Below are 115343 nucleotides of genomic sequence, written 5' to 3'. Positions count from 1 at the left end.
GTTTCAGGAACGGGGTAACCGGGACAAAATTGTTCTTGCATCAAAAGTCGCAGGTCCCAGTGCTGCGCAAACCTATATTCGTGGTGAAGTTTCCCGCTTTAACCGAAAGCATATTGTCGAGGCACTTGATAATTCCCTGAGACGTCTTCAGACAGATTATATTGATCTCTACCAATTGCACTGGCCAGATCGGAATACCAACATTTTTGGTCAACTTGGTTTTGAATACCAGGATCAGGAGCAGATTACCCCACCGGAAGAAACACTGAGTGTTCTCGGCGAATTGGTCAAAGCTGGCAAGATTCGGCATGTTGGCCTTTCCAATGAAAACCCATGGGGGGTGATGCAGTTTCTGAAACTCGCCGAAGAAGGGCGAGGGCCACGTATGGTCTCTATTCAAAATCCCTATAGCTTTTTAAATAGAAGCTTCGAAGTTGGCCTTGCCGAAATTTCCATGCGAGAAGATATCGGTTTGCTTCCTTATGCACCTTTGGGGGCAGGTAGTTTGACGGGTAAATATCTTGGCGGAGCACGACCGGAAGGCGCCCGGATGACACTTTTCCCGGATAACACACGCTATATGGGGGAAAGAGGACAAGCGGCTATTGCGGATTATGTCGATCTTGCTGAAAGGTACCGTCTTGATCCCGCACAGATGGCATTGGCTTTTGTGCGTTCACGGCCCTTTGTGACGGCACCAATTATCGGGGCCACAAAGATGGCACAATTGAAGGTAAATATTGAATCAGCTGAACTTGATCTTTCAGAAGAGGTTTTAAAAGAGATTGAAGAACTGGGACGTAAATACACAATTCCCTGTCCTTAAATTACTGGATCCTTAAATTACTGGATCCTTAAATTACTGGATCCTTAAATTACTGGGGCCTTAGTTTACAGGGCGTTGCAGGTTCTAAATTTTGAAATATAAATTTGTAAAATAAATCATGTGCTTGAGAAGTTTTTTGTTCTCCGGGGTTTTACAACAAGTTATTTTGATTGAGCATTTGGTTTTAGTATTTGTTTACAGGAGGTAACCATGCGGCTGTTTAGTGCCATTGCTCTTCCCGAAGAAGCAAGATTACGGCTTTTGGGACTTTGCCATGGATTACCCGGACAGCGTTGGGTTGCCCCTGAGAATTTTCATATTACACTACGTTTTTTTGGCGACTTGGATGGGGCGCAAGCCCGAGATCTGGATGATGCTTTTAGTCGATTGCACTTTAATCCTTTTGCTGTCCGGTTAAGCGGAGTTGGTTTTTTTGGCAAAGAAAACGGCCCGAGAATGCTATGGGCAGGGGTTGAGAAAACACCTGAAATCTCTGATCTCCGCCGCAAAGTAGAGTACGCAGCACAATCTATTGGCATTAAGCTTGAGCGAGAAAAATTTACCCCACACGTGACGCTTTGCCGTTTTAAAAGCAATCCTGGCCCTGCTTTTGGGGCTTATCTGCGGGATAATAATCTTTTTTCGCACCCCGAATTTACGGTCGAAAGTTTTGGCCTCTATTCCAGCAAGCTTACACCGTCGGGGGCGTGCTATTTTCTGGAGGCTGACTATCCAGAACCGTTTTATTCCTGGACCGAGACTCTCGATATATGATGTAGAGGCCGCTGGCGATTATAATACTTGCGCCAAGAAGGACATGTACTTCGGGGATTTCGTCCCAAAATACCCAGCCGAAAATTAATCCCCATATCAACATGGTATAATCAAAAGGTGCGATTACAGCTGCCGGGGCATAGCGATAGGCTTGCCCGGTTAAAAAGTGTGCTGTTGTTGCCACGGCTGCCATACCCATAAGCATAAGCAGGTCTGTATTACTGGGCAGGGTCCAGGTAAAAGCATCCCAAGGTAGCGCAAGCGATGTTGCTGCCAGGCAAACGGTTGTAACAGTTCCCCAGAATGTCATGCCCGAGGAACTGCAATGATGGCGGAGCTGTCGGGTCATGATCATTAGCAAGGCGTACACAAAAGCAGCAATAACAGGTAATATTGCCGCGGGCTGAAAAGTATCTGTTCCGGGTTGCAAAATCACGAGAACACCGCCAAATCCGGTGAAAACAACGGCCCAGCGGTGAAAACCAACTCTTTCTTTTAGGAAAATCACCGAAAGCACTGTTGTGAACAGGGGGGCAACAAAGGCGATGGCAAAGGCCTCTGCCAAGGGCATGAAGGGGAGGGCTGCATAAAATGATCCGGCAGCAAGAATGATCAAAGATGATCGTGCCAATAAAAGGAGCGGACGATCTGATTTAAGAGCGGAAAGTCCGCCTGTTTTGGCGATGAGGGTAATGGCAAGGGGCAGGCTAAACAGATTTCGGACCAGTATGATACTGATGATGCTATAGGATGCTGTTAGCCATTTGGCGATCCCATCCATAACAGATGTGCAAAAGACCATCAGAATCGCCAGAACTATTCCAAGGATAATGCGATCTTCGTGCGTATTTTGTGATGTTCCTGCTGATGCGCTCATTTTGCCAGTGTACTCAACTTGTGCCTGTTTTAATGGTTTTTGATTTGCGTTTTCAAGTGATCTATAAGGTGGGAAACACCTGTCTCGATAACATCAAGCATGTCTTCGTAATCCTGTGGCCCGCCATAATAAGGATCTTGAACCTCTTTATTCTCAAGAGGGCTGTAATCCAGAAACATCCTTATTTTGTTCTGGTGCTCCAAGGGGCATTTTCCCTCAATAATGTTGCGATGGCCAAGATCCATTGCGAGAATCATGTCGAAGGTTTCAAAGTCTGTTGGTGAAAGTTGGCGCGCTCTGAGATCAGAATAGTCATAACCTCTTTTTGCTGCGAGCTTCAGTCCCGTTGCAGTTGGTGGCTCGCCAATATGGTAGCTGTGTGTACCAACGGAATCTGTTGTTATATAAACATCCAGCCCGGCTTCCCGAAGCTTGTGCCGCAAGATGCGATCGGCAGCAGGAGAGCGACAAATGTTACCGGTACAGACAAAGAGAACCTTGTACTTTTCCATTTCTGAAATGTTCCTGTTCAGGGCTTTGCCCCATAATTTATTATTTAATTTGGGCTTGTAGAAGGCGTGGATCTTGTGATGAGTTTTGATCATATTTTTTCACACTAGATCGTAAGTATGATCAACTGTCTAGATATGATTGTATACAATTTTCAGGTGAAGCAAAAAAATAATAGCAATTATTTGGTTCAACCAATTTTTCAGATATAAGCATTAAAGTTTCATTGCAAACAATTTCTCGCAAAACACTTCATGCGCGTAATTTTGAAAAGATTCTAAACTTTCTGATTCTCGTGAATATTTAGCAATAATTTGCGGGTGCATATTGAACAGTATAGGTCGTATTTAAAGAAAATATTAATTTTGTTTCTCAATTTTTAGTTGAGCTATAAATGTTGATTTTAAGCGATTTTCTATAGTTTTCATCTGGTTAATTTATTTTCGTAGCGTTGACAAAAGTTTCGATTAGGGCAACGCTATTGGCAGCGACGCATAAAAATGAACTGAGAATCACAAATCAGGTTTTCCAAAAAGCGGCGCATCTAATACAGGGAGTCCAAAGTGAAGATAAAGAATTTACTGAAAGGTCTGGCCTTTGCCACGGCTGTTTCTGTTTCTGCATTATCGGCGACTGCTACTTATGCCGGAACACCAGATAATGTCCTTGTCGTTGCAGATAGAATTGACGATATGACATCTCTTGATCCACACGATTTGTTTGAGTTTTCAGGCACGGATTATGTTAATAACGTTTATGATAAGCTTGTAAGTTTTGACCCGAAGGATCTGTCAAAAGGCTATCAACCCGGGTTGGCTGAGAGCTGGACGGTCAGTGATGATGGCAAAACCTTTACATTTAAGATTGCCAAGGGACGCAAGTTCCATTCAGGGAACGATATTACAGCACACGATGCGGAATATTCCCTACGCCGCGTAGTTATGTTGCAGAAGACGCCATCTTTTATTTTGACTCAATTTGGATTTAAAGCTGAGAATGTTGAAACAGCAATCAAAGCGATCGATGACTATACACTGGTTGTGACAACGGATGAAAAGTATGCACCGTCTTTCGTACTGAACTGTTTTGCGGCGGCTGTTTCATCTATCGTTGATTCGAAATTGGTCCAGTCCCATGAAGTTGATGGTGATTGGGGCAATAAGTGGCTACAGACAAATTCTGCAGGATCTGGTCCCTTCTCATTGGTTAAATGGAAGCCAAATGAATCCTATCGTTTGAAAGTGAACGCTGATTATTGGCGTGCAAAGCCTGGGATGAAGAGTGTTATCGTTCGCCATATTGGGGAGCCAGCTACTCAACGCCTTCTTCTTGAAAAAGGCGATATTGATGTTGCTCGAAACCTGACACCGACTGATATAGATGGTATTTCTAGTAATTCTGATCTTGCTGTAGATAATGATTTACGTGGCCGTATCATGTATTTTGCTATGAGCCAGAAAGATCCTATTCTTTCCAAGCCTAAGGTGCGTTTGGCTCTACGTTATCTTGTTGATTATGATGGGATGGTTAATTCATTTCTGAAAGGGCAATGGGTTGTTCATCAGGCGTTCCTACCATTAACTTATATGGGTGAGTTGAAAGACAAGCCATTTAGCTTGAATGTTGAGAAGGCGAAAAAGCTTTTAGCTGAGGCAGGCCACGCCGATGGCTTTGATGTTGAAATCATTGTGCGAAATGTTCAAGAGCGTATTCAAATTGCACAATCACTGCAGAACACTTTTAAACAGGCAGGTATAAATGTCAGCCTGACTCAGGGAACCGGTAAGCAAATTTTGGGGCAATATCGTGCACGTGATTTTCAAATCTATGTAGGTACTTGGGGACCGGATTATCCTGATCCACATACAAATGCAGATACCTTTGCATCAAATCCCGATAACAATGGCACGCACGCTGGTAAGTTAGCATGGCGTGCGTCTTGGGACATTCCTGAGTTGAGTGCAATTACAAAAGCGGCTTCTCAAGAAACGGATAAAGAAAAACGTGCTCAAATGTACGTTGATATGCAAAAAGAGCATCAGATGAACTCTCCGTTCGTAGAGATGTTCCAAAAGAACGATCAAACGGCACGTCAGGCTAATGTTCAGGGCTTCTACACAGGATCAGCTGTGACAGGAGTTTATTACTGGACTGTTACAAAGTAGTATCTCATGAGTAATGCTGTTGATACAGCGACGTCGAAGCGGCGCGGATCTTCCGTGCCGTTTCTAAAACGTCTCAAGAGTTTGGTCACAGTACTTTTAACTGTGCTGCTCACCTTAGTTGGCCTTTTGTTTGTTACTTTTATTATCGGCCGTGTCATGCCTGTCGATCCTGTCCTGGCAATTGTTGGCGAGCGAGCATCGCAAGATATTTATGATGCGGCATACAAATCTTTGGGGCTGGACAAGCCGCTTATGGTTCAGTTCGGCATTTTCCTAAAACAGATTGCCCAAGGTGATTTTGGTATTTCCAATCTTACCGCGCGACCTGTGTCCGAAGATATTCTGCGTGTCTTTCCGGCGACCTTGGAATTGGCAACAGTCGGCACTATCTTTGGTGTGCTCTTTGGCGTCCCCATGGGCGTTATGGCGGCTGTAAACGAAGGAAAGTGGCAGGATCAGGTTGTACGTTTTGTCGGCCTTTTTGGCTATTCCATGCCCATTTTCTGGATTGGTCTTGTCGGGTTGATCATTTTCTACGGTTTGCTGGATTGGGTTGGCGGACCGGGACGCCTTGATGTTTATTATGAAGATGTCATTCCCGTCGTGACTGGATTGATTTTGGTTGATAGCCTCATTGAGGGGGATCTTGATATTTTCTGGAATGCCTTCTCGCACATTATCTTGCCAGCTTCTATTCTGGGTTATTACTCACTGGCTTATATCAGTCGAATGACCAGATCCTTTATGCTTGAACAGCTTTCACAGGAATATATTACGACAGCCCGGGTTAAAGGCCTTTCGGAGCGTGCGGTTATCTGGCGACATGCTTTGGGTAATGTGATGATCCCTCTGATAACTGTAATTGCGCTTTCCTATGCAAACCTTCTTGAAGGATCTGTTTTAACAGAGATTATTTTTGCCTGGCCGGGACTTGGTTCCTATCTCACAACGGCTCTATTGTCAGCAGATATGAATGCGGTGATCGGAGGGACCGTTGTTGTTGGGTTGATTTTCGTGGGTCTTAATCTTTTGTCAGATTTCTTGTACAAAGTTGTTGATCCGAGGGCGCGTTAGGTATGAGCATTGATACACTATCTGATGATCAGGGGATAAAAGGCTGGCTTACCAGTGAGTCTCCTGAATCACGTTTCCATGCCCAAATGGTACAGCTTTATGCAGGGTGGCAGTCTCTTGTTGCCAACCGTCTTGCTTTTCTTGGGTTCATGATCATTGTTTTGCTGGTTCTGGTGGCTATTTTTGCTCCTCTGCTTGCGACACATGATCCTTCGCTTCAGGATTTGAAAGCAACATTGCTTCCCCCGTTCACAGACGGCCATATCCTGGGGACGGATGATTCAGGACGAGATATCTGGAGCCGAATTATATACGGATCACGGATTACGCTGTTTATCGTGGCGCTGGTCGCTTTTACCGCTCCTGTTTTCGGGCTTCTGGTCGGGACAGTTTCTGGCTATCTCGGTGGCTGGGTTGATACGGTTCTGATGCGCATTACAGATATTTTTCTGGCGTTTCCGAGGCTTGTTTTGGCCCTTGCTTTTGTATCAGCTTTAGGCGCAGGCATTGAAAATGCCATTCTGGCGATTTCATTAACCGCCTGGCCACCCTATGCCCGTATTGCCCGGGCAGAAACACTGACAATTCGCAACAGTGACTATATAGCGGCCATTCAGCTTCAAGGGGCTGGCCGACTGCGGATCATTCTGGGGCACATATGGCCCATGTGTATGTCTTCGCTTATCGTACGCGTGACGTTGGATATGGCGGGTATTATTTTGACGGCTGCGGGTCTTGGCTTTCTTGGTCTCGGGGCGCAACCACCGAGTCCGGAATGGGGGGCAATGATTTCATCCGGGCGTCAGTTTATTCATGATCACTGGTGGATTGCGACCATGCCGGGGCTGGCTATTTTTATTGTTTCTCTTGGCTTTAACCTGCTTGGTGATGGGCTGCGTGATATCCTCGATCCAAAGAAGGCACAGTCATGAATAAACCACTTTTGGAAGTCGAAGATCTCTGGGTTCGCTTTGCCTCCAAGAAGCGTGTCGTTGAGGCTGTGCGTGGGATATCTTTCTCTGTGGGGCGCGAACGCGTTGGCATAGTGGGTGAATCAGGATCTGGGAAATCCATGACAGGACGATCAATCTTGCGCTTGGTTCGCCATCCCGGGCAGGTTGACGCAAAGAAAATTCACTTTGACGGCCAGGATTTACAGGCATTAAGTGAAAAGGAAATGCGAGATGTCAGGGGGCACAAGATTTCTCTGGTAATGCAGGATCCTAAATTTTCGCTTAATCCTGTGATGAAAGTCGGCGATCAGATTTCCGAGGCTTATCGCGTTCATACAAATGCATCGAAGGCAGAAGCCAGAAGCAGATCTATCGAAATGCTGAATGCGGTGCAGATTCGAAACCCTGAACGGGTCTATGACAGCTACCCTCACGAGGTTTCCGGCGGTATGGGACAGCGTATTATGATTGCCATGATGCTGATTCCCGAACCGGACTTGTTAATTGCGGATGAACCGACATCAGCATTGGACGTAACGGTTCAGCGTCGTGTTTTGCAGATTATGGATAAGTTGGTGCAAGAACGCGGTATGGGATTGATTTTTATCAGTCATGATTTGAACCTTGTCGCGTCCTTTTGTGATCGTGTCATCATTATGTATGGCGGCCGCATTGTTGAAACCTGTCGGGCCGATGAGCTTCAGAACGCGAAGCACCCATACACACGGGGTTTGTTGAATGCCTTGCCGGATATTCACCAGCCCAAAGATCAGTTATCGGTTCTTGAACGAGACCCGAAATGGATAGAGGATCCCAGTGTTGATGCCTTCCTCTGAAAATACGATGCCAAAAGATATGCCCATTGCACTGAATATTCAAAATTTGAATGTTTATTTTGGCGAGGGGCATGAAAAGTTTCGCGCCGTTAAAGATGTTTCCATTTCCGTCGCAGCGGGTGGATCTTATGGTCTTGTTGGTGAATCCGGATCTGGAAAATCGACAGTCCTTCGCGCTGTGAGTGGCTTGGTAACCAATTGGGATGGAACAATTGCCGTTAATGGTGAAACGATTAGCAAAAAGCGCGAAATGTCTTATTGTCGGACAATTCAGATGGTCTTTCAGGATCCTTATGCGTCTTTGCATCCCAGACATAGTATTGATCGAACGCTATCTGAACCTTTAAGGCTTCACAAGTTTGATAATATTGATGATCGCGTGAATCAGGCTCTGGTGGATGTCGGACTGGGCACGTCTTTTCGTTTTCGTTACCCCCATCAATTATCTGGCGGACAGCGTCAACGTGTTGCAATCGCCCGTGCCTTGATGCTGGAACCGGAAATATTACTCTTGGATGAACCGACATCTGCGCTTGATGTTTCGGTTCAAGCTGAAATTCTCAACCTGCTTTCAGACATTCGAAAAAAGCGACAATTGACCTATATTCTCGTGACACATGATCTCGCGGTTGTAGCGCATATGTGTGATGAAATTGCGGTTATGAGTCATGGTGAAATTGTCGAGGTCATGGATGTGCAGACAATGCGGGATTCCAAGCCTCAGCATGAATATACCCGTGAACTTCTCGAAGCGAGTGAGGGATATCAAGCGGAAGCTTAAGTTTGCCGAAGATGGGTTGTCGATGTGAGTTTTCGGAAGTGATTTTTTATGTGTTGGATTCTTAGGCCAGAGCTTTAACAGCAGATATTCTATATGTAGCAGGAAAGTTTAATGTCAGATTCAATCATCCCCGTATTTGATGGGCATAACGATACGCTGCTTCGGCATGTTATGAACGCAGGAACGGCAAGGGAAGTGTCATTTTTTACGGATAATAAAAAGGGACATATTGATCTGCCAAAAGCACGGAAAGGTGGTTTGCAAGGCGGTCTTTTTGCCATGTTCGTACCTTCAAAATACGATGATAGGTCCGGTGTTCCTTTTGATCCGGAAGACCCTGCCAACTTTGCACCGATAGATCAGCCCGGTGCCCTCAACTTTACCAACCGCATGTTCGCAATGGCCCGCCGTTGGGAGAGAGAAAGCGAGGGTGAGATTGTCATAGCGAAAACCATTGCAGAAGCAAGATCGGCGATGTCCCAAGGCAAGCTGGCAATGGTTATGCATATCGAAGGGGCAGAAGCTATTGATAAAGATTTCTGCGCTTTGGAGGTGCTTTATGCAGCTGGATTACGGTCGATTGGCCCTGTCTGGAGCCGAAAAAACATCTTTGCTGATGGAGTTCCTATGGCCTTTCCGGGTTCCCCTGATACTGGGGCTGGTTTAACGGGTGTTGGGCGCGAATTGGTGATGAACTGTAACCGTATGGGGATTATGATTGATCTCTCGCATATTACAGAAAAAGGGTTTTGGGATGTTGCAAAGCTGTCGACCAAACCTTTGGTTGCTTCACACTCCAATGCCCATGCCTTGAGCCCATCGACACGTAATCTGACAGATAAACAGCTGGATGTGATTAGGGAAAGTAAAGGGCTTGTCGGCATCAATTATCATGTTGCTTTTCTTCGCGATGATGGAGCCCATGATGTGAATACACCAATGGATGTGTTGGTCCGACATGCTGCCTATCTTGTCGAGAAATTAGGCGAAGATGGCGTGGCGCTTGGATCCGATTTTGACGGTTGTCTGGTGCCGGATGTTATCAAGGATGCAACTGGATTGCCAAAATTGCTTGAAGCTCTTCGTCAATCTGGCTTTGGTGATCAGTTGGTCAATAAGATTGCCCATGAAAACTGGTTATCTGTACTTGGGCGAACAGGTATTTAACAGTTCTAGATTTATTGGATTCCATGATTTGAGGGGAAGTATTTTGAACTGGTTAAGCCTAGATCATGTGCAGTTAGCTATTCCTGTTGGGAGTGAAGATTTGTGTCGAACTTTTTATGGCACAATCCTTGGCTGGCGAGAAGTACCTAAACCGGAGAGTTTAGCCGGGCGAGGTGGAGTATGGTTTTGCACAGAGTCTTTTCGTATTCACCTCGGTGTGGAAAAGGATTTTCGCCCGGCAAAAAAAGCACATCCTGCTTTCCTTTTAAAGAATCTGGATATTTTGGCGGAAAAAATGGCCGCTTATGATGTGATAATTGAGTGGGATAATAATCTGGAAGGTTATAAACGGTTTTATGCGGATGATGTCGTCGGTAACCGTTTAGAATTTATGCAGAAGGAAAATGGCTAAATTCACTTTCGTTTCGAATGTATAACGAAAGTGAATTTCTGTTATGTTTCATATAATTGCTCTTGAATTCTTTTATTAATTTGTACATGATTTTGTAATCAGAAGTTTTGGTTCTCAAAGCTGTCTTGCTCCAAATCAACATAATCGGGATAAATTTGGCCCGACTAAAAAAGGTATTGGAAGAGTTGGTATCTCCGCCTTTGCATCGTGTATCTGCTGATATCAGCAAGCTAAAGCCTCCTCTTAGGATCTTTCTGCAATATTGGGAAGATAAAAGGAGGGGAGTAAATGTTTCAGCAAAACTACCCAGTAAAGACGATATAGACCCTGTTGATCTCAGGGCATTGTTGAATAAAGTCATGCTATTTGAGGTTTTGGATGGGGGAAAAGATTTCAAAATTCGAATTTGCGGGCAGGAAGTTCGGGAAATTTTGACTGTTCCGGTTAAGGGAGAACTTTTGAGTGATTTAGAAAAACAAGGCGTTGTTGTGGCGGATATGGAAGCATTCCGGTTTATCATTGCGAGCCGAAAACCTCTGTGTGAGGTTGATCGTTCTATGGCAGCCGTGGGACGACCTCATGTAAATTTTCAGTCTGTTGTGGTTCCTCTCGCAACGGATGGTACTTCTGTTGATTTTTTGATGGGGGCCTATGTGTACGGCGAAAACTGATTTCAAAGTTGCTTTATTTGTATAACGAAATAATGACACACAATAAATCACACTGAGTTGATAGCTGTTGTCTTCCTTTTGTGCATAATAAACGCATGTTGGAAGTCCTTCTATGATTTAAGAGACAACTTTGATGAATGATGGCTTGGAAAGCTTGTTAACAGAAGTGCAGGAGTGTCGGCATTGCGACAAGCACCTTCCTTTGGGGCCTCGACCTGTCGTTCAAATTTCTCCAAATGCTAGAATTCTTATTATTGGGCAGGCACCAGGAACAAAAGTGCATGAAACCGGCATTCCCTGGAATGATCCCTCTGGTGATCGGTTGCGAGAGTGGATGGGGATAGGGAAAGACGTGTTCTATAACCCAGAAAAAATTGCGATTATGCCAATGGGATTTTGTTATCCGGGAAGGCTTGATAAAGGTGGCGATGCACCTCCACGCCAGGAATGTGCCCCTTTGTGGCATGATAAATTACTCGGTGTATTGCCAAACTTGAAGGTGACTCTGTTGGTGGGGCAATACGCGCAAAAATATTATTTAGGCAAGAACAAGAAAAAAACGCTGACAGAGACAGTTAAAGCTTGGGGAGGATATCAACCAGATTACTTTGTAACGCCGCATCCGAGTTGGCGTTCAGCGATGTGGTTGAAGAAAAATCCCTGGTTTGAGGATGATGTCTTGCCTGTGCTTCGCAATCGCGTACTGGAACTTCTTTGAAAATTTCTGTTGGTGAAGGGGTTTTTTTAAGAAAGGCTTACCGTTCTGCTTTCCATTTTGTCCATGTCGTCTTCTGACATACCAAAATAGTGTCCGATTTCATGGATCAGGACATGGCGGACAACTTGGCTAAGGTCTTCGCCGTTCTCACACCAAAAATCAAGTATAGGACGACGGAAGAGAAAAACAGTATCTTTTTCTTCGTTCAGTTCTCGGCTTTGCTGTGTCATGGATCGGCGATCAACACCTTGATAGAGACCTAAAATCTCGAAAGGAGTTTCGCAATCCATTGCTTCCATCATGTATTCTGATGGGAAGTCCTGAACTTTTATCTTTAGTTGACTGGCGACATCTCTGAGTTCATCAGGCATATGCGCATAGGCTTCACGCGCCAGAGATTCTATATCACTGATCTCTGGGGGAGTCGTAAAACGTTCTATATTATGAAGCTGGCCCATTTTCTCTATCCAGTTAACCGAGGACGGCAATAGGCATAGATTCAAAGACGCTGTCAATCTTAAAGTCTTGTCTGTGGATCATGGGAAAAACCAAGATCCTTTTTGCACAATCACCGTTCATCTATAAATTCATTCTATGCTATTGTTAAAAAAAGAACAAATTTCAGTAAAGCAGGATATTCATTATGTCGGGACGTAAAATTCCTACAAAGCTGTCTGATAATGAGCGTGCGGACCTTCTTCCAGAGCTGGAAGGATGGACTCTGGAAAGTGATCGGGATGCTATTCGCAAGGTTTTTACCTTTAAAACCTTTAACCAGGCTTGGGGATTTATGAACCGCGTTGCTCTGGTCGCTGAAAAGATGGGACATCACCCGGAATGGTTCAATGTCTATAACAAGGTGGATATTGTTCTGACCACGCATGATTGCGACGGGCTGTCCGTTCTGGATGCGGAGCTTGCCAGGAAAATGAACCTTTTTGCTTCTAAAGTTTAAATATTCGATGGAGGTTACAAGGGCTTGTAATTGGCTCTTTGCTCTCTCATCTTTGGAACATGAGATTTATTCAACTTCGCAAACCGAACCCGGAAAACTCTGAACCAACTCTGCTAGCCGCGGATGAGAAGATTGTTAAAAAAGGGTTTTTGAGGAAGTTAAAAAAAGTTGCTTTAAAAATCACTTTCTCAGAAAGGCTTATGGCTGCGTATTTTTGCGCGACTGATCGTAAGACTCCGTTAAAGGTTAAGGCAATTTTGATGGCGGCTTTGGCTTATTTTGTCGTGCCTGTCGACTTAGTCCCGGATTTTATCATCGCTTTTGGCTTTGCAGATGATATCTCGGTTCTTATCGCCGCAATAAATGCAGTGAAAAAACATATAACCGAAGAACATATAGAAAAAGCGCAAGTTTGGCTTGATGCGAATGATTAAGGTCTTCCGTGTGATAATTTTACGTTATTTTTTTGTGTAATCTTAGGTGTTTTCTAATCCTTTTAGCATACAATAGTATTACAAACTGAGAATACTAGGGGAAAAAGGTGTGATTAAAAGGCTTTTATTATGTTGGTTCTTTCCCTTTCTTGCTATTGGAAACGTGAGTGCGACAGAACTTTATACGGAAGACTTTCCCCCGTATAATTATCTGGAAAATAATGAATTAAAAGGGATCGGACCAAAGATTGTCAGAGAATTGGCGCGAGAAGTCGGTGAAGAGCCCAAGATAACCGTTCTTCCTTGGGCCAGAGCTTATAAATATGCGCAGGAAATGCCGGATGTCGGCATTTTTTCAATCGTCAGAACGCCAAAGAGAGAAGATGTTTTTCAGTGGGTCGGACCACTCTATACGGTGCGTGTAGGCCTCTATGCAGCCAAGGAAAACAAACATCTTTATCAGGGTACAAATGAAGAAAATCTGGAGCAGGCGCGCAAAGTTGGTGATATTGCTGTTCAACTGGGTGGTGCTGGCGAAGAATTATTGACAACCCTGAGATTCCAGAATTTGAACAAGATAGTGAACATCAATAAATCGTTGTTCCTGTTACTAAAGGGGCGGTATGATTTGTTGGAAACATCTGATGTTTTTATGGCCTATATGGCCAAGGAAGATGGTGTTTCTGAAGAGACAGTGAGTGAAGCTGCTTTTATTGGTAATTATGAGATGTATCTGGCTTTTTCCAAAAGCACACCAATTGAGACTGTGCAGAAATGGCGAGAAGCACTGAGTAGAATGCGGAAGATACAATCTACTGAAGACATACAGATTAATTGATAAAATTCCATGCTATAAGAAACTATATGGTTAATTTTTATGGTATTTGTTGTAGTATGTTTCTGTTAATGAGAAATCTCATCGGAAATAGATCATGCTTAAAAAATTATTTTTCTGTATATTTTTTTTCCATCTTTCGAATGTAAATGCATGGGCTGTTGAACTTTATACCGAAGATTTCCCACCATATAATTATATGGAAAATGGAGAGCTCAAAGGTATCGGTTTTGATGTTATTGAGCAGTTGTCCCAGAAAATTGGTGAGAAGCCATCAATAAAAGTACTACCGTGGTCACGCGCCTATAAATATGCAAAAGAAATACCTGGGGCCGCTATTTTTTCTATAGTACGGACATCTGGAAGAGAAAAATCATTTCATTGGGTCGGACCTCTTTTTAGTGTTCGTGTCAGCCTTTTTGCTTTGGCAGGCAAAAGGGATCTATATCGGGGAAATAACGCTGAAAGACTCGATATAGCAAGAAAAGTTGCGGGTATAGGGGTTCAACAGGATGGCGCTGGTGAAGAGTTTTTAAAGAACTTGAAATTTCAAAATCTGGATGCCATTACAAATGTCAAACAATCGTTATATTTGCTATTGAAAGACAGGTACGATTTATTAGAAACATCTGAAGAATTCATATCTTACGCGGCAGAAAAAGAAGGTATTTTGGTAGATAAATTCAGTAGAGTCGCTTTTATTGGTAATTATGATATGTATCTTGCTTTTTCAAAGAAAACATCTCAAGAAACCATTCAAAAATGGCAAAATGCTTTGGAACAAATTCAACAGACGAGACGGTAAGAAAATTAAACTGATTATCGAGTTTTTATCTTTTCCTACAATATCCCCTGTGGTGCGTTGCTTGCGGGTTTGGCGGTATTGCGACTTGAAAGCTGTGCCTCGGCCTTTTTACGAATACTTGCTTCTCTCTGTGCGATATAAATCGCCGAGGTTGCGATAATACCGCCCCCGACCCAGGTCCAGATATCCGGAATTTCACCAAAGGCCAGAAAAGCCATAAGAGCCATAAAGGGCAGGCGGGCATAGTCAAAGGGCATAACCGCTGATGCATCGGCGATGGAAAGCGCCTTGGTAATAAGCAGGTTGCTTAGCGCACCGAGGACGCCCAAGCCAATAACGGCATACCAGATATTGGCACTTGGCCATTCCCAGACAAAAACTGCAGGCACGAGTGACAGCAAGGTCATAAAAACGGTTGTGTAAAAAACGGTGACACTGGAAGATTCTGTTTTGGTCAGGGTTTTTACAAGCATAACAGAGCCAGCCATTAATAATGCAGCTAAAACCGGTAAAAATAATAAGAGGCTGAAGTCGCCAAAGCCGGGCCGCACAATGACAAGTACACCAATAAAACCCATAATTGTTGCGCCCCAACGACGAAGTTTCACATCTTCTTTAAGGATAAGGGCTGCACCAATTGTTGCGAAAAGGGGGACGGTAAAATTCAAAGCTACAGCTTGCGCCATAGGAAGCCAGCTTACAGAGGCAAACCAGGCAAACATTGCTAAAATACCCACAACAGAGCGTGAAAAGTGTAATTTAAGGCGCGTGGTTTTGAGTTCTTTAAAGCCAATTTTATGCATCCAAGGAAGCATAAAAATAAAGGCAAAGAAGTTGCGAAAAAAAGTAACTTCGAACAGAGGCAATTCTTCTGCAGCAATGCGGACGAGCAGGTTCATAACCGAGAAGCCGAAAGTTGCAAGGATGACTAAAAGAGCTCCTTGCAGAGGAGCCGGTATGTTTTTGAAACGGGACATAAATTCAGATGCCTTAGCGGCTGGAGGGGAGTTAAAGCCTACTGCACCCGAAAGAGCTTGTCATGTTTTAAGTAAATAACTTTAATTGTCTTCGTACCTGAGTAGCAGATGGTTCAGATCATTAAACACAATATAAAATTCCTTGAACTGTTGCAGGAACTTATCCCATTCCAATCGTGCATCCAGCTCTTTTAGTTCTGCAAAAATCTCTGACAGGTTATTGCGGCCATTACATCTTTTGGCAATTGCAGCAGAAAGACGTGGTAAAGGAAGATTGAGTGGAATGCCGTCTAGGTTGCTTTTAAGAGTCGATACTTTTTTCAGGCTTTCTGCAATGACATCGGGCTGCATTTCGCGAAAGACCGGGATTGCCTTTTCGGCTTGTGATAAATCAGCAATGGTATTTTTTTTGCGAGACAGATAGAACACATGAAGCTTCATGTTACTGGCAAGTTTTTCGGCGACAGCGGCTTGTTCTATCGAGTTTAATGCATGTCCATGCTGAAGAAGTTTGGCGTCTTTTACATAAGTATCTATTTTGTAGCGAATTGGTTCAACAAAAGCCGTAAGCTCTAACCCTGATGACGCGACAAGATCGGCAACCTGTGGAACAGTGTAGGCTCTGTCACAGCTATGCAAAAGCAGGTCGACAAGCTCTGCATCACTCGCTTTGTGATCAATGACAAAGGGGTTGCGGTTAAAGCTGTTGGTTGGGGGGAGTTTCTCCAAAAGGCGACGGGCCAGTTTTACCTTTTCTGCGAGACTCGAACACTCTTTTCCCAGACTTCGAAGAAGATCCTGCATTGGGTAGACGCCTTCACGCCCGTATTGCCCATAAACCATTATCCCCATACCGCCGTCTTCCTTAAGAACAGAAGCCAGAGCTTCTAACCCTTGTTCAGGAGAGGTGAGGTGATGCAGCACGCCGCAGCAGTCTATGTAGTCAAAAGGCTCCAAACCAAGGCTTGGTAAATCGAGTAATGATCCACTCAGGAAAGTGATGTTATTTAGATCGCGTGCTTTTGCTCTGGCTTCGACAATCGCTCGTGATGCTGACGAAAGATCAAGGTAGGTAACTTGCCCCGCTTGGCCTTTACCATCCTTTGATGCATTGGCAAGCTGCTGTGCCAGCATGATCGTTGCATCACCTGTACCACCTCCCGCAACCAAAGCACGAAAGGACTTGGAAAAATCTCTTTTGCCAGCAAAAAGGTAGTGGTTGAGTTCTGCGAGATTACTCGGCGAACCTGTGATCAAGCGTTTATGTTCATCCGTAGGATTTCTGGACGGATAAGGATAGGCTTCGTATTGATCTTGTACTTCTGGCTGAACGGTCATCGTGGTTAAACCGATTCCTTTGGAAGGTTAGTGTGTGTGTCAGATTTATAAATAGTCGTGTTTGTAGTGATGGGCCTAAAAAAACCTTTCTAATAGAAAATAACTTGAGAGGAGGCTTTTTAGAAGCGAACGTTTCGGGCCGCACGAACCTGACCAACCTGTATGCCTGCACGGTTAAACAAAGGAGGTTCCAGTACGTCTTTCATCGCCTGTGCTGTGGCATCGTTTATGATCTTCAGGTGTTTTAAAATCATGCCGACTACAGTTTCAGCCGAGCGGGTAACTCCGTCATCAGCTTTTAGCGCTATGCCTAAACCAAGTTCCGGAATGATGCCTGTGTAAACACCTTCGGCCCCGGTTTTGATCAAGGCACGTCCTTTGGTAGCTTCGACAATTTTTGTGCAGAAGCGATCTGATCCGGCAATCATAAAAGGTTCTGCCGTGATTGCTTTGTTAATACGCCGGCAAGCTTCCTGACGAGCTTCTGGTTGATCCGAAGGATCTGCAAAACGTGCCATCGCCAGAGCAATGTTCGCAAGAGGGGCACCAATAACGGGTATGCCACAACCATCTACACCGCGTGGTGCATCGCCAAGATCCATGCCACACATGGTTTCCATTGCGCCAAGGATATTTTGTTGCAGCGGGTGCTCATATTTCACATAGCCTTTGAGATTATATCCAAGCTGCTTACAGACTGTCAGAAAGCCAGTGTGTTTACCGGAACAGTTATTGTGCAGAGGTGATTCAGAACCTCCACTTTTTAACAGCTCAACCATTGAAGGAACGTGATACGGAAGGTGAGATCCGCATTCCAGATCTTCTTCTGTACAGCCAATTTTATCCAACCACTTCTTGACGGTCGCAACGTGTTCAGGTTGCCCGTCGTGACTGGCACAAGCAATGGATATCTCAGCGTCAGTCAGATTAAAAGCATCTGCAGCACCGCTTTCAACAAGAGGTAAAGCCTGCATACATTTAATAGCCGAACGTCCATAGGTTACTTTTTCATAATTACCACCAGATAAAACAACCTTTCCATCTGTATCGACAACCGCATAGGACGCGCGATGAATGCTTTCGACCATATCCCCCCGGGTCACTTCGACCATAATCGGGTTATTTTGACTCTCATTTGAAGATGAGTTGTTGTTTTTTGTTAAATCCGACACTAGAAAACTCTTAATGTTAAGAACATGAGGCTCAATTCAGAAGTGCTCTGAAACGCGGGGCTCAAATACCCACTGATTTTTGTGCTGGCATTATAGGCGCAAAGTAATGAAAATTAACAGGCTTAAGAAGGACCTGAATTAAGACTATGGCAGAGAGAACCATGAGAGGATTTTTTGGCATGGGGGTCGAGGGCGGCAGCAAACCCATGAACCTGGGGAATCTGCTTCGTTCGGCACATAGCTTTGGGGCAAGTTTCTTTTTTACTGTTGCGCCACATTACGATGCAAAACAGGTCAAACAATCAGATACATCAGATGCGGCAAAGACATTACCGCTTTATAACTTTGACAGTGTAGAAGAAATGGTACTGCCAAAAGGTGTCCAGCTGGTTGGGGTTGAACTTACAGATGAATCAATTGAACTTCCAAGTTTCCGTCACCCCATGCAGGCGGCATATGTATTGGGGCCTGAAAAGGGTTCTTTGTCACCGGAAATGCAGGAACGCTGTGACTTTATTGTGAAGATTCCAATGAAGTTCTGTGTGAATGTTGGTGTTGCGGGTGCAATTGTGCTTTATGATAGATTGATTTCTATGGGTAGATTTCCGGGACGCCCCGTAAATCCGCGGGCCGAGGCGGTTCCCTTGCCCAAGCATATTCAAGGTGTTCAGATCATTCGAACAAAAAAAGATTAAGCGTCTGGACGAAATTAAAAGACCTGCCTTAGAATTACCTATTTTATGGTCTAGTGGTGAGAAATAAGAAAGTTACCGCGCAGAGTATTAGTATAACTGGGAAGATAATGAGCAAGCTATTGTCGATGAAATCCGCCATTCCTATGGCTCTTATGGTATCTGTTTCCTTTGGTTTATCCGCGTTAACCGCGAAGACAAGTTCCGCTCAAGGAATTAAAGCTATCGGGCAACACAAGGATTGGACTTCTTACAGCTATACCGAAAATGGTCATAAAGTGTGTTTTATGAACTCGGTTCCCAAGAAGGCTGAAGGTAAGTACAAAAAGCGTGGCGATATCTATCTGGTTGTATCCCACAGGGTTGGCGAAAAACGCTGGGATGAAATTTCTATCCAGACTGGCTACAGCTATCGTCCGGATTCTGAGGCAACCCTTAGCGTTGGTAAAAGCAGCTATAAATTCTTCACTGCTGGTGACAGTGCCTGGGCCTATAACCAGGAAGATGACCAGAAGGTTATCAAAGCGATGATCAAAGGATCGAAGCTTATTGTTCGCGGTGTTTCTGGCCGTGGTACAAAAACCAAAGACACCTATTCTTTAAGTGGTTTTTCAGCAGCTTATCGTGCTATTAATCAGGCGTGCGGTAAAAAATAGTATCTTTAATATTTTAATCTTGGGGATACTTTTTGTGTGGCTGGTTTAATCGAGATAAAGCAGTCACTTATAGCTGATAAAGTTATCTGATATCTTCATAGTCATCAGGACTTTTGGGTTTCGTTAAACTAATGCAAGCGGCTGTTATGCGGTTACTGCAAAGCGAATCCGCTTGAACCCGGAAGTGACTCGCTTTATTTAAGCCTCAATTGCAGATAAAATATCTGCCATAAGGATTGATGAGCTATGACCACAGCACCGAAAATCACAGAAACCACGGCAGAAAGTACTGCCCAAGCGCAAGATAAGAATGTGCAGGGCAGTAATGCTGGCTCTCGAGGGCATGCGAAAGCTTTTGCACCACCTGCGTCGCATTCAGTTGATGGCCGGAAAATTCTGGTTGGGTTGTCCCGTGAAGAGCTGGAAGCAGAGGTACTTGGTCTTGGTGAAGCGAAGTTTCGTGCTAAACAGCTGTGGCAGTGGATTTATAATCGCGGGGCTGCGTCCTTTGAAGAAATGACGTCTTTGGGCAAACCCTTTCGAGAAAAGCTGGAAGCCGGATATGTCGTCGGGCGACCAGAGATTGTTGAAGACCTGATCTCGGTTGATGGGACGCGCAAGTGGCTCCTTCGTTTTCCCGATGGAAATGAAGTTGAGACTGTTTTTATTCCTGAAGATGATCGTGGAACGCTCTGTGTATCCTCACAGGTTGGGTGCACTCTGACCTGCAAATTCTGTCATACAGGGACGCAGCCGCTTGTTCGTAATTTGTCCCCTAATGAAATTGTTTCCCAGATTATTCATGCCAGAGACGCCATGGCAGAGTGGCCAAGCTCTGCACCTGGGCGTCGAGTGACAAACATTGTCATGATGGGAATGGGGGAACCACTTTATAACTATGAGAATGTGAAAGCGGCTTTGAATATTGTCATGGATGGGGAAGGCCTGACCATTTCCAGACGACGTATTACGCTTTCGACATCGGGTGTTGTGCCCGAGATCCGTCGTTGTGGTGTTGATCTTGGCGTGAACCTTGCGATTTCACTTCATGCGGTTGACGATGAAACCAGAAGCAAAATCATGCCAATTAACAATAAGTATCCACTGAAAGACTTGCTGGATGCTTGCCGTGAATATCCGGGGGTCAGCAATTCCCGTCGTATTACTTTTGAGTATGTCATGCTCAAGGATGTGAATGATTCTATGGAAGATGCAAAGAAACTGCTTCAGATTCTCAAGGGTATTCCGGCCAAGATTAATTTGATTCCTTTCAACCCATGGCCGGGATCATTCTTTGAATGCTCTTCGAATAATCAGATCCGTCGTTTTTCGAATTATCTTTTTGAAAAGGGTGTGTCGGCCCCGATCCGCACGACAAGGGGTGAGGATATTCTTGCGGCTTGTGGTCAGCTAAAGTCTGAATCTGAGCGTAAGCGCAAGACAAAAAAGCCCTGCGCGGCAGAGTAATTGAATAAAGAAGAGTAATTGAACAAAGAAAAGGCCCGTAGGTCCGGGTTTTTTCAGATGCGGACCTTTTCTTGGCGAGGCGTTAAAACAAAGATTATTTCTGTTTTTGCATGATCATATTGAAGCCCAAGGGTGGTTTTGCTTCCTGATGCTCCAGATCCATGCAAAAATTGGAAATATCCCGATCAATTTCCCGAATATATTTCAAGTCCATATCCAGATTGATCCCGGCCATGAGAATATCATCCATCTTGTGTTGAAAGCTGTAGCTTGGACTTGATTCGTATTCGACGTGTCCAAAATAATCCAGCCCGTCGGTATCTTTCCAGGGGTCCTGCTTGAAATAGGAATAGAGTGGTCTTGAAACGCCTTTCCCATCTGTTTCGTACATAAGCAATACGGGATGCATTTCTTCGGCAACGTAGTATCCACCGGGTTTGATCAAGCTATGAATGACTTTAAAAAATGCAGAGAGATCAGGCATCCAGCTCATGACGCCAACGGTGGTCAGAACAACATCAAACTGTTCTTTGAACTGATCTGGAATGTCATAGACATCACTGACAAGTAATTCCATTCTGTCTTGATAGTGCGTGGCTTTGATCAATTCATTGCCTTGATCGATAAAGGCTGAAGCGGCATCAACACCCAGGCCGTAGCTGGCCCCCATTTTAATAACTGACAGCAAGTCTTTTGCGTTGTTGCAACAAACCTGGGCAACACGTTTCCCCTGAAGATCGAGGCGATTTAATGTTTCTCTAAGTTCAGGCTCCAAGGCGTTGAAATCGCTATGCATGACGTCTTGTAATAGCGTTTGTTGATTTCTCTCTTCGTGCCGTGGTGCGGCTTCGTTCCAGGAAATACGGTTTGCTTCGGTATAAAACTTTCGACTTAACATTACTTGTTTGTTTTGTTCTTTGGACGTCATTTTAAGTTTTTCTCTGATAGGGCTATCACACAAAGACTGGTTACTGATTTAAAGAGATTAACAATCAGGAAGAGGTATAAGTACACGCTTTGCTTCTGAAACCAATGCTTTTGTCAATCCCTTCATCATGTCGGTATGTAGATTCCAGATATGCCAGTAAAGAGGCACAGGGATTTTGTAATCAGGATCTATAGAAACCAAATCTCCGCTATCTATATAGGGTTGCCCCTGCTGGTTGGGGATAAGGCCATAGGCCAAGCCTTTGAGCAGCGCATCAACAAAGCCATCACAGGCTGGAATAAGGTGGTGCGGGAAGTCTGTGATGCCGAACTTTTGTTCCAGATAACGATGTTGGAGTGGGTCTTTGCGATTAAAGACGGCAACGGGAATGCTTGCGGCATTGTCTTTTGTCAGGCCTGTTGGTGCGTATTTCTTTACAAAGTCAGGTGAGGCCAAAGGCTGATAAATCATCTGCCCCAAGGGGATACATCGACAGCCCTGAACGGCACGCGGACTGTCGCTGATACACCCAAGAACTTCTCCGGTTCGTAAAAGGTGGTGGGTTTGTTCCTGATCATCAACTTTGAGTTCCAGCAGTATTTTATTCGTTTCTGCAAACTTTTTAATTGCCCCAAAAAACCAGGTGCCAATGGAATCTGCGTTCAGGCCGATGGTGAGATTGGTAAAACCTTCGTTATTCTGATTCTTTAAATCTTCATCCAACTCATTCTCTAACAGGCTTACCTGTTTGTAGTGTTTTATCAGGCGTTGGCCGGATGTTGTTGCGGTTAACAGTGTGCCACGAACAACAAGTGTTTGCCCAAGACTGTCTTCGAGTTGTCGCAATCTCTGTGAGACTGCAGACTGGGTAATAAAGAGCTTCTGGGCTGCCTTTTCAAAACTGCCTTCTTCTAGAATGGCGTTGAGGGTGGCAAGCTGTCTGTAATCAAACATGAATAAGCACTGCTAATATTTATTTTATTTCATAAGATTTAGTATAAGCGCTTTCATTGTTCTCTGAAAAGATCTGTTCAAAAATGACAAAATCCGGGCAAGTCTTGCCAATCGCTGTGTTGTGGGTGGCGAGAAAGATATTAGTTGATCATAGTGTGCTGAATCATTTTATTTTCTTCCTTTAAGGTTCGTCTGGAGAAGTCGTATGTCAGAATTACAGCTGATCATTGCCAATAAAAACTATTCGTCCTGGTCCTTGCGTCCTTGGATCGCTCTGAAAGTGAAGGGAATTGAGTTTGAAGAGGTTTTTTCTCAATTTGACGAAGCGACAGGGCACAAGCATTTTGCAGAGTTCTCACCGACCAAGAAAGTGCCTGTTTTAAAGGATGGTGAACTGACAGTTTGGGAATCTCTGGCGATACTCGAATATCTAGCAGATAAGTTCCCTGATGCCGACTTGTGGCCTGTTGAACAGTCTGATCGAGCCATAGCCCGGTCTATTTCGAATGAGATGCACGGTGGGTTTATGTCTTTAAGAGCAGAGTGCCCGATGAACATGCGCCGTAAAGAAGAGGCCATTAATGTTTCAGATAGCGTACATAAAGATGTGCGGCGGATTATTGAGATTTGGCGCGATTGTCTAGCAAAGTCCGGCGGTCCTTTCCTGTTTGGGGAATTTTGTATTGCCGATGCAATGTTTGCCCCGGTTGTAAACCGTATTACCAAGTATCAGTTAAGTGATGATTCCGTTGTCCAACAATATTCCTCTGCAATGACAGCGCTCCCTGCCTGGCTGGAATGGGAAGAAGCGGGAAAGGCAGAACCCTGGATTGTGGAGGAAGATGAAGCATAATTAGATATACTTATGTATCATGAATATTATTAGGGTTACTTGTTTTCTGTGATTGTTTAAATTGAAGCTACTGAGATCAGAACTCAGTGGCTTCAATTGATTTAACAGGAATGAGTTAATGTTTGGGATTGCTGCACCCTTTTTAAAAGGAATGGGCATTGGTGCTGGATTGATTATCGCCATTGGGGCGCAGAATGCCTTTGTTCTTACCCAGGGACTTCGTCGTAATAATCAATATCTTATTGCATTTCTCTGCAGTTTTATTGATGCATTACTAATAACCATTGGTGTCGCTGGTATGGGGGTATTGATTACTTCAAACCCATTGCTACTTGATTTTGCTGTTTGGGGCGGAGCCCTTTTTCTTTTTGTATATGGATTGAAAGCGTTCAGATCAGCTTTAAACCCTGATGTTCTAACCGCTGAACAGGACCGGGGGCCTGATACGCTTATTAAAGCGGTATTAACTACTCTGGCTGTTAGTTTACTTAACCCACATATTTATCTGGACACTGTGATCTTGCTTGGATCTATTGGCGGTCAATATCCTGCGGAGACCAGAATATGGTTTGGTTTAGGTGCTGTCGTTTCTTCGTTTTTTTGGTTTTTTTCGCTGAGTTTGGGGGCGCAATGGTTGGCCCCGTTGTTTAAGCGACCAGTAGCTTGGCGCATTCTTGATAGTTTTATTGGTGTTGTTATGTGGACAATATCTTTGTCATTGATTGTGCAGGCTCTGTCTTAAATGCAAAAAATCCCCCAAGTATTTTCTGCTTGGGGGATTTTAAACGCTTCGAAGCTATTGCCCGCGTACCGAATTGAGGAATTGATCCACATTTTCAGTTAACAATGAGCTTTCTTCATCGATTTTCTGGACACCATCTATGACCTGTCCCATAGATTGATTAGTTTGATTCAACGCTGTTGAAACCTCTTGCACGCGCTCAGCAATAACAGAACAGTTGTTTGCTGACTGATTGACTGTCTGACTGATTTCTCGTGTTGCACCGCCTTGCTCTTCAACTGCTGTAGAGATTCCGCCTGCAATATCATTGATTTCCTTGATAACATTATCGATCTGTTCCGCAGCATCAACAGCACTGCTGATTTCATTTTGAATGTTACCTATCAGTGAACGAATATCTTCGGTGGCAGATGTTGTCTGGTTTGAGAGGTTTTTAACCTCGGCAGCGACCACAGCAAACCCCTTACCAGCTTCGCCGGCACGAGCCGCTTCGATGGTTGCGTTCAGGGCAAGAAGATTGGTTTGCTCGGCAATGCCGCTGATCATGCTGATGACATTTTCGATTTCCTGTGAACCTTCATTGAGGCGGGAAATATTACCGTTCATTGTGGCAGCGCGTTCAACTGCATTGTTTGAACAATCTGTTGATTTACTGACAAGATTAGAAATTTCTGAAATAGAAGCCGAAAGTTCTTCTGTCGCTGCCGCAACTGTGGAGATGTCATTGGACATGGCTTCACTGGCACCGCTGATCTCCTGAGCTTCTCTTTGAGATCCGGCAGCAAGGTTTTGCATTTCTTTGGCCTGATCACGCATAACAGTGACGTTGCTAGAGAGAATACCGATAGAGGAGCCGACAGAAGCATCAAAATCATTTGCCATACTTTCTGCGTTCAGACGTTTTTCTTCTTCCAGACGTGCTTCATTGAGTTCCTGTTCCGCTTTTAAAGCTTCTGCTTCTCGCGAGACATTCCGTAATTGGGCCAAGGCAAATCCCATTTTACTGATTTCGTCATTGCCATTGCGCATGATGCGGGTTGTAAGGTCGCCGTTGGCAATTTCTTCCATAGAATGAACAAGCCCCATAAGGCGACTGAGCAGGGAGCGGACGACATAAAGCCATCCGATCAAGATCGAGACAATTAATGAGGCGGCTGCAATGATAACCATAATTATTTCAGTCTGTTCAGATGATGCTTTGTTTTCTTGCGCGGTAGCGGCGATGCCTGCTTCGGTATTCGTAACCAGCTCACTGATTTGACCAGATAAATTTTCTGCGATTGTTCTGGTTTCTTCCATAATCGCATTGCTTTTGTTTTGCGCTGTTAGTTCAGCTTTGCGAAGAGAGAAAATATTGTTCTGGAGATCCCCTTTACTACCGAGGGTTAGCAGGCTTTGAAACAGCTCTGACAGTTTATCTACCTTCTGGGTTTGGGCCAGTTTTGAAAGGGGGGTTGCCATTGATCCCAAAGATGTCAGGAAAAGTTGCTCGATTTGCGTAATATCTTCCAGTGTATTTGTTTGCCCACCTTCTGCCAGAAGGCCAATTAGAAGGTTCGTTGATCCTTTGAAATCCAGAAGACCCTGTTGTAATTGAAAGAGTTGGAGTGGCTCACCTTCGCCGTCGATAACACCTAGTCGTACCTTGATAAGATGAGGTGATATTTCTTTGGCGACCAGCTCTCTGTAAGATGAAAGTTCTTTACCGAGTTCAACTCTTCTCAGGGCATAGGTTTGCTTTTCATTACCGAGTTCGCGAAGTTCGTCAATTTTCGGTCCGATATCGCCCAGACTCGTTTGGATGTTATTGACGGTCTCCTGACTGACATTCAGCTCTCCCAAATTAGAAAGGTGGCCTTGTGCGGATAAAATAGAGCTTTGGAGTTCCAGAAACCGTTGATCTCTTTGGGCAGTGTCAGCTGCGGATTCCAGCAAGGGAGCCGTGGCAGCCAGTCTGGATATTTCTTCAGACAGTTTCAAAGCAGAAGTAATCGCGGGGACGGTTTCTTCTGTAAGAGCTTCCTGTGTTTCCGTAAGCCTGGTGAGGTTATACCAACTTATGAAGCTGACCAATACAGTCATGATGGCAACGACACCAAAAGAGAGGATCAGGCGTTTACCAATACCGAACTTTATCTCGGGGGCTTCTTCTAAGGTTTGCACTGGTCCTGTATTCTCTGGAAGAGAGTCATCTACATCTGCAGTACTTGCTGAGATATCTTCATCGGAACTTGCGACAGCATCCGTTTCAGGTACGTTGCTTTCCTCAGTTTCTCTGGTTTCCTCTTCATGGGAATTTTTTAAACTAGGGGCGTCCATACCTGTAACTCCTTACCGCACAATCATCATATTTGTTGAATTCTGGCCAGAAGCTTAAAGGGCAAAAGGTAAATAATTTGTCATGATGGTTAAAATTTTTGTTCTTGCTGTCTAATGGTAAAATAAACTTATAAAAAACAATATTTTATTAAATGAAAAATAACTCAACACAGTAATCAGAATCTGTTTTGGGCATGATTCACTGAATGGACAATACTTGATAAATCCCCCCTAGGGGGATAATCTTGGAAAAGAACAACCTTCTTATTAATAAGACTTTCGCGATGCTCAGCGTTCTACAAAACAAGATATATCGAAATTTGTTTACGGCTCAGATTTTGTCGTTAATGGGTAGCGGGTTGACGACAGTGGCGCTCGGCCTTCTGGCCTATGATCTTGCGGGGGCAAATGCTGGTGCTGTTTTGGGAACTGCTTTGGCGCTTAAAATGGTTGCCTATGTCGGGATTGCCCCTGTTGTTGGGGCATTTGCCGATAGGATTCCGCGCAAAAGTTTTTTGGTTACGCTGGATTTATGCCGCGCAGGGATGGTTTTATTCCTGCCATTTGTGACGGAAGTCTGGCAAATCTATCTATTGGTGTTTTTATTTCAGTCATTTTCTGCGGCTTTTACCCCGACCTTTCAGGCAACGATACCGGATGTTTTGCCGAAAGAGAGCGATTTTACAAAAGCCCTTTCTCTTTCCCGTCTGGCTTATGATCTTGAAGCTTTATTAAGTCCACTTTTTGCTGGATTGTTGCTATCGGTCATGAGCTTTCATTGGCTGTTTTTGGGAACGATCATTGGCTTTCTGGCCTCTGCTTTACTTGTGGTTTCGGTGATTTTGCCAAACGTTGAGCCAACGGAAGAAGAAAAAAATTCCTTCAGAAAAGTATCTCGGGGAACAAGAATTTATCTTGCAACACCTCGATTACGAGGTTTGCTTGCCCTGAGCTTCGCTGTTTCTGCGGCTGGTGTCATGGTGATTGTAAATACCATCGTTTACGTCCGTGAATTCCTTGGCGGGAGGGAGAGTGACGTTGCCGTTTTTCTTGGTGCTGCCGGTTTAGGATCAATGTGTGTGGCTTTAAGCTTGCGGAAAATACTTGATGAGTTCGAGCCCAGATCCATAATGCTTTTGGGGGCGGTGGTCTTGCTAATCACCCTTATCGGTGGATCATTAGAACTGACCTATAGTCTTGCTTTGATTATCTGGTTCCTGATTGGGGCTGGAACTTCTTTGATTCAAACTCCGGGTGGTTTGCTCTTAAAGCGTTCGGCACATAAACAAGATCTTCCTGCATTATTTGCCAGTCATTTTGCCTTATCTCATGCCTGTTGGCTTATAGCCTATCCTGCGGCTGGTTGGTTAGGACTGTATCTTGGACTATCAGAAACATTTCTTGTCAGTGCTGCTGGTGTGCTTGGCGGATTGATTGTTGCTACGGTCTTGTGGCCAGCAAAAGATAGTGCTGTGTTAACACACGAGCATCCCGAAGTGTCCCATCTACATCTGCATACACATGATGAGCATCACCAGCACGAACATGAAGGGTGGGAAGGGCCGGAACCACATCGTCATCCTCATTATCATCCCAAACAGATACATAAACATGCCTTTGTGATTGATAGTCATCATGAACTCTGGCCAAATAGAAATTAATTATTCGCTCAAGTTGACGTCACAGAAGTGTGACGCGCTGTGTTTTTACCCCGTAATGATCTCTGCGTACCTTGAGAGTGTTCGAAGGTCGCGAGGATATTATGGTCTTTATTTCTACACGAAGGGCTTTTGCCCTACTGTTGTCTATGTTCCTCTGTGTGTTACCACTACACCTTCAGGCTCAAAGTGTTCAACATCCCCCTCTTCTTGTTGAACAGAGCTTGCAGATTTTGGTGGGTAGTCGTGAAGACCGGGATAAAAACCTTGCGATTTTCGAACAACGAGGAAAGACAGATGTCGTTCCTGCTTTAATACAAGCGCTTCGTTTTCAACCCAATAGCACTCAACTTAGATCTACACTGGTTTCCTTGACGGGACAGCCGGATCAGAGTTGGGGAGATTGGATGCTTTGGCAAGAAGAACATCCCGAGATTAAGCCCTTTGATGGTTTTGATGTATTCAAAGCTCGGGTGACGCAGTTAATTGATCCGAACTTTGTTGATTTTCTTTATCCGGACGTGCGTCATTCTATCCGTTTAGAGGAAATAGCATGGGGTGGCGTTCATAAGGACGGTATTCCCTCATTGGATAATCCGGAAATGATTCCCGCTGGAAAAGCCGATTATATGCGCGATGATGATCTGGTGTTTGGTGTTTCCATTAATGGTGATACCAGAGCTTATCCGCTACGCATTATGAATTGGCATGAAATGTTCAATGATGTCATTGGCGGAGTTCCCGTTGCCTTGGCGTACTGTACACTTTGCGGGTCGGGTATTCTGTATGAAACTGATTTGGGGGATGGAAAAGAGCCGATGATTTTTGGATCGTCAGGTTTTCTCTATCGTTCAAACAAGCTTATGTTTGACAGACGAACACATTCGTTGTGGAACCAGTTTACGGGACGCCCTGTCGTGGGGGCTTTAACGGGAACAGATCTGGAGCTTAAAACCAGACCTGTGACCATTACAAGCTGGAAACAATGGAAGGCTCATCATCCAAAAACAACAGTTCTGGATATTAATACGGGCTATCGAAGAGACTATGGATCCGGTGTTGCTTACAGAGAGTACTTTGCCTCACCGGAGCTTATGTTTCCGGCTTTGGTGGACCAAAGTGAAAATGCGGCAAAATCCTATGTTTTTGTATTGCGCATACAGGACAAAGAGCAGGCTTGGCCTCTTTCTGAATTTCGTGATGGTCAAGTTATTCAGGATAAAGTCGCGGGGCAAAAAATTATTCTGATCGGGAATGAGAAGACCAGAACGGTTCGGGCCTACGCTGGGAATGACGAAGTTTTTTCTCTGTCTGAAGCAGCAGATTATCTTGAAAGCAATAGTGGCAGTTGGAAGATTACAGAGGATGCGCTGGTTTCTGGCGATGGTCATAAACTGAAACGTTTGCCGGGGCATATTTCCTATTGGTTTGCCTGGAACAACTATAGTCAATCCGGGGCTTTTTCTGATTAGTGTCCTACTTGGTCTGACATTTTAAAACATTCAAGGTGTACCGAAATAGCTGGTTTGTGACAAAAGTCAGGTTGTGTTGGATCTCTAGGTAAATAGACTAATTTGATTAGGTAAAATAATTGTATTTTTCACTGTAATTCCTGCGGACAATACTTGCTCTGGATCAGGATTTACCTATACTCCCGGCAGATTTACCAACAAACGGCACTTATGCCTTCTTGCGGCATGGCCACTATTTGCAGAGGCGTGAACTTTTATGGGCGATATCAAAAAAGTCGTACTTGCCTATTCAGGCGGACTTGATACTTCGGTAATCCTGAAATGGCTTCAGGAAACTTACAATTGCGAAGTTGTGACTTTCACAGCAGATCTTGGTCAGGGCGAAGAACTGGAACCAGCACGCAAAAAAGCTTCGGCTTGTGGTGTGAAAGATATTTATATCGAAGATGTCCGCGAAGAGTTTGTCAGTGATTTTGTCTTCCCGATGTTTCGTGCCAACGCTGTTTACGAAGGCGTTTATCTTCTCGGAACTTCAATCGCGCGTCCACTAATTTCCAAGCGTTTGATTGAGATAGCCGAAGAAACAGGTGCAGACGCTGTTGCTCATGGTGCAACGGGTAAAGGAAACGATCAGGTTCGTTTTGAGCTGAGCTGTTACGCGTTGAACCCGGATATCAAGGTTATCGCCCCTTGGCGTGAATGGGATCTGACATCTCGTACAAAGCTGATTGATTTTGCCGAGAAGCACCAAATTCCAATCGCCAAAGACAAGCGAGGCGAAGCACCGTTTTCTGTTGATGCCAATCTTCTGCATACTTCTTCTGAAGGTAAGGAGATGGAAGATCCGTGGGTTGCACCGGGCGAGCATGTTTATCAGCGTATTGTTTCGCCGATGGCGGCACCTGACGAATCCACTGAGATCACCATTGAATTCAAAAAGGGTGACGCGGTTGGAATCAATGGTCAGAAAATGTCCCCTGCCGAAATCCTTACCAAGTTGAATGAACTGGGTGGTGCAAACGGCATCGGACGTCTTGATCTTGTCGAAGGACGTTTTGTTGGGATGAAATCTCGTGGTATCTACGAAACGCCAGGGGGCACAATCCTTTTGGCTGCACACCGAGCGATCGAATCCATTACGCTGGACCGGGGTGCGATGCATCTGAAAGATGAGTTAATGCCAAAATATGCCGAGCTTATCTATAATGGTTTCTGGTTTAGCCCAGAACGTGAAATGCTGCAGGCTATGATCGACAAGTCTCAAGAGCATGTGGAAGGTACTGTGCGTCTGTCTCTCTACAAAGGCAATGCAATCGTGACCGGGCGTGAATCTGCAAAGTCACTTTATAGCCTTGAGCATGTGACCTTCGAAGAAGACAGCGTTTATGATCAGCGAGATGCAGAAGGTTTCATTAAGTTGAATGCTTTGCGTTTGAAGCTACTGAATAAACAAAGATGATTTCTTGATTGATTTCGAATAAAAAAGCCCGGTCCTGAATTCACAGTCCCGGGCTTTTTGTTTTTGGGAGAGATGTTATGAAAAACGATTGGAGCACGGATCAATATCTGCAGTTTGAAGATCTTAGGACGCGTCCTGCTTATGAATTGTTGAGCAGGATAGGAATTAATGAACCTCAACAGGTTGTTGATCTTGGCTGTGGTCCTGGAAATTCGACAGAGCTTTTGCAGAGAAGGTTTCCATCTGCGGCTATTTCGGGCGTAGATTCTTCCCCGAAAATGCTGGAGGAAGCAAAGAAGAGATTACCTGATGTAACTTTTCCCCTTGATGATATTGCGATTTGGAAGCCCAAAAAAAAGGTTGATGTTATTTTTGCCAATGCGTCGCTTCAGTGGGTAACGGGGCATCATGATTTGGTTCCCCATTTAATGAAACATCTGAACGTTGGTGGTTTTCTCGCTGTGCAGATGCCAGATAATCTATCCGAGCCAACTCATGTTTTGATGCGGGAAACAGCATCGGAAGGGCCGTGGGCAGAGAAACTGTCGGAAGCGGTAAAATCGAGAGAAATCATTGGAAGCAGTGCAGATTATTATAACTGGCTTGCCGATCAATCCGAGGTTATTGATATCTGGCACACCAGTTATGAACATGTGCTTGCTGATGCAAATGCCATCGTTGATTGGGTAAAATCAACAGGTCTCAGACCTTTCCTGAATCCTCTCAACGATCAAGAGAGAAAAGCTTATCTGGAGCAATATCTTGACAAAATTAAACAGGCCTATAAGCCCCTAAAAGACGGTCGTGTTCTTCTAACTTTTCCGCGATTATTTATCGTTGCTCAAAAGAAACTTTGATAAACTATCATGATCCTATGCCTTAATCTCAAAGCTGCTAGGCAATGAACCGTGCAGATTGTCATTGCTCCGGGATGAGATTCACGTTAGTGAAGGCGCCATTCTTATGAAGAGAGATTGATATGAGCGACGAGAAGAAAAAAACAGACGACCCAATTGCGATTTTTATCCTTGGGGAACTCTATGGGGCCGAGAACGCAGTTAGCCCTGATGCTCTTGCGCGCGCTTACTACAAGCCTCGTGCAAAAAAAGAAGATCGCCCGGATGCCTGGCGCAAATATTTGCCAGCTGTACGTCAACAAGCCTTGCATCTTGCGCGTACAGGTCGAATTAACATTATTCGCAAGGGCGAAGTGGCTGACCCGAATGCACCAATCAAGGGGTTGTTCAAGCTTGTAATTGCTTGAGGGAAAAATTTAATATGTTGCTCATGGCTTAATTTCTTTAGCGCAACCAAGATAATAACAAAAAGCCCGGGACTGTGAATTCAGGATCGGGCTTTTTTATTGCTATTCTATAGCGGAATTTTAGAGAAGATTTGGCTCTTCCAATCCGTTTTGACGGCTCGCAGCAGTCAGAGTATTGGCAAGAAGGCAAGCAATTGTCATAGGGCCAACACCACCTGGGACTGGTGTAATTGCACCAGCGTGCTCCATTGCTTCGGCTGTTGCAACATCACCAACCAGTTTGTTTTTGCCATCAACTTCAATACGGTTGATCCCTACGTCGATAACGGTTGCGCCAGGTTTGACCCAGTCGCCTTTAACCATTTCTGGACGTCCAACAGCGGCAACAACAATGTCAGCCTGACGAACAACGTCTGGTAGGTCTTTGGTGCGGCTGTGCGCGATGGTCACGGTGCAGCTTTCCTGTAGCAGAAGCTGCGCCATTGGCTTGCCAACGATGTTGGAACGACCGACAACAACCGCAGTTTTGCTAGAGAGATCACCAAGGTGGTCTTTCAACAACATGATAGAACCAAGTGGGGTACAAGGGATCATCGGGGCGCTTGCGCCACGTGCGCCAGTTGCCAACCGACCAGAGTTGATCACGTGGAAGCCATCAACGTCTTTGTTTGGGTCAATGGCATTAATGATTGCGTGGTCATCAATATGATCAGGAACAGGCAACTGAACAAGAATACCGTGAACAGCAGGATCATTGTTGAGCTCTTCGACTTTTGCCAGAAGCTCTTCCTGAGTTGTTTCAGCAGGCATTTTGTGTTCGTAAGAATTCATGCCTGCTTCAAGGGTCTGTTTGCCTTTACTGCGTACATAAACTTGGCTGGCAGGGTCTTCACCAACCAGAACAACGGCAAGACCGGGTGTCAGATCGTGATCGTTTTTCAGGCGGGTAACTTCTTCTGCAATACGGCCCCGAAGGGTAGCGGAAAACTTTCTACCATCAATAATTGTCGCAGTGGACATCATAGGTCTCCTTGATTGATCCCAGTGTCAATTTTATCCCAATGTCATTTTTATCGGGGTCATAAGCCAAATAAATCCTGTTTGAACCAGGATAAAGCATAGGCAATTCTGACTTCTGTTTTCGTGGTTTTATGGTTTTAGGTCTGGTGATGCAATGACTTATCACAAGGCAGGATAGGCTTTCTGTTTTGAATCGCGAATTGACTGATCGGATAATCCGGTCAAAGCTCGTCTGAACTCAGGATTTCAACACCTGATTCTCTCATGTGAGTCATGGCTTTAGCCAATGATCCATCCAAATCAATTGCTCGACAGGCATCGGCAATTACAAAGGTTTCGAACCCCTGCTTGATGGCGTCTATTGCTGAATAGTACACACAAAAGTCAGTTGCAAGACCACAGAGAAAGACTCGTTCTATCTGGCGTTCTCTCAAGTATCCGGTAAGCCCTGTTGAGGTGGTTTTGTCATTTTCAAAAAAGGCTGAATAGGAATCGATTTCTTTGCGAAAACCTTTGCGCAAAATCAGTTCCAGTGCATTTTTATTGAGATTCTTGTGCAGTGTTGAGCCGTCTTTACCCTGAACACAATGATCCGGCCATAGAACTTGCTGGCCATAACTGAGTTCTATTGTTTCGTATGGGGTTTGACCCTCGTGGGATGAGACAAAGGATAGATGCCCCTCGGGGTGCCAGTCCTGTGTTGCCAACGCGTGCGGAAAGCGATCAATCAATTTGTTGACAACAGGCACAATAGCCTCGCCTTCTGGTACGGCCAATGCCCCGTCTGTGCAAAAATCGTTTTGAAGATCGATAATCAAGAGGGCATCGCGACTGCTCAAATCGAGAGAATATGACATTGTGCGATACCTTCTTTTAAAAAGTCAGATTTAAGTCGTTTTACGCAAAACTGATGCGGATATTAATCAACACATTTTGCAAGAATATGATGGCTAGTAAAAGAACAATCGGGGATAAGTCCATACCACCGATACTGGGAATTATACTTCTGATCGGACGAAGGGCAGGTTCGGTCAAGCGCCAGAGAAACTCCCCAACCATGCTGACAAACTGGTTATGGGTATTGATCACGTTGAAAGCAACGAGCCAGCTTAGAATAGCCGAGATAATAACGGCCCATTTAAAGAGATCGAGTGCAATAACAAGTACAGTGATCAAAGGTCCCAGAATAATATCCATTATAAACACATCTCAATTGGTTGGGAGGTTGCTGGCAAAATTGAATAGGAACAGACTACATAGCTGTTCCAAGGGATTCAAGCCAAGCTATCACCTCGGAATTTTTTTGCGTGTTAAATCGTACGCTTCTTTTGCAGCTAAATAGGATCGGGTCAACAAAATTACAAGTAGATGGAGGCCTTTGGCTATCTTGTCGTGTCATCTTTGAAACAGGTCCTGAAATAATTGGTCTGTCCCTGACAGAGTATTTGCGTTGCATATTCTGCTTGGGTAAGCTGATGCTTGAGTGCAGTGCGATCTTGTTTGATTTATCAAAGGATTAGTGATGTCTGTTATGGGGCAGGACCGTTCGTTAGAGGGTGTCACAAAAGCACTTTCGCATCTCCATGAAAAGCTGGGTTTGGATTTCTCTTTTCAGCTTTGGGATGGTTCTCTTGTTCCCCCTTCTGATGATGAAAAGAACAATCTGCGTCTGGCATTTACTGACAAAACGGTTTTGACTAGATTGCTCCGGCGGCCAAAGTTAAAGACGGTTATTGATCTTTATCTTTCGGGAGGATTGGATATTCGCGGCGGCACGCTTTTTGATCTGGCCGAACGACGTCCAAAGGGCAAAACCAAAAAACTTATCAAAAGTCTGAATAAAAGCCTGTTACTGCGTAATCTCTTTCCGCTTCTCTTTGCGCGAACTGACCAACAGACTGTTCAACTGGATGGACAGGGGGAGACATCTGGTCGGGGTAGCAAGCAGGGCGACATTGCCTATCACTATGACGTGTCGAATAGATTTTATGAGCTCTTCCTTGATCCTGAGATGGTTTATACCTGTGGGTATTTTACGGACTGGGCCAATGATCTTGCACAGGCACAGCACGACAAGCTGGACATGATCTGTCGTAAGCTACGTCTGAAACCCGGGGATCGTTTGCTGGATATCGGGTGTGGATGGGGCGCGTTGATCTGTCATGCAGCAGAACACTTTGGCGTCACCGCTGTCGGGGTTACTTTGTCTGAAGAACAGTTAGCCTTGGCAAAACAGCGTATTAAAGAGAGAGGCCTTGAAGACAAGGTATCGGTTGAACTCAAGGATTTTCGTCTATTAGAGAGAACCTTTGATAAAATTTCGTCCATTGGCATGTTTGAACATGTGGGGATAGAAAATCACCGGGAATATTATCTGACCGTAAATCGTCTGTTGGAACCGCGTGGAATTTATCTGCATCACGCGATTACTCGCAGAGGCAAAACAAGTGATGCAAAGTTTAACCGAAAGCGCCCGGAATATAACTCTATGCTCAAATATATTTTTCCGGGTGCGGAAGTTGACCATATCGGCATGACTGCGAAAAATCTTGAAGCACATGGTTTTGAAGTCCATGACGTCGAAGCGTGGCGCGAGCATTACGCCAGAACAACCGAACTCTGGGCACGTCGCTTGACCGAGCGAAAAGAAGAAGCGATTGCAGAAGCTGGCGAAGAGCGTTATCGCCTCTGGGTGCTTTATCTTACTGGAGTGTCATTAGCTTTTACGCGAGGGACACTGAATATTTTCCAGACCGTTGCGACAAAGAGAACCAAAGGGCTTTCTGGTATGCCCCCAACACGATCTGATCTTTATCGAGATTAACCCGGTTAGAAAAAGACTAATCTTGGAATTAAGTATGACTCGAAGAGACAAAAAAAGATCCCGAGTGATGCGATGATCACCCGGGATAAAAGAAGCTTAAGTCAGGACGGGAATCCGACCTAAGCCCGCTGGAAATCGTAAAGTTTGCCAAGATTTAGAATATCCGTCAGCTCTTGTAGAGCCGCCCGAACCTCATACAGAAGTGCTGGATCTTTGATGTCATCGGGTGAAAGCTCATCCCGATAGTGTTTTGAGACCCACGTCTTGATGTCTTCGTAAAGGGCATCATCAAGCAGGACACGTGCGCCCAGATTGCTTAAATCATCATCGCTGAGGACAACACGCAGCCTAAGGCATGCCGGACCGCCACCATTTTTCATGGATTGGCGAAGGTTGAAGAACTCAACATTGCTGATAGCATCGCCCTGTTGAACAAGTCCATCGAGGTATTTCTTCACCCTTGGATTTTCCTGACACTCAATAGGGGCTATCAAGGTCATGGCATTGCTGCCACTGCCTGAAGGTGAAATCAGCTGGCTGTTGAAGAGATAACTTTGCACAGCATCTTCAACAGATACTTGGTTGTCGGGAACTTCGACAAAAATCATATCACCGTTCGGGAGCTTTCTGTTCAGCTCTTCTTTGACATCATCAGTATTGAGGAAGGCTTTTTCGTGATGGAATAAGACCCGACCGTTGCCAACGGAGATAACGTCGTTGTGGAAGACGCCTTGATCAATCACGTCAGGGTTTTGCTGGGCATAAACAATCCGGTCTTCGGACAGACCGTGAAGGCGGGCAACGGCCTGACAAGCTTCCAGTGTTTGTCTGGCCGGGAATTTTTTCGGACCGAGTGCATTTTTACGTAGGGCTTCGACGCCATAAACGAAAAATTCTACGCCGGGATCACCATAGTTGGCACAAAACCGTGTGTGGTTTGCGGCACCTTCGTCCCCGAAATGATGGCTACCATGCAGGGCAGGGTGATGGGCAAAGCGGCTGTCATCAGCAAAGATCGTCTGTAGAGTACGCCCGGTTGTCGGGTGCTCGATAGAGCGATGAAACATGGAGATCAAATTGGCGGGGGTGAAATGTGTTCTGCCGTCCCTTGTATCAGGACGAGGGGATACCGTTCCCGCATTGGCAACCCACATTGAAGAGGCAGAGCAGGTACCTGCAAAGAGGGCCGGGTTTTCCTCTGCCGCTTTCGTAAGGATGTCACTTTCGTTCCCACTGTAACCCAAGCCGCGAAGGGTTGGCAGGTGAGGGCGTTCCTGGGGGGGTAATACCCCCTGTTTCATGCCCATATCTGCCAAGGCCTTCATTTTCTCCAGCCCTTGCAAGGCAGCACCTTTGGGGCTTGATATTCCTTTGGCTGACTTATCTGATGCTATGTTGCCATAGGAAAGGCCTGCAAAGTTATGTGTCGGGCCGACTAGGCCGTCAAAGTTAACCTCGTAATAGGTCATCAGCTTATCCCTTATCCTGTAGGGTGATCCCAGGTGTTAGCTGTGCAGGGACGTTAAGCGTATCGGCCTCAAGAGAAGCAACAGGGTAGGCGGCATAGTCAGCAGCATAGAACGCGCTTGGGCGATGATTGCCACTGGCACCAACGCCGCCAAAAGGTGCTGATCCACTGGCACCTGTAAGAGGACGGTTCCAATTGACGATACCGGCACGGCTTTCGACCCAGAATTTTTCCCAAAGATCTTTATTGTCCGTTAGGATGCCAGCTGAAAGTCCAAAGCGGGTGTTGTTTGCTACATCAATGGCTTCGTCAAAATCAGAAACACGGATGATTTGTAGGAGTGGGCCAAAGTATTCTTCGTCTGGCAGGTCTTTGATGGCTGTAACGTCTATCAGGCCAGGTGTCAAAAATGGTTTGCCGTCATAAAGGCGTTCCAGGCGCTTGATAACTTTGCCACCCAGTTTCTCCAAATTTTCCTGTGCGGCAAGGATACCGTCCGCTGCGGCATTGGAAATCAAGGAGCCCATGAAAGGTGGGTTTTCCTGATCATCCTGTCCCACTTTGATGCCATCGATTTGTGAAGATAATGTTTCGATAAACTGGTCGCCTTCTGTCCCTGTTGGAACGATCAATCTGCGGGAGCAAGTGCAACGCTGTCCAGAGGTGACATAGGCTGACTGTATGGTGTGATAAGCCGCAGCCTTGTGATCGCTTGCTTCCATAACAACCAATGGGTTGTTGCCACCCATTTCCAGAGCCAGAATTTTACCTGTTTTACCTGCGTATTGGCGATGAAGAAGTTCACCTGTTGTTGAGCTGCCGGTGAAAAAGAGACCATCAATGCCATCGTGTCCAGCAAGGGCGATACCCGTTTCCTTGGCACCTTGTACCAGATTGAGAACACCCGCAGGAAGGCCGGCGTCATGCCAAGCTTGCATCATTACCTCGGCAACCATGGGGGTCAGATCACTGGGCTTGAAAACAATGGTATTTCCGGCAATTAAAGACGGTACAATGTGTCCGTTTGGTAAATGGCCGGGGAAATTGTAGGGGCCAAATACGGCAACAACGCCATGAGGTTTGTGACGCAGAGTAGCTTTCAAGCCGTCGCCCATCTGATTTTCATGATCGCCTGTGCGCTTTTCAAAAGCGTCGAGAGACAGGGCAACTTTGCCAATCATCGCGGCGGCTTCTGTTCGGGTTTCCCAAAGCGGCTTCCCGGTTTCCATTGCTATCGCAATGGCGATATCCTCTTGTCGCTCTTTAAGAAGGTCGCGATATTTTGTGATGATTTCAATACGATTATCCAATGAAGCAAGTGCCCATCCACGCAAGGCGTTCCTAGCTGCAATAATCGCATCGTTTACATCGTCTGCTGTTGCCGAGGTTGCTTGCCAGATGACTTCGTTATTTGCGGGGTTGGTCGAGGAAAGGCTACAGCCTTTACCATCGCGCCATTCGCCATTGATATAAAGTTTTTGTGCTAGGCTCATGACTTGTTCTCCCGGAATTTCACATAACGTACTTCATCGCCATCTTTCAGGCGGAGTGCATCGATCGTTTCTTGTGTAAGTTTGATGGATTGTGTGTCGCCCAACTCTGCTGGCTGAAGGCACATGCGATAGGCATCAATATTGGCGTTACTGATCATATAGAGACTTGATTGATCTTCTGCTGCAGCTTGTTCCGTTGTTCCGTTAACAGTTGCAATACGGCTTGATTGCAGCGTTTTGATGTTTCTTGTTGGAACCTCGACAGAGGGGCCGCCGTCAAAAACATCGACATAACCATTAAAGTTGAAGCCTTCTTTTTCCAGCAGACGCAAAGCTGGGCTGGATGATTCGTGCGGTTTGCCGATAACGCCTTGGGCCTCTTCGGGTAATAAATCAATGTAGATTGGATATTTTGGCATCAGATCGGAAATAATCTGGGTTCCCTTGACCGAAGAGATTTTGTCAGCGTTTTCAAAGGCTATGCCAAAAAACTTTCCTCCGAGATGATTCCAGAAGGGGGATGAACCGTCTTTGTCTTGCCATCCACGCATTTCGGCCATCACCATATCTCCAAAACGATCCGGGAAATCTGCTAGCGTTAGATAACGACATCTGGACAGGAATTGGCCGATACCGGGTTGGCGATATTCTTTGGAAAGATACAGTGACCCGATTTCGGTTGCACCTGTGTAGTCGTTGACCAATAGCATAACCTTCATCTTGCGTGTTGTTTCCAACTCGGATGAGGCACTGACTAATGTTGATATCTTGTAAGAATAAAAGGGGTGTTTCAGTCCTACCCCGGCGTAAAGAGCCGTGGTGCCAACTGCTTTCTGGGTCTTGGTATCTTCAAGAACCATAAAATAAATTTCACCTTGTGGCCCCATTGCAGGTGTCTTGAAGCTTGCTTCTGACCGTGTGAGCTTTTCAAGCCAGGCGCCCTCGTTGGCTGGCATGGATGTCATGCCGCTTCCCACAGCATGGGACAAGTCCATAAGATCGCCGAGGTCACTTTGTCGAGCTGGTCTGATAATTAACATTGGGACGTTTTCCCCGAGTCTGTTAGCCGAATTAGGCTGTTGTTGTACGGTCGGGCCAACTTGCTTCGCCTGCGGCCAGTTTAAAGAGCAGGAGAGCAGAAAGTTTGGCGCGTTCACTCAGGCTGTCGATCAGCAGGAATTCATCTGTGCTGTGAATTGCTCCACCGCGAACACCGAGGGTATCTATATTGGCAAGACCTGCCGCAGCCAGATTATTACCATCGCAACATCCGCCTGTCGCTTTCGCTTCTGTTGAAAGGCCCAGATCATCTCCGCAGCTTTTTAGCAGGGAAAAGAGTTGCTGGTGAGCCTCGTCCATGACTTTTGGTTGCCGCCCGAAGGAGCCATGCAGCTCAAGTGAAATACCGTCGGCCTGACTGACTTCATCAATGATCTGTTGCAGTTGCTTTTCGGCCCAGCTCTGCCCTTCCGGGCTGGGGACGCGAATGTTAAAGCGGCACAGAGCAAAATCGGGAACCACGTTGTTGGGTCCGCCGCCCGTCAGCTTGGCAACGTTAATGGTGACGCCATCCATCTGGCCGTTCAGGCCATCCAGAAGTGAAATTGCCCGGGCAAGAGCTGCGATGGCATTTCTGCCAAGGTGGTGTTCCCGCCCGGCATGTGCGGCACGCCCACGGGCAATCAGCGTAAAGTTGCCACTGCCTTTGCGCGCGCCTGCCAATGTGCCATCGGCCAGAGCAGGTTCAAAAATCATGCCGACATCGGCTGCTCTGGCGGCTTGATCCAGATGCTGTGCTGAGGCAAAAGAGCCAATTTCCTCATCCGGATTGATAATAACCTGCCAACCGATGTTCCCTGCATAGGGGCTGCGTTCAAGAGCTTGTAGGGCGGTGAGCATAACAACAATACCGCCCTTCATATCGGCAACACCGGGACCATTGATGGTGTTTTCATCAAGTTTGGTACAGTGCTGGAAACTGTGATCTTTGGGGTAGACGGTATCGCTGTGTCCAACGAGAAGAATACGGCGATTGGCGTTTGGCCATTTTGTGAGGCGAAGCAGAGGACCACTTTCGCTCTCGACAACTTCACCGCTATCAAGAACATCTGTGCGAGATGGTAATTCGAGGCGTTCTTCTTTTGCATTTAGCGAGGATGCAAAATCAGAGAGCCGGTCGATGACCTTTTCAATCCCTGGAATATTAGCGCTTCCGGAATTGATTTCACTCAGCGCCAAAACTTCCGAAAGCATATTGTCCTGTTGCGCATCGATCCATTCGAGCAAGGGAGCATAAGTCATCGACCGTTTTCCCTAGACTGTCAGTTTCGTGCAAACACGATCAAGAATTTCGATCGCAGTATCCAGCTCGTCATTAGAGACGTTGAGCGGTGGCAGGAAGCGGATCTGATTATCCCCCGATTTTGCGCAAAGCATACCTTCGTTTCTGAGTTCAACGAGTACATCACCATTTGGAATTGCACATTTAAGGCCGATCATCAGACCAAGACCGTGAACGGAAACCAGTGCTTTTGGATGTTTGGCGATGAGCTCTTCAAGTTGGGCATGAACCTTGTTTGATTTTTCTGTCACAGATGCGAGGAAGCCATCTTCCATCAAGAGATCCATAACGGCATTGCCAACAGCACCTGCAAGTGGATTACCGCCATAGGTACTGCCGTGTGTACCGAAGACCATCGCTTCTGCTGCTTTGTCATTTGCAAGACAGGCACCAAGGGGGAACCCGCCACCAATGCCTTTGGCAAGTGACATCACATCAGGCTCTATACCAGACCACTCATAGGCAAATAGTTTGCCTGTGCGGCCCATGCCACACTGAATTTCGTCAACCATCATCAGAATATCGTGCTTGTCACAAAGGGTGCGAATACCTTGGAGATATTCTGCTGTGCCGGGGCGAATACCGCCTTCACCCTGAACAGGCTCAAGAATGACGCCAGCTGTTTCGTTTGTGATTGCAGCTTCCAGTGCTTGTAGATCACCAAAAGGAACCTGATCATATCCTTCATCTTCCATCAGGAAGCCAGCTGTATGCGCCGGGTTACCTGCAGCAGCAATTGTCCCAAGTGTACGTCCATGAAAGGCGCTGGACATGCCAATAATACGCTTGCGTTCCGGACGGCCTTTGGCTTCTTGATATTTACGCAGGATTTTCAGGCCACATTCGTTAGCTTCAGCACCTGAATTACTAAAGAAAACTTTTGATGCAAAAGAATTATCTGTCAGGCGTTTTGCCAGCGTTTCTGATTGAGAGACCCGGAACATGTTCGAGCAGTGCCAGAATTTATCAGCCTGATCTTTCAGTGCAGCAACCAGATGAGGGTGCGCATGACCAAAAGCGCAAACTGCAATTCCACTATAAAAATCGAGATATTTTTTACCGTCCTCTGCGTAAAGCCAGGTTCCTTCACCTTTTTCAAAAGCAATGTTTGGCGGGTTATAGGTGGTCATCATGGCTTCGCGGCCAGGAAGAACGTTAGACATTATGTGCTCCTTTGGTGGATCTAGATCTGATTTAAATCAGGTATCCCAGTATATTTGCCTGTGTATTACGCATTGTTTGGCGAGTTTTTTCGCCTTTGTTTCGCTTAGCTAAATAAGCTTATCGCAGAATCTGCCGAAGGTCTTATCGAAGTCGCTTTCTTTAATTGCAGATAATGCGGTTTTGGCGTGCCATACCGAATTATATTTTGTTTCGTTCTTTGCAATAGATATTTACCGCTATTGTTATGGTTTTGATTAACGCTCACTTCTGATATATAGAGAAAATAAGGATTTATGGCGCAGAATTTATAACTCAACAGGCAAAAACTCACATTCTGTAAAGCTGAGTTTGGTTAAGGTAAGGTCTCAATATGTCGTTTAGTCAGCAGCTGGATCGGATAGATCAAAAGATTCTTTCGATTCTTCAGCAAGAAGCTCGTATAACCAATCAGGATTTGTCTGACAGAGTGAATTTATCGCCAAGCTCTTGTTTGAACAGGGTACGCAAACTGGAAGAACGCGGATTCATTGGCCCTTATTTTGGAATGATTGATCTGGAACGGGTGTGCCGGTCCGTCATGGTGATTGCGACTGTGACGCTTAAGGACCATAGCCGGGATCAATTCAAAGCCTTTCAGGACTACGTGCAAAAGATCCCCGAAGTAGTTGAATGTTATATGGTCAGCGGATCTTTTGATTTTTGCTTACGGATCGTGGCCCCGGATATGGGGCGGTATAATGAAATAAATGATTATTTGTTGGATGCGACAGATACACCGGGTGTGATGAACATTAGCAGCCATGTTGTACTGAATACATCCAAGCACTTTTCCGGCTATCCAATCGAAAAGCTTCTATAAAAAGATCTTAATCAGATGACTGTGTCTGGTTGATTTAGGCAGATCCGCACAGGCTACAGGCGGGGTCGCGCTTGGTTTTCATTTTGTGGAAAGATGTGCTTAAAGAATCATAGAGCAATAGGCTATTACTCATGCTCTCGCCTATTCCCAGTAGTTCCTTTATAACTTCGACGGATTGCAGGCTTCCCATTGTACCAGCCAGCGCGCCGAGCACACCGACATCTGCACAGCTGCCTTTTTCCGCAACCTGTTCATTGCCAAAAAGACAGCGATAGCAGGGTTTGTCGCCTTCTTCAAAAGCCCGGAAGGTTGTTAGCTGGCCATCAAAGCGCATAATTGCAGCCGAGACTAAAGGAACCTTTTGCCGATAACAGGCGTCATTGACCAGATAGCGCGTATTGAAGTTGTCACACCCATCGGCCACCAAGTCGTACTTGGCAATCAGATTATCAATGTTGTCTGAATTCAGACGGAAGTGATGAGGTTGAATATTTATATCCGGGTTGATTGCGGTCAGACGGGCTTTTGCAGATTGTACTTTGGGACGGTTGATTTGATTTGTGTCGTGCAAGACCTGGCGTTGCAGGTTTGACATATCGACAACGTCGTCGTCGACAACGCCAATTGTACCAATGCCTGCGGCAGCGAGATAGAGCAGAAGCGGGGAGCCGAGGCCTCCGGCACCGATAACGAGAACTTTGGAACAAAGAAGTTTTAATTGTCCTTCTTCACCTACCTCTGGAAGGACAAGATGTCGGGCATAGCGATCAATCTGATCATCAGTTAGCTCGTCTTCCAATTGTTTATTCACGTCATTATCCCGTTTTCTTTACGTGCACTTTTATCACGACTTAGTCTGATAGAATTTTCAGAGCATCACCCGTTTTCGAAAAGGTCTGTACTGAGATATCGTTCGGCAAAGGAAGGCAGGATGGTGACAATTTTTTTGTTTATCATCTTTGGTCTGGCGCCAATTTCCAAAGTGGCAGCCAGAGCTGCGCCGGAAGAGATCCCGATAGGTAAGCCTTCCAAGGCTGCCACTTCACGGGCTGTTCTGAAGGCGGTGTCATTTCCGATCCGAATAATTTCATCTATCAGTCCGGTATCCAGAATACTTGGAATGAAACCCGCGCCGATACCCTGGATTTTATGAGGTCCAGGCTGTCCACCGGAAAGAACCGGGCTGTCTTCTGGCTCGACAGCGACTATTCTGATATCTGGGTTTAGTTCCTTGAGAACTGCCCCCACACCCGTCAGGGTGCCGCCTGTGCCGACGCCGCAAACAACCATATCAACCTGACCAGCGGTATCGTGCCAGATTTCTTCTGCGGTTGTGATTCTATGGATTGCCGGGTTGGCTTTGTTCATAAATTGTTGAGGCATAACTGCTTTGGGCAATTCCTTGACCAGCGCTTCTGCACGGGTAACTGCGCCACTAATGCCCAGTGCACCATCTGTAAGGACCAATTCTGCCCCGAGGTATCGCAACATTTTACGTCGTTCAGCAGACATGGTTTTTGGCATTGTCAGGATCAGTCTGTATCCTTTTGCCGCGCAAACGAAGGCAAGTGCGATACCTGTATTGCCACTGGTTGGTTCAATAATGACGGTATCTTTATCGAGTTCACCGGATTCTTCCAGCGCTTCAATCATCGCAAAGCCAATACGATCTTTGATCGATGCCAGTGGATTAAAGAACTCACACTTTCCGAGAATTTCCGCTCCAGATCCATGTGCGTCGGCAAGTTTTTGCAGACGCACAAGCGGCGTCGCACCGATCGTATCAAGGATAGAATCGTATATTTTGCCCCGGAAAGAGGAAGATAAGGTGTTGTTTTTGGTCTTCATGGTTTCTCGCTATACGACCCCAAGAGACCGCCTGATTAAATACTGAAATCAGGCATTGCGGCTGTGGCCTCGCTGGGAATGTTTTGTTTTCTTGCTTCGTCGCAAAGTTGCTCAATGGTTATTTTGTCGAAACGCTCCATTATTTCCCTTTGCATGTCAACCCAGATAGGTCGAACGACATTGATGCCAATGTCAGATCCTTCATTGTCACGGGCAGGATCTGATGCGCCTTCCAAGTCTCTGACAACACGAATAATTTCGCCAACTGTTATGCGCCGTCGTTCCTTCGCCAAGCGATATCCGCCCCGAGGTCCACGTTGCCCGGCAAGAACGCCATTGTGAACCAGTTGTTGGAGTACCTGTTCAAGATAACGTCTGGGAATACCTTCCCGACGTGATATTTCAGTTGATCTTACAGGCGCTGAGCCTGCGTGATAAGCAATATCTACAACCGCCTCTATTGCAAAGAGTAGCTTTTTTGATAGCCGAAGCATTTTTTTGTTTCCCAGTCCCTTTTATTCCTGAGCAAAGACGCCTGTTGATCCAAAACCACCTTCGCCACGTGATGTGCTGTCAAGTGACGTGACTGTGGACCAGCTAGCCTGAATACAAGGGGCTATCACCATCTGAGCTATTTTTGCGCCTCTTTCGATGGTGAAAGTTTCCTTGCCAAGGTTCATTATTATAACGCCGATTTCTCCGCGATAGTCGGCATCGATTGTCCCCGGTGTGTTGACCAGGGTTATTCCGTGTTTTAGTGCAAGACCTGATTTTGGTCTGATTTGAGCTTCATACCCACTGGGCAGCGCAATTTTAAGTCCGGTGGGAACCAGCAGGCGATCACCGGGGGTTAATTCAATAGAGTTCTCAATTGCAGCAAGAAGATCCATGCCTGCTGATTGCGGCGTGGCATAGGACGGAAGAGGTAAGCCTTCTCCGTGAGAGAGTTGAACGATCGATATTTCTACGTTCATACAGTTCTTCCTGACATACTTGTTAAATGTTAAACGTTGAGAGTTAAGTGATCTGCGATACGCTTGGACAGCTTTTTTGCCGCAGCGTCTTTTGTCATTTTATGCCATTGATCCACGCCGTTTTTATCAATCAAAAACAGTGTATTTTCATCTCCACCAAAAGTTCCTGTTGCGGGTGATACATCGTTCGCCAAAATCCAGTCACACCCTTTTCTCTCTCGTTTTGAGACCGCATTTTCAGTGAGCTGTTCAGTTTCAGCTGCAAAGCCAATGACAAGGCCCGGGCGTTTTGGTCCTGATTGCGACAGCGTTGCCAAAATATCGGGGTTTTGGACAAAGTTAAGTGTTGGAGTTTCGTCGTTGTCTTTCTTCTTGATTTTTTGACTGCTTTGCTCAGCAACACGCCAATCCGCGACAGCTGCGGCGCAGATGGCAATATCCGCGGGCAGAGTTTCCTGACAGGCTGCCAACATCTCTTCGGCGCTGGTAATAGAGATAAATTTTACGCCTTGAGGAGGGGAGAGTTGTGTTGGTCCCGATACTAAAGTGACCTCAGCACCCAATTGTTGCATGGCCTGTGCGATGGCATAGCCTTGCTTCCCGGATGAATGATTCGCGATGTACCTGACAGGGTCCAGTGCTTCATGGGTTGGACCTGCTGTGACAAGGGTTTTGATTCCGGCGAGTGGTTTTTCAGAAGGGGCAGAAAAATAATCTTCGATTGCATCAAGAATTTCTGCTGGTTCCGCCATACGCCCGGGACCAAACTCTCCGCAGGCCATAGAACCTTCGTTGGGGCCAATGATCTTTACGCCGCGATTAACGAGTGTTTTTAGATTTTCCTGTGTCGCAGGATGTTCCCACATGCGTACATTCATGGCGGGTGCAACAAGAGTATCTTTGTCCGTCGCTAGCAGAACAGTGGATGCTAAATCATCTGCGCGTCCTTGAGCCATCTTGGCCATAAAGTCAGCACTTGCGGGGACGACAACAATCAGATCGGATTGTCGTGAGAGTTGGATATGTCCAATTTCGGTTTCATCTGTGAGCGAGAAGAGGTCAACAAAGGTCTTTTCGCCAGTCAGTGCCGAAACGGAGAGTGGCGTCACAAACTCTGATCCGGATTTGGTAAGGATTGCACGCACAGAGACATCGCGCTCTTTAAGGCGGCGAATTAACTCCAGAGACTTGTATGCTGCAATGCCACCAGTAACCACCAGTAGAATGCTTTTGCCAGATATCATTATTAAACGTACTATTTCACTGTAAAATTGCGTAAATTAACATATTAATTTTTTGGATAAATCACTCAGTTGTCAACAGTAGATGTTAATAAATGTTAACTATTAAAAAATATAAAATTTACAGCAAACCCAATGGAGAATGTAAAACTGGCTATCGCAATGATGAAAGCCCACTTTGCAGTTCCACTACTTTCATTGTGGAAATCCTGAATGGTTTTGTTGTGTAATCGTAACCCTTGTTGAGAGAAGATCCTTGATGCAACCTCAAGGTTGTGAACCAGTTTGGGAAGTGTTCTTAGGCTGTCAGATAGCGTCGTAACGCTTTCTTTTACAATTGCTTCCGGACCCCTGTTTTCAATAATCCACTCTTCGACGAGTGGTTGAGAAATGCTCCAAAGGTTCAGGTTTTTTTCGAGTCCTCTACTGACGCCTTCTGCCATAACCATATTTTTTTGCAGCAAAAGCAAATGTGGTTGAATGGTCATATCAAAGGATTCGGCCAGATGAAGCATTTGTCCGAGAAGTCTGGCAAAAGAGAAATCACTAAGATCTTTCCCCATTATTGGTTGGCAAACTGACCTGAGGGCTTGGGCAAAGGTCTCTATCTTTTGATTCGGTGGGATCATTCCTGCTGTGACATGTGCTTTTGCCAGCTGTAGGTAATCCTGTTTCAAAAGAGCGATAAGCATGTCGGCAAGAAAGTGGCGTGTGGGTTTGTCTATTCTGCCCATGATGCCAAAGTCAACAGCAACGATTCGACCGTCATCGCCAACAAACATATTGCCGGGATGTTGGTCTCCGTGGAAAAAGCCGTCGCGGAATACCTGATTAAAGAATATTGCAGCAGCAGTCGTCAGGACTTCTTCCAAGTCGTGTCCGGCATCAAGAAGAGCCTGACGATCATCAAGGGGAATGCCTTCTATTCTGCTCATTGTCAGAACGCGACGGGCTGTTCTGTCCCAATCTATCTCGGGCGTGTCATAGGTGTAATCGTTGGCAAAGTTATCGCTGAGTTCACAAGCAGCAGCAGCCTCCATACGCAGATCCATCTCAAGACGTACCGTTTCGTGAAATGTTTCGACCACTTCTGTGATTTTGAAACGCTTTAGGCTTGGACGGGCTTTTTCCAGTAATCCGGCAAGACTGTAAAAGAGAGTCAGGTCTTTTTTGAAATCTTCTTCGACACCGGGTCTTAAAACTTTAACGGCAACTGGGTCGCCATTCACAGTTTCTGCAAAGTGCACTTGGGCAATGGATGCAGCTGAAACCGGGGTTTCGTCAAAGGAAAGGAAAAAATCATCGATCTTGCCCTGTAGCTCCTTTTCGATAATTGTAATTGCACGCTTGCCGTCAAAGGCAGGTAGTTGATCCTGTAAGTGGGCAAGGTCTTCCGTAAATTGGTCGCCAAGAATATCTGCGCGAGTAGAGAGAAATTGACCAAGTTTGATATGACTGGGGCCAAGCTCAGTTAATGCAGCAGCAAGTTTTTGTCCGGGACGAAGGTCGGTATTTTTTCTGGATGCCTTGCGCGCAAGCCATACAGCTACGGCAGCAAGTTTACCGGGTACAAGGCGTCTTTCTTCAAGAACAGCCAAGGCATCGTGACGAGCAAAGACGTGGGCAATTTGGAAAAGACGTAGAAGAGTCGCTATGTTTTTGAACATCAAATGTGCTTCATTGAAATATTTTAGATACGCCATCCGCAATGTATAGCGGCGACCCCGCCGGTATGGTTTCTGTAGCTGCATTGCTCGAAACCAGCGGATCGCATCATGGAAATCAAATTGTCCTGTGGGGGGAAGCGGCGAATTGATTCCGCCAGATATTGGTATGATTCGCGATCATTTGCGACCAGTTGTCCCATGTTCGGCAGGATTTTAAAAGAATACTGGTCATAAATCTGATCCAGGATTGGCAGAACTACTTGACTGAATTCAAGACAGAAGAAACGCCCGCCAGGCTTTAGAACACGTTTTGCTTCGGCCAAAGCGCGGTCAATGTGAGTCACGTTTCTAAGGCCAAAGGCTATGGTATAGGAATCCATACTCCGGCTTGGAAAAGGAAGATTTTCTGCATTGCCACAGGTCCAGCTGAGTCCTTTCAGGATGCCGTGGTCAATGGCTCTGTCTCTGCCAACCAGCATCATATCCGGTGTCAAATCGCAAACAGTAACTGGCCCGGCTTTGTCACGTCCCACACGGTCAATAATCCGCATCGCAATGTCACCGGTTCCACCCGCAACATCCAGATGAGTTTCACCCGGTTGCGGATTAACCCAATCGATAAGGGATGCTTTCCACAGGCGATGAACGCCCCCACTCATGAGGTCATTCATGATGTCGTATTTGCTTGCGACACTTTCAAAAACACCACGCACACGGTGTCTCTTGTCATTTACGGAAACCTCTTCGAACCCGAAGTGAGTTGTATCTGCCGAAGATTGTTTGTCTGTTCTATTTGCCATTAGAAAGTTCCAACTGCGAAGCTCTGGAGCAGTTATATTGCTGTGGCTTGTGTAAAGCACTTTAGTGTTTCTGCTTGAATGATATAGTACTGCTGCTTGTCGAACGCAAAGGAAAACAAGGATATGCCAGAACTGCCCGAGGTCGAGACTGTTATGCGTGGCTTACGCCCTAGTCTTGAAGGGAGTATTCTCAAAAAAGTCACACAAAGGAGGAAAGATCTCCGCTTTCCTTTGCCTGAAAATATGGCTGAGAGATTGACTGGCCGCAAAGTCGAGCAGCTCAAGCGTCGAGCAAAGTATGTTCTTGTGCATCTTGATGATGAGATGGTGTTGTTTTTTCACCTTGGCATGTCTGGTCGCGTGACAATTTTACAGGGTGATCAGCGGCCTCCACTGGGGGCGCATGATCATATTATCTTTGAAACAGATGATGGTGACGAGATCAGATATTGTGACCCGCGTCGTTTTGGCATGATGGATCTTGTCCATGTCAATGATTTGGAAAATCATAAGGCTTTTAAAAATCTGGGGCCGGAACCTTTGGGGAATGCTTTTAACGGGCCGGATTTTTACGCCCGGATAAAGAGCAAGAAAACCAATATCAAAGCAACAATACTGGATCAGCGTGTTGTCGCCGGGATCGGGAATATCTATGCCTGTGAAGCGTTACACTTATCAGGAGTTTCTCCTCAAAGACAAGCTCAAAGCCTGACAATGGCAGAGGCTGATCTTTTAGTGGTAACCATTCGTGATGTTTTGAATAAAGCGATTGAAGCCGGTGGATCCAGCTTGCGTGATTATGTTCAGGCATCTGGAGAATTGGGCTATTTTCAGCATTCTTGGTCGGTTTATGGTCGTGAAGGAGACCCCTGTCGAAGGTGTGCTGATAAAGATGACACACAATTCCTTATTGAACGTATTCAACAGAACGGGCGCTCTACTTTTTACTGTCCTGTCTGTCAGCGCTAAGGTCGCGATAATAATGATTGATTTTATGAAACGAACATTTCTGATTTTTAGCCGTATACTAAATGCATTGTTTCTTTGTGGTTCACTCCTGGGTGGTGCTCTCTTGGTATCTAGTTCGGCTTTGGCGTCCGAAGGGGGCTTTTTTACGGGCAGTGGTGGCGTGCCAATTGTTCCCGGTATGGAAGAGATGGACGAGCTTGGGGTTGTTTTTGACAAGCCAGAGGGGCGAATTGTGGAAGCTTTTGCCTCTGGCCCCTTGTCACAAGCTGATGTGAGAGAGTTTTACGGGCGTGCATTACCACAACTGGGTTGGGAAGTAATTGGCGAGGGTTTGTTTGTGCGTGAAGGTGAAGTTTTGAAGATAGAGATCCTGGAAGGTGTGGAAAACAGCAGATCGATTCTGCGAATTATTCTCGCGCCCTCACAATGAACATACGGCACTCTCTGTCCTGAAATATGTGTGGCTCGGGATATCTGTAATCCCGAGTATATAGAGATAGAATTGCTAAAGAATATTCGATATTGCGTATCGCAAAAGTGAAATCAGGAGCGACCTAAAATGACATACGAATATATCGCCGTGGAAAGACATGACCGCGTTGGCCTTATCAAGCTTGATCGCCCGGAAGCTTTGAATGCTTTGTGTGTTGGGTTGATTGATGAGTTGGGTCAGGCTGTTTCAGAATTTGAGGCTGATGATACAATCGGATGTATGGTGATTACAGGATCTGAAAAAGCTTTTGCTGCTGGTGCTGATATTAAGGAGATGGTGGGGAAAGATTTTCAAGCGGCTTATCGGGAAGATTTTATCACCGATGACTGGGAAGTTTTGGCCAAAACAAGAAAGCCGGTGATCGCAGCTGTAGCTGGGTATGCATTAGGGGGCGGCTGTGAGGTTGCTATGATGTGTGATTTTATCATTGCCGCGGATACGGCAAAGTTTGGGCAGCCGGAAATCACCATTGGAACGATTCCAGGTGCCGGTGGCACGCAACGTCTTACGCATTTGATTGGCAAGGCGAAAGCAATGGATATGTGTTTAACCGGTCGTATGATGGATGCTGATGAAGCAGAGCGTAGTGGTCTGGTGAGCCGTGTTGTTCCGGCTGCTGATTTAATGGAGGAGGCATTGACCGCAGCAAAAAAGATTGCGGGCTTCTCTTTACCTGTGACCATGATTGCTAAAGAATCCGTTGATAGAGCCTATGAAACGAGCCTGACAGAAGGACTCCGTTTTGAGAGACGGGTTTTCCATTCAACCTTTGCTTTGGATGACAGGCGCGAAGGAATGATAGCTTTTGTTGAAAAACGTAAACCTGAGTGGAAGCATCGTTGATAAAGCTCGTGATTAAGCTGATTTAGCTGTGTTTGCTGCTGGATCTGTCTATCGGTTGTATTGTTGATAATTGGATGATCAATAGGCGAATAGGGATGTAAAAGTGATGTCCTAGTTCGTTGTATGTTCATAAAACTGACTCATCATGCTTGACGAACACACAAGGCACCGTTATAACGCCGCAACTTTCGAGATTCATTATTACTGAAGAATAGGCGCCTATCGATGGCTAATCATCTTTCTGCGAAAACCCGGATCCGTCGTAACGCACGTCGTTACGAACTGAACGCATCACGTCTCGGCCGCATTCGCACTTTTGTTAAGAGTGTTGAAGCTGCGATTGGCGAAGGCGACAAAGCTACTGCTCAGGAAGCTTTCAAGGCTGCCCAGCCTGAAATGCATCGCGGCGTTCGTGCCGGCATTCTGCGCAAAAATACAGTGGCTCGTAAGCTGTCCCGTTTGAGTGGACGCATTAAAGCTCTGGGTTAAGTTACCCACCCCATATACAGGATGGGTTGGTAAAAAGTCGTACTCTTTTGAGTGCGACTTTTTTTGTATGGAGTCGCCCGGATTCTCCATAATTGGCGGGAATTCGGGTTGTAATTTTATTGCTTGAAGTGTTGAAGCTACTAGATTTAGTAGGTCATCTTTTGGGCAATACCCAAGGACTGAATTTTTGTAGAAAAAATGTCATGTTCTTGATCTGATCGTGTTGCATGAAATGCCATTGCCGAGTACATTACATCCTCTCGGAAGGGAAATTCATAGTTAAAATATGATTTGCTCTGCATAATATTTCTGCGAGTTAAAGCTATTCCGTCCTTGATATTTAAGAGAGTAAGTAAAACCTGAAACTTTACTGGTTTTGGGACTGGTTTTATTTGTGTTTGTATGGTGTTTATTGGGTTCGTTTTTAATAAAAAACTTATTGAACTTAATAGTGACGGTTAATGAGTAGTTTTTATTTGTTTGTAGGTATGGGCGGGGAGGCATATGGCTCAGAGTGAGGTGATTTTATCTTTTCAACAACAATGGGATCGTGTGCTTGGAAGGCTGCGTACCGAAGTTGGTGAAGCTGCTTATCGTAGCTGGCTGAAGCCACTGTCATTATTGTCTGGTGATGAATCTTTTATTCGTATGGCTGTACCGACGCGTTTCATGCGTGATTGGGTTGCTAGCAACTATCAGGATCGGATTCAGGCGCTTTGGCTCGAAGAGGTTGGTGCGCCTGCTGATGTAGAGATTGTTGTTCTATCTCCATCTCGCCCGGTACCAAAGCCTGCTTTGGTTGATCTCAAAGATGAATCAGAGATTGTTCATGCCTCTAAAAAAGAGACACATCTTGAACCCGAGCCGCCGATTTTATCTGTTGAGGCAGTGCAAGAACAAGATGTTCAACAGATAACAGGATCGCTGGATCCGCGATTTACTTTTGAAAATTTTGTGGTTGGGAAACCAAATGAGCTTGCCTACGCTGCAGCCCAACGTGTTGCTGATGCGGAAGCTGTGCCCTTTAATCCTTTATTCCTTTATGGCGGTGTTGGGCTCGGTAAAACACATCTGATGCACGCTATCGCGCATCAGATCCGTAAGGCTCATCCTGAAAAGAAAGTCATTTACCTTTCTGCTGAAAAATTTATGTATCAGTTTGTGCGTGCTTTGCGGACAAAAGACACGATGTCTTTCAAGGAACAGTTCCGTTCCGTTGATGTTTTGATGATTGATGATGTTCAATTCATTGGTGGGCGTGAGGCCACGCAGGAGGAATTTTTCCATACTTTCAACGCGTTGGTTGATCAAAATCGTCAAGTTATTATTTCTGCGGATAAAAGCCCTTCTGATCTCGAGGGTGTTGAAGAGCGAATGAAATCACGCCTAGGGTGGGGTTTAGTTGCTGATATTCATCCAACAACGTATGAACTGAGATTAGGTATTCTTGAATCAAAAGCCGAGCAGTTGGATGTTGATATTCCGCAAAAGGTTGTTGAATTTCTCGCTCATAAAATAACGTCCAATATCCGCGAATTAGAAGGGGCGTTAAATCGTATTGTTGCCCACGCAACACTGGTTGGTCGTTCGGTTACACTGGAATCCACACAGGAAGTGTTGCACGATCTTCTAAGGGCAAATGATCGTCGAGTGACGATTGAGGAAATTCAAAAGAAAGTTGCAGAACATTTTAATGTGCGCGTGTCCGATATGCATTCAGCCCGCCGCGCCAGAGCGGTCGCGCGACCGCGTCAGATTGCAATGTACCTTTCAAAGCAGCTGACATCACGTTCACTACCTGAAATCGGCCGCAAGTTTGGTGGGCGCGATCATACCACCGTTATGCATGCTGTGAAGAAGGTAGAGGAATTGAAATCCACTGATCTCGAGTTTGCAGAGGATATCGAGCTTCTCAGCCGGATGTTGGAAAATTAGGGTGGTCTAAGGCAATTTAATTTATCAGTCAGGCTAATAAATGGGGGATATCCATCCCTACTTTCCCGATATCTCCTTGATGTGATTCCAGGATTTTCGAAATTCGCATCATAAGTCGATAAGATGTTATAATTGTTTTCCTTCTGCGAACTAACCCGCTATACTTTCCGCCCGAGTCCCACCTAGAAAGTCCTAGTACTATCAATTGTGAGGCACGGAGTAATCGTGACCTTGTTCTGTGGTCTTACACAGAGGGAGGTTTTAAATGGTACTGATGAAAGATACGGACTGAGTCATAGCATCATGAAGTTGACAATCGAACGCTCTGCATTGTTGAAATCCCTGGCACATGTTCAAAGTGTCGTCGAACGCAGGAATACTATTCCAATCCTTTCCAATGTTTTGATGGAAGCGAAAGATGGAAAGTTATCCCTGACGGCAACCGACATGGATCTGACTATTGTTGATCAAGTTGAAGCTACAATTGTTGATGCGGGTGTGACGACGGCTCCTGCGCATACATTCTATGACATCGTCAGAAAGTTGCCTGATGGTTCCGAAGTGGAACTGACAGCTAATGCCGAAACGGCTCAAATGACCCTAAAGGCTGGCCGTTCTACCTTTACACTTCAGACATTGCCGCGCGAAGATTTTCCCGCTGCTGGCGTTGCTGATTTGCCTCAGGTCTTCGGTATTCAGGCGGGTGAGCTAAAAAATCTTATTGATAGAACCCGTTTTGCGATTTCCACTGAAGAAACCAGATATTATCTGAACGGTATATATGTCCACGCAACAGAAGCAGAAGGTATTCCTGTTTTGCGTGCGGTTGCCACAGATGGTCACCGTCTTGCTCGGTTTGAAATGCCGTTGCCACAGGGTGCTGAAAACCTTCCGGGTGTAATTGTGCCGCGTAAAACGGTGAATGAGCTTCGCAAGCTTATTGATGAAACAAACGATCCGATTGAAGTTTCTCTTTCTGAAACAAAAATTATGTTCCGTTTTGATTCAACTGTTCTTAGTTCCAAGTTGATTGATGGTACATTCCCTGATTACCAGCGTGTTATCCCTAGCGGTAATGACAAGAGTTTGGTTCTGGACTGTAAGACCTTCTCTGCCGCTGTTGACCGAGTTTCCACTATTTCCACTGAAAAGAGCCGCGCGGTTAAAATTACCTTGGACGGATCTTCTTTAACACTTTCTGCCACTTCTGCAGAAAACGGCAGTGCGGTTGAAGTTCTGGAAGTGAATTATGAGGGTACATCTCTCGATATTGGCTTTAATTCCCGATACCTTCTGGATATTGCCCAGCAAATCGAAGGTGATTCTGCTGAATTTTTAATGGCGGATGCTGCCTCCCCGACGATTGTCAGGGATTCTGCTGATACATCTGCACTTTATGTGCTGATGCCGATGCGTGTTTAGTCGGATCTGGATAAAACAGTCGTATGCAGGCTGCTGCCCAGAATGGAACATCATTTGTGACTGACGAAACCTTGTCAGAGAATCTTTGGCTGCGTCGGGTTGTTCTTACCCAGTTTCGTAGTTACGAGCGTGCTGAAGTTACGGTTGATGCCCGACCTGTGATTCTGACCGGGGCAAACGGGGTTGGTAAGACCAACTTGCTTGAAGCGATTTCACTTATGACACCGGGACGGGGGTTGCGGAGTGCGTCTTTACCGGAAATTGCTAGAAGATCAACACCTGAAACGCCAGAGGCCTGGGCTGTTGCAGCGGAAGTAATGACTGAAGATGGGCCACGAGATGTTGGGACAGGTCGTGATCCGTTGAACATGAATGGAACCTCTCGTGAGCGTCGGATTGTTCGAGTGGATGGAGAGAATTGCAAAAACCAGCAAGCTTTGGCGGAAGTTTTCTCGACGATCTGGCTTACCCCGCAAATGGACGGATTGCTCAGGGATGGTGCCGCAGGGCGTCGAAAGTTTCTGGATCGGCTGGTTCTTGGATTTGATCCTGCCCACGCAGGTAACACAAGTGCCTATGATCATGCTTTGAGAGAACGATCCCGGTTACTGAAAGCCGGAAATAATGATGAAGCCTGGCTGGCTACGTTGGAAGATCGGATGGCAAGGCATGGCGTTGCCATTGCGGTTGCCCGACGCGAGATGACTGAAAAGCTGATCGATGCCTGTGCGCAAACTGTTGGTGACTTTCCGATTGCCGGCTTGGCTTTGGAGGGCACAGTTGAAGGTTGGTTAGACGAGAAACCTGCCTTGTTGGTAGAAGAAGATTTGAGATCCTGCCTGGCAGACAGTAGGTCGAAAGACGCTGTTACGGGCGGGGCATCGTGGGGGCCTCATCGAAGCGATCTGATGGTTCACCACTTAGAAAAGGATATGCCAGCTGCTCTGTGTTCAACAGGTGAGCAAAAGGCGCTTTTATTATCTATTGTTCTGGCTCATGCGCGATTGGTGATGCTGGAACGAGGGGCTGCGCCTTTGATGTTGTTGGATGAAGTTGTTGCACATCTCGATCAGAAGCGTCGCAAGAGCCTCTTTGATGAAATACTACACTTGCGTTGTCAGGCCTGGATGACAGGAACCGATGCTAATGTCTTCTCGGACATGGGCGAAAAGGCGCAATATTTAACGATTAAAGACGGGGCCGTGTTGTTGGCTCACACAGGGGAATAATCTCGTGTACGTCAAACTTGGAAGAAAGTGGTAAACATGACCGAAAACGGCGATATGCTAGACCAGGAAAATGGCGGCCAGAACGGCGAATATGGTGCTGACTCTATTAAGGTGCTGCGTGGCCTTGAAGCTGTTCGCAAACGTCCCGGTATGTATATCGGTGATACCGATGATGGTTCCGGTCTTCACCATATGGTGTATGAGGTCGTTGATAACGCGATTGATGAGGCTCTTGCCGGGCATTGTGACACGGTTGGCGTTATTCTTAACGGTGATGGCTCTGTGACGGTTCACGATAATGGTCGTGGTATTCCGGTTGATATTCACCCCGAAGAAGGTGTTTCTGCTGCCGAAGTTATTATGACACAGCTTCATGCCGGAGGTAAATTTGATCAGAATTCCTATAAGGTTTCGGGTGGCTTGCACGGCGTGGGTGTTTCAGTCGTGAATGCTTTATCTGTTAAGCTGGAGCTTCATATTTATCGCAATGATATTGAACACTATATTTCTTTTACCCATGGGGAAGCTGACGGACGTCTTGTCGAAAAAGGGCCTGCTAACGGTAAAAAAGGTTCTCATGTGACCTTCTTGCCGTCACCTGAAACCTTTACCATGATCGAGTTTGATTTTAATACCTTGGAACACCGTCTGCGTGAGCTGGCCTTCCTGAACTCAGGCGTACGCATTACACTTCGTGATGATCGTCATGCGGAACCAAAGGAAACTGTATTCCTCTACGAAGGTGGTCTGAAAGCTTACGTACAATATCTTGATCGGACCAAAACATCGCTTTTTGAAGATGTTGTCCATATGGAATCCGAAAAGGACGGGATCACTGTTGAAGTTGCGATGCAGTGGACGGACAGCTACCACGAAAATACGCTTTGCTTTACCAATAACATTCCCCAACGTGATGGTGGAACCCACATGGCGGGTTTCAGGGCAGCTTTAACGCGCCAGATTAATTCCTATGCAACTTCATCTGGTTTGTTGAAGAAAGAAAAAGTGAGCTTAACAGGCGATGATTCGCGCGAGGGTTTGACCTGTGTTCTTTCTGTTAAAGTGCCTGATCCGAAATTTTCCAGCCAAACAAAGGATAAGCTGGTTTCATCAGAGGTTCGCCCTGTTGTTGAGAATATCGTCAATGATCGTCTTGGACAGTTCTTCGAAGAGCACCCAAATGAAGCAAAAAGAATTGTTGGTAAAGTTGTTGAAGCTGCAGCAGCACGCGAAGCTGCGCGTAAAGCACGTGAGCTGACACGTCGTAAAGGGGCCTTGGATATTTCTTCTCTGCCCGGAAAACTTGCAGATTGCCAAGAACGAGATCCTGCACTTTCCGAACTCTTCATAGTGGAGGGTGATTCTGCGGGGGGATCTGCCAAGCAAGGACGTGATCGTGCAACACAGGCAATTTTGCCATTGCGTGGTAAAATTTTGAACGTTGAACGTGCCCGTTTTGACAAAATGCTGTCGTCATCTGAAATTGGAACTTTGATCACAGCCTTGGGAACAGGCATTGGCCGTGACGAGTTTAATATTGAAAAACTCCGCTATCATAAGATCATCATCATGACCGATGCGGATGTCGATGGTAGCCATATCCGTACATTGTTACTGACATTCTTCTATCGTCAAATGCCAGAGATTATTGAGCGAGGATATCTCTATATTGCTCAACCTCCGCTTTATCGCGCAAAAAGAGGCGATTCCATCCGCTACCTTAAAGATGACCGCATGATGGAATCCTATCTGATTAGCAATGGCGTCAAAGATGCCATTCTGGAAACAAAAGAAGGTGTTCAGGTTGCCGGGGAAGATCTGGTAGAGGTTATTTCCAATGCGGTTGCTGCTCGTAACCTGATGATCCCACTTATTCGCAAGGTGGGTTCTGTTGAGTTGGTTGAACAGGCAACTATCTTGGGTGCATTAAGCGAACCGTTGTTGCTTGACGAAAGTCGTGCCTCAGTCGTAGCCGAGAAAATTGCTCAGCGTATGAATGAAAATCTGCCTGAACTACAACGGGGGTGGGCGGCCGAGACGAATACAGTGGATGGCGAGATCACATTGACTCGAACTCTGCGTGGGCTGACAGAGCGACGTGTTATTGATCTGACACTTGTGCGAACTGGTGAAGCGCGTCGCTTGAATAGTCTCGCTGATGAGATGCAAGAGTTCTATGCAGCCAGCTCAACCTATCGCGTGAAAGACAAAGAAACAGCCATTACAGGGCCAAATGCCTTGGCAAATCTCGTATTTGATCTGGGTCGTAAGGGTATTAACGTGTCCCGCTATAAAGGACTGGGGGAAATGAACCCGGATCAGCTTTGGGAAACGACACTGGATTCAAACGCACGAACTCTGTTGCAGGTCAAAGTTGGCCATAGTGATGAGGCATCAGACATATTCTCGACTCTTATGGGGGATGTGGTTGAACCGCGTCGTGACTTTATTCAGAGTAATGCGTTGGAAGTTGCCAATCTGGATGTATAAGGCACGATTTACACTGTAATAAAAGGGTCGGCACCTCAGAGTTCCGGCCCTTTATTCTAAGAGGTCATCTTCTTGACACCGAGCTGCCACTAGCCTGCCAAATATGAATAGTTTATCAGTGAAATTATGGCGACGAAAAAAAAGACATCAAAAACAGGATCTGGCGCAAGAGGGGCTGGTCGAGGGGCAAAGACTCTAAAAGCTGATTCGCGCAAAAGAGTCACAAGCGCGAGCAAAAGATCGACAAAAGCGCGCAAAGCTACGGCGGGTAAGAGAAAGCCTAAAGCCGCTAGCCGGAAGAAAACGGTGAAGCGCGGATTACTTAAAACGATGGTTTTATGGTGCTCCGTTCTGGCAATATGGGGAACCATACTTTTGGGCGGCCTTGTCGCCTATTACGCGTGGGATTTGCCAGATGTTGGTGGATTGGAACAGGTTTCACGACGTCCCTCTGTCACTCTGATGTCTGATGACGGTATTCGCCTGGCAAGCTATGGTGATGTCTATGGTGATGTGCTCGACGTTGATGAGATGTCGCCCTATTTACCACAGGCTATTATCGCGATTGAAGATCGTCGCTTTTATGACCATTTTGGCATTGATATTCTGGGTATTGCCCGGGCAATGCTGGTTAATATCCGTGCTGGCAGAATGGCACATGGCGGATCAACCATTACGCAGCAGTTGGCCAAGAATCTCTTTTTAAGTTCCGAGCGAAGTTTGAAGCGGAAAGTGCAGGAAGCTTTGCTGGCCATTTGGTTGGAGCAGAAATTTACAAAAAAACAGATTCTAACCCTTTATATGAACAGGGTTTATTTTGGTGCCGGAACTTACGGTGTTGATGCTGCTTCTCGTATTTATTTTGGCCTGTCTGCGCGAAAAGTCGGATTGTATGAATCTGCCCTTATTGCGGGTCTTTTAAAAGCACCTTCACGCTATAACCCTACCAGTAGTGCAGTCAAGGCAGAAACGAGAACAAATCTTGTACTCCAGGCCATGGTTGATGCCCGGTTTATCACAAGTGAAGAGGCTGCGAAGGCTAAGAAGAATCGACCTTCTTTAAAGCGGGATACAAATGGACAGGGTAAGTTTTTCACAGACTGGGTTTTGCGTCAGGTTGATGAATATATCGGTGGTTATCGTGGGGATATTGTTGTTCACACAACATTGAACACCCGGCATCAGCGTTTGGCGGAAAAAAACCTTCTCACTATACTCAAGGATAATCGTAAAAAGCATAATGTCGAACAAGCAGCTGTTGTTGTCATGTCGAACTATGGGGCTGTAACAGCAATGGTCGGGGGACGTGATTATCGTAGCAGCCAGTTCAATCGTGTGACGCAAGCTTTGCGTCAACCAGGATCCGCTTTTAAGCCATTTGTTTTTCTCGCAGGGATCGAAAGTGGATTGCGTCCTGATAGCCGATTTGTTGATAAACCGATCAAGGTGGGTAAATGGAAGCCGGGGAATTACAAAGGCAAGTATTATGGTGACGTTACCTTACGGGATGCTTTTGCCCGGTCTATGAACTCGGTTGCGGTGCAGGTGTCGGAAAAGGTTGGCCGCAAACAAGTTGCAGAAGTAGCGCATCGATTAGGTATTGAGACTGATTTAGACACATCTCCTTCGATTGCATTGGGGACATCCGAGGTTACGTTATTGGAACTTACCGCGGCCTACTCTGTTTTTTCCAATGGGGGAGGTGCGGTTTCTGCCTATGGCATTAAAGAAATTCAGGATCGGAACGGTAATAAGCTTTATCAGCGAACAGGAAGCGGCCTTGGCCGTGTTGTGAAAACGCGTAATGTTGCGATGATCAATGATATGATGAGTGCGACGGTTGCCTGGGGAACAGGGAAGGCGGCGCAAACAGGACGTTCTGCCGCTGGTAAGACAGGAACAACACAGGATTCAAGAGATGCTCTTTTTGTCGGTTATACGCCCTATACTGTCGCAGGAGTATGGTTTGGAAATGATAATGGCCACCCCATGAAATCTGTCACAGGTGGAACTCTGCCTGCGAAGGTATGGGGGAACCTTGTGCGTGAAATTGAACAAAACAAACCTGTTGCTGAATTACCAAAGCAACCTCCAACTATACTCGAAGATACCGTTGAGGAAGCATCGGGGTTTTTGGAAAGCCTTTTTGGACGCTTGAAATCTGGTAGCAACTCTTCTGACGAAACCGAAGAAAAAAGCAACGAAAAGAACAACTTTCACGAGCCTAAGGGAACAGCTAAATTCAAGTGATTTCTTTGTACTACCCTACTGGAAAGTAAGTTAATTCAACATAGCTAGAGGCTGGTGCATATTTTCGTCAAATTCCGATGTTTATACTCAAGAGGGGGTAAACAACAGTTGACTGCAAGTAACTGTATAGTCGGGACAGAATGAATGAAAAAACTTCAGCGTTTGGTTTTTGCTGGACTGGTTGGCATAGGATTGAGTTTGAGCTCTGTTGCATTGTCCGCATCTTTTGACGATGCGATGGCAGCTTTTGATCGCAGAGACTATACCGTCGCTTTTCGTGATTTTTCCGAAGTCGCTATGAAAGGGAGCCGGGATGCTCAATTCATGTTGGGATATGTTTACTCCAAAGGTTATGGGACTACTCAGGATTACGTTCAGGCGCATAAATGGTTTAATATTGCAGCCTCCCAAGGTGACAGAGAAGCGCGCCGGGCAAGGGACAAACTAACACCTTTTATGTCAGCACAACAGATTTCTCAGGCGCAGGAAGAAGCTGCGAATTGGCAGCCTGTAACGGATAAACAAAAAGCAGATATAACATCCGAAAAGTTGGAGACAGTTGAGACGAAAGATGGACCGCTTATTACGTGGTCTAATCCAGGTTCGTCCGAGACAACGTCGCAAATAAATCTAACACGCGATGAGAAGCGAGAGTTGCAAAGAAGATTAAGGGGTGCTGGATATGACCCGGGACCGATTGATGGTCTTCCCGGTGAGCGGACTTTGAGAGCAATCAGGTCTTATCAGTCTGATTTTGGTCTGGCCGTGGATGGTTTGGTTAGTCGTGAAATTTTGGAAGATTTAAGAACCCGTAATTTTGCCGATTCTGAACTCGAAACGGTTGTAGATTCAAGATCAGAAATACTTATGAGACAGTTGAGAGAACTGGATAATGATGGGCAAAAATCTGCGTTATCCGGAACACAGTATAAACAGAGAATATCTGCATTATTGGCTGATTATGACCGCCCTTGGTCAACTCGTGTTCTATATGATTCATTTCGTGATGGCGACTTTACACTCAATCCGCGCTGGTTTGTGGAATCAGGTGATTTTGATGTTGTGAACAGAGAATATCTTTATAGCTCTGTTCCGGTTGCAGAAATCAAGACGACAGAAAAAAATAAAAAAGGTGCTGAAGAAATCGTAGGCATTTTTTCGAACATCTTCCTTAAAGGCAGCGGCAATTCTCAACGAGAAAAGCAATATAAAGGCTATGCCGAACTCTATAGCAGTACAGATATAACAAACAGTTTTTCTGCGAGGGTAAATTTAAATGGTCTTTTGGATAACGGACGTCTGAATTTTGGTGTCTATCAAGGAACGTCACGCATTAACGGTTATTCTCTTTCCTATATTACTGGCACGAAAAGCACGATCATATTAACCCGGACATCATCCGAAGGGAAAGCGACACTAGGCACGGTTAATTTGGATCAATCATTGAGTTCCGAAATACATAATGTTGAATTGCGTCGTGATAATCGGGGAAAGATGGAAGTTGTTCTTGATGATAAGATTCTTTTTGATGCTGAAGATACGTCGCTAAAAGGCAATTTTGATGGTTTTGTTATTGGGAATCAGGGGGGGGATTTTCGCCTCTACGAAGTTGAGGTCTATTCAGAGCAATAGAAAATTTAGTATTTAAGCTTACCCGTAGGACATCAGTTGATTACCGTTGAGTTTTAACCATCTTTGGGATGTTTTTCTGGTATCCGTCAACTGATCAACCAATGCCCAGAATGCTGGACTATGGTTCATGTGCTCTAAATGGGCGACCTCATGGGCGACGACATAATCGAGTACTTCTTCTGGCGAGAATATGAGGCGCCAGGAAAAGTTCAGATTGCCCTTTGTCGAGCAACTTCCCCAACGGCTTGTGGTGTCTTTTATCCGAATAGCAGCAATTTTCTTATCAATCTTTGCTGCTTTTTCCTGTGCGCGAAGATTAATTTCAAAGCGAACTTGTTTCTTCAGGAAATCCTGAACTCTTCGCGGCAAATGTTCTACGTGGGATTTTATATAAAGCTGATTAGCTTCTAACCAGGCAGCTCCCTTTTGGGAATGAGTCTTGGTACCTGGTTCTATTCTGACAATTTTATGGTGTCGGCCAAGAATGGGAATATTTGCACCATCTTCATAGGAAACAGAGGGTGATTGTTTATCAAGACGTTCTGCGATCCAGTTCCGTTGCCTTTCAACAAAGTCCATGATATCTGCGATGGGATAGTTGGGTGGAGAAACAACTTTAATGGCTGCTTGCCCTGCACCCAATCTGAGAGACAGCTTTTTTGATGTTGGGTGAGGTTGAATAATTACCTCTAGTTTTTGCCCCTGAACACCTAGATATACGTTTTTTTTGACCATAGGGCAGATTATCGGCCTGTTAGAACAGCTGCAAGCCAGAAAGCCATAAACTCAAAAACTATAGTTATGAAACGGTAAGGTAACTTCTGGTCTTAGAGGTTAATTTTAATTTCCACAAATTGGTTAAATCCTCCGACTTCAGTCGGATAAATATACAATTTTGCGCCAAAGGCGCTCATTACACTGAACCCTCTGACTTTAGTCGGAGGAGGTTCAGTTCTTAACACGGGGTATTAATCGTTGTGTTTATCTCGAGCTTCTAAGCAAGGAATGTGTGATTCTCATACTTAGAAGCCAAAACAAGATCTGATCAGGTTTACTTGGACAGGGTTTCAATCAGAGAGGTAGCCATTTTGTCTGATTCAGTTCCGTGCCCGTAGTGTTTTGCGTAAAGACCATCAGGGCCGATCAGATAGGTAATAGATGAATGATCGACCAAATATTCATTAGACTCTTCGCTTTCGGCTTTTTGATAAAAAACACGATAAGCTTTTGCAGCTGAAGCAATCTGTTCTGTTGTTCCGGTCAGGCCAACCATTGTGGGGTAAAAATTTTCCACATAATCGTTCATTGCGGAAACAGTGTCACGTTCCGGGTCAACCGTAATGAACACAGGTGTGATTTGCCTGGCGAGTTCCGGATCTTTTTCTTCTACGATGTCCATTGCGTCAGATAGTAAAGTCAGAGATGTTGGGCATACATCAGGACAGTAGGTGTACCCAAAATAAATAAGCATGTACTTGCCCAGGAAATCTTTTTCTGTAACACCCTTCCCGGTGTGATCGACCATGTTGAAAGGACCGCCGATGAGAGCACCAGATTGGCTAGAGTTAGGTTTCTGATCAAAAACTTTCATTCCGATAAAGGTTGCAGCGGCAACAATCAAGGCAATGCAGAGGACAAAAATGGAACGTGCAATAAAACTTTTCGGCATGGGACTAGGCTCACGAAAAAAGATTGGTAATCATCCTATGTTTAATGTGAATAGGGGCGGATGACAATAACCCTACCTGATAACAATTAGGGGAAAGGTTGCGGCATAATCGCTCACCTGCAGTGCCATTTAGTAGCTATTATACTCGGATTAAATACTTTCTCGCCTTGAAAAAGGCACGTTTCCCCCGTAAAGAATTAAACCAATTGCAAGAAGCGAGGCTCTTTTGTTATGGCAAAGCCTTATTTGTGATTTTCTTCCATTGGATTAGACGACGGAATTTAAACTCATGTTCAGTGATCTTTCAAAAGCATTTGGCCAAACAGGTGATCCGGCTTTCAGAAAAGTGTTTTTTATCTCTACCGCTATTTCGCTGGTAATCTTTGCACTTCTTTGGGGTTTGGCTGGATATGGCGTTAGCTTCTTAGATGGATTGATCGCGAATTGGGCTGAATCTGATGGTTGGATAACCAGTGTGTTAGTCACAGTTGCCGAAGCGGTTTCCTGGATAGGTGTCGCTTTTTTAAGCATCATGCTTTTTCCTTCGGTTATGTTGATTATTATTCCCTTTTTTCTAGAAGATATTGCCAAGGCTGTTGAGACTAAATTTTACCCTGAACTAGGCGAAGGACGCCAACCGCCTGTGGGTGAAACGATTTTAGGATCAATACAGTTTGTAGGTGTGACGTTGCTGGTAAATATTATCGCTTTACCATTGTATTTTATTCCGCTCGTAAATCTTTTTGTCTTCTATTTAATCAACGGCTATTTGCTTGGGCGTGAGTATTTTGAAATGGTCGCGCAACGTCGCATGGTTTTAAGAGAAGCAAAACTACTTCGTAAGCAGTTTGGCGGGCGCGTCATTATTGCTGGATTTTTCTTGGCGTTCTTGTTGACGGTTCCAATTCTGAATATTGCAATGCCAATCTGGGCGACGGCCTTTATGCTTCATCGCTTTGAGCGAATTCGTCGAGACGTAGCGTAGTTAGAAGACGGATGCCGAATTATAAAAGACTTCTGACATTGTTTGTTTTAGCTATGGTACTGAGTGCTTGTGGCAATGCGGCCAAGCGAAAGGTGGTGATTGTTGGTTCTGAACCACAGGTCTCGCAACAAGCCCGTAGTGAACAAAAAAGCAGTAGTGAAGAAGCGAGTACTGCAGAGGAAACAAGCGATAAGGTAGAAGTTGGTGATGCTGAGCAATCTGAAGAGTTAGCCGCATTAGCCTATGATGCTGCGCCTTTGGAGACTGACGTGAACGATGATCCCAAGCAACTCTTGGGGATTGATACTGCGACATTGGAAGGCCTACTGGGGGCCCCGTCGCTTATCAGAAAAGAAAGCCCTGCTGAGATTTGGCAATATAATGCGAAGAATTGTGTTTTGGATCTCGTTCTTTATGACGCGGTGACATCTTATGTTGAGGCGCGGGATGATCAGGTTAGGCCAATGGATAACCGTACATGCCTGCGTCGGCTACTTTTGTCGAAACAGCCGTAAACTGCAGTCATTTCTTTGGTCGCATATTCTTGTCGAACATTTTGATGGGATATTTCTGGCAAAACTATTAAGCTCTATAATTATGGCTTGGTTTTATCCGGGATGAAGTTCCATGTTGAGTTCGGAAGGTTCAGTTCTTCGTACTGAAAATCTTCTTTTTAATGCTGTGTTACGCCCTAACAGAAGCCTGAGTAAAAAGGGCTTTAAGATTTTAATGGGCTTTATCCTTTGTATTATCTTTATAAGCAGTCTTGGTTTCTTGTTGGCTGGCGCATGGCCAGTTCTGGGTTTTCTGGGACTTGATGTAGCTCTTGTCTATTTTGCCTTTCGTTTCAATTACCGATCTGGTGGACAATATGAATTGGTCCAAATGACTGCGGATGAGATGTTTGTGACAACGGTTAATCCCTGGGGACAGAAAAGATCTTTTTCTTTTCAACCCTACTGGTTAAAGGTGTCTTTGGAAGAACAAGACGAGGAAAATTCCCTGATTGTTAGCTCACACGGTCGCTCGGTTTCTCTTGGTCGTTTTTTAGCGCCTGTCGAGCGAAAGGAACTTGCAGATAAACTTGTTTCCGTGCTCAATCGTATCAAACAAAATCAATTATAACGCGCCAAGAGGAATTATTCGTGCCGGGTGTCTATGGTTCCGCAGAGCCACTGTTTCTTTTACTCTTTGCTTTGGGCATTGAGGCTTTATACGGGGGCGTGTTTTTCCTTGAAAAGTGGTCACCCAAACCGCGTCGTTTGTTGGCAGGAATAATTGTACGCTTTGATCGACTTCTAAACGAGTCCTCAGCTTCATCTAAAATAACTGTTGTCACAGGCGGGCTGAGCACAATTTTGTTGATCTCTCTGGCTGTTATTGCCGGCTTTGGCATTTCCTTGATTAGTTTAAATGCGCCTTTTCTTTGGTTGATCGAAGTTTTTGTAATTGCTTTTTGTCTGGATTACAGAAATCAGCAAGTTCGGATGAGAAAGGTGCGTAAAGCTCTGGCATTGAAGAGCTTTATCACTGTACGTGGAGAATTGTATCCACTCGTTTCATCCCTGTTCCGTCCCAGAGATCTTGAAAAATTATCCGAAAGTCAGCTGGCAGCAGCTTGTGTTGGTGGGATGGCGCGCGGCTTTGTCGAAGGTTTTATTTTGCCTGCGTTCTGGTATGCCCTGCTGGGTCTCCCCGGACTTTTGGCTCAACAGGCAATTTTCCAAGGGGCACAGTTTTATAAACAGCGTTATTTACAGGCCCCACAGGAAAAACATTTCAGTCAGATGTATTTTATTCTCGAGCGTATTTTTGTCGTTGTTCCGGATGCGCTCGCGGCAATGATGTTTATTCTTTCTTCGCTCTTTATTCCCAAAACATCTTTCTCACAAGCTTTCCTCAGATGTTGGCGGGGCACGCATATGGCTGATGCTGCGCTTGGTGGCGCTTTGCAACTGGACTTATCCCGCCCTAGCGAAACCAATTGGCGACAGGAATTAGAGCGGGGGAATATGATCGTTCTGATTGCAGGTATTATGGCTGTAGGACTTATCGCAAGCGCGATTCTGGTTCGCTTTGCCTTTTAGATGAAAAACCTGCCAAGATTATCTGTTAGATTATCAAGTTTGGCAGTTTTTTTGTGAGGCGTCTTTCAAGGACAATTACTCTAAAGTTATTGAGGTAGAGCAGCTCTTAGTTTGTCAGAGTGCGGATTTGAAAAGGCGCGTTCGATGGTAATTTTCCGCGGTGTGGCTCCTGCACCATAATAGCTGCTGTTATAGCTTTCCCGGGTAAACAGCTTCGCTCCTTCAAAAGCACCACCACCAAACAGACCGACAGAACTGGAGAAGGCATAGACATCAACATCTAGGTTAGCTGTTGTTGACGCTTCTACCCCGGCGCCAAAGGGGCCAACTGCAAGCGAGAGATCTCCGCCAAATTTGATTTCGCTATCCAAAATAGCATTAACAGCGCCTTGATTCATGAGCGTAAAGACAACTTCTGAAACTTCACCACCGATTTGCAGGCCAATACTGCCTGCTGCTAATGTATAAAAGGACGGATTGCTCCACGTGCCATCGGCACCTCTGACAAGCAGGACGCCTGATCCACCTTCACCACCAATGATAAAGCCGCCTTTGACCAGTTGCGGGATGATAATGATGCCCTTTGACTGGTGCGCGAATTCTTTCAGTTTGGAGTAGTCGGGATTATTGAGCATTTTTTCCAGCGTATAGCGGGATTCTGCAACGAGTTCTTCAGCTTCGCTTGCGGCCTGAACCTGAAAGGAAAAGGTTATTGCGAAAAGGGTGCACAGGAATATCAGTTTGGATGAAATGGCAGAAGTGAAAGCCTGTCTGAGGCTTTTGGTCATGTCGTTCTCCTCGCTCGCAAGCGGTTGTCAAGGGCCTATGTGGTTAATTATGCAGAGCAGTATCGCAGGAAAATACCAGAAAAGGCAGAGACAATTTGTGTCAATTGGCATAATTTATTGTCTTCGACAAAAAGGACTTTACTTCAATATCAATAAACAGGCTGATTCACTAATCAGTGCGACGCACATCAGTAATTTCCTTTAATTCAAAATAATAGACTAAGCCTTGTTTCCCAAGGCTTTGGCTTGGGGAGACTGACTATGCAAAGTTTAGGAACTTATGATTATGTGATTATCGGGGCAGGAACAGCGGGTTGTGTACTGGCAAACCGACTATCAAAAGATCCAAACAACTCTGTGCTTTTACTGGAAGCTGGTGGAAAAGATAATTATCACTGGATCCATATCCCTGTTGGTTATCTCTATACGATCAATAACCCCCGAACCGATTGGCGTTTCTCTACCGTTAAAGAAAAGGGGCTAAATGGCCGGGCTCTGAGTTATCCTCGCGGAAAAGTTCTGGGTGGCTGTTCCTCAATTAACGGTATGATCTATATGCGTGGTCAGGCACGTGATTACGATCAATGGCGGCAGATGGGAAATGCTGGTTGGGCGTGGGATGATGTTCTTCCCCTTTTCAAGCGCGGAGAGAATTATCATAGAGGGGATTCCGAATTTCACAGTGAAGAAGGTGAGCTCAGAGTTGAAGAACAACGCCTTTCCTGGCCAATCCTTGATCGTTTTCAAGAGGCCGCGGCGGAAGCCGGTATTCCCAAAACCACGGATTTTAACAAAGGTAACAACGAAGGGGTTGGGTACTTCGAAGTAACACAAAAGAAGGGGGTGCGTTTCAGCGCAGCCCGTGCATTCCTTCACCCTGTTAAAGGCCGGAAAAACCTGACAATTCTGACACACGCTCAGGCACGGAAAATAATACTGGAGAATAAAACAGCCAAAGGACTGGTGCTTGATCATCAAGGTGTACGTTCCGAGGTGAAGGCCAGAAAAGAGCTTATCCTATCTGCTGGTGCTGTGGCGTCGCCCGTATTATTACAAAGCTCCGGTATCGGCGGGGGAGAGCTTTTGATGCGTCATGGTGTCGAGGTGCAGCATGAACTCGCTGGTGTCGGTGAAAACCTGCAGGACCATTTGCAAATCCGAACCGTTTTTCAGGTCTCGGGTACAAAGACGCTTAATGAAATGTCCCACAGCCTTTTTGCCAAAGCAGGAATGGCGGTGGATTATGCCCTTTTCCGCAAAGGTCCCTTGTCGATGGCACCAAGCCAGTTAGGGTGCTTTGCAAAGAGCAATCCGGGGCTGGAAACGCCTGATCTGGAATATCATGTCCAGCCGCTCTCAACAGATAAGCTTGGCGACCCACTTCACAAGTTTCCCGGCTTTACGGCTTCGGTCTGTAATCTGAGACCAGAATCCCGTGGCTATGTGCACCTGAATGATCCTAAAGGAGAGGAGATGCCAAAGATTGCACCGAATTACCTCTCGACAGAAGGGGATCGGCAGGTGGCAATTGATGCGATTAAACTGACGCGTAAGATTTGCGCTAGCCCGGCACTGTCAAAGCATTCCCCGAGGGAATATCTACCTGGTCCTGATGTTGTTAGTGATGAAGATATTTTGAAAGCTGTCGGGGATATCGGAACAACTATTTTCCATCCTGTTGGCACCTGTAAAATGGGATCTGACTCGATGTCCGTAGTGGATGAAGAATTGCGAGTGCATGGTATTACGGGATTACGAGTTGCGGATGCCTCAATCATGCCGACGATTACTTCAGGAAATACCAATGCGCCAACAATCATGATCGCTGAAAAGGCGAGTAATTTAATTCTTGGGGTGAATTAGAATTTTCCTATAGTTTGGTGTGGTGTTCTATTTGGTTTTGTTATCAAAAAGATATTGTTGAATTCGGGTGTATCCATATCCGATATAAATTCGTTGAATATGACCGACAGCTATTAGATCTTGGTTTTTTAGCGCAGACTGTAGTTCCGTTAGTTCGTTGATCAAGGAGGGTATTGAATCTTCTCCGGCGATGTCAAAAATACGATACCAAACACTAGCGGCCTGATAATAAGCCTGCCGCCAAAAAGAACGTAAAACGGAATTTGAAATTAAATCACAAAGCAATTGATGTAGCTCATGATTGATCAAAACGTAGCTTCGAGAATTTTTTTCTACTTCTAGATTTTTGGCGCGTAGGATCAAGTCTTGTATTCTGTCTAAGTGGACAGGAGTAATCTCTGTTGTGGAAAGTGTGCCAATTAACGGCGCTAATTCTAATCGGGTCGTATAAACGTCAGCAATTTTTTGATTGGACAGTTCCTTTACAACAGTTCCTACACCGTTTCGGGTTTCTATCAAGTTGAGGTGAGTAATTCTGCTTAACGCATCCCGTATTGGTGTTCTGCTTACCCCAAATTCAGCTGCGAGATCGGCTTCTTTTAGTTGTTGACCGGGATGAAAATCCAGAAGGCAAATTCTCTCTAATATTGCGTCATGAATAGATTGAACCGTGTGAGGTGTTTCTTCGATAGTAAGTGAGTTGGCATTCATCGGAAATGATATCTCTCAGCCTGTCATGATTCTGTTGAATAGTGTGTATACCACTTTTCGTGATTTGCTTAGATATTTATCTGACAATAGTTTTTTGCGTGATCAGTTTATAGCTGAAAGACAATAGCATTATACACCTTTGCCTTATTTTACCAAATAAAAATTAAATTGTTGCTTAAATTAACACAGCTGTATACAGCTTGAGAGGTTATTCGATTAACCTCGAGTCAGTTTCTTGATTAAAGGACATTAAAAAATGCTTCAGGAATGCAAAGAAAGAACAGAACAACTTCAACTCAAAATGAAGGACAATGGTATTCAAAAAGCCATTTTTACCGATGAAAGTTCGATTGCTTATCTTGCGGGATTTTGGGGATATCTGGGAATCGAATTTGGGCGTCCTACGATGCTTGTTGTTGATGCAGATAGTGGGCCGACTGTTATTACTCCGCTGATGGAATCTGAGATGGTCGAAGCCATGACCTGGGTAGAGGATATTCGGGTGTGGGAAGATATTGGGCAGCGGAGTTGGTCCCGTGTTCTCAAAGGAGTTATTACAGATGAAGCACCGTCCGAGCTCTGGATTGAACGAAATCATATTCCGGCGATTGTACGCAACTTTCTGGATGAAGCTTACCGGGGGGCAATCTTGAAAGATATTTCACCTGTTCTTGGTGAAATGCGCATGATTAAAACGCCGTTTGAAATTGGAATAATGAAACAGGCAGGCGCCATTGCCGGTGCGATGATGGCCGCCGCTCATAATTCACTATCCGAGGGAAGGCAGGAGTTTGAATCAGCACTGGCTGTTATTGATGCAGGATCTCGCAAAGCGGCGACATTTTTGACCGATACAGGCTGGGAAAGCTTTGTTTCCCCAATGATTCATAATCTACAGATCCTCCAAAGCGGAGCAGATTCTTCTATGGTGCACCGCCGTGCGAGTGTAAAGGCCTATCGGAAATTTGATCCCGTGTATTTCTGTTTTTGTAACATGGCGCAATTCAAGCAATATAAACTGGGTTTTGATCGAATGTTTCACATCAGCGATGTCACTGATAAGGCGCGTGATGTTCAAGAAGCTGCAATAGAAGCGCAGCAGGCTGCAATTGGTTCAATTCGCCCCGGGATCCTTGCCGAAGATGTCGCCGCGGCAGCTAATGAAGTTTATCAAAAGCGGGGGTATGAAACGGGATATCGTACGGGCCGCTCTATCGGGATGTCTTATTTGGAAGCACCAGAGCTAAAAGAAGGGGATAAAACCGTTTTGAAACCCGGAATGACTTTCGCGGTAGATGGTGGCATCTCAATCGATGGTACGACAGCTGGCCGGATTGGAGATTCTGTTGTCGTTACGGAGACAGGGTTCGACTATATTACCAACTATCCACGCGAGATTCTTTTGAGCAAAGGTTGATTTGAGTATGAATGAACTGACGGTCGTGATCGCTCAAAATCCTGCGACGCTAAATGGCCCGGATGAGCGTTTTCAGTGGTTGAAAGAGAATTTAAGTAACACGCAGATAGAAGGTGCTGATTTCCTGCTATTACCTGAATTATTTTTAACAGGGTATAACGTAGGAGAAAGAGTTCACGTATGGTCCGAAGCAAAGGATGGTTTTTTTGCCAAAAAGATAGCTGATTTATGCAGGGCGCATAATATTGCTATTCACTATGGATATTCTGAGAGCCATGATGGGAGAATATATAATTCTGCACAGTGTTTTGGAAAAAACGGGCAGCGTTTAGGTGAGCATCGTAAGCTGATGTTGCCACCAGGGTTCGAGAGAGAGTATTTTCAAAGAGGCGGACATTGTGAAGTGTTCTCCTTAAATGGTTTTAATATCGGAACGCTTATTTGTTATGACGCCGAATTTCCAGAGAACTTTCGACACATAGCAAAAATGGGGGTGGATTTGGTCCTTGTACCAACTGCTCTTGGGGCACAATGGGGTGTTGTTGCACATAAAGTTATGCCGACCCGCGCTTTTGAGAATGGTATTTATGTTTGTTATGCCAATCAGTGTGGGAATGAAAATGGCTTAGAATTCTTAGGCGGTAGCTGTATCATCGGTCCTGATGGTCATGATCTTGAACGCGCCAGTATGGAACCTGAATTTTTGCGCGCCCAGTTAAATCTAAATGCTATCAAATCGGCCCAAAAGCGGTTGCCCTATCTGGAAGATTTGAAAAGGTTAACTTGGAGCGGATTGTGAAACGATGAGTGATTTGATGATGACTTTAATTATTCACACTAAATCAATTATTGTAATTTCCGGGGGAACGCCAAAACGGACGGGGAGTATGGAGCAACCCAGGCCGCCTGAAACAACAAGGTTTTTGTTGTCTTTGATAATGTGTCCATAGGCATAGCGATTTCCGTAACGGGATGGAACAATCGGCGAATAGTTAAACAGACGTATTTGCCCGCCATGGGTATGCCCACAAAGGGTGACACTGATTTTTGTACTCACTTGTGGAAAAATGTCTGGCTCATGGGCAAGAAGAATGCTCGGGATATCATCTGTGATTTGTGACATTAATTCTGGAAGATTATCCCGGCCAATATATCCTTTAGCCTTATCGAGAAAGGCATATTGATCTCCAAGCCCCAGAAGCCAAAACTGTTTCCCTTGATGGGATAGCTTCAAGGCAGAGTTTTCCAATACAGGAATACCTTCGGCTTCCAGATCTTTCTGTGCAAGCGGAGGGCCTTGTCGAGTTTGTTGGGCAACGGGATCATCCCACCAATCATGATTTCCCAAGATAGCGTAGGTTCCCAGAGGTGATTTTAGGCTGGCAAAAACCTTTGCTGCGGAACGAACAGAAAGATGGCGTGAGATAAATTTATGTCCAGCGACATAGTCTCCAAGTAGAACAACAATATCGGGCTTGGCGTTATTTGTTTGCTCGACGATCTTTTCCAGGCGTTCGATCTCCATATATGGCTCTCCTATATGGGGATCTGCTAGCGCTGCTATTCTCAACGTCATCCCTTTTGGCCAATTGGCGGGAGAGACTTGATGACGGCAAAGCGACATCCTGAAACCAGGTTCAAGCACAAAGCCATAACTCCCCAAACCTGTGAATAGGCTTGCACCGCCAAAGAGGGAGCGAAAAAATTGCCTGCGCGAATACATGGTAGGTAACAGAATACCGAAGTGCGAATTGTGAAACTTGAGTATCTCAAAAGATGGCATTCAAATTTGAGCGAATTATGACTGAAAGTATAAACAGTTTAAATTCTGTTCGTTGGAGAGTTATTCTTCTGTTTTCATAAGGGTAAGGGCGATTCCATGGGGCGATGATGTCTGCAACAGGGTGTACGCGGGGATGGTATGATCGGAAAATTCAGAAAATGGCTCTTTGAAGAGATGGCAATTGAGAGCCAAAACTAATAACCCCAAAGGGGTGGAGCGCTTATATTTTCTGTTCTGTAGAGCATTTTCCGCAGAATGATATGTTTTGTTGTTGAATATGGTTTGTCATTAAATTGTCATATTAGAGTCACGAAATAATAATTTGTCATTTAAATGCAATGAAACTATCACAAATCTGAAATTACCCAATTTTGGTGTATGAAGGTTTGAAAAATGGCATCTTCTGATCCGTCAGGAAATACGAATTCATCGTCATCAGACGATATGAAGTTAGCAAAACCATCTCTGGATAAAGACTTAAGTAAAATCGTTACGATGGAAGAGGCCACGCGCTCCATATCGCAACATCTTCTTGCGCCAGGCCTTGCTATTCTATTCCTGGCAGTAGCTGGTGGTTTTGCCAGTATCCTGATCGGGGCGCAGCCAAACGCCGTTTATATCATCGTCGCTGCAACCCTTGGCGGGTACATGGCGCTGAACATTGGTGCCAATGATGTTGCAAACAATGTCGGACCAGCCGTTGGGTCACGGGCCTTGACCATGACGGGAGCGTTGATTATCGCCGCTATTTTTGAAAGCGCCGGGGCACTATTGGCCGGGGGTGATGTTGTTTCGACAATCTCCAAAGGTATTATTGATCCATCGCTCGTTCCAGATAGTCAGACCTTTATCTGGGCAATGATGGCGGCACTGTTGTCATCTGCGCTGTGGGTTAACCTTGCCACTTACATTGGGGCACCGGTTTCAACGACACACTCTGTTGTTGGTGGTGTTATGGGCGCAGGTATTGCCGCTGTTGGTTTTGGTGCGGTAAACTGGTTTACCATGAGTAAGATTGCCGCCAGTTGGGTTATTTCGCCTGTTCTGGGTGGCGTTATTGCGGCGTTTTTCCTCGCCTTTATCAAAAGCAATATTATCTATCGTGATGACAAAATTGCAGCTGCGCGCCGTTGGGTACCAATGCTGCTTGCGATTATGGCGACTGCTTTTTCATGTTATTTGATGATGAAGGGGCTGAAGAAGATCTGGAAACCAGACTATGCAACGGTTGCTATGATTGGTGCTGCGATCTTTGTTGCTTCTTATGCGCTTTTAAAACCCGTTATTCGTAAACAGTCCGAAGGTATGGAAAACCGGAACCAGTCCTTGAGAGAACTGTTTCATTTACCCCTGATTTTCTCTGCGGCTTTGTTGTCTTTTGCACATGGTGCCAATGATGTGGCGAATGCGGTTGGTCCTTTGGCTGCAGTTTTACATGCTGTGGAATCTGGTGACATCGCGGCGAAGGTTTCCATTCCGATCTGGGTAATGATTATTGGGGCGATTGGTATCAGCCTTGGTCTTTTCCTCTATGGTCCCAAACTGATTCGTATGGTGGGGGAACAGATTACTAAAATGAACCCGATGCGGGCTTACTGTGTGGCGCTTTCTGCCGCTATTACAGTGATCATGGCATCAGCTTTGGGGTTACCCGTTAGTTCAACGCATATTGCTGTAGGTGCTGTGTTTGGTGTTGGTTTCTTCCGGGAATATTATACCAAGAAAAGTAAGCGCCGCCGCCAGTATGTGCGACAGCACGAGCGTCACCCTGAAAGTGAGCATGAAGGTATTATTGCTGATCGTGAAGAAATTGGCCGCCGTAAACTGGTTCGCCGATCGCACTTTACGACAATTATTGCTGCCTGGGTGATCACTGTTCCTGCCGCAGCATTACTGTCTGCTTCAATCTTCTTTGTGATAAGGTTTGTGCTGTAAACGGTTCAAAATCACTAGATATGAAAAAAGCTCCTACTGAGGAGCTTTTTTTGTTTTGAAAGCAAACGGTTCTGCATTAATGCTGCCAACTCCCCAGGATGAATGATCTGTCGTATTTTCATCTTCGGTTAGGTAATAATCCAGTCTGGTTAAAGACAGATTGCCAATGGATAGGCCAAGGGCTTTTTCGGGGTTAAGATCCAGCGCATGGGCAACTGCGGCCCGAATTGTGCCACCGTGGGTTACCGCAATAATATCTTTACCGATGTATTTTTGATTAAGGGCATCAATTGATTTTGCAGTTCGGACAATAAGGCTTTCGAAACTTTCTCCGCCCGGGGGGGCTTCAGATGCAGGCGCATGCCAAAAACGATGCCATGGATCACCCCGAATTTCGCCCAATTCCTGATGCGTCATGCCATGCCAGTCTCCAAAGGACTGTTCCTGAAAATCATCGATTACATCATAAGCAGGAAAGTCACGGGCCAGCATTTCAGCGCGAATAGCATCAGCGGTTTGATGGGTCCGTTTCAGGGGTGTTGTTACCCAGATGGCTTCATCGGGAAGGATTCCACCGAGAGCTTGAAAACTGTCTTTGTCATGGCAATCACAGTTTAAGTCCAGATTGCCGTATATAGTGCCGTTGTTTTCCGTTACTGGCGCGTGCCTGACCCACCACCATCTGGTTTGTGTCACCTGTGCCTCCTAGGCGATATAGCTCAACAGAGCGAGATAGGTCACGATTTCACAGAGTTGAACCGCGGTGCCAAGAACGTCCCCTGTATACCCGCCAATTTGCCGCATTGTTAACCATGATAAAAACAGAATCATTAGGACATTGGAAACAAGAACAATCAAGACAGATAAGGGCGGAAGAAAAAGGAACAGAAAAAATAATGTCAGAAGCAGGCTACCGTAGCTACTGCGTAACTTTGGTTTTGCAGCGGTTGCTGCCATCCCGCTTTTCTTTGCCAGAGGAAGATGACTCATCATCAAGGGGGCAAGTCCTCTGCCAATCATATGTGCCGAAATGTAGATGGCAAATATCTGTATCAGAATCGCCCATTGATAGTTGTCGGCACCCAGAGGACTGAGTTGTGCCAAAGAAAGCAAGCTACCTAACAACAGCGTGCGCATGAGAACCGAGATAGCAAGAGCAAGGACACCGTAACTCCCGACACGACTATCTTTCATGATCTCCAGTTTTCGTTCTGGATCATGACTACCGCCAAAGCCATCAGCAACATCGGCCAACCCATCTTCGTGAAGAGCGCCTGTGACAAGGATGCTAGAGACAATGGCGAGAAGGGCGCAAACATAAAGTGGGAGCGATAGATAGAAGCCAATGACCAGTACTGTGGCACTGACAAACCCAACCAGAATGCCGATAAGGGGAAAAGACCATGCCGCTTCTGCAAGGTTACGGCTTGTTGGCCGTCCTTCTGTATCAAGCGGATAAGGCACCGGGATCCGCGTCATGAAAGCCATGACGATGCGAATGTCTTGTTCAAATTTCTTTATCATGTTCAGCCATTGGTGCGGTTTATTGGTCGGTTGAGCTGTCATGTTGCCTTATCCGGTGTATATGCGACAAAGAGAGTGGTTCTGAGGTAAAGACAATGACCCGCTGCTATGTTATGGCTTGGGCCAGAGCTTTAAAACCGATTAAATCGGGTTATCAACGCACAAAGAAACAAATGCCGCCCTGAAGCGGTTCTGTAAAGGTATTTGATAGCCTGAAGGCATCGCAATCCTGTGTTAAATCAGGGGCAAGGGAGATAATAAACTATGTCAGACGCGGCATCTATTTCGACGCTTGATGAAATTCATGTTCTGCTAAAAGAATTACCGGGGCCAAGCCGAGAGGCGGCAAAAGCTGCAGAAGAAAGGCAGACACAGCTTACGAAACCTTTGGGTGCCTTGGGGAGACTAGAGGAACTGGCAATCTGGCTTGCTGCATGGCAAGGAAAGAATAAACCGCAGGTTGAACGCCCCTTTACCGCTGTTTTTGCTGGGAACCACGGTATTGCGGCCAAGGGTGTTTCTGCTTATCCAACAGAAGTTACCAAGCAAATGGTGGCGAACTTCATTCATGGCGGTGCGGCAGTTAACCAGCTTTGCGGATTGGCTGATTCAGATCTTCGTGTTTACGAACTCGCGCTTGATGAACCAACAGCTGATTTCAGTGAACAGCCCGCGATGGAGGAAGAAGATTTTGTCCGTGCGATTGCCTATGGAATGATGGCCGTCGAAGAAGGCATTGATGTTTTGGCTGTTGGCGAGATGGGTATTGGTAATACCACATCAGCAGCAGCAATCTGCACCGCACTTTACGGTGGGGGTGCCGCTGACTGGGTTGGTCGGGGCACTGGTGTTGATAATGAAACGCTTGCCTTGAAAACCAAGCTGATCGATCAGGCGATTGAATTGCATAAACCAACTTTTGCTGATGATCCTTTCCAGATTTTACGATGTGTTGGCGGCCTTGAGCTCGCAGCAATTGTCGGGGCTGTTATTGCGGCACGCCTTGCCCGTACCCCGGTTGTTCTCGACGGCTATACCTGTACAGCAGCAGCGGCGATTCTTCATGCAATTGATCACAGGCTTCTTGATCACTGTGTTGTTGGACATCAATCCGTTGAGCCCGGTCATCGGGCTTTGATGGCAAATATCGGTAAAGAACCCCTGTTGGATTTTAATATGCGGCTGGGTGAAGGCTCGGGCGCTGTACTTGCCTTGCAAATTCTGAAGGCGGCCTGTGTTTGTCATAATGGCATGGCGACCTTTGCCGAAGCCGGGGTTAGTGGCCCGGCTTAATTTCGGCCTTTATAGCCAGTACAAACGATTTTATTAGGGGAGTAGCGCTGCTATTCCCCCATTTGTAATAAGAGACCACGCTTTCGTGCGACGTGGTAAGCCCATAAAAACACACAAATTGCGATAGAGAAGTAGAGCACATTCAAGAGCAGGGAATGGATAAACAGGTCAAGTTGAAAACCTTGATCAAAAAGAATAGCACGCATGCCTTCAAATACCGGTGCTGTTGGCAGTCCCCATGCAAGTGCTTGTAGCCATTCTGGCAAGATGTCTACGGGGTAGTAGACTGCCGAGATGGGGGCAATGAGAAAGATGGTCAGCCAAGCCATGGATTCTGCGCCTAACCCAACTCTGAGAATAAGTGCACAAACCAACAGACCGATGGTCCATCCCATCATCATTAAGTTGCTGAAGAACAAGATCAGCGGTAATCCCAGATCGTAGAGAGAGACTTCGTAAAAAAGAATTGCGAGAAAAGTGGCAGGTAGAATCCCGATCAGCGTTCTGATCATACTCATGACCATCAGAGCAGTTAAAAACTCATAGGGACGAAGAGGGCTGACAGCCAGATTGCCAATGTTACGAGACCAGAGTTCTTCCAGAAAAGAGAGACTGAAGCCAAGCTGTGCACGAAAGAGGATGTCCCAAAGAAGCACAGCTGAAACCAAAACACCTGCTGCTTGGGCGATATAGCTGCTGTTTGTTAACAGGAATTGTGTAATGAAACCCCAGAGCACAATTTGAATAGATGGCCAGTACATAAGCTCAAAAATACGTGGCCAGGAAGCACGCATCAGGTAAAGGTGTCGCATCATGACAGATTGTATGCGGATCAATGCAGAGGGATTGTGTCTTATTCGGGGAATGGTGGCTGTTGTTTGGCTTGCTGAGTTTGGCATCTAAATATCCCCGTATTCTAGATCGTCATGAGGTGGTTTTCTGGGAATATCGTTATCTTTTTGGTTCGCAGAATTTTTTCTATCTCGGGCAATATCAAGAAAAACCTCTTCCAGATTTGTTCGGCTATAGCGGTGCAATAGATCATCCGGTGTTCCCTGATCGACAATTTTGCCGTATTTCATCATTAGAACGTTGTCACAGATTCGCTCGACCTCGGTCATGTTATGAGAGGCGAGCAAAATCGCAGCGCTGGTACGTTTTTGGTATTCTTTTATGTAGCTTCTAACCCAATCCGCGGTATCCGGATCAAGAGAGGCAGTTGGCTCATCCAACAAGAGAATTTCGGGTTCGTTGATCAGGGCTTTGGCAACGGAAACCCGTGTTTTTTGACCTGCGGACAAACTTCCCGTCGGACGGTTTAATAATTCAAGAAGGTCGAGTTCTTCAGCCAGATGCATCAAGCGTTCCCGGGCGTTGATAATGCCATAGAGTTTGCTGAAAAACATAAGGTTTTGTCGGACAGTCAACCGTCTGGGCAGATCCACATAGGGAGATGAAAAATTCAGACGGTGCATGACTTTGAAACGATCTTTGACCATATCTTCGCCAAGAACTTTAATTGTGCCCGATGTTGGCAAGAGAATACCAAGCAGCATGGATATTGTCGTGGTTTTCCCTGCGCCGTTTCCGCCTAACAGGGCGATGGTTTCGCCGGGTTTTACGGCGAAAGAAATTGATTTGACTGCAAGAACATCATCATAGCTTTTGTTGAGGTTCTCAACATGAATAGCGTACTGAGGCATGAGCTTAATGTAACACGATTGGGAAAGTAATCTTGTCCTGTTTTGCTATAGAATGATATCTATTAGCGCGAGATGCTACAAAAATCATATGGATTATAAATATTTACCTGAGAATGATTACAAAATCCCACCCGGGAATAAAGTCTGGAAAATGGAACGAGACAGTGAGTAGTACATTTCGATTGGAACCCGAAGTAGGATTACATCCCGACCAAGGACGGGTTCGTTTAAGGACACTTGTTTTCATCAGATGGATGGCAATTTGTGGACAAACGGCGGCGTTGCTAATCGCCCATTTTGGTCTTGGGCTAGAGCTTCACCTGGTTGCGGCATTTTTGGTAGTTTTAACATCTGGTGTTTTGAATGTGGCCCAGGTTGCGACGCGTCCAGCTTCATCTTGGTTGCGTAACAAAGAAGCAACCATGGCCCTGGCATTTGATCTGATTCAAATATCTTTATTGTTGTCTTTAACTGGTGGACTGACAAATCCCTTTTCAATCCTGATCCTGGGACCGGTAACAGTATCGGCTTCTATTCTCACCAGGCGGAGCACCATCTGCTTAAGTATCCTCGCAATTGTCGCCGTGACAGCCAATGTTTTCTTTTATTTGCCACTCTCTTGGCCTGAAGGCAGCTTTTTTCTTCATTCACTTTATCTTTATGGTTTGTGGGCGGCGTTGGTTTTTACGGCGATTTTTTTGGCCGCTTATGTCTCCTCATTAACAGAAGAGGCAAGATCAATGGGAATGGCGCTTGTGGCATCACAAATGGCTTTGGCCCGAGAACAGAAATTATCAGCATTGGGGGGCTTGGCCGCTGCTGCTGCTCATGAACTGGGCAGTCCTTTGGGAACAATGCTTGTTGTGGCAAAAGAAATGAAGGAAGAATTGCCGCCCGATGATATTTACCTGCCGGATGTCGAACTCTTGATTAGTGAGATCTTGAGATGTCGGGAAATTTTACAAAATCTTGCGGCCTGGCCAGAAGAAGACGGGGGGGATCCATACAACTTTATGCCGCTCCAAAGTCTTGTTGAAACTGCTGTTGTCCCCTATGAGAAATTAGATATTCAAACGCTCATAGAGGCAAAAGCGCGTGAAGATTCCGGGGCAGAAGTAAATGGAGAACATCTGATGGTGGAGCGCAGCCCTGAAATTTTGCACTCGTTGGGGCTTTTTGCTCAAAATGCCATCCAGTTTGCAAAAGAGAAAGTTGAGATATCGCTGGTCTGGGATAAAAGAACAATCACTCTAACAATACATGACGATGGGCCTGGTTTTGATCCTCAGGTTCTCGGTCGTTTAGGGGACCCATTGCTTTCCAGTCGCGAACATGCTCAGAAAGCTTTAGGCAAGAAAACTCTGACCTCAAAAGCCTTGGGCTCAAAAAATCAAGACCGTCGCAAGGAAGAAGATGGTGATCACATGGGCTTGGGGGTTTTTATTGCAACAACCTTGCTTTCCCATACCGGGGGGAAAGTGACATACTCTAACCATGAATCAGGTGGCGCCCTTGTCGAGATTGTTTGGCCCAGACATCGTTTGGAAGTTGCACCTCAGATAGCTTAAAGCCAGATAGCTTAAAGAGCGTCGTAACTGAATTTTGATGAGCTTCTGGCGTATGAATTTTTTGCAAGACAGCTGAGCTTAATGCATCTTTGACCGCCTGTGTCCAGAAGCATAGAATGTACTGAAATAACAAAGAATAGAATTGTCTAGGGGTAACAAGTAATGTCAGAGTCGCAAGATGCGGAAAAAAAGAAGCTGCTGATTGTTGATGATGATGAACGTTTTGCTGAACGTTTGTCTCGGGCTATGGATCGGCGTGGATTTGAACCTGTTATTGCCAACTCCGTTGCGGATGGTATTCGCTTGGCACATTCAGAAGTTCAGGAGTATGCTGTTGTCGATTTGAGACTTCAAGATGGATCTGGTCTTGATGTCGTTAAAGCGATCCACGAAACATCCAAAGATGCTCGTGTAGTTGTTCTTACAGGCTATGGAAACATTGCGACGGCTGTTGCCGCTGTGAAAGTTGGCGCATTGGATTATTTGCCAAAGCCGGCTGACCCCGATCAAGTTGCGGCAACTTTGTTACAGTCCAGTCCTGATGGGGATATGCCGCCTCCGCCTGAATTACCTATGACGGCAGATCGTGTGCGTTGGGAGCACATTCAACGTGTGTATGAACAGTGTGATCGCAATGTTTCTGAAACTGCGCGGCGTTTGAGAATGCACCGACGGACACTTCAGCGTATATTGGCAAAGTATGCCCCACACGCTTAGGTCTGATCAGAATTGGAGTGTTAAACTCTATTCTTCATGATCGGCTTCAGCCCTGTGGCGTCCCATTGCATCAGCGAGGCTTTTGGATTCTTCCTTTTTTGAAGCGGCCCAGTTTCTAACATATTTATCAATGTAAAAACCTTGCATGAGTTTGATCTCTAGCTCATGCGCTGTTTTTACAGCGTCTTCGGCACCGCAATGACAGAGTATCATTCTATTTGGATCAACTTTGCTAACTGTATTTCTGATTTCATCTCCTCTAGGGGTTTTCAGAAATTTAGTCAGATCCTGATTCCATTGTAGTTTGATCAGGTCAAAGCCCATAGTACGACGATCAATCATTGGCAGAGACAAATGAGTAATGCCGTCGAGACAAATTTTGTAACCACGTTCTCTTAAAAAATCGCGGGCAAAGGTAAAACTGCCAATATCCGCAAAAACATCCAGAAGTTGAAATTCAATTACAATGGAGCGACGAACAGCTTCGCCCAAGGTATGGTCCAACTTTAAAAATTCATCAGACAAGGCCGTCGCGACATTTAGATTCAAACTATAAGATCTGGTTAGAGTTGAATCGTCATTTTGACGAAGAATGACCAGCATGCGTTTATCAAGATAACGGGTTAGATCCTGAAAGAGCCAACGATTGGATAGCAAGTCATGGGTTGGCAGGAGTGTTTGTTGAAGCTGGTCAATTGAAAAGAAGAGTTCTTTGAATAGCGCTTCAGGTTTTTGATCTTTGTTGACGAGGAAAATAGACTGCCGTTTCATTAAACTGGATAGATCGGCCTGATTAATTGCCTTGGAGACAGCAGCCAGGTGCGAAGGCATCAGCGGAATTTTCGGTTTCGCGGCTGGTTTGCCGTGTATTGCTGCGATTGCTTCAGCTTTTTCCCGACGTATTTGGTTATCAAGATCTTCGTTCATTTTGACTGCGAGGGCGATCAGGTCCGCATATTCATGTTCCAGGTTAAACCAGCTACAGAACTGGTCAGCCTGTAAGTCATAATCCCCGGCAAGCATTGGATCGTCGCTGAAAAGATAACGCAGCCTTAATATTGTTTCATCAATTTGAGCAACAGTTGCCCCGGTGGTGACAACAACCAGATCATTATTATGCAATCTAAAAAGAGTGCCGGAAAATTTGGCAATCAAGTCTTCGCATGCATTTTGCGCGATACGCAAATGATGATCCCGTTGATGGTAAGGGCGTAACCGCGATAAGTAAATATGTACAGCACGACGATTATCGGTTTGTTTGCCGATCCGTTTCACATAATCCAGAAAGACCTTTTCCTGGCTGAATTGGCCTTCGGGTTGCTTTGTTGAAGTCGAGTTATCCATAAGGGCGGGCTACATTACATCCAGATTGCATCATCGTGTGTAACATTATTAACCTTGAGAGTCTTCAAAGTTCGTTAACCTTACCGGAATGACCTATATTTGTGATATTTTCAATTAAAATATGGCTCGATTAAAAGCTATTCCTTAAAAAACTTGCCCGTAACCTGAATAGGTAGCAAAAGAGATACACGAAACTTTATGAACATTGGTTACTTCGGATGACTTCGGAAACTCACTCTTCTATTGATTTGCTGGATTTGGTTGCTCGGGTTGATGATCTTGCTGGTGCGCGCGTGCGGACTGTGGGTGATCTTATGCTTGATCGTTTTATCTATGGCAGCGTGGAACGCATTTCACCCGAAGGACCAATCCCTGTGCTGAAAATCAATCGTCAGGTGTCTATGCTGGGGGGATCGGGAAATGTTCTTCGTAACCTGGCTGCTATTGGAGCTTCCACAAACTTTGTTGCCGTCATTGGTGATGATGCCGTTGGTCAAGAAGTGAGTGAGCTTGTTCAGAAGGAAGTTGGCCAAGAACCGCTTAATCTTGTCATTGAGGCAACGCGTCAGACGACGATCAAAGAGCGTTTTGTGGCAAGTAATCAACAGCTTTTGCGGGTTGATCGAGAGATGAATCGTGCTCTTTCTCTGGACACTTGTTCCCAAATCATAAAGCGAGTTCAAGAGAATCTTGCGGCTGTTCCTGTGCTTATTCTGTCTGATTATGACAAGGGTGTTTTGAACCAAGAAACCCTGAGCACAATTATTGCTGCAGCCCTTGATGTAGGATGTCAGATAATCGTAGATCCGAAAGGCCGTGATTACAGTATCTACAAGGGTGTAAGTATTGTTACTCCAAACCGCAGAGAACTACACGAAGCGACGGGAATGTCTGTTGATGGTGATGCGGCAGTGGTTGCTGCCTGCAAACATCTGATCAAAACGTGCGGTATAAAAGGTGTACTGGCCACGCGTAGTGAAGAGGGGATGACGCTGGTAACGTCAGATGGCGTTGTCGAGCATTTGGGGGCTGAAGCACGGGAAGTTTTTGATGTTTCTGGTGCTGGTGATACTGTTGTTGCTGTACTTGGCGCAGCCCTTGCGGCCGGGTTGAGCCTTTTGGAAGCATCTTGGTTGGCGAATATTGCAGCTGGTATTGTTGTTGGCAAGACCGGGACGGCTGTTGCCTATGGCAGTGAAATCAGACAGGCTCTTCTTGCCCGAAATGGGCACTCAAGCCAGACAAAGGTCGCTGAATTGGATGCTGCGTTACATCGTGTCGATCAGTGGCGTAAGGCGGGTTATAAAATCGGATTTACCAATGGTAGTTTTGACCTGCTACATCCGGGGCATATTGCGTCTTTACAGCAATCCAGATCATCATGTGATCGTTTGATTGTTGGTTTGAATACAGACGCTTCTGTAAAACGCTACAAAGGTGAAAGCCGCCCGATTCAAGATGAGAACACGAGGGCAACGGTTTTAGCTGCTCTGGAAATAGTGGATCAGGTTGTTTTGTTTGATGAGGATACACCGTTAAAACTGATTGAAGCTATTTTACCTGATGTATTGGTCAAAGGAGCCGATTACACGCTTGATCAGGTTGTTGGCGGTGATGTTGTTATCAAGAATGGTGGTCAGGTTATTCTGGCCGATTTGAAACACGGGTTTTCAACAACGAACACCATTGCAAGAATTGATAAAAGTAAGGCATAGAACGCTTTTTATTTAACCTTGGAAACGTACGCTCTGTTTGTTGCATGGTCCTTCTTTCCCACCTTATTTGTTCTAATGGTTCGGAAAGAGATTACGGTCAACTGTTTTTCAAACTGAATCTATTGGTACGTAAATACTTTTAATATGGATTGTTTTACCCGAAAAAATGCACGAGTGCAGCAATCATAATGGCGGGTGCCAACCAGAAGGCGCTAGCTAAAGCATAGGCAACATAGCCGGAAGCTTGCCCTTCGGATTTTAGGCGCTCGTAAGCACGCCTCTCACGACCAAGTAAAAAGATCAGATAGAATCGATGACGGCCAAAGGGAATGGATCGCCTTATTTCAACAGGATGTTTAGCGTAACCGCGTGCGCCAAACATTTGTTTGATGGCGTGTTTTTGTTCATCTGTAAAGCTGTTCGCAATATCGGGGTCAATACGGCTAAAGTAATGTTTGATAAAAGGGTCTTCTGAAGACCTGGTCCGTTTATCAGTACTTTTTTCGACGCCTGTATTGTTTGCTCTTTCGTCTAACTCAACCAATGCCATGTCCCCTGCAATGCGAATGCGCGCACGACCCCCAATAGTTTACTTTATCAGAGGTAGTGTGACTCGATTCATTTGATTAAAGGTTAACGATTTGAATCAGTTAGCTTCTAGAGGTTGATAAAGGCGTCTTTTTCTTTGTCGTAGCTAAACAATTCACCAGTGGAGAAGTCAAAATACCAACCATGTAACTGGACTCTTCCATCGGCGACCCGTTCCTGGATGAAGGGAAAAGTCATCAGGTTTTCCAATGAGTTAAGGATTGAGGCTTGCTCAACGGCACGCTGTAATTCCTCGCCTTCTTTGCCACAGCAACTGGCTTTTTCTTTTGCGTCTTTGGCAATTTCTATCCAGTTGGCAATAAATGAGCTGTCATTGGAATCGTCAAGAATGCCATCCACAAGTGCTTTGATACCGCCACACATTGCATGCCCCATAATAATGATATTAGGGATGTGAAGCTGTGTGATTGCATATTCCAATGCGGCCGATGTGCCGTGGTGATGATCATCTGCTGCACAAGGAGGGACTAGATTGGCAACATTGCGAACCATAAAAAGATCACCGGGCAAGGTTCCTAATATTGAGGACGGTTCGACGCGAGAATCGCAACAACTGATAACCATCGCTTTTGGTGATTGCCCTTTTTTGGCAAGAGACTGCAATAGCGCTTCATCTCTGCGATAGTCAACAGTGTGGTAAGCGTGATAGCCTTTGATCAGTGAATTGATTTCGCTCATTTGGCATCCTATATAGTCATTATTGTATCCCCAGATAGGGATTGAATTGTATCCCCAGATAGGGATTGAGTATCCGGTTATCAATATTTTGTAAACATTTTCGCAATTACTTACGCTTTTTGATAAACAAATCAGATAACGTAAGAACTGGAAACGGGGTTGGGGGAAGACTTTGAGTCGTAATCAGGAAAAAAAGCGTTGTGGCTGGGTTAGTGATGAAGCCCTGTATCTTCAATATCATGATAAAGAATGGGGCGTTCCGGTAACGGATGATCGCGAGCTCTTTGAGATGCTTATTCTGGAGGGAGCTCAGGCCGGACTATCCTGGATAGTCGTACTGAGAAAGCGTGAAAATTACAGGCAGGCGTTTGCTGGCTTTGATCCACACAAGATTGCAAAATTTACCGAAGATGATGTTGAACGCCTGATGCGGGATACGGGTTTGGTGCGAAACCGTCTGAAAATCAATTCGGTCGTCACTAATGCCAAGGCTTGGCTCGAAATCATGGAATCGGGCGAAGGATCTTTTCGGGATCTTGTCTGGTCTGTTGTGGAAAATAAAACACTTGTGAATTCGTGGGCTGATTTATCCCAGGTGCCAGCTTCGACACCAGAATCTGAAAAACTTTCCAAGCTTTTAAAGAAAAATGGCTTTCGTTTTGTTGGGCCGACAATTTGTTATGCCTTTATGCAAGCGTGCGGCATGGTCAACGATCATACTGTCGATTGCTTTTGCTATGAAAAACATGCCCCTAGAATTTAGCGAGCTCTAAAAATGAATTTGAAACTACGTGATATTATCCACAAAGTATTTTTGTGTCTTGGTGCTGGTCTGTTTGTTTTCTCTCCAGCTGTTCAAGCGGAAGAGATTGGAGAGGTAGATACCGTCTTTAAATGGTTAGGGCCTAATCATAAGATTGTTATTGAAGCCTTTGATGATCCAAAAGTCGAAGGTGTTGCCTGTCATCTTAGCCGGGCAAAAACCGGTGGTATATCCGGTGCTGTGGGTTTGGCCGAAGATACAACGGATGCATCGATTGCCTGTCGTCAGATCGGCCCGATCAAATTCCGTGAAGAGCTTGAGGATGGTGAAGAGGTTTTTACCAAACGCACATCTCTTGTGTTTAAAACCATGCAAGTAGTCCGCTTCTTTGATGAAAAGCGTAACGTTTTGATTTATTTGGTTTATAGTGACAGAGTTATTGAAGGCAGCCCAAAGAATTCTATTACCTCTGTTCCAATTATGCCCTGGAATGAGGGGTAATGAAGGGAAAAGTTTCGCCGCTAATAACACAATGAATCAAGGGGCTCATGAGAGCCCCTTTTATATTATCCCTTATTGAGCGGTGTTTCCGGTTCCAGTCCGGGGAGGTTTTGAATTTGAGCCGGAGATTCTGGCAAGCTTGCCACATGCAAAGTTGATGTCGGGAATGCAAAGGCACTGTCATTGCCTTCGACGATCTCCTTTAGCTTCAGGGCGAAATCTTCTTTGATGTTCATCCAATCGCCCCAGTTTGTTGTTTTGGTGAAGCAGTAAATCATAATATCAATGGATGAACTGTTAAATGAATCTACATTAACCAGTGTTGTTGCGCGGGCATCATCAGTTTCAAAGGCTTCTGTGACATACAGATGATCTTTAATTTCTTGCACAATCTTGCGAAGTTGTTCGCTTGTTGTGTCGTATTCAACGCCGATTTTCCAGTAAATACGGCGGTTTGTCATTTTGGAGAAATTGATAACGGCGTTGTCGGCCAGTTTGGCATTTGGCACATAGACAGGTGCTTTATCAAAGCGTCTGATACGGGTTGAACGGAAGCCAATGTCTTCGACAGTTCCTTCAACTATTCCTTCGATCCGCACCCAATCACCGCGGCTAAAACGCTTCTCGGCAATGATGAGAATGCCGGCAATAAGGTTTTTGAAAAGATCTTGGGCGCCAAGAGCAACAGCAACACCGAAAAGACCAAGACCTGCGATGATGGCACCAACATTGATGCCCCAGAGTTCCAGAATGCTGGCCGCACCAAGCAAGACGACACAAATTTTAAGTGCTTTGATAATCCAGTCTACCATAATGCTGGTGAGGACCGTTGTGAAACGATGGAGTAAAAAATCCAGAGGATCTATCAGTTTATAAACAGCATAAAAAAGTGTGTAGGCAATTAGAGAGCGCACAAGATTGTTGCCTAACACTGCTGCTTCTCCGCCAAGATTCAAATAATCGAGCGAGAAGAAAACACCAAGGGCAATCGGGATCATCCTTATTGGTCCCTCTAGTGCCTCTAATGCATGGTCATCCACAGAGTTCTTGGTTCTTCTTGTCAGTGCCTTGAGACGACTGATAACGAGCCTTGAAAACAATCCCCGAATAACAAGGAAAGCAAAGAAAATTGCTATGGATGTTATGATGTGACCAATACTGACCCCAAAAACACCCTGATTCCAGACTTCCAGTGTTATTTCCCAGAACGTTGATAAATCTTCCATGATTTCTCCTCGGTTTGTGCGCGAGGGGAGTTTGCTCAGGGAGGTCTAAGTCGTCAAGAGTGAAAGCAGAAGTATCAGAGCTTCAAAGGGACGCTTTGAACTGTGGAAAGATTGATTTAATCGAAAAGGGCGTCGATATCATCTTGTCCCATAGCTTCTGCATCCAGAGTTTCTTCTTCTTCGGCCATGCCGCCGGCCATCATGTTGCCAGAGAGTGTTGCCTGCCAGTCCATTTCGATTTCCATGATCTTGTCAGCTGGCAAAACATTGTGATTACCATGAATAACAGCACTGGCAATATCAATCATATGACGGATGTGTGTGGAAGCATCCGGTACCAGTGCGGCGATGGAAACGTGATCACCAGAGGCAAGAGCCTGTTCTATGGCGTCTCTGCTGTCCTTGATACCTTTGTCGGCGAGTTCGACCGCCTTATCAAAGGGGATGCGAAATTTTTCAGGAGCTGATTCGTAGGCAGCCACGGCAAGTTCTTTTGCCTGAAAACTACTGTCTAGAAAATGCTGTTGATAGCTTTTGGGTTCCCAAGCCTGAACTTCTTCAAAAAGATCCGGCATGTCTGGCACCATTTCCAGCATCATCACAGCTTCGTTGAGATGATTTAAATAATCCGTTGCTAGAAAGCTGGTCTCATCAATGTTTGAGCCAGGTAGTTGTGCCCTAATACTTTCCAGATCCACGTAGCTCTCACCTTTATCAATTGTAGTTCCTGATCCATCAACATCATACAGTGTCGTTATCCTATTTTCTGCAAACTATATAAATTTACCCTTAACCCGATGCAGATAATTTACGCCAAAGGAAAAACACTTACTGATTTTAGCATAGGACAATGTAAAGAATATCTTAATTGGCGATATTACTTATAACAAAATCACCAATTATTGGTCGTGTTACTACCTATAGGTAGCTCATATGTTATGCTATTGGTGTGTAAGGTAGAGAGCAAGTTCAGATAAGAGAAAAGGCCGGATGATTTATCTTCCGGCCTTTTAAATGGATGATCAATATGAAATCAGGTCACGACCTGGATGGTTTCTTCCCGGCGTTTCAGATGCTTGTTGTAGTGATTTTCGACGAGACGGAAGAGCCAGATAAACAAGAAAGTCAGAATAAAATAGAAGACACCGGCAGTAATAAAAGCCTCATAAGGGGCGTAGTAACGAGATTGAACGATACGAGCTGCGCCGGTTAGATCCACCAGAGTAATGGTGCTGGCCAATGCACTGCCGTGAAGCATAAAGATAACTTCGTTAGAATAGGCAGGGAGGGCGCGTCTTAATGCACTGGGGATGATTATCCGTCTGAAGATTAAAAACTGTGACATGCCACAGGCTTTTGCTGCTTCGACTTCACCAAAGGATGTTTGTGCCATTGCCCCTCGGAAAATTTCTGTCGTGTAAGCTGCTGTGTTTAACGTAAAGCCCAGTAACGCAAAGAAGTAAGCTCCTTTCAGGAAGTCAAATTCTTTGGTTAATTCGCTATACCCTTCAAACTGCCCTACGCCATAATAAAGAATAAACAGTTGAACGATAAGTGGTGTTCCCCGGAATGCATAGGTAAAGGCGAAGACGGGATAATTTATCAGTGGATTTTTTGATAACCGCATCACGGCCAGCGGAATTGCAAAAAGAAACCCGATTAAAAGTGAGAGCGGTACAAGTTTGATCGTGAGAAGTAAGCCTTCGAAGTATAAAGGTAGCTCGTCCTGTATTATCTGTAAGTCCATCAAAGCGCACTCCTTACGCCAGCCGAATAGCGTTTTTCAATTAACTTTAGAACCCAAATCGATAAAGTGGTTAGAACGAGGAATGCAATAGCCGCAGTGAGATAAAATTTAAAGGGTTCGCGGGTTGCCCCTGCTGCGAGGCCTGCTTTTCGGACCATATCTTCAAGGCCGATAATTGATGTAATCGCAGTAGCTTTCATAAGAACCAGCCAGTTATTACCAATTCCGGGTAACGCATGGCGAACCATCTGCGGAAAGAGAATACGGCGGTTGATTTGAAACCTTGTCATGCCATAGGCTGTGCCGGCTTCCAACATTCCCCGGTCTACTGCCATGATGGCCCCGCGGAATGTTTCGCCCATATAGGCACCAAAGATAAAGCCAATGGTCAGTACACCTGCAATAAAGGGGTTGATATCGATATATCCCCAATCAAGATAAGGTTCTGCAGCTGTTTTCAGTGAATCTCCTGCCCCGATTAATTCGCCGATCCACGTTGTAAAGTTCAAAAGATTTTCTGGCAGATTGTTCACAAAAACCTGACCGCCGAAAAAAATCAAGAGCATCAGAACAAGGTCTGGAACACCGCGAATGATTGTGGTGTAGCCAAAAGCAATTGAGCTGGCGACTTTGTTTTTTGAAAGCCGTGCAAGTGCAGCAAACATTCCTAAAAAACAGGCAACCAGCAAAGATGCCATAGAGATGGAGACGGTAATAATGCCGCCACTAACAAGGATGCTATATCCGTAGCCATCAAGGTTAATCATTTTAAATCTTCCGATTTTAAGTCTGGACTTTCAGACTTTTAAAAAAAGCACCCCGGAACGCAGATTGATCATCTAGGTTCCGGGGGTGCTCTTTCAGTATTTAACCAGGATACAAGATGGTCATTCCATCGTTGTCCTTAGTAGATGTCTGTGTCGAAATACTTGTCGTTGATCGCTTTGTACACACCGTTTGCACGGATTGCTTTGATGGCAGCAGAGAAACGATCGCGTAGTTCTGTCTCACCTTTACGAACAGCAATACCAGCACCTTCGCCGAAGTATTTTGGATCATTGTATGATGGGCCAAAGAGCTCAAAATCTTTACCGGCGTCTGTCTTGACGAAACCTTCATCCATAGCAATGGAATCAGCAATCAGGAGATCAACGCGACCAGCTGCGATATCGAGGTATGCTTCGTCCTGCGTGCCATAACGCTTGATTTCGGTATCTGGGAACTCAGCAGTGATAAATTTATCGTGGATTGTACCGCGTTGCACACCGACGGACTTGCCTTTCATGCCTTCAGCTGTGATTTCGATGCCTGATCCTTTTTTGCGAAGGAAGCGCGCAGGAGAGTTGTAGTATTTCTCAGAGAAATCAACTTTCTTTTTACGCTCTTCGGTAATGGACATGGATGCGATGATTGCATCATATTTTTTAGCGTTAAGCGCTGGAATGATACCATCCCAATCCTGCACGACCAGAGTACACTTTACTTTCATTTCTTCACAAAGTGCATTGGCGATATCAATATCGAAACCAACAACGTTACCATTGGTGTCGATGCTGCTGAATGGAGGGTAAGCGCCCTCAACACCGATACGCAGATCTTTTGCTGCGACAGCGCCAGCTGTGAATGTCATTGCTGCCGCTACGGCAGTTACAAGAAACTTTTTCATTTAATAGCTCCCTAAATTTAATTGTTATACCTGTTGTTTGTCTTATTATTTTAGATTTCCAGCGATAAATTGTTTGAAACGCTCTGATTGTGGATTGGCGAAAATCTCTTGTGGATTTCCCTGCTCTAGAATACGACCTTTGTGAAGGAAAAGCGTTTGGTTTGATACTTCCCGTGCAAAACCCATTTCGTGTGTAACAACAATCATTGTCCGACCTTCTTCGGCAAGGTCGCGGATAACTTTTAATACTTCCCCGACCAGTTCCGGGTCCAACGCGGATGTTGGTTCATCAAACAACATGACAGATGGATCCATAGCCAGAGCACGCGCAATTGCAACGCGTTGCTGCTGTCCACCGGACATGTGGGCAGGATAGTAATCCTTACGCTCGTAGATGCCGACCTTTTCCATCATCTCATTCGCGCGTTCAATGGCTTCCGCTTTACTCAGGCCGAGCACGTGGATCGGGGCTTCTATGATATTTTCCAGTGTTGTCATGTGAGACCAGAGATTAAATCCCTGAAAAACCATAGACAGTTTAGAACGAATGCGTTCGATTTGTTTGTTATCTGCCGGTAAAGGTTCACCAGACTTGGTGGCTTTCATATTGATGAGTTCGCCACCAACGGTCACTTTACCGGAATTCGGGGTTTCTAAAAGGTTGATGCAGCGTAGAAAGGTACTCTTGCCGGAACCACTGGAACCGAGCATTGAGATGACATCGCCTTCGTGAGCAGTTAAGGAAACACCTTTTAAAACTTCGATATTGCCGAATGATTTATGAATGTCTTCACAAACAAGTGCAGGTGTTTTATCCACAATAGCCGCGGCGTCTGACGCCATAGGTTATGTCCCCATTGTTGAATTATCTTTTTATTTTGCTTCCTAATGAAATTAGTGTGGTTTTTTCATTATGAAAAGCAAAAAAAATATATACAACTTCTCTAGGTCTTTCTGTTGTAGATTTTTAAAGATCAAGCTCTTGCTTTAGCTTTTGAATTTGCTCTCGTGCTGCTTCTGTATCCGGTTGTTTTTCCGCAGCGAGTTCAGCATTTTTAATGGCTTCAAGTGCATCTGATGTTCTATCAAGTGTGTGATAGGACCGTGCCAGTTGTATCCAGCCGTGCAGATCATCCGGTGTTTCTGACAAGCGATCAGCAAGTCTTTCAACCATACCGTTGATCATCTCGTTTCTATCCTCTGCACTTAATTCAGCGGCTGCGGCCATATCCTCAGCCGAAGGTCCTGTTTGGTTTTCCGCTTGTTGTTCAGCTGTTTCTGTTGGGGGCTGTGCAGGATAAGATGCGAGAAGCTTTTCCGGGTTCATCTTTTCAAGGTTGGCAAGTTCAACAATCTGGCTATCTAAAACCTGAAGCCAAGGGTCTGCTGCCGATGTGTAAGTCCGTAACGTTAACCAGAGTTTGAGTGCATCTTCGTTTGCGTTAGCCTGTGTTAAGGCAAGGCCGCTGTAGAAAAGTCCACGTGGATCACGGGGATTGAGCTCAAGGGTTTTTTTGAAAAGTTCAAGCGCATCCGACGAGACTTGACCCTCTGCCTGTGCAACCATCATTTCGGCAACCGCGCTGTAAACCATCGGGTTGGGTGGATTATTTTCCATTGCCTGACGAAAGGCTTTTTCTGCGCGGGGAAATTGTCCAATTTCTGCGTAAGTACTGCCGAGTAACATCCAACCTTCCAGATTTTGGGGGTCGTTTTCCAGTCGGGCTTGTAGCTTCTCGGCAAGTGCCATCATTTCAGTATTGCGTTGATTGTTTTGCTGTTGAGCAATCGCCATGCGTTCAGCGGCTATGTCTCGCTCGGCAAGGGGCATGCCTGGTATGCCGGGTTGTCCCAGATATATGTATAACGCTAACCCGGCGATTGGGAATGTAACGATCAAACTTCCCAATAACCCTTTCATTGCATTTGGCGAAAGGGGCTGACCTGTGGTTGAGGCTGATTGTTCCTGCCCTGCATTTAGAATCCGTCGTTGAATTTCGATACGGGCAATTTCAGCCTGAGCCTCTGCAATGTTTCCAGCTTTGAGATCCTTGTCGATTTCTTTTAGCTGGTCTTTATAAACAGCAAGATCCGATTCTGCTGTATCTGCGGGGGCTGTCTCAGCCTTTTTTGCCAGTGGTTTGATAAGAACCAGTAGAGAAAGTGCGGTTAGTGTGCCAATGATTGCCCAAAAAATCATGAGGCTTCTCCTGAATCTGAGCCTTTTGTTTTATTGTCTTTATCCAGTAGCAGATTCAAGCGTGCCTCTTCTTCCGGGCTGAGAGGATTGGCAACTTTGAGCTTTTTATTGCCACGATAAAAAAAGAACATGCCAATGCCACCGACGCCCAAAACGAGAAGAGGGCCGAACCAAAGTAAAAAAGTTGCCGTGTTAAAAGGGGGGCGGAATAAGACGAAATCGCCATAACGGGCTGAAAGATAGCTTTTCACATCCTCGTCACTATCACCGGCAACAAGCCTTTCCCTGACAACAATCCGTAGTTCTTTGGCCAGATCGGCGTTAGAGGAATCGATAGGTTCATTCTGGCAGACCAGACACCTGACCTCTTTTGATATCTCGCGGGCACGTGTCTCTAACGCAGGATCATCAAGGACTTCGTCAGGGTCGAAAGCTTTCACAGGATTGCTGTTGACTGTGAAGAGAAAAAGGACGGCTGTAAGAAGAAATAAGCCACGCATTGGTAAATAATTTCCCAGCTATAAAAATGTACCAGACTAGTTTTGTGCCTGTAGGCTGCTGATAATCGGTAAAATCTTGTCTTCCAGATCACCTGGGTTCAAAGGACCGACATGTTTGTAACGTATGGTACCCGATGCATCGACAATAAAGGTTTCCGGAACACCATAAACGCCCCATTCGATTCCAGTTCTGCTTTTGGGGTCTCTGCCGACTCTGTGATAAGGATTTCCGTTACGGTTTAACCATTTGAGAGCATCTTCGGGCTTGTCGCGATAATTAATGCCATAGAGATTTATATCGTCGCGTTTGCCCAGTTTGACCATATCCGGGTGTTCCGCAAGACAGGGAACGCACCATGATGCAAAAATATTCACAACTGATACTTTGCCATTGCTGGTCAAATCAGTTCTGGAGAAACCGGGTACACCAAGGTTTTCCAAGGCAACAAGATTGAATTCAGGTGCTGGTTTATCAATCAATACTGACGGTAAGATTTTGGGATCTCTTCCCGGTTTTGTCAGTGCCCAGAAGAAATAACCGAACAGAACCAGTGTGATCAAAAGCGGAAGCGTAAAGAGTATTTTTTTATTCATGCTGCCGCATTCCGCTGAGATTTCTGTTCACGTTTTCCTTGTTTACGTTTCCCGGCGGGGGCTCCTACTCTCAAGCGTCGATCTGCAAGAGAGAGAAAACCGGCCAAGACCATCAAGGTACAGCCAAACCATATCCAGGTGACCATTGGTTCGCGGTATATGCGAACTGTCCAGCCACCATCTTCAACCTGATCCCCGATAACGGCATAGTAGTCACCAACAAAAGTTGAATGGATCGCAGCTTCTGTGGTTGGCATTTTCTGAACGTTATAAAGGCGTTTCTGAGGTTTTAAGATGGTCATGAATTCGCCGTTCTGGCTCACGGTGAATGTGCCTTCTACAGCTTGATAGTTGGGGCCGGCGAGTTCGCGAACACCGTCGAAGCGATAATCTGTTCCGGCAACAGAGATCGTCTCGCCTGGTTTGAGAACGGCAACGTCTTCGACTTTCCATACGGATGTTGAAATCATACCTGCGACGGCAATAGCAAGACCGCCATGGGCAAGTGTCATACCCCAGGCAGAGCCGGGAAGTTTGATCATGCGTTGCCAACTTGTGGCCAGAGGCGCCCGGAAAAGCTTTATTTTATCTGCCCACTCGCTCAGGGTGCCCAACAGCATCCAAGCGGCCATGCCAAGTCCCAGAATAGCCAGAAAAGGTCCACCTTCTGTGACATACCATGCAAGTAAGATTGCTAGGATTGTTGCCAGGCCTGCATATTTTAAACGGCCAAGAACGCCGACCAAATCGGCCCGCTTCCAAGGAAGCAGGGGGCCAACGCAGACCAGCAGAAGGAGGGGAACCATAACTGGGACAAAGGTGTTGTTATAGAAAGGTGGTCCGATTGAAACGCGACCGCCGCCCAAAGCTTCCATAAAGAGTGGATAAAGTGTGCCGAGGAACACAGTTGCACAGGCAGTACTGAGCAAAAGGTTATTTAACAATAGCCCGCCTTCGCGACTGATCGGTGAGAAAATGCCACCAGCTTTGAGGGATGGGGCGCGGAAGGCAAAAAGTGCCAATGATCCGCCAATAGCAATCGCAAGAAGGAACAGAATAAAGATGCCGCGTTCCGGGTTTACGGCAAAGGAGTGAACAGAGGTCAGCAATCCTGAACGCACAATGAAGGTGCCAATAAGAGAGAGAGAGAAGGTCAGGATTGCAAGAAGAATGGTCCAGACCTTGAGAGAGTTTCTTTTCTCGACCACAATGGCGGAATGCAACAGGGCAGTTCCCATGAGCCATGGCATGAAAGAAACATTTTCTACGGGGTCCCAAAACCACCAGCCGCCCCAACCAAGTTCATAATAGGCCCACCAGCTACCCAGCGCGATTCCGCCCGTTAAAAAGGTCCAGGCGGTAAGAGTCCAGGGGCGAACCCAGCGTGCCCATGCGGCATCAACCTTGCCTTCGATAAGCGCGGCAATCGCAAAGGAAAAGGCTACGGAAAAGCCGACATATCCGACGTAGAGCATCGGTGGGTGAAAGGCCAAACCCGGGTCTTGTAAAAGGGGGTTGAGGTCGCGACCGTTTTCCGGCGGTACGAGAAGGCGGGTGAAGGGATTGGATGTAAAAATCAGGAAGGTTAAAAAGCCAACGCCAATCATTGCTTGGACTGCGAGAACCCGGGCTTTGAGCGTCACTGGCAGGTTGCGCCCAAAAGCAGCAACCGCGGCCCCGAAAACCGCAAGAATAAGTATCCATAAAAGCATAGAGCCTTCGTGGTTACCCCAAACACCGCTGATCTTATATAGCAACGGTTTGGTTGAATGAGAGTTCTCAGCGACATTGACGAGGGTAAAATCAGAAACGATGTAAGCTTGGGTCAGACAGCCAAAAGCAAGAAAAACAAAAAGTAATTGAATCAATGATGCCTGACTACCAAAAGCCATCAAGCGGCTATCAAGTCGTTCCGCGCCGATCAGGGGCAGGATTGATTGAGCAATCGCGGCAAGCAGGGCCATGATAATGGCAAACTGTCCAAGTTCAGCAATCATTCTGTTATTTGCTCCTCATCTCCGCGCCATTCTCCGGATGCTTTCAAAGCTTCAATAACTTCGGCAGGCATGTAATTCTCGTCGTGCTTTGCCAGAACTTCGTGGGCAATAAATTCACCTTTTTCATTCAGGCTACCTTCGGTAATGACGCCCTGTCCTTCGCGAAAGAGGTCAGGAAGTATGCCTTCATAGTTTACAGCGACAGTTTCTGCGCCATCTGTAATGGAAAACTTAACCTTGAGACCGCCGTCCAGCTTTTCAAAGGTTCCATCTTCGACGAGGCCACCTAATCTGAGTGCCCGACCAACAGTTACCTGTTTGGTTTTTAGGTCCGAGGGGCTGTAAAAATAGGTGATATTATCGTCCAGAGCAGTTAATACGAGTGCTGTCGCAGAGGCCAGCAAAGCAATGGCGACCACGAGTACATACATTCTACGGCTTTTCCGCGTCATGGGCGGGCTGTCTCTTCCTTGTGACCAGACTGTTTGGTTGAATTCTGCATAGTTTGGAATTCAGCCAGTTCAGCTTTGTTTTTTCGCAGGCGTTGCAAGGTTGTAACAAGTAAGCCCAACATTACAGCAGCCGTTAAAAGATAGGCCGTCCAGATGTAAGCGCCATAGTTTCCCATCGAGAGAAAATTCGTTATCTGTTCCATACTGTCCTGCGTAACCTGAGTTGTGCCGGAATTAATTATACCACTTTCCGGCTTCTTCTCTTATTTTGAAGATAGACATAATTCTATCGCTTAAACACTAGCGCATTATGTCACACTAAAACCCTAAGACTTTGATTCACATCATGATCAATATTTGTTGATCTCTCACTGATTTATCAAAGCTTTTCATTGCAATCTTAATGTGCCTTATTGACAACCGCGCGGCGATACTTGCGCAACTTGGCTTCTATAAGCTCGCTTTTGATTCGTATTAATAAAACAACGATATAGAAGAGTTTGAAGGCTACCCCCATAATCATGAGCGGCCAGAGCATTGAGGGATCAATCGACGGACCGTCAGCGCGCATGACTGAAGCTGGTTGATGAAGCGTATTCCACCAGTCCACGGAAAACTTGATAATCGGTATATTCACAAAGCCGACAATGGCAAGAACGGCGGCAGCTTTGTTTCCGCGTTCCTGTTCTTCGAAGGCGTGCATCAGGGCTATGTGGCCGAGGTAAAGAAAGAAAAGGATTAGCACAGATGTCAGGCGTGCATCCCATACCCACCAGGCCCCCCACATTGGTTTGCCCCACAGTGATCCTGTCGCCAGGGCCAGAAAGGTAAAGCCTGCACCAATGGGGGCGGATGCCTTCGCCGCCAGATCTGCAAGGGGATGCCGCCAGATCAACGAGCAAACTGACGCAATAGCGATTGACGTGTAAACAAACATGGCCATCCACGCGGATGGTACATGAATGTACATAATCCGTACGCTTTCACCCTGTTGATAATCAGGGGGAGAGGTGAAGAAAGACATGTAGAGGCCGACGGCCAGTGAGATTACTGTTAGGCCGGAAACCCATGGAAGCACCTGATTGGTCAGCTTCAAAAATCTGTTTGGATTGGCAAATCGGTGAAAGACCGACATTGTCCTTATCCCTTCAATTTACATTCTTGTGCATCAGGCACAGGTTTATTTAACGGTGAGCAGACACTAGGACAAAGATATATACCCTGCCTTGATATCAATCAATTTTGCACTTCAATCAACTTGGGTATTTATCAATCCGCCTCAACTCACTTCTTTGTGTTTTTTATTCTACCGACTGCCTTAAAGCGGCGGCTCCGGCAAGTGGGGTTATTAATAATGAAACAAGCAATATTGCGCCAAGCAACAAAAGGTGAGGTCGCGCATTTGCGATAACCGCACCAGCTTCCAGACTGTTCATGGCTGCATCAATCGCTCCGACACCAAAAATCAGTGTTGGTATATAAAGCGGGAGAACAAGCAGAGGAATCAATACGCCACCACGTCTTGCGCCAAGGGTCAGTGTTGCTGCGATAGCTCCGATTAAGCTCAGGCTTGGTGTTCCCAATATCATGGCAATCAGAAGAATCGTCATAGCGTCAGAATCCATATTAAACAGCAGCGCAATTAAGGGCGCGGCCAGAATCAATGGGAGACCCGTTGTTAGCCAGTGAGCGAAGACCTTTGCTAGGACGGCAACTTCCAGTGATGTTGAGGAGAGAATAAGTTGTTCCAGGCTTCCGTCTTCATAATCAGCAAGAAACAAACGTTCCAGAGAAAGCAAGACGGCCAGCAAAGCCGTGACCCAAATAATGCCGGGGGCAATACGCGCGAGCAAGTTAGGCTCGGGACCGAGACCAAAGGGAAACAGCATGGCGGTAAGTATAAAAAACAATACGGCCATGGTTAAATCTGATTTTTGACGGAGTGCCAGGCGCAAATCTCTTGAAACAATGTTGAGGAAGGCCTTCATACCCAGGACTCCTCATCATCTTCAACAGCAAGAAGCTCCTTGTTATAAAGCGGACTGTAATCTTGCAGATTTAATCGGTTTGGATTTTCGACATGAATGGGGCTGTGTGTCGCAAAAATAACTGACCCGCCTTTTGACCTATGTGTTTTGATGACATCTTCCAACAAAGCCACTGAGGCAACGTCCAGCCCGACAGAGGGTTCATCCAATAGCCAAACGGATCGCTCTGATGCCAGCAAGCGCGAGAGGGTTAGTCGTCTGCTTTGTCCGGATGAGAGGAGATTCGCCGGGGTGTGTTTTAGCGGAAGCATTCTGAAATGATCTAAAGCGTCGTCCAAACTTGGATCGTCTTTTGTCTTTCCCGACCAATAGGCCAGATTTTCCAAAACTGTCAAAACAGGTTTAATCGCATTTCGATGCCCTATGTAATGGATGCGTCTTTGAAAAATTTCGGGCTCTTTCGTTGCGTCTTGTCCTTGCCAGAGAAGCTTTCCAAGTTTAGGTCGAACAAGACCGGACAGCATGCGTATCAGACTTGATTTCCCGCTACCGTTTGGCCCTTCGAGAATAAGGGCCTGTCCTTGCTCAAGATTGAAGCTCAATCCGAGAAAGACAGTGCGCCCGCCTCTTATACAGGTAAGGTCTTCCCCTTGAAAAAGGCTGCTGCCCAATATCTAAACCCTTATTTTTTATTGGAACTAAGATACGAAAGGCCATCATGCCTGATCGACTCTCTTGCGTATAACTAAAAAGCGTATAGCAAAAAAAATCCCCTCTCGCCAATAAGGTGTTTCCTTATGACGCAAGGGGATCGGGAGTCTTAAAAGAGGATGCGGCTGCCAGTCGGGTATCCGGCAGCCGCTAGAGTCCAGCTTTGGGGTAATGTGGAGATCTTCAGGATCTCTAGCAGAGAGGGGAAGCTCTCTACGGTTTTGAATGTAGGACCCAATTTTGAAGGGACTTAGCCCTAAATGTGGCAAAAGGATGATTTATCGCATGCCAAGGATTCTTCATATTTTTGTAAAGATGAAGAATGGAATTTATAAAATAGTGTGAAAACAAATAGATAAATCGTTGTGTGTCGCATAAAAATAAAAAATGATCGCTATTGGGTTATTTTTTTTCTTGATAAATTACAACATAAAGATATTGTTATATTGATTTTGGCGCGCAGTTCACGCCTGGAGGAGATGTTATCGTGGAAGTTCTATTAAAAGGATTACAGTCTATTGCCGAACCAACGCGTTTACGTGTTTTGGGTCTTTGTGCCCATGCGGAATTGACTGTGAGCGAACTTGTTCAAATTCTTGGACAAAGCCAGCCACGTGTTTCCCGTCACCTAAAGTTGCTGATGGAGGCTGGTCTTCTGGAGCGTCATCAGGAAGGCAACTGGGCTTATTTCAGGCTGTCAGATAACCAGCCTTGTTCTGAGTTGGCGCGATTGGTCATTGATTTGATCCCGGCGGATGATCCCAAACTTGCTTTGGATTTTCAGCGCTTGGAAGACATCAAAGCAGAACGTGCACGCAAGGCGCAGGAATATTTCCGCAAAAATGCATCTGACTGGCATGAGATTAGATCTCTTCACATCGATACCTCTTCTATTGAAGCTGCATTCCAGGAAACGCTGCTGAGAGAGCCAGTAACTGAACTACTTGATATCGGTACAGGTACTGGTCGCGTTTTGGAACTTGTCTCTGGTGAAGTTGGCTCCATTGTCGGCTTGGATATTTCTCGCGAGATGCTGGCGATTGCCCGAAACAATATTGACCATGCGGGTTTGACAAACTGTCAGGTGCGTCAGGGGGACATGTATCAAATCCCCTTTGGGAATGCCCGCTTTGATGCGGTATGCCTAAATATGGTGCTGCACTATGCCCTCGATCCACGAATGTGTTTGCGCGAGGCCGCAAGGGTCATCAAGCCCGGAGGTCGTTTAATTCTGGTGGATTTCGCGCCCCATCGTATGGATAGCCTTCGTGATGATCATGCACATCATTGGTTGGGTTTTGATGATAAACAAATTGAAGAGTTTTGTGATGATGCAGGGTTAACCCTCTCTGATCCAGAACATCTTCCGGGTGATCCGCTGACGGTCTGCATTTGGACAGCGCGTCGCGATCCCAATACGGAGTAAGGAAGAATGAAAAGAACTGATATCAGTTTTGAACTGTTTCCGCCGGCTTCGGCAAACGGTCTTGATAATCTGACAAAGGCAGTAACGCGTCTGAAAGCTTTTGAGCCGAAATACTACTCTATTACCTATGGAGCCGGTGGTTCTGGCCAGCAGAAATCAAAAGATCTGTTGGAAAAGTTATCGAAAGATAAAGATCTGACGCTGGCTGCCCACATTACAATGGCGGGAGCCTCAAAAGCTGAAATTCTGGAAACTGTCAAAGGCTGGCGTGATCTGGGGGTGAGCCGTCTGGTGGCCTTACGGGGTGATGCAGAGGAGCCTGGTGCTGCCTTTAAACCTCACGAAAATGGTTTTCAGGATTCTGTTGAGTTTATTGCAAGCCTCAGAGAACTGGGTGATTTCGACATTGCCGTTGCGGCCTATCCTGATCCACATCCTGACAGCAAGTCACTGGCTGATGATTTGGCTTTTTTGAAGAAAAAGCAGGATGCTGGTGCCACAACGGCAATTACGCAATTTTTCTTTGAGGCTGAGAGCTATTTTCGCTTCGTAGAGGAGGCGAGAAAAGCTGGCATTACAATCCCGATTATCCCGGGCATTTTGCCGATTAATAATATTACTCAATTAAAGCGTTTTGCTGATCGTTGTGGTGCAACTATCCCGGATTGGGTCAGTAAGGCCTTTGAGGGATTGGAAGATAATCCTGAAACGGCTGCTGCTGTTGCTGTATCGCTTTGTCTGGATCTGTGCCGTGATTTGATTGATGGCGGTGTGGACGCTTTCCATTTTTATACTCTGAACCGTTCGCCTTTAACAGAAGCTGTATGCCGGCTTCTATCTATTCAAGCTGAAGAGAAGGAAGCAGCATAATGAGAAACTTTATTGATGCGCTAAACAGCCGTGTTTTATTAACTGATGGTGATTTGAAATCCGCCCTGCGTGAAGCTGCGATTGATCTCAAGCGCGCTACCTTTGGAAACGAAGACTGTCTTGCTGCTTTGAATATTTCCCGTCCGGATTTAGTGACGGCGGCTCACAAAGACTTTTTGGAAGCCGGTGCAGATGTGATCAGAACACACACGCAAGATGCTTCGCTGGATGTTTTGGCAAAATTCGATATGCAGGACGAAACCTTCATTATCAATCACCTTGCCGCTGAAGCTGCTTGTCTGGCTGTTGATTCATTGCCAGGTGGCGATCGTCGCCGATTTGTGCTGGGTGTCGCAGACCAATCCAATGCAACGGGTACGGACAACGTGCTGCGGTATGGCGCTTATATTCAAGTACAGGGATTGGTGTCTGGTGGAGTTGATGCGCTGACGTTCAAGCCTGTGTCTGATTTGGAGCAAGCACGCGCACAGTTGGCATCAGCAAGGCAGGCTCTTTTAGAGTTGGGATCTTCCGTCCCATTGCTTTTGGACTATTCCGAAGATCACGACTTTACAGATGATACCGTTGGCGATCTTGTGGATGGTGTTTGTTATGTTGAAAACGGTGATACGATAAAAGCTGGTTTCCCAGTACATCAAGTCGGCCAGAAAATCCTTGTCCATGGTGGCCGTTCTCCAAGAGAAACAGAACAGCTTGATCGGGCGTTGCGCAAAAAAGCCGCCGACGGTTACCGCCCGGTGACCCGCCCGAATGTATCTCCGCGTGAGGCTATTGTACCTGTATCCAGTTGGAATGACTATTCAGCGGTTGCCAACAACTGATTAGTATTTAGTGAAATCATAATCTTAATTGTGTGATGATAGGAAAGAGGATGCATCTGGTGAAGGTAGCATCCTCTTTTGCTATATAGAGGGTGCATTTGCGTAAAACCCTACTTTTTGTGTGAGACAAAACGCTCTTTCATGGTGTCTTGCACTTACATCCATTTGGAATGACTATAGATTCAAATCAACAACTGAGGGCATTCTGATTTGAATGCGATTGGATATGGTTGAATTTCTGGATGCTGCGTTTCTGGCGCGTGTGCAATTTGCCTTTACGATTTCTTTTCACATTGTCTTTCCGGCTTTTTCTATCGGGTTAGCGAGTTACCTTGCTGTTCTCGAAGGTCTTTGGCTCTGGACAGGCCGTGATGTTTACCTGCGAATTTTCAAATACTGGATAAAGATCTTTGCCGTTGTTTTCGGGATGGGTGTGGTTTCTGGCATTGTCATGAGTTATCAGTTCGGGACGAACTGGAGTGTTTTTTCCGACAAAACGGGGCCGATACTTGGTCCGCTGATGGGCTATGAAGTTCTGTCTGCCTTTTTCCTGGAAGCCGGATTTCTGGGAGTCATGCTTTTTGGCATGAATAAAGTCGGCAAAAAACTGCATTTCTTTGCGACGCTTATGGTGGCGATTGGTACTCTATTCTCTGCCTTTTGGATATTGTCTGTGAACTCCTGGATGCAGACACCAGCAGGCTACAGTATCAACGAAGTCGGGCAGTTTATTCCCGTGGACTGGTGGGCAGCTGTTTTCAATCCTTCATTCCCCTATCGTCTGGTTCATATGGTTTTGGCTGCTTATCTGACAACGGCCTTTGTTGTCGGTGGTGTTGCTGCGTGGCATCTGTTGCGGGACAAAACGAACCAATCTGCGCGGATCATGTTTTCAATGGCGATGTGGATGGCGGTTATCGTTGCGCCGATTCAGATTATCGCAGGTGATTTTCACGGGTTAAATACGCTGGAACATCAGCCTGCTAAAATTGCAGCGATGGAAGGGCATTTTGAAACAAGGAAAGGGGCCCCGCTTATTCTCTTTGGTTTGCCATCAATGCAGGATGAAACGGTTCATTTTGCGTTGGAAATTCCTAAACTGGGCAGCTTGATTTTAACGCATGATCTCAATGGTGAAATCAAAGGTTTGAAAGAATGGGCCCCGGAAGATAGGCCGAATGTACCAATTGTTTTTTGGTCATTTCGTGTCATGGTCGGGCTGGGATTCCTGATGGCTGCTTTAGGCGCGTGGAGTTTTCTTCGCCGCATGCAGAAAAAGCTGTATGAGACGCCTGTAATGCTACGATTTGCTACCTGGATGGCACCATCTGGATTTATCGCCCTTTTAGCCGGGTGGATTACGACAGAGGTTGGAAGACAGCCCTATACAGTTTACGGTCTGTTGCGGACATCTGATTCTATATCACCGATTGATGCCCCTGCGGTCGCAATATCTCTCCTTGCTTTTGTTGTCGTGTACTTCGCGGTGTTTGGTGTCGGTGTGGTTTATATTCTGCGTTTGATGAAGCGAACACCCGATACTGATATCCCTGATGATTATAAGCCTGATGAAGCCCCTGTACGTGCCACAAGCATGTTCCCGATCGAAAAGATTTCTGGGCATGATCAAGGATTAGCAAAAGCTTCAGGAGGTAAGGTAAATGGAAATTGATCTCGCACTTGTCTGGTCTTTGTTAATTGCGTTTGCTGTTCTTGCTTATGTTCTGCTGGATGGTTTCGATTTGGGCATTGGTATTTTGTTTCCCCTTTTTAACAAGGGAAGTGAACGTGACTATGCCATGAATACCATTGCGCCGGTATGGGATGGAAACGAGACTTGGCTGGTTCTTGGTGGGGGCGGGCTTTTTGCCGTTTTCCCCTTGGCTTATTCGGTTGTGTTACCTGCACTTTATGCGCCTTTGACCTTTATGCTGTTGGGGCTGATTTTTCGCGGTGTTGCCTTTGAATACAGGTGGCGAAGCGAGAACTCTCAAGGACTTTGGGATCTGGCTTTTTTTGGTGGTTCACTTGCCGCGGCTTTTTGTCAGGGAATTGCCTTGGGGGCCTTGGTTCAGGGCATCGACGTGATTGATCGTGCCTATGCAGGTGGATGGTGGAATTGGCTAACGCCGTTTTCACTGCTCACAGGTGTATCCGTTGTTGTGGGCTATATACTACTGGGATCGACATGGCTGATTTTAAAAACGGTTGGATCTGTTCAGGAGAAAGCTTACCGCTACGCAAAGCCGGCGTTATTCGGGCTTTTAGGCCTCATTGGTCTTGTCAGTATTTGGACGCCGTTTCTTAATCCGGAATTTCTGGCGCGCTGGTTTACCATGCCGCAAATAATCTATACGGCTCCTGTGCCTCTTCTTGTTTTGATCTCGGCGCTGGTGTTATTGCGGGGTCTTCGGGAAAAGAATGACGCTTGGCCCTTCTTTGCCAGTTTGGGATTATTTGTTCTGACTTACATAGGCTTGGGGATCAGTTTTTTCCCTTACATGGTGCCCCCGAGCCTGACAATCTGGCAAGCGGCAGCACCCGATGTAAGTCTTGAATTTTTACTTATTGGTACGGCTGTACTCGTGCCGTTAATCCTTGGCTATACGGCTTACGCTTATTGGGTATTCCGCGGGAAAGTCGATCCTGAAGAGGGGTATCATTGATGGTGACGCATAGCTCCGCGAATAAGGCATTGGCCGGATCTCCAGCAAGGGGTAAATCAGAAACTGCACCCCAATCAGAAGAACAGTGCATATGGCGTCGTTTGGGTTGGTTTGTTGGGTTATGGTTTGGCGGTGTTTTTGTTTTGGGCGTTGTTGGGTATTCCATCCGTGCCTGGCTCGGGCTGTCTTGAGTATCGGGCTTGAGTATCAGGTTTGAGTTTGGGGTTAGAGAATATCGAGCCCCAAATCCAGACAGGGGGCGCTGTGGGTTAGCCATCCCATGGAGATAACATCAACTCCGGTTTCTGCAATGGCACGTGCTGTTTCTCGGGTGATGCCGCCAGATGCTTCTGCAATGGCCTGTCCATCAATCATGGTTACGGCCTCACGCAAGGCTGGTATATCCATGTTGTCTAACAGAATGATATCCGGCTTGTGGGGTAGGGCCTGTTCTAGTTGATCAAGTCGATCGACCTCGACTTCGATTTTCACCATGTGTCCAATTTGAGATCTGGCGGTCATAATCGCTTTCCCGATATCGCCGCCAACAGCAGCGATATGGTTGTCTTTGATCATCACGCCGTCATAAAGACCAAAGCGATGATTGTGTCCCCCGCCGCACCGCACTGCATATTTTTCAAAAGCACGCAGGCCTGGGGTGGTTTTTCTGGTGCAGGTAACGCGCACAGGCAGATCGTTAACCAGATCAACGATATTACGGGTCGCAGTGGCAATTCCCGATAGATGGCCCATGTAGTTCAGGCCAACACGCTCACCGCTCAGAATTGCGCGAGCAGAACCTGTTATTGTGGCAACGATACTTCCGGGAGAGAGGCGTGTGCCATCTTCCTGCAAAACTTTAACGATCACCTGTTCTGATAACTCTGCCATTGCAGCTTTCAGAAATGCGGACCCGGAAACGATGCCCTTCTCTCTGCTTACAATTGATGCTGTCAGTTGGGCATCTTCCGGGATCATTGACTGACTTGTGAGATCCCCGGTTGATCCAAGATCTTCCAGAAGCGCGGCCTTTACGGCCTGTGAGATAAGGGGTGAGGGCAGGGGCGTTATTTTCATCGTTTAAACTTTTATTGTCTAATTATCTCTGGGGGAGTCTATGAAGCCAGCTTGATTGCAACATTTGTTGTATCTGTGGCGACATCCTTTGTTTCTTTGTTCAGTTTAAGCGTGCTGTGGCGCTGGTATTGCGGATCGCTCTTGGGGTAATCGAGACGATAGTGTCCCCCTCTGCTTTCCTTCCGCTCAAGTGCTGTCGTCGCAATCAGGCGACTGATGGTTATGATGTTTCTTAATCGAGCAGAAGCATGTGGGTTGTTTATTTCAAGATGATTCAACTCTTTCAACAGTGTTTTTAGTCCCTTTTCATCCCGGCAAAGTCCTATGTAGCGATAGTTTAGGGTTTGTAGCTGATGAATGGCTTTGTTATCGTTTTTCGCGCTGTTGGAACGAGTATTGGGGTTTTCGAAAATATCTATTTCAGGGATTTTTTTTGCCGGGTTTGCGGCAAGGAAATCACAGATATCTTTGCTGACAAGAGGGGCAAAAACCAAAGCTTCGAGCAGAGAGTTACTGGCCAGTCTGTTCGCGCCGTGCAAGCCGGTGCAGGCGGCTTCGCCACAAACCCAGAGTCCACCGAGGTTTGTTCGCCCGCGATTATCTGTTTCTATGCCACCCATATGATAGTGCGCCGCCGGGACGACGGGGATAAGGTCTTTTACCGGATCAATGCCATGATCTTCGCAGTGAGCATATACCGTGGGGAAGTGCTCGGGAAAGGCCTTGCCGATAGATTTGCGGCAATCAAGATAACAGCGATGCCCCTTTTGTATCTGCCGCCATATACCTCTGGCGACAACATCCCGTGGCGCCAATTCGGCTAGAGGATGTTCGCCGAGCATAAATCGTTTGCCTGTTTCATTCACCAACCATGCACCATCCCCGCGGAGTGCTTCGGTTGCCAAGGGCCGGGGAGTGGCCTCCACATCTATGGCCGTGGGGTGAAACTGGACGAATTCGAGATCTTTCAGTCGTGCACCAGCGCGGGCGGCCATGGCAAGTCCATCTCCGCAAGCGGCGAATGGATTGGTGGTTGCGCTGTAGATTTGCCCGATGCCGCCAGTTGCAATAATCGTGGCTTTTGCTGTGACGGCTTGCACTTCATTGTTTTCCAGAAAGGTTGCCCCAAAAACCTGATTGTTTTGGCATAGCAAATCTACGGCCTCTGCATTTTCGATAACCGTAATATGTGCAGCCTCTTTTACCCGAAGCTGCAAGACACGCATGACTTCTTTACCCGTTGAATCCCCATTGGCATGGACAACGCGTCTGTGGCTATGGGCAGCTTCCCTGCTGAGGCTCAGGCCTTTGTCATCATGGTCAAAGATCACACCGAGATCGATCAGATCGCGAATGCGTTCTGGCCCGAGATTGGTAACCAATGAGGCAATATCTTCATCTGCAATACCGCCGGCGACGGCAAGTGTATCCGCGAGATGACTTGCGGGACTATCGGCAGGGTCTAATGCCGCTGATATTCCCCCCTGTGCCCAAGTACTGGATGCTTCTTGCCCAAGCGGTCCTTTTGATAAAAGCGTTACTGCTTTGGGCGCAAGTCGTAACGCCGCCATCAAGCCAGCAAGGCCTGCGCCAATTACCAAAACATCTGTCGTTGTGCTTTTAATAGTGTTGGCGGGATTGGGCACGGGGAAGTCTCCTTAGCTTGCATCCAGCATACGTTGGACCGCGAGGCGTGCCCGATCAGCAAGGGCAGGGTCAACAGTAACCTCGTGCGTCATCGTCTTTAAAGATTCACAGATGTTCATCAGATTGATGCGCTGCATATGAGGGCAAAGATTGCAGGATCGGATGAAATTGGTGTCCGGGTTTTCAGATGCAATGTTATCCCCCATAGAACATTCTGTGATCAGGGCAACTTCGGCAGGTTTTTGCTGGGACACAAAGTTGATCATCCCTGCGGTTGATCCTGAATAGTCTGCAGCTTCGACAACTTCAGGCGGACATTCCGGGTGTGCAAGAACAGTGACATTGGGGTGCGTTTTACGAAGCTGCTTGACCTGACGTGCCGTAAAGCGTTCGTGTACTTCGCACTCGCCTTCCCATGTCAAAATTTCAACGTTGGTTTCGGTGGCCACATTCGCGGCAAGAAAGCGGTCGGGGATCAAGAGCACCCGATCAACGTCCAATGATTCAACAATCTTTACGGCATTTCCTGATGTGCAGCAGATATCTGATTCAGCTTTTACTTCGACGGAGGTATTCACATAGGTCACAATTGGAACATCGGGGTACTTTTTGCGAAGATTACGGACATCTTCGCCTGTGATGGAATCTGCCAGAGAGCACCCGGCTTTGGGGTCCGGTATCAAAACGGTTTTGGACGGGTTAAGAAGCTTTGTTGTTTCTGCCATGAAGTGAACGCCGGCCATGACAATGACATCGGCTTCGACATCAACCGCCTTTTGTGCAAGGGCCAGTGAATCCCCCACGATGTCAGAAACGCAGTGATAGATATCTCTGGTCTGATAATTGTGGGCGAGCACAACGGCATTGCGTTCCTTCTTCAAACGCAGGATCTCATCAACATAGGGCGCAAAGTCGGGCCATTCTTCCTTACTGATGGCGGGGTAAACCTTCTCAAAGACAGAGGCGGTGCGCTCTGCCACTTCCGGTGTGTAGGTGAATTCTTCTGTCTCTGCGGCTGCAGTACTGGCAGGCATGCTAACCTCTTTTGCTCTGTTTGAGTATAAGGGGGCTATAAAAAAAGACGGGCGCTCCCTGTTTCTGCTTATGCTACAAGTGAGTATTACCCTGGTCAAGCTTATTATGCTCAATATTAGTATAAGTAGTGTTAGAGCCTGAGATGACTCGGGTTTTGATGGATGGAAGATTTAGTTTTGACGAACACCTAATGCCTGACGTTCCATCAGGACTTCGCGCCGAAACCTAAATTGGCTGGCAGGGCGGCCCCCTGTTTGGCTTTCGATTTTCCCTGTAGCTTCAACCAGCCCCTTTTTCTCGATCAGGCGCCGAAAGTTCTGTTTATGAAGCAGTGACCCCGATAGGGCCTCGACAACTTTCTGGAGTTGCAACAGCGTAAAGGTTGGGGGCATGAGTTCAAACACGACGGGGCGATATTTTATCTTGCCTCGTAATCGCCCGATAGCGGTTGCCAGAATGCGTCTGTGATCCAGTGCCATTGCCGTACCACGGTGATCACTAATTTCTCCGCTACTCAGGCTGTCCTGGCGTTCTGCGACCAGACTTGATTCATAGAGCAGTTCGTATCTTTCCAGAACCAGTTCGTCGTTCCAAGGGGTGTCATCCAATCCAAAGGTAATACAGGTGCGCTCGTAACGATCTTTTTGCTCGTCGTTATTCTGGGCATCTTTAATCCATTTCCGCAAAGCGGGGATGATATCGCTCTCTAATATAGTAGGGGTGCCATCGCGCCAGTCTTCCCAAGGGAAGAAACGATACCAATCCTGCCAAACCGCATTTTCAATCGCTGTCGGGCCGGTGTCCTGTACCAGAGCGAGGTAACCGACAGATACCAGACGGGCTCCGCCTGCTTCTTCGCGAGGGTCGCGTCCTTCGTTCCCGAATGTGTAGAGCTGCTCGACATATCCGATGTCATGATCTGTCTGTTCTTCCACCCACGACCTCAGCCCAGCTTCAAGCGTGCGATGTTTCAGCGGGTAAAAGGGGCCAAAGGGAAGCGCTTCATGTCGATTGTCATGGGGTAAGGCCGTCCTTTCGGTCAGGGTCTCATGCTGTGCGGTAAGTGTTTCAGAAGTATGTTGAACCACAAGAACCTTTGGCTGCTCTTCTATAATAGCAACAATAACGGCATTCAATCCGATCACGACCTGTCCGTTTGTTGGTTCTGCACTCGTATTCATACTTAATTAGCCCCTTTCGCTTAAGCCTCTAAGATCACAGAGGAATTGAGATTAGGCAAGATAGCTTGAAAGTGCGACGGCAATATTACGGAAAATTCCTTCTTACGCTTAAGATCAGCTTCGATCATATGGTGCTTTAATGAATATACGAGAAATTTATAAAAGGTCTGCTTATAAGATACGTGTATAGAAGGCGCTATTTAGCAAAGTCACTTTGGCGTGACGTCTTATGTGAGTGGCAAGCGCATAAGTACCTCGTCATAATAGCGGTCTTCAATTTTAAGTGCTCTGGGTTCGGTCCCGTATTCGATAAAGCCCAGCTTCTTGTATAAGGTGATAGCTGAGACATTTGAAGCAACCACAGTTAAGAGAATCTCCTCCGTGGTTTCTTTTGCGATTTTGATGATTTGTAAAACAAGCTGTTTTGCTAATTCGTTGCCGCGTGCTTCCGGTTTTATATACATGCCCCAAAGTGTTCCTTTGTGTTTGAGCTTCTCTTTAGGGGAAAGTGCTAAAGCTGCAATGCCAACAAGTGTGTCTGTATTACGATAGACACCAAAGACATCATGGTTTTCTAGAAGTGTATAATAATAAGAACGCGCGTTGGTGGATTCATCCCTGTAGGATGCGCCAAAAGCTTCAGGTGTATCTTTTAGACCTTCCAATCTGAGCTCTTTATAGAGGTCGACGTCGCTGGGAGGGATTCTTTTGACAGTATAATTGTTATCAATAGGCATCTTCAGTTCAGAATCCTGTTTTCGTTTGGGGTGATTCGATGAAATTAGGGCGAATCTCTCGGCGCGAAAGTTCTTTTTTAATAATTCATGGAAGAATCATGCATATTCTCTGTAGAGATTCGCATTTAGATTCAGGGATTCTTTATGGATTTGCTCTAATTATCCCACGAATTTACTTTGTGTGAATCTCGTCATTTCAGAAAACATCACAGACAAGGGTATTTTGAGTAATAAACTTACGCAAAACACCCTTGTGACGGTAATATTAAAAAAATGTGAGTTTTTTGCAAAAAGGTCTTTGACAGTATGTTGGTGTAGGCCTATAAGGTCGCTCACCGACGGGGCAGGTGCTTTGGCGGTACATCGGAAAGGTGGAGTAAAAACAGACAGTTAGCGGAAGTTTTACAGAAGCTGGCTTGAGGATTTGGATAGGATTTGTTCCTTGAAAAAGTTTTTACAAAAATGTTTCAGATGTTCCTTGACGGTAGGGAAAAAGACTATATATATCGTCTAGCTTTTCGGGGCCGGGTTTTTTTGGTTCTGGTTTAGTGAATAGTTGTTTGACATTGTTGATATGAATTGGAAGGGATGCGTGGACGGCGGTTTGTTGTTTATGGCGATGAGCTAGCTAGTTTCATGTATCTTATTCGAAATAAGTTACACAAAACCTAGTCAGTAATAGAATTTGAGTTCTGTTTTAAGACAGAAGTCAGGTCAACTTGAGAGTTTGATCCTGGCTCAGAACGAACGCTGGCGGCAGGCTTAACACATGCAAGTCGAACGAGAAGGTTCTTTCGGGAACTGGACAGTGGCGCACGGGTGAGTAACGCGTGGGAATCTACCATGGAGTGGGGGATAACAGTTGGAAACGACTGCTAATACCGCATACGACCGGAGGGGGAAAGATTTAGTGCCCTATGATGATCCCGCGTT

At 45.9% G+C, this 115343-nt stretch carries 113 protein-coding genes and 1 rRNA gene (1 of these 114 running past the window's edge); 58 read left to right on the top strand and 56 right to left on the bottom strand.

The genetic code is table 11. The annotated features are described in order from the left end of the window. Positions 1-826, top strand: partial view of an NADP(H)-dependent aldo-keto reductase gene (locus tag D9A03_RS15395; protein ID WP_120498111.1) — the 3' portion only. It extends 215 nt beyond the left edge of the window; the window shows 826 of its 1041 coding nt (coding positions 216-1041); its start codon lies off the left edge, out of view; the stop codon is at positions 824-826. A gap of 210 nt (positions 827-1036) precedes the next feature. Then, positions 1037-1600: an RNA 2',3'-cyclic phosphodiesterase gene (gene thpR, locus D9A03_RS15390; protein WP_120498110.1), complete on the top strand. Its 564-nt coding sequence runs from the start codon at positions 1037-1039 to the stop codon at positions 1598-1600. Here the strand turns inward: thpR and D9A03_RS15385 are convergent. Continuing rightward, positions 1518-2477, bottom strand: a complete 960-nt coding sequence (locus D9A03_RS15385) for a DMT family transporter (RefSeq protein WP_120498109.1) — start codon at positions 2475-2477, stop codon at positions 1518-1520. The two genes, thpR and D9A03_RS15385, sit on opposite strands and share 83 nt — an antisense overlap. Positions 2478-2506: 29 nt before the next feature. After that, positions 2507-2989 (bottom strand): low molecular weight protein-tyrosine-phosphatase, encoded by a 483-nt coding sequence (locus D9A03_RS15380; RefSeq protein ID WP_120498108.1) that lies wholly within the window; start codon positions 2987-2989, stop codon positions 2507-2509. 561 nt (positions 2990-3550) lie between these two features. On the opposite strand from D9A03_RS15380, the gene D9A03_RS15375 reads away from it, so the two are divergent. From D9A03_RS15375 to D9A03_RS15335, 9 genes are all read left to right on the top strand, one after another. Next, entirely contained in the window at positions 3551-5152 is a 1602-nt protein-coding gene (locus D9A03_RS15375) for an ABC transporter substrate-binding protein (RefSeq protein ID WP_120498107.1), read from the top strand. Positions 5153-5158: 6 nt separating this feature from the next. After that, positions 5159-6226: an ABC transporter permease gene (locus D9A03_RS15370; protein WP_120498106.1), complete on the top strand. Its 1068-nt coding sequence runs from the start codon at positions 5159-5161 to the stop codon at positions 6224-6226. Between the two features lie 2 nt (positions 6227-6228). Then, positions 6229-7158, top strand: a complete 930-nt coding sequence (locus tag D9A03_RS15365) for an ABC transporter permease (protein ID WP_120498105.1) — start codon at positions 6229-6231, stop codon at positions 7156-7158. Then, positions 7155-8015, top strand: a complete 861-nt coding sequence (locus tag D9A03_RS15360; protein ID WP_120498104.1) for an ABC transporter ATP-binding protein — start codon at positions 7155-7157, stop codon at positions 8013-8015. Before D9A03_RS15365 ends, D9A03_RS15360 begins: the two co-directional genes overlap by 4 nt. After that, complete coding sequence (locus tag D9A03_RS15355) at positions 8002-8796, top strand: ABC transporter ATP-binding protein (RefSeq protein ID WP_216825504.1); 795 nt, start codon at positions 8002-8004, stop codon at positions 8794-8796. The genes D9A03_RS15360 and D9A03_RS15355 overlap by 14 nt, the downstream gene beginning before the upstream one ends. A gap of 111 nt (positions 8797-8907) precedes the next feature. Next, a complete protein-coding gene (locus D9A03_RS15350) occupies positions 8908-9963 on the top strand; it encodes a dipeptidase (protein WP_120498103.1) in 1056 nt (351 codons plus the stop codon). After that, complete coding sequence (locus tag D9A03_RS15345) at positions 9923-10375, top strand: glyoxalase (protein WP_254055066.1); 453 nt, start codon at positions 9923-9925, stop codon at positions 10373-10375. Before D9A03_RS15350 ends, D9A03_RS15345 begins: the two co-directional genes overlap by 41 nt. A gap of 155 nt (positions 10376-10530) precedes the next feature. Further along, positions 10531-11046, top strand: a complete 516-nt coding sequence (locus tag D9A03_RS15340) for a PAS domain-containing protein (protein WP_162938186.1) — start codon at positions 10531-10533, stop codon at positions 11044-11046. 133 nt (positions 11047-11179) lie between these two features. Next, positions 11180-11764 carry a uracil-DNA glycosylase family protein gene (locus D9A03_RS15335; protein ID WP_120498100.1) on the top strand — a complete coding sequence of 195 codons (585 nt, stop codon included), beginning with the start codon at positions 11180-11182 and terminating at the stop codon, positions 11762-11764. A 26-nt stretch (positions 11765-11790) separates the two neighbouring features. On the opposite strand, the gene D9A03_RS15330 is transcribed toward D9A03_RS15335, so the two are convergent. Next, positions 11791-12222, bottom strand: a complete 432-nt coding sequence (locus tag D9A03_RS15330) for a metallopeptidase family protein (protein WP_120498099.1) — start codon at positions 12220-12222, stop codon at positions 11791-11793. A gap of 185 nt (positions 12223-12407) precedes the next feature. On the opposite strand from D9A03_RS15330, the gene D9A03_RS15325 reads away from it, so the two are divergent. The 4 genes from D9A03_RS15325 to D9A03_RS15310 all read left to right on the top strand — a co-directional run bounded on the left by D9A03_RS15325 (position 12408) and on the right by D9A03_RS15310 (position 14793). After that, positions 12408-12719: a 4a-hydroxytetrahydrobiopterin dehydratase gene (locus D9A03_RS15325; RefSeq protein ID WP_120498098.1), complete on the top strand. Its 312-nt coding sequence runs from the start codon at positions 12408-12410 to the stop codon at positions 12717-12719. A gap of 59 nt (positions 12720-12778) precedes the next feature. Next, the gene (locus D9A03_RS15320; protein WP_120498097.1) at positions 12779-13153 is read left to right on the top strand and encodes a YkvA family protein; all 375 of its coding nucleotides are present in this window, start codon (positions 12779-12781) and stop codon (positions 13151-13153) included. Positions 13154-13262: 109 nt separating this feature from the next. Continuing rightward, the gene (locus D9A03_RS15315) at positions 13263-13991 is read left to right on the top strand and encodes an ABC transporter substrate-binding protein (RefSeq protein WP_254055065.1); all 729 of its coding nucleotides are present in this window, start codon (positions 13263-13265) and stop codon (positions 13989-13991) included. A 94-nt stretch (positions 13992-14085) separates the two neighbouring features. Continuing rightward, complete coding sequence (locus tag D9A03_RS15310) at positions 14086-14793, top strand: ABC transporter substrate-binding protein (protein WP_120498095.1); 708 nt, start codon at positions 14086-14088, stop codon at positions 14791-14793. A gap of 35 nt (positions 14794-14828) precedes the next feature. Here the strand turns inward: D9A03_RS15310 and D9A03_RS15305 are convergent, their stop codons facing one another. The 3 genes from D9A03_RS15305 to D9A03_RS15295 form a co-directional block, all read right to left on the bottom strand. After that, entirely contained in the window at positions 14829-15770 is a 942-nt protein-coding gene (locus tag D9A03_RS15305) for a DMT family transporter (protein WP_120498094.1), read from the bottom strand. Between the two features lie 81 nt (positions 15771-15851). After that, complete coding sequence (locus D9A03_RS15300) at positions 15852-17108, bottom strand: bifunctional 2-polyprenyl-6-hydroxyphenol methylase/3-demethylubiquinol 3-O-methyltransferase UbiG (protein WP_120498093.1); 1257 nt, start codon at positions 17106-17108, stop codon at positions 15852-15854. 119 nt (positions 17109-17227) lie between these two features. After that, the gene (locus tag D9A03_RS15295; protein WP_254055064.1) at positions 17228-18280 is read right to left on the bottom strand and encodes an asparaginase; all 1053 of its coding nucleotides are present in this window, start codon (positions 18278-18280) and stop codon (positions 17228-17230) included. A gap of 161 nt (positions 18281-18441) precedes the next feature. Here D9A03_RS15295 and D9A03_RS15290 point away from each other — a divergent pair, with 161 nt between their 5' ends. The 3 genes from D9A03_RS15290 to rlmN all read left to right on the top strand — a co-directional run bounded on the left by D9A03_RS15290 (position 18442) and on the right by rlmN (position 21095). Continuing rightward, positions 18442-18975, top strand: a complete 534-nt coding sequence (locus D9A03_RS15290) for an RNA methyltransferase (RefSeq protein ID WP_120498092.1) — start codon at positions 18442-18444, stop codon at positions 18973-18975. 107 nt (positions 18976-19082) lie between these two features. Next, positions 19083-19628 carry an invasion associated locus B family protein gene (locus D9A03_RS15285; RefSeq protein ID WP_162938185.1) on the top strand — a complete coding sequence of 182 codons (546 nt, stop codon included), beginning with the start codon at positions 19083-19085 and terminating at the stop codon, positions 19626-19628. A gap of 246 nt (positions 19629-19874) precedes the next feature. Next, a complete protein-coding gene (rlmN, locus tag D9A03_RS15280) occupies positions 19875-21095 on the top strand; it encodes a 23S rRNA (adenine(2503)-C(2))-methyltransferase RlmN (protein ID WP_120498090.1) in 1221 nt (406 codons plus the stop codon). 94 nt (positions 21096-21189) lie between these two features. Here rlmN and D9A03_RS15275 read toward each other — a convergent pair whose 3' ends face one another. Continuing rightward, a complete protein-coding gene (locus tag D9A03_RS15275) occupies positions 21190-22023 on the bottom strand; it encodes a bifunctional 2-polyprenyl-6-hydroxyphenol methylase/3-demethylubiquinol 3-O-methyltransferase UbiG (RefSeq protein ID WP_120498089.1) in 834 nt (277 codons plus the stop codon). 57 nt (positions 22024-22080) lie between these two features. After that, entirely contained in the window at positions 22081-22977 is an 897-nt protein-coding gene (locus D9A03_RS15270; protein WP_120498088.1) for a LysR family transcriptional regulator ArgP, read from the bottom strand. 205 nt (positions 22978-23182) lie between these two features. On the opposite strand from D9A03_RS15270, the gene D9A03_RS15265 reads away from it, so the two are divergent. Next, entirely contained in the window at positions 23183-23830 is a 648-nt protein-coding gene (locus tag D9A03_RS15265) for a glutathione S-transferase family protein (RefSeq protein WP_120498087.1), read from the top strand. 118 nt (positions 23831-23948) lie between these two features. Beyond that, the gene (locus tag D9A03_RS15260) at positions 23949-24572 is read left to right on the top strand and encodes a LysE/ArgO family amino acid transporter (protein ID WP_120498086.1); all 624 of its coding nucleotides are present in this window, start codon (positions 23949-23951) and stop codon (positions 24570-24572) included. A gap of 54 nt (positions 24573-24626) precedes the next feature. Here the strand turns inward: D9A03_RS15260 and D9A03_RS15255 are convergent, their stop codons facing one another. Then, entirely contained in the window at positions 24627-26891 is a 2265-nt protein-coding gene (locus tag D9A03_RS15255) for a methyl-accepting chemotaxis protein (RefSeq protein ID WP_120498085.1), read from the bottom strand. A gap of 284 nt (positions 26892-27175) precedes the next feature. Between D9A03_RS15255 and D9A03_RS15250 the strand changes: the two genes are divergently transcribed. The 5 genes from D9A03_RS15250 (at position 27176) to D9A03_RS15230 (ending at position 32744) form a co-directional block, all read left to right on the top strand. Further along, positions 27176-28552: an MFS transporter gene (locus tag D9A03_RS15250; RefSeq protein WP_120498542.1), complete on the top strand. Its 1377-nt coding sequence runs from the start codon at positions 27176-27178 to the stop codon at positions 28550-28552. A gap of 101 nt (positions 28553-28653) precedes the next feature. Then, positions 28654-30021: a DUF3179 domain-containing protein gene (locus D9A03_RS15245; protein ID WP_120498541.1), complete on the top strand. Its 1368-nt coding sequence runs from the start codon at positions 28654-28656 to the stop codon at positions 30019-30021. Between the two features lie 256 nt (positions 30022-30277). After that, positions 30278-31480: an argininosuccinate synthase gene (locus D9A03_RS15240; protein ID WP_120498084.1), complete on the top strand. Its 1203-nt coding sequence runs from the start codon at positions 30278-30280 to the stop codon at positions 31478-31480. 77 nt (positions 31481-31557) lie between these two features. Continuing rightward, entirely contained in the window at positions 31558-32337 is a 780-nt protein-coding gene (gene tam, locus D9A03_RS15235) for a trans-aconitate 2-methyltransferase (protein ID WP_120498083.1), read from the top strand. A 122-nt stretch (positions 32338-32459) separates the two neighbouring features. Continuing rightward, the gene (locus D9A03_RS15230; RefSeq protein ID WP_046508754.1) at positions 32460-32744 is read left to right on the top strand and encodes a DUF3253 domain-containing protein; all 285 of its coding nucleotides are present in this window, start codon (positions 32460-32462) and stop codon (positions 32742-32744) included. Between the two features lie 120 nt (positions 32745-32864). On the opposite strand, the gene folD is transcribed toward D9A03_RS15230, so the two are convergent. The 3 genes from folD to D9A03_RS15215 form a co-directional block, all read right to left on the bottom strand. After that, positions 32865-33764 (bottom strand): bifunctional methylenetetrahydrofolate dehydrogenase/methenyltetrahydrofolate cyclohydrolase FolD, encoded by a 900-nt coding sequence (folD, locus tag D9A03_RS15225; protein WP_120498082.1) that lies wholly within the window; start codon positions 33762-33764, stop codon positions 32865-32867. 221 nt (positions 33765-33985) lie between these two features. Beyond that, positions 33986-34621 carry a bifunctional nicotinamidase/pyrazinamidase gene (gene pncA, locus D9A03_RS15220; protein WP_120498081.1) on the bottom strand — a complete coding sequence of 212 codons (636 nt, stop codon included), beginning with the start codon at positions 34619-34621 and terminating at the stop codon, positions 33986-33988. Between the two features lie 40 nt (positions 34622-34661). Continuing rightward, positions 34662-34961 carry a YggT family protein gene (locus tag D9A03_RS15215; protein WP_120498080.1) on the bottom strand — a complete coding sequence of 100 codons (300 nt, stop codon included), beginning with the start codon at positions 34959-34961 and terminating at the stop codon, positions 34662-34664. A gap of 325 nt (positions 34962-35286) precedes the next feature. On the opposite strand from D9A03_RS15215, the gene D9A03_RS15205 reads away from it, so the two are divergent. Then, a complete protein-coding gene (locus tag D9A03_RS15205; RefSeq protein ID WP_120498078.1) occupies positions 35287-36588 on the top strand; it encodes a cyclopropane-fatty-acyl-phospholipid synthase family protein in 1302 nt (433 codons plus the stop codon). A 119-nt stretch (positions 36589-36707) separates the two neighbouring features. Here the strand turns inward: D9A03_RS15205 and astB are convergent, their stop codons facing one another. Genes astB through D9A03_RS15180 form a run of 5 tightly spaced genes read right to left on the bottom strand, consistent with a single transcriptional unit; the run spans position 36708 to position 43053 of the window. Next, a complete protein-coding gene (gene astB, locus D9A03_RS15200) occupies positions 36708-38057 on the bottom strand; it encodes an N-succinylarginine dihydrolase (RefSeq protein WP_120498077.1) in 1350 nt (449 codons plus the stop codon). Positions 38058-38061: 4 nt separating this feature from the next. After that, the gene (gene astD, locus D9A03_RS15195) at positions 38062-39549 is read right to left on the bottom strand and encodes a succinylglutamate-semialdehyde dehydrogenase (protein WP_120498076.1); all 1488 of its coding nucleotides are present in this window, start codon (positions 39547-39549) and stop codon (positions 38062-38064) included. Beyond that, positions 39546-40589: an arginine N-succinyltransferase gene (locus D9A03_RS15190; protein ID WP_120498075.1), complete on the bottom strand. Its 1044-nt coding sequence runs from the start codon at positions 40587-40589 to the stop codon at positions 39546-39548. The genes astD and D9A03_RS15190 overlap by 4 nt, the downstream gene beginning before the upstream one ends. Positions 40590-40620: 31 nt before the next feature. Continuing rightward, positions 40621-41850, bottom strand: coding sequence for a hydrolase (locus tag D9A03_RS15185; protein ID WP_120498074.1), 1230 nt, complete (start codon positions 41848-41850; stop codon positions 40621-40623). 12 nt (positions 41851-41862) lie between these two features. Next, the gene (locus tag D9A03_RS15180) at positions 41863-43053 is read right to left on the bottom strand and encodes an aspartate aminotransferase family protein (RefSeq protein ID WP_120498073.1); all 1191 of its coding nucleotides are present in this window, start codon (positions 43051-43053) and stop codon (positions 41863-41865) included. 371 nt (positions 43054-43424) lie between these two features. Between D9A03_RS15180 and D9A03_RS15175 the strand changes: the two genes are divergently transcribed. Continuing rightward, entirely contained in the window at positions 43425-43913 is a 489-nt protein-coding gene (locus tag D9A03_RS15175) for an Lrp/AsnC family transcriptional regulator (protein WP_046508735.1), read from the top strand. A gap of 34 nt (positions 43914-43947) precedes the next feature. Here the strand turns inward: D9A03_RS15175 and D9A03_RS15170 are convergent, their stop codons facing one another. From D9A03_RS15170 to ubiE, 7 genes are all read right to left on the bottom strand, one after another. Then, positions 43948-44724, bottom strand: coding sequence for a molybdopterin-synthase adenylyltransferase MoeB (locus D9A03_RS15170; RefSeq protein ID WP_120498072.1), 777 nt, complete (start codon positions 44722-44724; stop codon positions 43948-43950). A gap of 65 nt (positions 44725-44789) precedes the next feature. Further along, positions 44790-45761 (bottom strand): cysteine synthase A, encoded by a 972-nt coding sequence (gene cysK, locus D9A03_RS15165; RefSeq protein WP_120498071.1) that lies wholly within the window; start codon positions 45759-45761, stop codon positions 44790-44792. A gap of 35 nt (positions 45762-45796) precedes the next feature. Continuing rightward, on the bottom strand, positions 45797-46255 hold the full coding sequence (locus D9A03_RS15160) for an Rrf2 family transcriptional regulator (protein ID WP_085901743.1): 459 nt from the start codon (positions 46253-46255) through the stop codon (positions 45797-45799). 21 nt (positions 46256-46276) lie between these two features. Continuing rightward, the gene (gene dut, locus D9A03_RS15155; RefSeq protein WP_120498070.1) at positions 46277-46735 is read right to left on the bottom strand and encodes a dUTP diphosphatase; all 459 of its coding nucleotides are present in this window, start codon (positions 46733-46735) and stop codon (positions 46277-46279) included. 29 nt (positions 46736-46764) lie between these two features. Continuing rightward, positions 46765-47979 carry a bifunctional phosphopantothenoylcysteine decarboxylase/phosphopantothenate--cysteine ligase CoaBC gene (gene coaBC, locus D9A03_RS15150; RefSeq protein WP_120498069.1) on the bottom strand — a complete coding sequence of 405 codons (1215 nt, stop codon included), beginning with the start codon at positions 47977-47979 and terminating at the stop codon, positions 46765-46767. Positions 47980-48074: 95 nt separating this feature from the next. After that, on the bottom strand, positions 48075-49643 hold the full coding sequence (ubiB, locus tag D9A03_RS15145; RefSeq protein WP_120498540.1) for a 2-polyprenylphenol 6-hydroxylase: 1569 nt from the start codon (positions 49641-49643) through the stop codon (positions 48075-48077). Between the two features lie 23 nt (positions 49644-49666). Continuing rightward, entirely contained in the window at positions 49667-50443 is a 777-nt protein-coding gene (gene ubiE / locus D9A03_RS15140; RefSeq protein WP_120498068.1) for a bifunctional demethylmenaquinone methyltransferase/2-methoxy-6-polyprenyl-1,4-benzoquinol methylase UbiE, read from the bottom strand. A 123-nt stretch (positions 50444-50566) separates the two neighbouring features. On the opposite strand from ubiE, the gene mutM reads away from it, so the two are divergent. The 10 genes from mutM (at position 50567) to D9A03_RS15090 (ending at position 64195) form a co-directional block, all read left to right on the top strand. Further along, positions 50567-51412, top strand: a complete 846-nt coding sequence (gene mutM / locus D9A03_RS15135) for a bifunctional DNA-formamidopyrimidine glycosylase/DNA-(apurinic or apyrimidinic site) lyase (RefSeq protein ID WP_120498067.1) — start codon at positions 50567-50569, stop codon at positions 51410-51412. 25 nt (positions 51413-51437) lie between these two features. Continuing rightward, a complete protein-coding gene (locus tag D9A03_RS15130; protein WP_162938184.1) occupies positions 51438-51842 on the top strand; it encodes a hypothetical protein in 405 nt (134 codons plus the stop codon). Positions 51843-51971: 129 nt separating this feature from the next. Beyond that, the gene (locus D9A03_RS15125) at positions 51972-52748 is read left to right on the top strand and encodes an enoyl-CoA hydratase (protein ID WP_120498065.1); all 777 of its coding nucleotides are present in this window, start codon (positions 51972-51974) and stop codon (positions 52746-52748) included. Positions 52749-52973: 225 nt separating this feature from the next. Next, a complete protein-coding gene (rpsT, locus tag D9A03_RS15120) occupies positions 52974-53237 on the top strand; it encodes a 30S ribosomal protein S20 (RefSeq protein WP_120498064.1) in 264 nt (87 codons plus the stop codon). A 504-nt stretch (positions 53238-53741) separates the two neighbouring features. After that, the gene (gene dnaA / locus D9A03_RS15115) at positions 53742-55172 is read left to right on the top strand and encodes a chromosomal replication initiator protein DnaA (protein WP_120498063.1); all 1431 of its coding nucleotides are present in this window, start codon (positions 53742-53744) and stop codon (positions 55170-55172) included. A gap of 303 nt (positions 55173-55475) precedes the next feature. After that, positions 55476-56594, top strand: coding sequence for a DNA polymerase III subunit beta (gene dnaN / locus D9A03_RS15110; RefSeq protein ID WP_047764227.1), 1119 nt, complete (start codon positions 55476-55478; stop codon positions 56592-56594). A 23-nt stretch (positions 56595-56617) separates the two neighbouring features. Then, positions 56618-57823, top strand: coding sequence for a DNA replication/repair protein RecF (recF, locus tag D9A03_RS15105; RefSeq protein WP_120498062.1), 1206 nt, complete (start codon positions 56618-56620; stop codon positions 57821-57823). A 36-nt stretch (positions 57824-57859) separates the two neighbouring features. Continuing rightward, positions 57860-60313: a DNA topoisomerase (ATP-hydrolyzing) subunit B gene (gyrB, locus tag D9A03_RS15100; protein WP_174233661.1), complete on the top strand. Its 2454-nt coding sequence runs from the start codon at positions 57860-57862 to the stop codon at positions 60311-60313. A gap of 126 nt (positions 60314-60439) precedes the next feature. Beyond that, positions 60440-62563: a transglycosylase domain-containing protein gene (locus D9A03_RS15095; protein WP_120498061.1), complete on the top strand. Its 2124-nt coding sequence runs from the start codon at positions 60440-60442 to the stop codon at positions 62561-62563. A 144-nt stretch (positions 62564-62707) separates the two neighbouring features. After that, positions 62708-64195 carry a peptidoglycan-binding protein gene (locus D9A03_RS15090; protein ID WP_120498060.1) on the top strand — a complete coding sequence of 496 codons (1488 nt, stop codon included), beginning with the start codon at positions 62708-62710 and terminating at the stop codon, positions 64193-64195. Between the two features lie 18 nt (positions 64196-64213). Here D9A03_RS15090 and D9A03_RS15085 read toward each other — a convergent pair whose 3' ends face one another. Further along, on the bottom strand, positions 64214-64930 hold the full coding sequence (locus D9A03_RS15085; protein WP_120498059.1) for a M48 family metallopeptidase: 717 nt from the start codon (positions 64928-64930) through the stop codon (positions 64214-64216). A 316-nt stretch (positions 64931-65246) separates the two neighbouring features. After that, a complete protein-coding gene (locus D9A03_RS15080; protein ID WP_120498058.1) occupies positions 65247-65864 on the bottom strand; it encodes an SCO family protein in 618 nt (205 codons plus the stop codon). A 289-nt stretch (positions 65865-66153) separates the two neighbouring features. Between D9A03_RS15080 and D9A03_RS15075 the strand changes: the two genes are divergently transcribed. The 4 genes from D9A03_RS15075 to D9A03_RS15060 all read left to right on the top strand — a co-directional run bounded on the left by D9A03_RS15075 (position 66154) and on the right by D9A03_RS15060 (position 68936). Further along, positions 66154-66849, top strand: coding sequence for an EI24 domain-containing protein (locus D9A03_RS15075; protein ID WP_120498057.1), 696 nt, complete (start codon positions 66154-66156; stop codon positions 66847-66849). An 11-nt stretch (positions 66850-66860) separates the two neighbouring features. Continuing rightward, positions 66861-67364 (top strand): hypothetical protein, encoded by a 504-nt coding sequence (locus tag D9A03_RS15070; protein ID WP_120498056.1) that lies wholly within the window; start codon positions 66861-66863, stop codon positions 67362-67364. 112 nt (positions 67365-67476) lie between these two features. Beyond that, the gene (locus tag D9A03_RS15065; RefSeq protein WP_120498055.1) at positions 67477-67974 is read left to right on the top strand and encodes a DUF2244 domain-containing protein; all 498 of its coding nucleotides are present in this window, start codon (positions 67477-67479) and stop codon (positions 67972-67974) included. Between the two features lie 20 nt (positions 67975-67994). Beyond that, positions 67995-68936, top strand: coding sequence for a cobalamin biosynthesis protein (locus D9A03_RS15060; RefSeq protein ID WP_162938183.1), 942 nt, complete (start codon positions 67995-67997; stop codon positions 68934-68936). A gap of 86 nt (positions 68937-69022) precedes the next feature. Here the strand turns inward: D9A03_RS15060 and D9A03_RS15055 are convergent, their stop codons facing one another. Then, positions 69023-69724 carry a lipid-binding SYLF domain-containing protein gene (locus D9A03_RS15055; RefSeq protein ID WP_120498053.1) on the bottom strand — a complete coding sequence of 234 codons (702 nt, stop codon included), beginning with the start codon at positions 69722-69724 and terminating at the stop codon, positions 69023-69025. A gap of 261 nt (positions 69725-69985) precedes the next feature. On the opposite strand from D9A03_RS15055, the gene D9A03_RS15045 reads away from it, so the two are divergent. Next, positions 69986-71587 carry a GMC family oxidoreductase gene (locus D9A03_RS15045; protein ID WP_120498051.1) on the top strand — a complete coding sequence of 534 codons (1602 nt, stop codon included), beginning with the start codon at positions 69986-69988 and terminating at the stop codon, positions 71585-71587. Between the two features lie 27 nt (positions 71588-71614). On the opposite strand, the gene D9A03_RS15040 is transcribed toward D9A03_RS15045, so the two are convergent. Further along, positions 71615-72298: a GntR family transcriptional regulator gene (locus tag D9A03_RS15040; RefSeq protein ID WP_120498050.1), complete on the bottom strand. Its 684-nt coding sequence runs from the start codon at positions 72296-72298 to the stop codon at positions 71615-71617. Between the two features lie 256 nt (positions 72299-72554). Between D9A03_RS15040 and D9A03_RS15035 the strand changes: the two genes are divergently transcribed. Both D9A03_RS15035 and D9A03_RS15030 read left to right on the top strand, forming a co-directional pair. Continuing rightward, positions 72555-73715: a Xaa-Pro peptidase family protein gene (locus D9A03_RS15035; protein WP_120498049.1), complete on the top strand. Its 1161-nt coding sequence runs from the start codon at positions 72555-72557 to the stop codon at positions 73713-73715. A gap of 7 nt (positions 73716-73722) precedes the next feature. Further along, positions 73723-74514, top strand: coding sequence for a carbon-nitrogen hydrolase family protein (locus D9A03_RS15030; protein WP_120498048.1), 792 nt, complete (start codon positions 73723-73725; stop codon positions 74512-74514). Between the two features lie 33 nt (positions 74515-74547). Here the strand turns inward: D9A03_RS15030 and D9A03_RS15025 are convergent, their stop codons facing one another. Beyond that, positions 74548-75291 carry a metallophosphoesterase gene (locus tag D9A03_RS15025; RefSeq protein ID WP_256386304.1) on the bottom strand — a complete coding sequence of 248 codons (744 nt, stop codon included), beginning with the start codon at positions 75289-75291 and terminating at the stop codon, positions 74548-74550. A gap of 600 nt (positions 75292-75891) precedes the next feature. Here D9A03_RS15025 and D9A03_RS15020 point away from each other — a divergent pair. Beyond that, entirely contained in the window at positions 75892-77433 is a 1542-nt protein-coding gene (locus D9A03_RS15020; RefSeq protein ID WP_174233660.1) for an inorganic phosphate transporter, read from the top strand. 33 nt (positions 77434-77466) lie between these two features. Here the strand turns inward: D9A03_RS15020 and D9A03_RS15015 are convergent, their stop codons facing one another. Both D9A03_RS15015 and cobS read right to left on the bottom strand, forming a co-directional pair. After that, positions 77467-78129 (bottom strand): histidine phosphatase family protein, encoded by a 663-nt coding sequence (locus tag D9A03_RS15015; protein WP_120498045.1) that lies wholly within the window; start codon positions 78127-78129, stop codon positions 77467-77469. 9 nt (positions 78130-78138) lie between these two features. Next, entirely contained in the window at positions 78139-78999 is an 861-nt protein-coding gene (gene cobS, locus D9A03_RS15010) for an adenosylcobinamide-GDP ribazoletransferase (RefSeq protein ID WP_120498044.1), read from the bottom strand. Positions 79000-79221: 222 nt separating this feature from the next. Here cobS and cobT point away from each other — a divergent pair, with 222 nt between their 5' ends. Next, a complete protein-coding gene (gene cobT, locus D9A03_RS15005) occupies positions 79222-80250 on the top strand; it encodes a nicotinate-nucleotide--dimethylbenzimidazole phosphoribosyltransferase (protein ID WP_120498043.1) in 1029 nt (342 codons plus the stop codon). Between the two features lie 50 nt (positions 80251-80300). Here the strand turns inward: cobT and D9A03_RS15000 are convergent, their stop codons facing one another. After that, positions 80301-81149, bottom strand: a complete 849-nt coding sequence (locus tag D9A03_RS15000) for an ABC transporter permease (RefSeq protein WP_120498042.1) — start codon at positions 81147-81149, stop codon at positions 80301-80303. Continuing rightward, positions 81150-81953 (bottom strand): ABC transporter ATP-binding protein, encoded by an 804-nt coding sequence (locus D9A03_RS14995; RefSeq protein ID WP_120498041.1) that lies wholly within the window; start codon positions 81951-81953, stop codon positions 81150-81152. Positions 81954-82117: 164 nt separating this feature from the next. On the opposite strand from D9A03_RS14995, the gene D9A03_RS14990 reads away from it, so the two are divergent. Continuing rightward, positions 82118-83521: an ActS/PrrB/RegB family redox-sensitive histidine kinase gene (locus D9A03_RS14990; protein ID WP_162938182.1), complete on the top strand. Its 1404-nt coding sequence runs from the start codon at positions 82118-82120 to the stop codon at positions 83519-83521. 162 nt (positions 83522-83683) lie between these two features. Further along, positions 83684-84238, top strand: coding sequence for an ActR/PrrA/RegA family redox response regulator transcription factor (locus tag D9A03_RS14985; RefSeq protein ID WP_120498039.1), 555 nt, complete (start codon positions 83684-83686; stop codon positions 84236-84238). Positions 84239-84265: 27 nt separating this feature from the next. Here the strand turns inward: D9A03_RS14985 and D9A03_RS14980 are convergent, their stop codons facing one another. Continuing rightward, a complete protein-coding gene (locus D9A03_RS14980; RefSeq protein WP_120498038.1) occupies positions 84266-85582 on the bottom strand; it encodes a hypothetical protein in 1317 nt (438 codons plus the stop codon). A 218-nt stretch (positions 85583-85800) separates the two neighbouring features. On the opposite strand from D9A03_RS14980, the gene rfaE1 reads away from it, so the two are divergent. Then, positions 85801-87297: a D-glycero-beta-D-manno-heptose-7-phosphate kinase gene (rfaE1, locus tag D9A03_RS14975; protein ID WP_120498037.1), complete on the top strand. Its 1497-nt coding sequence runs from the start codon at positions 85801-85803 to the stop codon at positions 87295-87297. A 154-nt stretch (positions 87298-87451) separates the two neighbouring features. Here rfaE1 and D9A03_RS14970 read toward each other — a convergent pair whose 3' ends face one another. After that, complete coding sequence (locus tag D9A03_RS14970) at positions 87452-87841, bottom strand: hypothetical protein (RefSeq protein WP_162938181.1); 390 nt, start codon at positions 87839-87841, stop codon at positions 87452-87454. 113 nt (positions 87842-87954) lie between these two features. Further along, positions 87955-88584, bottom strand: coding sequence for a carbonic anhydrase (locus tag D9A03_RS14965; protein WP_120498035.1), 630 nt, complete (start codon positions 88582-88584; stop codon positions 87955-87957). 172 nt (positions 88585-88756) lie between these two features. Here D9A03_RS14965 and D9A03_RS14960 point away from each other — a divergent pair, with 172 nt between their 5' ends. Both D9A03_RS14960 and D9A03_RS14955 read left to right on the top strand, forming a co-directional pair. Continuing rightward, the gene (locus D9A03_RS14960) at positions 88757-89347 is read left to right on the top strand and encodes a DNA-3-methyladenine glycosylase I (protein ID WP_120498034.1); all 591 of its coding nucleotides are present in this window, start codon (positions 88757-88759) and stop codon (positions 89345-89347) included. Between the two features lie 12 nt (positions 89348-89359). Further along, entirely contained in the window at positions 89360-89848 is a 489-nt protein-coding gene (locus D9A03_RS14955; protein ID WP_254055062.1) for a CreA family protein, read from the top strand. 65 nt (positions 89849-89913) lie between these two features. Here D9A03_RS14955 and D9A03_RS14950 read toward each other — a convergent pair whose 3' ends face one another. From D9A03_RS14950 to ccmA, 15 genes are all read right to left on the bottom strand, one after another. Next, a complete protein-coding gene (locus D9A03_RS14950) occupies positions 89914-91074 on the bottom strand; it encodes a mechanosensitive ion channel family protein (RefSeq protein WP_120498033.1) in 1161 nt (386 codons plus the stop codon). 116 nt (positions 91075-91190) lie between these two features. Next, entirely contained in the window at positions 91191-91772 is a 582-nt protein-coding gene (locus D9A03_RS14945; protein WP_120498032.1) for a hypothetical protein, read from the bottom strand. Between the two features lie 335 nt (positions 91773-92107). Beyond that, the gene (locus tag D9A03_RS14940; protein WP_120498031.1) at positions 92108-92821 is read right to left on the bottom strand and encodes an ABC transporter permease; all 714 of its coding nucleotides are present in this window, start codon (positions 92819-92821) and stop codon (positions 92108-92110) included. Beyond that, positions 92821-93588, bottom strand: coding sequence for an ABC transporter permease (locus tag D9A03_RS14935; protein ID WP_120498030.1), 768 nt, complete (start codon positions 93586-93588; stop codon positions 92821-92823). The genes D9A03_RS14940 and D9A03_RS14935 overlap by 1 nt, the downstream gene beginning before the upstream one ends. Positions 93589-93725: 137 nt before the next feature. After that, positions 93726-94487 carry an ABC transporter substrate-binding protein gene (locus D9A03_RS14930; protein ID WP_120498029.1) on the bottom strand — a complete coding sequence of 254 codons (762 nt, stop codon included), beginning with the start codon at positions 94485-94487 and terminating at the stop codon, positions 93726-93728. A 45-nt stretch (positions 94488-94532) separates the two neighbouring features. Further along, on the bottom strand, positions 94533-95330 hold the full coding sequence (locus tag D9A03_RS14925; protein WP_120498028.1) for an ABC transporter ATP-binding protein: 798 nt from the start codon (positions 95328-95330) through the stop codon (positions 94533-94535). Between the two features lie 124 nt (positions 95331-95454). Then, positions 95455-96687, bottom strand: coding sequence for a c-type cytochrome biogenesis protein CcmI (gene ccmI, locus D9A03_RS14920; RefSeq protein WP_120498027.1), 1233 nt, complete (start codon positions 96685-96687; stop codon positions 95455-95457). Beyond that, positions 96684-97187 carry a cytochrome c-type biogenesis protein gene (locus D9A03_RS14915; protein WP_120498026.1) on the bottom strand — a complete coding sequence of 168 codons (504 nt, stop codon included), beginning with the start codon at positions 97185-97187 and terminating at the stop codon, positions 96684-96686. The genes ccmI and D9A03_RS14915 overlap by 4 nt, the downstream gene beginning before the upstream one ends. Positions 97188-97223: 36 nt before the next feature. Next, the gene (locus tag D9A03_RS14910; protein WP_120498025.1) at positions 97224-97781 is read right to left on the bottom strand and encodes a DsbE family thiol:disulfide interchange protein; all 558 of its coding nucleotides are present in this window, start codon (positions 97779-97781) and stop codon (positions 97224-97226) included. After that, positions 97778-99778, bottom strand: coding sequence for a heme lyase CcmF/NrfE family subunit (locus D9A03_RS14905; protein ID WP_120498024.1), 2001 nt, complete (start codon positions 99776-99778; stop codon positions 97778-97780). The genes D9A03_RS14910 and D9A03_RS14905 overlap by 4 nt, the downstream gene beginning before the upstream one ends. Beyond that, a complete protein-coding gene (gene ccmE, locus D9A03_RS14900) occupies positions 99775-100230 on the bottom strand; it encodes a cytochrome c maturation protein CcmE (protein ID WP_085901793.1) in 456 nt (151 codons plus the stop codon). The genes D9A03_RS14905 and ccmE overlap by 4 nt, the downstream gene beginning before the upstream one ends. Further along, entirely contained in the window at positions 100227-100433 is a 207-nt protein-coding gene (gene ccmD / locus D9A03_RS14895) for a heme exporter protein CcmD (protein WP_085907907.1), read from the bottom strand. The genes ccmE and ccmD overlap by 4 nt, the downstream gene beginning before the upstream one ends. A 197-nt stretch (positions 100434-100630) precedes the next feature. Further along, positions 100631-101365 carry a heme ABC transporter permease gene (locus D9A03_RS14890; protein ID WP_120498023.1) on the bottom strand — a complete coding sequence of 245 codons (735 nt, stop codon included), beginning with the start codon at positions 101363-101365 and terminating at the stop codon, positions 100631-100633. 166 nt (positions 101366-101531) lie between these two features. Then, positions 101532-102218: a heme exporter protein CcmB gene (gene ccmB, locus D9A03_RS14885; RefSeq protein WP_120498022.1), complete on the bottom strand. Its 687-nt coding sequence runs from the start codon at positions 102216-102218 to the stop codon at positions 101532-101534. Beyond that, complete coding sequence (gene ccmA / locus D9A03_RS14880; RefSeq protein WP_120498021.1) at positions 102215-102889, bottom strand: heme ABC exporter ATP-binding protein CcmA; 675 nt, start codon at positions 102887-102889, stop codon at positions 102215-102217. Before ccmA ends, ccmB begins: the two co-directional genes overlap by 4 nt. A gap of 527 nt (positions 102890-103416) precedes the next feature. Between ccmA and D9A03_RS14875 the strand changes: the two genes are divergently transcribed. The 6 genes from D9A03_RS14875 (at position 103417) to D9A03_RS14850 (ending at position 108924) form a co-directional block, all read left to right on the top strand. Next, positions 103417-104355: a metalloregulator ArsR/SmtB family transcription factor gene (locus tag D9A03_RS14875; RefSeq protein ID WP_120498020.1), complete on the top strand. Its 939-nt coding sequence runs from the start codon at positions 103417-103419 to the stop codon at positions 104353-104355. Positions 104356-104361: 6 nt separating this feature from the next. Further along, the gene (gene metF / locus D9A03_RS14870; protein WP_120498019.1) at positions 104362-105225 is read left to right on the top strand and encodes a methylenetetrahydrofolate reductase [NAD(P)H]; all 864 of its coding nucleotides are present in this window, start codon (positions 104362-104364) and stop codon (positions 105223-105225) included. After that, positions 105225-106067: a homocysteine S-methyltransferase family protein gene (locus tag D9A03_RS14865; RefSeq protein WP_120498018.1), complete on the top strand. Its 843-nt coding sequence runs from the start codon at positions 105225-105227 to the stop codon at positions 106065-106067. The genes metF and D9A03_RS14865 overlap by 1 nt, the downstream gene beginning before the upstream one ends. 214 nt (positions 106068-106281) lie before the next feature. Then, a complete protein-coding gene (locus D9A03_RS14860) occupies positions 106282-107739 on the top strand; it encodes a cytochrome ubiquinol oxidase subunit I (RefSeq protein WP_305778177.1) in 1458 nt (485 codons plus the stop codon). Then, positions 107729-108733, top strand: a complete 1005-nt coding sequence (cydB, locus tag D9A03_RS14855; protein WP_120498017.1) for a cytochrome d ubiquinol oxidase subunit II — start codon at positions 107729-107731, stop codon at positions 108731-108733. The genes D9A03_RS14860 and cydB overlap by 11 nt, the downstream gene beginning before the upstream one ends. Further along, positions 108733-108924 (top strand): hypothetical protein, encoded by a 192-nt coding sequence (locus tag D9A03_RS14850; RefSeq protein WP_120498016.1) that lies wholly within the window; start codon positions 108733-108735, stop codon positions 108922-108924. The genes cydB and D9A03_RS14850 overlap by 1 nt, the downstream gene beginning before the upstream one ends. 34 nt (positions 108925-108958) lie before the next feature. Here the strand turns inward: D9A03_RS14850 and nadC are convergent, their stop codons facing one another. The 5 genes from nadC to D9A03_RS14825 all read right to left on the bottom strand — a co-directional run bounded on the left by nadC (position 108959) and on the right by D9A03_RS14825 (position 114410). Beyond that, complete coding sequence (nadC, locus tag D9A03_RS14845; RefSeq protein WP_174233659.1) at positions 108959-109810, bottom strand: carboxylating nicotinate-nucleotide diphosphorylase; 852 nt, start codon at positions 109808-109810, stop codon at positions 108959-108961. Positions 109811-109848: 38 nt separating this feature from the next. Further along, entirely contained in the window at positions 109849-111456 is a 1608-nt protein-coding gene (locus D9A03_RS14840) for an L-aspartate oxidase (protein WP_120498015.1), read from the bottom strand. Positions 111457-111468: 12 nt separating this feature from the next. Beyond that, positions 111469-112491 (bottom strand): quinolinate synthase NadA, encoded by a 1023-nt coding sequence (gene nadA, locus D9A03_RS14835; RefSeq protein ID WP_120498014.1) that lies wholly within the window; start codon positions 112489-112491, stop codon positions 111469-111471. A gap of 171 nt (positions 112492-112662) precedes the next feature. Beyond that, on the bottom strand, positions 112663-113673 hold the full coding sequence (locus tag D9A03_RS14830) for a hypothetical protein (RefSeq protein ID WP_120498013.1): 1011 nt from the start codon (positions 113671-113673) through the stop codon (positions 112663-112665). Positions 113674-113900: 227 nt separating this feature from the next. Next, positions 113901-114410 carry a GNAT family N-acetyltransferase gene (locus D9A03_RS14825; RefSeq protein WP_120498012.1) on the bottom strand — a complete coding sequence of 170 codons (510 nt, stop codon included), beginning with the start codon at positions 114408-114410 and terminating at the stop codon, positions 113901-113903. A 715-nt stretch (positions 114411-115125) separates the two neighbouring features. Here D9A03_RS14825 and D9A03_RS14820 point away from each other — a divergent pair. Then, positions 115126-115343, top strand: a 16S ribosomal RNA gene (locus D9A03_RS14820); the annotation flags it as partial.

It is taken from the genome of Kiloniella sp. EL199 (assembly GCF_900313065.1).
Taxonomy (GTDB): Bacteria; Pseudomonadota; Alphaproteobacteria; order Kiloniellales; family Kiloniellaceae; genus Kiloniella.
Note: the sequence above shows the minus strand (reverse complement) of the source record. Positions and strands in the feature narration are given on the sequence as shown.

Bases quoted from the DNA above. Each gene is read 5' to 3' on its own strand.
- thpR (WP_120498110.1), top strand. From the start codon at position 1,037: ATGCGGCTGTTTAGTGCCATTGCTCTTCCCGAAGAAGCAAGATTACGG.
- D9A03_RS15385 (WP_120498109.1), bottom strand. From the start codon at position 2,477: ATGAGCGCATCAGCAGGAACATCACAAAATACGCACGAAGATCGCATT.
- D9A03_RS15380 (WP_120498108.1), bottom strand. From the start codon at position 2,989: ATGGAAAAGTACAAGGTTCTCTTTGTCTGTACCGGTAACATTTGTCGC.
- D9A03_RS15370 (WP_120498106.1), top strand. From the start codon at position 5,159: ATGAGTAATGCTGTTGATACAGCGACGTCGAAGCGGCGCGGATCTTCC.
- D9A03_RS15365 (WP_120498105.1), top strand. From the start codon at position 6,229: ATGAGCATTGATACACTATCTGATGATCAGGGGATAAAAGGCTGGCTT.
- D9A03_RS15360 (WP_120498104.1), top strand. From the start codon at position 7,155: ATGAATAAACCACTTTTGGAAGTCGAAGATCTCTGGGTTCGCTTTGCC.
- D9A03_RS15355 (WP_216825504.1), top strand. From the start codon at position 8,002: ATGCCTTCCTCTGAAAATACGATGCCAAAAGATATGCCCATTGCACTG.
- D9A03_RS15350 (WP_120498103.1), top strand. From the start codon at position 8,908: ATGTCAGATTCAATCATCCCCGTATTTGATGGGCATAACGATACGCTG.
- D9A03_RS15345 (WP_254055066.1), top strand. From the start codon at position 9,923: ATGAAAACTGGTTATCTGTACTTGGGCGAACAGGTATTTAACAGTTCT.
- D9A03_RS15335 (WP_120498100.1), top strand. From the start codon at position 11,180: ATGAATGATGGCTTGGAAAGCTTGTTAACAGAAGTGCAGGAGTGTCGG.
- D9A03_RS15330 (WP_120498099.1), bottom strand. From the start codon at position 12,222: ATGGGCCAGCTTCATAATATAGAACGTTTTACGACTCCCCCAGAGATC.
- D9A03_RS15325 (WP_120498098.1), top strand. From the start codon at position 12,408: ATGTCGGGACGTAAAATTCCTACAAAGCTGTCTGATAATGAGCGTGCG.
- D9A03_RS15320 (WP_120498097.1), top strand. From the start codon at position 12,779: ATGAGATTTATTCAACTTCGCAAACCGAACCCGGAAAACTCTGAACCA.
- D9A03_RS15310 (WP_120498095.1), top strand. From the start codon at position 14,086: ATGCTTAAAAAATTATTTTTCTGTATATTTTTTTTCCATCTTTCGAAT.
- D9A03_RS15305 (WP_120498094.1), bottom strand. From the start codon at position 15,770: ATGTCCCGTTTCAAAAACATACCGGCTCCTCTGCAAGGAGCTCTTTTA.
- D9A03_RS15300 (WP_120498093.1), bottom strand. From the start codon at position 17,108: ATGACCGTTCAGCCAGAAGTACAAGATCAATACGAAGCCTATCCTTAT.
- D9A03_RS15290 (WP_120498092.1), top strand. From the start codon at position 18,442: ATGAGAGGATTTTTTGGCATGGGGGTCGAGGGCGGCAGCAAACCCATG.
- D9A03_RS15285 (WP_162938185.1), top strand. From the start codon at position 19,083: ATGAGCAAGCTATTGTCGATGAAATCCGCCATTCCTATGGCTCTTATG.
- rlmN (WP_120498090.1), top strand. From the start codon at position 19,875: ATGACCACAGCACCGAAAATCACAGAAACCACGGCAGAAAGTACTGCC.
- D9A03_RS15275 (WP_120498089.1), bottom strand. From the start codon at position 22,023: ATGACGTCCAAAGAACAAAACAAACAAGTAATGTTAAGTCGAAAGTTT.
- D9A03_RS15270 (WP_120498088.1), bottom strand. From the start codon at position 22,977: ATGTTTGATTACAGACAGCTTGCCACCCTCAACGCCATTCTAGAAGAA.
- D9A03_RS15265 (WP_120498087.1), top strand. From the start codon at position 23,183: ATGTCAGAATTACAGCTGATCATTGCCAATAAAAACTATTCGTCCTGG.
- D9A03_RS15260 (WP_120498086.1), top strand. From the start codon at position 23,949: ATGTTTGGGATTGCTGCACCCTTTTTAAAAGGAATGGGCATTGGTGCT.
- D9A03_RS15255 (WP_120498085.1), bottom strand. From the start codon at position 26,891: ATGGACGCCCCTAGTTTAAAAAATTCCCATGAAGAGGAAACCAGAGAA.
- D9A03_RS15250 (WP_120498542.1), top strand. From the start codon at position 27,176: ATGCTCAGCGTTCTACAAAACAAGATATATCGAAATTTGTTTACGGCT.
- D9A03_RS15245 (WP_120498541.1), top strand. From the start codon at position 28,654: ATGGTCTTTATTTCTACACGAAGGGCTTTTGCCCTACTGTTGTCTATG.
- D9A03_RS15240 (WP_120498084.1), top strand. From the start codon at position 30,278: ATGGGCGATATCAAAAAAGTCGTACTTGCCTATTCAGGCGGACTTGAT.
- tam (WP_120498083.1), top strand. From the start codon at position 31,558: ATGAAAAACGATTGGAGCACGGATCAATATCTGCAGTTTGAAGATCTT.
- D9A03_RS15230 (WP_046508754.1), top strand. From the start codon at position 32,460: ATGAGCGACGAGAAGAAAAAAACAGACGACCCAATTGCGATTTTTATC.
- folD (WP_120498082.1), bottom strand. From the start codon at position 33,764: ATGTCCACTGCGACAATTATTGATGGTAGAAAGTTTTCCGCTACCCTT.
- pncA (WP_120498081.1), bottom strand. From the start codon at position 34,621: ATGTCATATTCTCTCGATTTGAGCAGTCGCGATGCCCTCTTGATTATC.
- D9A03_RS15215 (WP_120498080.1), bottom strand. From the start codon at position 34,961: ATGGATATTATTCTGGGACCTTTGATCACTGTACTTGTTATTGCACTC.
- D9A03_RS15205 (WP_120498078.1), top strand. From the start codon at position 35,287: ATGTCTGTTATGGGGCAGGACCGTTCGTTAGAGGGTGTCACAAAAGCA.
- astB (WP_120498077.1), bottom strand. From the start codon at position 38,057: ATGACCTATTACGAGGTTAACTTTGACGGCCTAGTCGGCCCGACACAT.
- astD (WP_120498076.1), bottom strand. From the start codon at position 39,549: ATGAGCCTAGCACAAAAACTTTATATCAATGGCGAATGGCGCGATGGT.
- D9A03_RS15190 (WP_120498075.1), bottom strand. From the start codon at position 40,589: ATGTTAATTATCAGACCAGCTCGACAAAGTGACCTCGGCGATCTTATG.
- D9A03_RS15185 (WP_120498074.1), bottom strand. From the start codon at position 41,850: ATGACTTATGCTCCCTTGCTCGAATGGATCGATGCGCAACAGGACAAT.
- D9A03_RS15180 (WP_120498073.1), bottom strand. From the start codon at position 43,053: ATGTCTAACGTTCTTCCTGGCCGCGAAGCCATGATGACCACCTATAAC.
- D9A03_RS15175 (WP_046508735.1), top strand. From the start codon at position 43,425: ATGTCGTTTAGTCAGCAGCTGGATCGGATAGATCAAAAGATTCTTTCG.
- cysK (WP_120498071.1), bottom strand. From the start codon at position 45,761: ATGAAGACCAAAAACAACACCTTATCTTCCTCTTTCCGGGGCAAAATA.
- D9A03_RS15160 (WP_085901743.1), bottom strand. From the start codon at position 46,255: ATGCTTCGGCTATCAAAAAAGCTACTCTTTGCAATAGAGGCGGTTGTA.
- dut (WP_120498070.1), bottom strand. From the start codon at position 46,735: ATGAACGTAGAAATATCGATCGTTCAACTCTCTCACGGAGAAGGCTTA.
- coaBC (WP_120498069.1), bottom strand. From the start codon at position 47,979: ATGATATCTGGCAAAAGCATTCTACTGGTGGTTACTGGTGGCATTGCA.
- ubiB (WP_120498540.1), bottom strand. From the start codon at position 49,643: ATGTTCAAAAACATAGCGACTCTTCTACGTCTTTTCCAAATTGCCCAC.
- ubiE (WP_120498068.1), bottom strand. From the start codon at position 50,443: ATGGCAAATAGAACAGACAAACAATCTTCGGCAGATACAACTCACTTC.
- mutM (WP_120498067.1), top strand. From the start codon at position 50,567: ATGCCAGAACTGCCCGAGGTCGAGACTGTTATGCGTGGCTTACGCCCT.
- D9A03_RS15130 (WP_162938184.1), top strand. From the start codon at position 51,438: ATGAAACGAACATTTCTGATTTTTAGCCGTATACTAAATGCATTGTTT.
- D9A03_RS15125 (WP_120498065.1), top strand. From the start codon at position 51,972: ATGACATACGAATATATCGCCGTGGAAAGACATGACCGCGTTGGCCTT.
- rpsT (WP_120498064.1), top strand. From the start codon at position 52,974: ATGGCTAATCATCTTTCTGCGAAAACCCGGATCCGTCGTAACGCACGT.
- dnaA (WP_120498063.1), top strand. From the start codon at position 53,742: ATGGCTCAGAGTGAGGTGATTTTATCTTTTCAACAACAATGGGATCGT.
- dnaN (WP_047764227.1), top strand. From the start codon at position 55,476: ATGAAGTTGACAATCGAACGCTCTGCATTGTTGAAATCCCTGGCACAT.
- recF (WP_120498062.1), top strand. From the start codon at position 56,618: ATGCAGGCTGCTGCCCAGAATGGAACATCATTTGTGACTGACGAAACC.
- gyrB (WP_174233661.1), top strand. From the start codon at position 57,860: ATGACCGAAAACGGCGATATGCTAGACCAGGAAAATGGCGGCCAGAAC.
- D9A03_RS15095 (WP_120498061.1), top strand. From the start codon at position 60,440: ATGGCGACGAAAAAAAAGACATCAAAAACAGGATCTGGCGCAAGAGGG.
- D9A03_RS15090 (WP_120498060.1), top strand. From the start codon at position 62,708: ATGAAAAAACTTCAGCGTTTGGTTTTTGCTGGACTGGTTGGCATAGGA.
- D9A03_RS15085 (WP_120498059.1), bottom strand. From the start codon at position 64,930: ATGGTCAAAAAAAACGTATATCTAGGTGTTCAGGGGCAAAAACTAGAG.
- D9A03_RS15080 (WP_120498058.1), bottom strand. From the start codon at position 65,864: ATGCCGAAAAGTTTTATTGCACGTTCCATTTTTGTCCTCTGCATTGCC.
- D9A03_RS15075 (WP_120498057.1), top strand. From the start codon at position 66,154: ATGTTCAGTGATCTTTCAAAAGCATTTGGCCAAACAGGTGATCCGGCT.
- D9A03_RS15070 (WP_120498056.1), top strand. From the start codon at position 66,861: ATGCCGAATTATAAAAGACTTCTGACATTGTTTGTTTTAGCTATGGTA.
- D9A03_RS15065 (WP_120498055.1), top strand. From the start codon at position 67,477: ATGTTGAGTTCGGAAGGTTCAGTTCTTCGTACTGAAAATCTTCTTTTT.
- D9A03_RS15055 (WP_120498053.1), bottom strand. From the start codon at position 69,724: ATGACCAAAAGCCTCAGACAGGCTTTCACTTCTGCCATTTCATCCAAA.
- D9A03_RS15045 (WP_120498051.1), top strand. From the start codon at position 69,986: ATGCAAAGTTTAGGAACTTATGATTATGTGATTATCGGGGCAGGAACA.
- D9A03_RS15040 (WP_120498050.1), bottom strand. From the start codon at position 72,298: ATGAATGCCAACTCACTTACTATCGAAGAAACACCTCACACGGTTCAA.
- D9A03_RS15035 (WP_120498049.1), top strand. From the start codon at position 72,555: ATGCTTCAGGAATGCAAAGAAAGAACAGAACAACTTCAACTCAAAATG.
- D9A03_RS15030 (WP_120498048.1), top strand. From the start codon at position 73,723: ATGAATGAACTGACGGTCGTGATCGCTCAAAATCCTGCGACGCTAAAT.
- D9A03_RS15025 (WP_256386304.1), bottom strand. From the start codon at position 75,291: ATGACGTTGAGAATAGCAGCGCTAGCAGATCCCCATATAGGAGAGCCA.
- D9A03_RS15020 (WP_174233660.1), top strand. From the start codon at position 75,892: ATGGCATCTTCTGATCCGTCAGGAAATACGAATTCATCGTCATCAGAC.
- cobS (WP_120498044.1), bottom strand. From the start codon at position 78,999: ATGACAGCTCAACCGACCAATAAACCGCACCAATGGCTGAACATGATA.
- cobT (WP_120498043.1), top strand. From the start codon at position 79,222: ATGTCAGACGCGGCATCTATTTCGACGCTTGATGAAATTCATGTTCTG.
- D9A03_RS15000 (WP_120498042.1), bottom strand. From the start codon at position 81,149: ATGCCAAACTCAGCAAGCCAAACAACAGCCACCATTCCCCGAATAAGA.
- D9A03_RS14995 (WP_120498041.1), bottom strand. From the start codon at position 81,953: ATGCCTCAGTACGCTATTCATGTTGAGAACCTCAACAAAAGCTATGAT.
- D9A03_RS14985 (WP_120498039.1), top strand. From the start codon at position 83,684: ATGTCAGAGTCGCAAGATGCGGAAAAAAAGAAGCTGCTGATTGTTGAT.
- D9A03_RS14980 (WP_120498038.1), bottom strand. From the start codon at position 85,582: ATGGATAACTCGACTTCAACAAAGCAACCCGAAGGCCAATTCAGCCAG.
- rfaE1 (WP_120498037.1), top strand. From the start codon at position 85,801: ATGACTTCGGAAACTCACTCTTCTATTGATTTGCTGGATTTGGTTGCT.
- D9A03_RS14965 (WP_120498035.1), bottom strand. From the start codon at position 88,584: ATGAGCGAAATCAATTCACTGATCAAAGGCTATCACGCTTACCACACT.
- D9A03_RS14955 (WP_254055062.1), top strand. From the start codon at position 89,360: ATGAATTTGAAACTACGTGATATTATCCACAAAGTATTTTTGTGTCTT.
- D9A03_RS14950 (WP_120498033.1), bottom strand. From the start codon at position 91,074: ATGGAAGATTTATCAACGTTCTGGGAAATAACACTGGAAGTCTGGAAT.
- D9A03_RS14940 (WP_120498031.1), bottom strand. From the start codon at position 92,821: ATGGACTTACAGATAATACAGGACGAGCTACCTTTATACTTCGAAGGC.
- D9A03_RS14935 (WP_120498030.1), bottom strand. From the start codon at position 93,588: ATGATTAACCTTGATGGCTACGGATATAGCATCCTTGTTAGTGGCGGC.
- D9A03_RS14930 (WP_120498029.1), bottom strand. From the start codon at position 94,487: ATGAAAAAGTTTCTTGTAACTGCCGTAGCGGCAGCAATGACATTCACA.
- D9A03_RS14925 (WP_120498028.1), bottom strand. From the start codon at position 95,330: ATGGCGTCAGACGCCGCGGCTATTGTGGATAAAACACCTGCACTTGTT.
- ccmI (WP_120498027.1), bottom strand. From the start codon at position 96,687: ATGATTTTTTGGGCAATCATTGGCACACTAACCGCACTTTCTCTACTG.
- D9A03_RS14915 (WP_120498026.1), bottom strand. From the start codon at position 97,187: ATGCGTGGCTTATTTCTTCTTACAGCCGTCCTTTTTCTCTTCACAGTC.
- D9A03_RS14910 (WP_120498025.1), bottom strand. From the start codon at position 97,781: ATGAATAAAAAAATACTCTTTACGCTTCCGCTTTTGATCACACTGGTT.
- D9A03_RS14905 (WP_120498024.1), bottom strand. From the start codon at position 99,778: ATGATTGCTGAACTTGGACAGTTTGCCATTATCATGGCCCTGCTTGCC.
- ccmE (WP_085901793.1), bottom strand. From the start codon at position 100,230: ATGACGCGGAAAAGCCGTAGAATGTATGTACTCGTGGTCGCCATTGCT.
- ccmD (WP_085907907.1), bottom strand. From the start codon at position 100,433: ATGGAACAGATAACGAATTTTCTCTCGATGGGAAACTATGGCGCTTAC.
- D9A03_RS14890 (WP_120498023.1), bottom strand. From the start codon at position 101,365: ATGTCGGTCTTTCACCGATTTGCCAATCCAAACAGATTTTTGAAGCTG.
- ccmB (WP_120498022.1), bottom strand. From the start codon at position 102,218: ATGAAGGCCTTCCTCAACATTGTTTCAAGAGATTTGCGCCTGGCACTC.
- metF (WP_120498019.1), top strand. From the start codon at position 104,362: ATGAAAAGAACTGATATCAGTTTTGAACTGTTTCCGCCGGCTTCGGCA.
- D9A03_RS14865 (WP_120498018.1), top strand. From the start codon at position 105,225: ATGAGAAACTTTATTGATGCGCTAAACAGCCGTGTTTTATTAACTGAT.
- D9A03_RS14860 (WP_305778177.1), top strand. From the start codon at position 106,282: ATGCGATTGGATATGGTTGAATTTCTGGATGCTGCGTTTCTGGCGCGT.
- cydB (WP_120498017.1), top strand. From the start codon at position 107,729: ATGGAAATTGATCTCGCACTTGTCTGGTCTTTGTTAATTGCGTTTGCT.
- D9A03_RS14850 (WP_120498016.1), top strand. From the start codon at position 108,733: ATGGTGACGCATAGCTCCGCGAATAAGGCATTGGCCGGATCTCCAGCA.
- nadC (WP_174233659.1), bottom strand. From the start codon at position 109,810: ATGAAAATAACGCCCCTGCCCTCACCCCTTATCTCACAGGCCGTAAAG.
- nadA (WP_120498014.1), bottom strand. From the start codon at position 112,491: ATGCCTGCCAGTACTGCAGCCGCAGAGACAGAAGAATTCACCTACACA.
- D9A03_RS14830 (WP_120498013.1), bottom strand. From the start codon at position 113,673: ATGAATACGAGTGCAGAACCAACAAACGGACAGGTCGTGATCGGATTG.
- D9A03_RS14825 (WP_120498012.1), bottom strand. From the start codon at position 114,410: ATGCCTATTGATAACAATTATACTGTCAAAAGAATCCCTCCCAGCGAC.